Here is a 113,783-nt window from a genome sequence, read left to right as displayed (position 1 = left end):
GAGCGGCTGGAACGCATCGCGCGCAATGCGCGCGCCCTGGGTGTGCCGGCCCTGCAATGCATCCCCGGGCGCGCACCGGAGGCACTGGACGGCCTGGCGCCTCCTGACGCGATCTTCATCGGCGGCGGCCTGACGACCCCGGGGCTGGTGGAGCACTGTGTGGAGAGCCTCCGCCCGGGCGGGCGCCTGGTCGCGAACAGCGTGACGGTCGAGGGCGATGCGGTGCTGGCGGCGGCGCGCGAGCGCCATCGCGGCGAGCTGACGCGCATCAGCGTGAGCCGTTCGGAACCGCTGGGCGCGATGTCGGGCTGGAAACCGCTGCGGCCGGTGACCCTGTGGTCCCTGCGCCGGAGTTGAGGGCGGCACTGAACGGTGCGCTCGACCGGGTGGTGCCCGGCGTCGGCTTCGCCTCGGCCTGCACGGCCCGGGAGCTGGAGGGCCTGATCCGCGAGGTGCTGGCCGAGGTCCGCGCCGTGCTGGATGCAGCGCGCGTCGAGCCGATCGAGATCCGGCAGCTGGCGGCACCGGCGCACAAGAGCGACAGCCCCATGCTGGCGTCGGTGGCGCGGGAGCTGGAGCTGGAACTCGTATTTCCGTCTGCGTCTGCGCTGGTGGACTGCGACGAGGAAGTGCTTACGGAGTCGGCGCGGGCGCGTACAACCGCCGGGGTCGGGTCGGTGGCCGAGGCGGCGGCGCTGGCGGTGGCCGGCGAGGGCGCGCGTCTGCTGCTGCCGCGGCGTCTGTCCGCGCGGGCCAGTTGCGCGGTGGCCCGGGTCGATACCCATCACGTATTCAAGGAGTCATCATGACGGTTCATTTTGTCGGGGCGGGCCCGGGCGCGGCGGATCTGCTGACGCTGCGCGGGCGGGATCGTATCGCGGCCTGTCCGGTATGCCTGTACGCGGGTTCGCTGGTGCCGGAGGCGGTGCTGGAGCATGCTCCGGAAGGCGCGCACATCGTGAATACCGCGCCGCTGACGCTGGACGCGATCATGGACGAGATCCAGCGCGCCCACGCGGCGGGTCAGGACGTGGCGCGACTGCACTCCGGGGACCTGTCGGTGTACAGCGCGCTGGGCGAGCAGATCCGCCGTCTGGAGGCGGCCGGGATCGATTACACGATTACCCCGGGGGTCCCGGCATTCTCCGCTGCGGCCGCGACCCTGGGGCGCGAGCTGACCGTGCCGGAGGTGGCGCAGTCGGTGGTGCTGACGCGGACGCCGGGGCGGGCCTCGTCGATGCCGGAACGCGAACGGCTGGCGGCCTTCGCTGCGACCGGGGCAACCCTGGCGATCCACCTGTCCCTGCACAATATCGAGGCCGTGGTCGCGGACCTGCGTCCGCACTATGGCTGTGACTGTCCGGTGGCGATCGTCTTCCGTGCCAGCTGGCCGGACGAGACGGTGGTGCGGGGCTCGCTGGGCAATATCGTGGAGCGGGCAACGCAGCTGACCACGCGGCGCTCGGCGCTGATCCTGGTGGGGCCGGCGCTGGATCCGGGGGATTTCCGCGATAGTGCCCTGTACGACCCGGCGCATGTGCGGCGTTATCGCGGCATGGACAACGACTGATCGTCGGGTACCCAGTCAAGGGCCTGATTAGCACTGAAGTTCTGCAGAGGTCCCTTTCCCCCAGCGCAACCCGCAGCCCTGCAGGAGCGCGCTTGTGCGCGAATGCGGCGCTTGCCGAAGCCCGCCGCCGTGTTCGCGGGCAAGGCCGTTTCGGCATATGAAGCGCGCGGTGGATTCGTGCTAATCAGGATCAGGAAAGGGGCCGCCGGAAACGGGGCGTGCCCTGCCCCGGAAAAGGGGCTCGGGGGACGCCCCGTTTCCGCGTGGTTCAGCGGCGGCGGTAATTGTCGTGGCAGGCGAGGCACTGGTGGCGCACGCTGTTCAGGGCCTCGGTGGCGCGCAGCTGGAAGGCCTCGTCCGCCAGGTCGTCGGCCGTCTCCACCTTCCGCTGCAGCCGTTCGGCGGCCTGGCGGTAGGACGCCTTGTACTCGGCGAAGTCTGGGTCCGCCCAGGCCGCGGGCAGGGCTCCTGGGTCGCCGTCCCGCGCTGGTGTCTCGCGGTCGAACCAGGTTTCGATGTCGGCGGCCCGCCGTGCCAGCTCGTCGGCCAGATCGGGCAGACGCTCGGCGAACGGCGCGTCATAGCGCAGGATCTGCTCGATGCTGCGGTAGGTGGCCGAGGTGCCCCGCATGCTCTGCTGGCGGAAGCGCTGGAAGGCCTCGGTGGCGTCCACGCTGGCCGGGTCGTCCAGGGTTTCTTCGTAGCCTTCGCCCCAGGGGCCCGGCATCGGGACGGTGATCTCTTCGGCGCCCGTGGTCCCCGCCGATGCGAGCAGCAGGGCCAGCGGGAGGCCGGTCGTCAGCGACCGCCGGATGGATTTCGTTCGATTCATGGTGGCTCTCCCTGTTCGCGTCAGCCGTGGCGTGTCAGAAGCGGAACTGGTGCTGCAGGTGCAGTTCCCAGTCCGAGCGGTCGGCGTCGCGGTCCAGCCACATGAGCTGGGTCTTTTGCCGCTGGCCCCGGTGGTACCGGTTGAGCCCGGCGCCCCATTCGCGCTGCCAGCGCGCGTCGCCTTCCAGGTCGTCGCCGGCGTCGTGGCGCAGCACCGCGTGGCGCGCGGCCACTTCCAGCCCGTCCACCGGCAGCGACTGCGCGAGTTCGAGCTCGGCACCGAGGTCGTGATAGGACGACGCATGGTTCGGGGAGACGTCGCGGCGGAACGCGGCCAGCGAGAGCGAGGTGTGGCCGAACTTGATCACCGCGTCGGCGGTGGCGGTGACCCAGTCGGACCGCTGGCGGTCCACCGTATCTTCCAGTCCGCGGCTCCAGTCGCGCAGGTGGTTGCGGTCCGCTGCCTGAAGGCCGGCGCCCAGCGCCACGGTGCGCTCCACGGCGCGGCCGAGGGTAGTGTTGTCGCGCGGGATCTCGCCGACCGGTGCCCAGGCCCCGCGGGCACTGAACAGGTGGCCGGAGGTGGCGGGGCGGTCGTCACGCTGGTCCAGACGGCCACGGCCGTCGAACACCCCGGCGGCCCAGGCCCAGGCTTCGCCGTCACCGCCCAGTAGGGTCACGCCGGTATCGCGCCCGGCGGGGACCTCGAACTGGTTGCCCGGCACGCTGAGTTCGGTAAACAGGCGGTTGGGTCCGCCGATGTCGCGCGGCAGTCCGAAGGGTACGGTGAACTGGCCGAGGCGCAGGCCCAGATTGTCGCGGAACGCGTACTGCATCCAGATGTCGCGCATCGAGAGTTCGCCGCTGCTGAAATCCGGCTGCAGGCGAAAGCGAAGATCCGGGTGGAACAGAGTTCCCTGGGTGTCCAGCCAAGCGCGGCGGAAGTCGAACTCGCTAGTGGAACCGTCCGGGGCACGGGCGTAGCTGTAGCGGCCCTGGATCAGCGGATCCAGTGTCACCTGCAGGCCGTCTTCCGCGTCGCCGAACTCGAAGTTGGCCTGAGCCGGAGCGATGCTCGCGGCCGTCATCAGATACAGGGTGGCCAGGACCGGGATGGCATGTCGCCCCGGTCGGAGATGGGTATCGTTCATTGTTGTGGTGCTCCCCTAAGGAAACACATGACCCATGTGCCCGTTCGCGCACATGGGTCATGTGTTTCCCTGGCGCGCGACCCCGCACGCCGTGGATGAAACGACGCCACAGGATGGGCTGGGAGCAGGGGAGGGCCGATCGATGAGCACGCCGGTCCTGGCCCGCCCGGCCGCCCACCGCGGCGTCGGTGTCCTCCAGGCCGGTCTCCGGACTCGCAGAGTGGATGCGCGCTGCATCCAGATGCGGATCGCCTTCCCGCGGGCATCCTGGGGATGCGCCGCAGTGGCATTGGATCCGCCCAACTCCGCCTACCGTTGCGGGGGCAGTGCCGGGCTTGCGAACGAGAGTTCGCGCACCGGCTTCCCGATTATCCCCGGCCAACACAGGCCGGGGCACCTGAAGTCAAGGCGGACCCTACGGTGCCTCCGTTTGAGGGTCAAGGGCGCGTTGAGGCGGGATGGCGGGGGTATCCTTTGATCTGGATCAACGGAACGCTCGTTTTTGATCGCGTCCGGTTTTCCGCGTCGATAGGGTGGGTTTCATGGGATCTGGACCGAGTCTATATCGGTCCGCCCTGATGTTCCCCTTCAAGGAGACCTGCCATGAAGACACTTTCCGGATTCCGCATCACGGCGATCGCCGCCTGTGCGGCGATCGCATTCGGGGCCTCGGCGTCTGCGCTGGCCTATTCGCAGTACCGCGACGTATTCGAGCCGCTGCCGGCGCTGCCGCCGATCCCGGCGGACAACTCGATGACGAAAGAGAAGATCGAGCTGGGCAAGATGCTGTTCTTCGAACCGCGCATCTCGAGCTCCGGCGTGATCTCCTGCGCTACTTGCCACAACCCGGCACTGGGCTGGGCGGATCGTATCCCGCGCGCGGTGGGCCACGATGGCCAGGTCGGCGAGCGCAACACCCCGACCGTGCTGAACTCTGGCTTCTTCACGGCGCAGTTCTGGGATGGCCGCGAGGATGACCTGGAAGGCCAGGCGCTGGGCCCGATCCAGGATGCGATCGAGATGGCAATGCCGCTGGAGGACGCGATTGAGCGTCTGGAAGAGTTCAACGAGTACCAGGAGAAGTTCCAGGCCGCGTATCCGGACTATGACGGCGACAACGTGATCAATGCCGATCACGTGGCCCATGCGCTGGCGACCTTCCAGCGCACGCTGAATACCCCGAACTCGCCGCTGGATCGCTGGCTGGTCGGGGACGAAGGGGCGATGAGCGAGCAGCAGATGCGCGGGATGAAGCTGTTTGCCGACAATGGCTGCGTGGCCTGCCACGCGGGCCCGGCACTGACCGACAGCAATTTCCATCGCATCCAGGTTCCGGGCTCGGAAGACGAGGGCCGCTATCTGGTGACCGGCGAGGAGAGTGATCGCTTCGCCTTCAAGACCCCGACGCTGCGCAACGTGGCGTTGACCTACCCCTACATGAACAACGGCGAGACCGCTACGCTGGACGAGGCGATCCGCATCATGGGGCAGGAGATGCTGGGCATGGAGTTCAGCGACGATGAAGTCGCGGATCTGGAGGCCTTCATGCACGCGCTGACCGGTGACATGCCGCAGTTCGAGATCCCGGCACTGCCGTAACCGACCGGTCGCCGCTGGCGATGACGAGCCCCCTCCGGTTTTGGAGGGGGCTTTTTTGTGCCGCCTATTCGACGGTGATGGTGATCTTGTCGGAGGTCACTGGCGGGTCGAAGCTGAGGTGGCGGTAGTCCATGAAGAGCAATTGCAGGGTGTGAGTGCCCGGCTCCAGTTCGATCTCGCCTTCGGTCTGACCGCCTCCGAAGTGCCGCTTGTGGTCGGAGAAGGGAGGCGAGGTATCCAGGTCGACCTCGTCCAGCGGCTGGTTGACCAGCAGGTGATGATGCCCGGTGTTGTCGGCCTCGACACCGGCCGGCGCCACGCCCATGCCGCGCAGGCCCATCTGAATGGGCACGGGGCTCTCGACGGTGTCGCCGTCCTGCGGGCTGATGAAGTACACCTCGGCCCCTTCGGGCGCCGGAACGCGGTCCATGCTGGCGGCATTGCTTGCAGCCAGGGCGAATGCCCCAGTGACCAGGGCGATGGTCGCGAGGCGGGTGAGCGAAACGGATTTCATCACGACTCCTTCGGGCAATAGGGGCCCGTGTGCTTGCCTGTCTCGAGTATAGCCGGCGGAAACCGGGCTACCAGGTTATCGCCATGTAGCGTTCTGCTACCCTAGGCGCCTTTGCTCACTACCCGTAATCGAGTGTCCCGCGCATGAGTTTCCGTACCCGTTTTGCCCCCAGTCCCACCGGCTATCTGCACATTGGTGGTGCCCGAACCGCATTGTTCTCCTGGTTGTACACCCGCCATCACGGGGGCGACTTCGTGCTCCGTATCGAGGACACTGATCTGGAGCGAAGCACCGCCGAGTCGGTGAACGCGATCCTGGAGGGCATGAACTGGCTGGGTCTGACCTACGACCATGGCCCGTTCTATCAGACCGAGCGCTTCGACCGGTATCGCGAGGTGATCGATCAGCTGATGGCCGCCGGCCACGCCTATCGCTGTTACTGCTCGAAGGAAGAGCTGGACGCGATGCGTGAGGAGCAGAAGGCGCGCAAGGAAAAGCCGCGCTACGACGGCCGCTGCCGCGCGCGCACCGAGCCGCGCGAGGGCGTGGAGCCGGTCATCCGCTTTCGCACGCCGGACGAGGGCGTGACGGTCGTTGACGACATGGTGCGCGGCAAGGTCGCGTTCCAGAACCACGAGCTGGATGACCTCATCATCGCCCGCTCGGATGGTTCGCCGACCTACAACCTGACGGTGGTGGTCGACGACATGGACATGGGCATCACCCACGTGGTGCGCGGGGATGACCACCTGAACAACACGCCCCGCCAGATCAACATCCTCAAGGCGCTGGGCGTGGAGCCGCCGCGCTACGGGCATTTGCCGATGATCATGGGGCCCGATGGCGCCAAGTTGTCCAAACGCCACGGCGCGGTGTCGGTCATGCAGTACCGCGACGAGGGCTATCTGCCGGAGGCCCTGCTGAACTATCTGGTGCGTCTGGGCTGGGCGCACGGCGACCAGGAGATCTTCGGGCTGGACGAACTGGTGCGCCTGTTCGATATCAAGGACGTGAACCAATCCGCCTCTGCAATCAACCCGGACAAGCTCCTGTGGCTGAACCAGCACTACATCAAGACGCTGGAGCCGGACCACGTCGCGCTGGAACTGGGCTGGCACCTGGGACAGCTGGGGATCGATCCCTCCGAGGGCCCGGAGTTGCGCGAGGTGGTCATCGCGCAACGCGAACGGGCGCGTACCCTGCGCGAGATGGCCGAGAACAGTGTGTATTTCTATCGCGAGTTCGAGGACTACGACGAGAAGGCGGCGCGCAAGCAGCTGACCGCCGAGGCGAAGCCCATGCTGCAGACCCTGCACGACGGCTTCAGCGCCCTGGGCGGCTGGGAAAAGGAGCCGCTGCACGAAGTGGTGGTGCACACCGGCGAGCGCCTGGATCTCAAGCTCGGCAAGGTGGCGCAGCCCCTGCGCGTGGCCCTGACCGGGGGTACGGTTTCCCCGCCGATCGATGATACGTTGGCGCTTATTGGTCGGGAGCGCGTCCTCGCCCGTATCGACCGAGCGTTGGAGAAAATTTCCGCCGATGCGGGTTGACACATTTAGGGGTGCTGGCTACAGTACGCCCTCGCCTGACACGGGGCCATAGCTCAGCTGGGAGAGCGCCTGCATGGCATGCAGGAGGTCGGCGGTTCGATCCCGCCTGGCTCCACCATTCAGGGGGTATTGCGAGAACACTAATGCATCGTTTCGGAGTCATATCGCTCTACGTTGGATTGGTGCTTTCAGTGGTTGGACTGTTCGGCGGATTTGGGCTGATGATTTCCGGGGAACAGACCTGGTCCAAGCCACTCATCGCGCTGGTACCGTTTGGGTTTTTGCTGGTGTTCAACGGTTTGGTGACGACGCTTCTGCATCGCGCACCGGGCAGTGAAGACGACCGGCCCAAGGGCCCACCGAATTAAGAAGAAGACGTTGCCTCTACGTCCCCATCGTCTAGAGGCCTAGGACACCGCCCTTTCACGGCGGCGACCGGGGTTCGAATCCCCGTGGGGACGCCATATCCCGAAAAGGCCCGAACCGCAAGGTTCGGGCCTTTTCTTTTGTGGTGTTGGTATTACACCGGTAGCGCCTAAGGTGTGATCTCTCAATAGGTTGTCCACGGGGCGAGTCCGAAGGATGCTGAGTTTGCCGACTTAGACATCCTAAGGAGGACGCCCCGTGGACAACCTATTGAGAGATCACACCTAGGCCGGTGGGCCCGTTGCGGCCGCCCCCGGCGCTTGCCCCGGCGGTTGTGATGTCAGGCGAGGCGGGGATCGCGCTGGCGGAGTTCGTCGGGGTGCGGGCGCGGGATGATGGAGTGGTCGATGCGCAGGAGTTCGCGTTCGGCCCAGGATTGCACTTGGGGATCGGTGGCGAATCGGGCGTAATCGAGCAGGACCTGGCGTTCGATATTGGGGTTGCCCTGTTCGTGGGCGATCTGGCGCGCGCGTTCCAGTTCCTGCCAGCCGTCCTCGTCTTGCCCGTCGCTGTTGGCGAGCAGGGCGACCGCGCGCAACTGGCGGATCGGCGCTTCGAAGGCGAGGTCGCCACGCCTGCGACAGCCCGCGAGGGCCTCGTCGGCGACCGCCAGCCGCTGTTCGGGCGCGATGTCGCTGGCCTGCAGGGCGTCCAGCCGAATGAGCTGGAAGATGGTGTTGACGTCATCCATGATGTGGCGCATCGCCTCGATCTGCTGCTCGATGGCCTGGTAGGCGTCGGCTTGCCCCTGCCGGGCCAGGGCCCAATTCTCGAGGGTGACGCCGGCGGCGCGCCACAGTGGGTAGTCGTACTCGCGGGCGATGGAGAGCACGCGGCGCGCGGCGGGCAGCGCGGATTCCGGATCACTGCAGTAGAAGCCGAGTACCGAGCGGAAGGCATGCACGAAGGCCTCGGTAGGCCGATGGCCGAGTTGGTCCGCCTGTTTGCACGCGGCATCCATTTCGGTCCAGGCGCGCGCGTGGTTTCCCAGATGGTGCAACGTCCAGGCCATGAAGCCCCGGGCGCTGATTGCCGGGTTTTCGGTATGGCGTGCCACCAGGGTTGCGTGGTCCGCGTCGCGATAGAGCTTGACCGCCTGAGTCTGATGTTCCAGCGCCTCGGCGAAGCGGCCGGTCCAGAAATGGGTGTTGCCCTGGACATAATGGGCCGCGATCCGCAGCAGGCGGTCGCCGGAGCGCTCGGCCAGTTGCTCCATTTCCGCGGCCAGGCGATGGGCCTCCTGGAATCCGTGCCAGGAGCCGGCGCCGTGCCACAGACCCCAGAGGACTCGGAAGTACTGCACCGGGTCTTGTTCCGGGGCGGTCAGGCGCATGGCGCGTTCGAAGATGTCGTTGACCGTGCGCGTACCGTAGCCTAGCAGGGCCAGGTTGGAGGCCCCAAGGCCACCCAGGGCGCGCAGGGTTTCACGTTCTTGGGTCGTCTGGCCGCTCTCATGGGCCTCTGGGTGACGCTCCAGGCAGTCCAGCGCGTCCTCGAAGTAGTGCGAGGCCTCGGGCAGGATGCTGCGGGCGAAGGCGGCCTCGCCGGCTTGCAGCCAGGCGTCCACGGCCTCTGCATACCGACCGGCGTGGTAAAGGTGGTTGGCGATGCGTCCCCAGTCGGCGGTCTGCATCCCGTGTTCGCCGTCTTCCTGCATCAAGTCGGCCAGTTGACCGTGGAGACGGGTGCGCTCGGTCAACAGCATCGATTCGTAGGCGGCCTGGCGGAACAGGACGTGGCGGAAGCGATAGCGCACGCCATCCACCATGCCGGCGGGTTCGATGAAACCCTTCCCGGTCAGGCGCGTCAGCTGGCGACGGATGGTATCGGCTGGCAGGCCGCGCAGGCGGCTGAGAATTCGGGTATCGAAGTCGCGCCCGATGACCGCGGCGGAATGCGCCAGTTCGCGGGCACTGCCGAGCTGTTCGAGCCGCGCGACCAGCAGATTGGAGAGTCCTGGCGGCAGGGTGTCCGGCAGCTGGCCGGTGCGGGTGGCCTCGAGGGCGTAACGCGTCAGTTCCTCGAGAAACAGCGGGACGCCTTCGCCGCGTTCGATCAGCTGCTCGCGCAGACCGCTCGACAGGCGTCCGTTGGGGTCCAGGCGGCCTACCAGATCGTGCGCGGCGGCGGCATCCAGGCCAAACAGGCGGACGTGCTCAAGGGAAAGGTCACGCCACGACGTGCGGAAGCTCATGCGCGCCGTCAGGATGGCCATGATCGGTCGGTGATGCAGGCGCTGGTACAACCGACGCAGGAACTCCGATGTACCCGAGTCCATCCAGTGCAGGTCGTCGCAGATCAGCAGGGTCGGGCCGTGGGCCGCCCGTCGGTGGACCAGTTCGACCAGGGTGTCGATGATGCGGTCGCGGTCCAGCCCCTCGTGGGCAAGGCTCTCGGGGCCGTCGGCTTCCGGGTGGGTCAGCCAATGGGCGAGGCGTGGTGCGAGTTCGGGAGGTGTCCCCGCGGTCTTGAGGGCGCCTTCGAGGCGGCGCTGGCGGGCCTCGCGCAGGCTATCGTGTCCCCTCCAGGTGGCGAAGGCCTGGCGTACGGGTGCCAGGAGCTGCCGGGCACGATCCTCGCGGCACTTGAGCAGGTAGCGTGAGCGAGCCTGCCCGCGGACTTGCTGGTCGAGACCCCGGGCAAGCCGGCTCTTGCCCAGCCCGGCCTCACCCTGGACCAGCACGAAGCGGACCTCGCCGCTCTCCAGGACCTGATCCCAGTGTCCCCGAAGCTGTTGCAGTTCCTGACTGCGCCCGGTCAGGGGTGTCAAGTCGCGCAGGCTCTGTGCATCCACCCGGTCCAGCGGGCCGGGGTCGCCGGTGACGCGATAGGCTCCGGTGCCGTCCTCTGCCTCGCGGAAGTTGAAGTACCCCGAGACACGGGCGTAGGTCGGTTCGCTGACTCGCAGGGTCCCGGGGCCGGCGTGCTGGGCGCAGTCGTGGACGCGGGCGGTGAGTTGGCCGGTCGGATCGGGCAGGTCGGGGTCGGCCCCGGTGACGATAAGATCGGTATCCACGGCCATACGTAGCTGACAGTCGCTGGGGGCGGTCTCCAGCGCTTGCCAGGCGGCGTGCACGGCGTCGACGGTGGCCTCTTCGCGCCCGGCCGGGTAGCCGAAATAAGCCAGCAGGCCGTGTCCGGGGGAGGGCACCACATGGCCGTGATGACTCAGCAGGACGAAGTCGACGTGTTCCAGGGCACGGTTCACCTGCTGCTGCTGGATCTCGATGTCGGCTTCCGCGTCGGGCTGGACATGGCAGGCCACGACGGTGACCCGCCGACGTTCGGGGCGCAGGATGGCCGGTTCGGGCTCCTCGGCGCTGACGTGCTGGCTGCTGGCCTCGGCGCGTTCGGCGCCGAGGATTTCCTCGCGCGTGCGCGCCAGGAGCTCGCCGGGTGCCTTGCCGGCCTCGGCCTCGAGATGGGCATAGTGGTCCAGCGCGCGCTTCGGATGACCGCTGGCTGCGAGGGCCTTCATCAAGAGGTGGTGCAGGGTCTCGTCGTGTGGCTCCATCGCCAGCAGGCGGTGGAGCTCGGCGAGCAGCGGTTCGCCCTCGTTGGGCTTGGCCAGTGCGACGAGGTTGTGGGTGATGAAGACGAGCAGATTTTGCCAGTGATGGTCGCGCTGGGCCTGGGCCCAGGCGGACAGTTCGGGCAGATCCTGCAGGGCGCGCAGGCCCTCGAGGAAGTGCCCGCGGTAGTCGCTGACGATCGCCAGGTTCGGATGTGTGGCGGTGGCTGCGCGGCTTTCGGCGGTGCGTCGCTCGGCGCGGGCACGGTCGGCAGGCGGGGCGGTAGTCTCGTGGCCCTGGGCGTTGCGGCGCTCGGCGCGCGCGCGATGCAGGGTGAGCAAGTCGATGCGCGATTCCGCTTGCGGCTGGAAGCGCACATAGCGGGGTGTGGTGTCGAGCAGGGGCGGGTCGCCGGCGGGGAGCTGGCGCCGTAGCTGAAACAGGCCCTGACGCAGGTTGACCCGGGCACTGTCGGCGTCCAGATCCGGCCAGAACAGTCGGGCGAGTTCCTCGCGCGGGATGCGTCGGGGGCTCTCGGCTGCGACATAGGTCAGGAGCAGGCCGAGCTTGGTCCCGGAAAGAGCGGGTATGTCACGGTCCCCCACGCGTACGCCAACGGTGCCGAAGGTCGTGATTTCCATATGCGCCAAAGAGGCCTCCCCGTCTTCTGTTTTCAACAATCGTGCGCTGCCATTCGTGGCCCGGTCAACAGACCCGGTGCCCGTGCCTCCGGCGCGGACCCGGGGCCGACCGCATGTCTACCCGATTCGATTGTAACGGCATTCCGCAGCCGGGGCTCAGTCGATGCGGATGGTTGCGTAGCCCTGGTTCTCGTAGCCCATGATCGACAGGAAGGTATTGCCCACCATCTGGATGCCGGGCAGCAGGTCGTCCTGTTCGAGTTCGAAGCGCCGCGTGGCGATGTTGCAGGCCTCCATGTGGATGCCGTCCAGCTCCAGCAGACCCTCCAGGCGCTCATGGATATGGCGCACTGCGGAGACGTCCTCGAGATCCAGGTGATCGGTGGAGCGGGCGATCAGGCCGGCCGCCCCGCCACGGAAGGCGAAGACCATCTCCGGCTCCAGGCCCTGGCGCTGCATGTCGTCATAGGTCTCGCGGATCACGCTCAGGCGGGCGATCAGGCGCTCCGGTTCGGCGATGGTGATGTCCCAGAGGATACGTCCGGTCTCCATGCCGGCGATGGCGCGCTGGTCGCCGGGCTTGTCGGCGAGCGCCAGGCCGGGGATCAGCAGGACGAACAGCAGGAAGGCGGCGAGGAGGCGTTGCATGGCGTTCGTCCCTTTTGCGGATTCCCTGCCTCACAGGGTAGCAGGCCAGGGGGGCACTGATGAATGACACGCAGATGAATGACACGCATCGGTGTTCCCCCCGAGTCTGCGATGCAGGGTTCCGGGTGCGAACGCTAGGGAGACGCTGAAAGGCCGGACCGGGAAAGCGGTCCGGCCTTTACGTTCCGCTCAGTGGCCGTGGTGGCCCTTGTGCAGGTATTCCACGCCGTCGAGGCTCTGGATCTCGATCTCGCGGACCGGTGTGAAGCGCGAGGCGCCCGGGCCCGTGATTTCCTCGGTGATGCGGATGCGGAAGGGGGCCACGCAGTTCAGCAACTGGCCGACAAAGCGCTTGCCGTCGTGGGTCACACGAACCGGAGTGGTCTCGTCGTAGCGGCTGAAGTTGTAGCTGACATTCTTCGGGTAGTGCAGGTTCTGTTCGGAAAAGGTCATGTGGTGGGGCCTTTCTGGGTCAGTGGTTTTTTACGGCCTGGAAGGCCTCGAGTGCGGCCTGGCGGCTGGCTTTCAGGTCCACGATCGGGGCCGGATAGCCGCGTGCGCCGCCGGCGCCTGGCGCGTGAATATACCGCGTTTCGACATCCTTGAGCACGGGGACGAAGCGGCGCACGAAGGTGCCGTCGGGGTCGTGGCGTTCGCCCTGGGTTTGCGGGTTGAAGACGCGGAAGTAGGGTGCGGCATCGGCACCGCAGCCGCCGGCCCATTGCCAGCCCAGGGTGTTGGCGGCGAGATCGGCGTCCACCAGGGTGTCCCAGAACCAGTGTGCCCCGTGCTGCCAGTGCAGGCGCAGGTTCTTGGTCAGGAAGGACGCGACCACCATGCGCAGGCGGTTGTGCATCCAGCCGGTCTCCCACAGCTGGTGCATCGCCGCGTCGACGATCGGGATCCCCGTCTCGCCGTGCTGCCAGGCCCGCAGGTCGCGACCGGCTTTGCGCCAGGGGAAGGCCTCGAAGCGCGGATTCAGCGGTTGTTCCGGGGTGTGCGGGAAGTGGTAGAGCACGTGATGGGCGAAGTCGCGCCAGCCGAGTTCGCGCACGAAGGCCTCGGGGCCGCCGCTGTCCGGGTGCAGGCCGGCCGCGCGCAGGGCGCGCAGGATCTGGCGCGGGGAGATCTCGCCGAAGTGCAGATGCGGCGACAGGCGCGAGGTGCCGTCCTGGTCCGGGCGGTCGCGGCCATCGGCGTAGGTGCGCACGGCGCTGTCGAGGAATTCTTCCAGGCGCTCGCGGGCCGCGGTCTCGCCCGGGGTCCAGGTGGCGCGCAGGCCGCTGGCCCAGTCGATCGCGGGCAGGAGTTCGAGCTGGTCCGGGTTGAGCGAGTCGGGCCAGGCCCGGGGTGCCGGGAGATCGGCGGGCGCGGGCAGGGGATCGCGGTCGATGCCGCGGGTCCGGCAGGCCTTCCAGAACGGGCTGAAGACCTTGTAGGGGGTGCCCTGGCCGGTCTCGACCTCCCAGGGTTCGATCAGCAGGTGGGCGTTGAAGCTGTGCACCTCGACGCCGTCGGCGTGCAGCGCGGCCTTGATGTCCGGGTCGCGCAGAACGATGGCGGGATCGTACAGCCGGTTCCAGTAGACCGCGGTGGCGCCGGTCTCGCGCACCAGGGCCCGCAGGGTGTAGAGGCTGGGACCGGCGCGCAGGATCAGGCGCGAGCGCTGCGCGCGCAGGTCGTGGTCCAGCGCGTTGATGCTGTGGTGCAGCCACCAGTTGGATGCGGCTCCCGGCTGCCATGGGGCCTCTTCCTCCGGGGCATGGATGAACACCGGGATCACCGGCCCGCCGCGTTCGCAGGCGGCGTGCAGTGCGGGCTGGTCGGCCAGGCGCAGGTCGCGGCGCAGCCAGACGAGGGTGGGGCCGGGGTCTTGCATCAGATTCGGTCTCCCTGGGCGAGGGTCTTGCGGAGTTCGTCGGCCTGGTCGCGGATGGCCTGCAGGCGTTCGGGATCCATCTTTTCGACGTGCTTCCACTGCAGCGCGGTGCGGGGGTGGCGGGCGAAGCGGTCGCGGTGGCGATCGAGGAAGTCCCAGTACAGGGTGGTGAACGGGCAGGCCTTGTCGCCCAGGGCTTCGGCCGGGTCGAATGGGCAGTGCGCGCAGTAGTTGCTCATGCGCTGGATGTAACGCCCGGTGGCCACGTAGGGCTTGGAGGCCATGCGGCCATCGTCGGCGTATTGCGACATGCCGATCACGTTGGGGAGTTCCACCCACTCCACGGCATCGACGTAGATGCCGAGGTACCAGGCATGAATCTCGGCGGGCCGCACGCCGAGCAGCTGGGCGAACAGGCCGGTAACCATCAGCCGCTGGATGTGGTGGGCGTAGCCGAATTTCAGGGTCTGGCCGACGGCCTGGTGCAGGCACTGCATGGAGGTGTCGGCGTCCCAGTAGAGGGCGGGGAGCGGCTGGTCGGCCCCCAGGGCATTCCAGTCGTGCCAGGCCTCGCCGAAGTGGAAGTACAGCCCGCGCACGTACTCGCGCCAGCCCATGATCTGCCGAACGAAGCCCTCGACCGCGGCCAGCGGGGCATGGCCGTCGCGCCAGGCCTGTTCGGCGGCGTCGATCACCGTGCGCGGGTGGATCAGGTGAAGGTTGAGCGCGGTGGACAAGCGGGCATGGTAGAGCCACGGTTGGTCGGTCCACATCGCGTCCTGATACGTGCCGAATGCGGGCAGGCGGTGCTGGATGAAGTCGTCCAGCGCCTGTTGCGCCTGCTGCGCGGTCACCGGCCAGTCGAAGCCGTCGGCCTGGCCCGGAAGGTCCGGGAGATGCTGCGCGATGTCGTCCAGGCACTCGCGGGTGATCGCGTCCGGCGGGAAGGCCAGGGGTGCGGGCAGCAGGCCGGGGCCGTCGCGTCCGAAATGCCCGCGGTTGTCGGCGTCAAAGTTCCACTGGCCGCCGGTCGGCTCGTCGCCGTTCATCAGCACGCCCAGGGTGGCGCGCTGCGTGCGGTAGAAGTACTCCATGCGCAACTGCTTGCGGCCTTTGGTCCAACTGCGGAAGCCCTCCAGCGAGACCAGGAAATGCGGATCGTCCAGGACCTCGAGCGGGATCTCCTGGTCGGCACAGGCGGCCTCCAGCTGGCGGAGCACGCGGTGTTCGCCCGGCTGCAGTACACGGACGTTCTGCGGTTGGAGGCGTTCGAGGTCGGCGCGCAGGGCGTCGCCCAGGGTCGGCTCGGGGTGTTCGCCGAGGCGGCGATAGTGGACGGGCAGGCCCTCGCCGCGGCGCTCCTCGGCGAAGTGGCGCATCGCCGACAGGAACAGCGTGGTCCGTGCGACATGCGAAGGGGCGTGCCGGGACTCGTCGGTTACCTCGGCCATCCAGAGGTGATCCCGCGTCGGGTCAATCCTCTGCAGCCCCGGATGGTCCGGGGCGAGCTGGTCGCCGAGCACGATCAGGAGGTTGCGCATAGCCACGGGCGAGATGGAATCGGGCATGGGGCCAGCACGAGTGGAGCGACGTTAGTCGGGCAGGTGCCGCGAGAGGCGAGCGGCGGCCTCCAGCGGAGGCCCGGGCAGGACCTCGATCTCGCGACCGTGTTCCATCTGCGACAGCTCGAGGGCGGCCGAGCCGGCGAGATAACAGGGCGGGCCGGCCTGCTTGAGGATCGCCTCCACCCGCGGAAGCTCGGGGCTGCGCATCAACTGCGAGGAGCCATGGATGATCATTGCCGGGGCGTGCAGGCGACGGATCAGCGTATCCAGGCCCTCGGGACTGGTGGCATCGAACAGGGGCAGGGTTTTCAGGCCACGGCGGGCGCAGGCGAGCTGCAGCAGCATGCCGCCAACCTGCTGGTGGCCGCCGCCCAGCACCAGGCAGGGGTAGGACGGCTCGTCGCAGGCCCGTGTCGCCGAGCGCAACTGCTCGGCGAAGGCCGCGGTGGCCCAGGCGGCGAAGATGGCCAGGAGAACCTCGCCCTCGGCGGCGTGCCGGGATTCCTCGCGCAGGCGTCGATAGACCTCGAGAAAGGCGCTTTCATGCACGCCGTCCCAGCCGTGGCGCATGACCAGCCGGGTGTAGATTCGATCCAGCTCGTCGACATCCAGATTGGCCACCGAGCCATAGAGGGCCTCGGCGATCGGATCCATGGTGTGGGGGGCAATCCCGGGGCCGGGGCTTGCGCGGCGTTTGCGCGCTCCGGCGGCCTCCTTCGAGGCGGCTTCGGCTTCAGACGCTTCGGCCCTCGCGTTGCCGTGCGCCGACTCGTCGTTGAGTACCCGGTGGACCTGCGAGACCGGGATGCCCTGCTCGAGCAGTTCCATGATCCGCTTGATGCGGGCGATATCACTCGGGCTGTAGAGCCTGTGGCCCTTGGGCGTGCGCATCGGCCGGATCAGCCCGTAGCGGCGCTCCCAGGCTCGCAGGGTGACGTCGTTGATCCCGGTCTCCGCGCACACGTGGCGGATCGGGTACAACCCTTCTTCGTCTTGCAGTTCGATGTGCGTCGCGCTCGCCATGAAATAATTGTACGACATTTATACAGCGCATGTACAAGGGGGGGTGATCCACGAGGCGATCCGCGTAATTCCGGGGGAGGGAATGAACCTTCCTTGTCTGCGCGTCCCAAAAGGGTAGCAACCTTTTCTCGATGCTGCTGGAGACTGGCATGTTTGCAACGAACGGAAACCGCTGGATCGGGATGTCTGTCCCGTTGTTGCTTGTGGCGCTGGCTGTGCCCGGTGCGGTTCAGGCCAACCCGGAGATGGCCGACAGTGTGTCGCCGTACCTGCGTCTGCATGTGGACGACCCGGTTCAGTGGCGCGCCTGGGATCCGGCGTTGCTGGAAAAGGCCAGGGAAGAACAGCGCCCGCTGCTGATCTCCAGTGGCTACTACTCCTGCTTCTACTGTCACGTGATGCAGGAGGAGAGCTTCAAGGACGACGGTATTGCCGAACGGATGAACGAGAACTTCATTCCGGTGAAGGTGGATCGCGAGGTCAATGGGGCACTGGACAGCTACCTGCTGGAGTTCCAGCGTGCCACCGCCGGGAGCGCGGGTTGGCCGCTGAATGTGGTGGTGACCCCCGACGGTCATGCGCTGACGGGCGTGGTGTATGCCCCGCGAGACCAGTTCGCCGAGTTCCTCGATGGCATCAGCCAGCGCCTGGAGTCGGATTACGACCGCCTGGTGGATCTCGCTCGGCGCGGGAGCGATGAGCTCACCCAGCAACTGCGTCAGGGCGAGGAACCGCTCTCCGATAGCCGTGCGGGACGACTTCCGCAGGTGCTGTGGAGCCGCATGGAGCGCGAGGCCGATGACCTTCAGGGCGGTTTCGGGAGTTCGATCAAGTTCCCCCATTCGCCCTACCTGCACGCCATGCTGGAGGCCGAGCAGGCCGGCACGGCCCCGGGCTGGGTTGCGGAGTTTCTCGAGATCACCCTGGACGAGATGGCCCACTCCGGCCTGCGTGATGTACTGGGAGGCGGCTTCTTCCGCTACTCCGAGTCGCCGGACTGGAACGAGCCCCACTTCGAGGTGATGCTGGAGGATCAGGCGCAGCTCGCACTGGTTTATCTGCGTGCCGGTGAGTATTTCGGCCGCGAGGACTGGATTGATCTGGGGCTCGAGAACCTCGATTTCGTCAAGCGGGACATGGCGCTGCGCGAGGACGAGACGGGTGAGCAGGCGGAGGCCGCGGAGGACGGTTTCCGTGGGTTCGCTTCCAGTCTGTCGGCCGTGGATGACCAGGGCCGCGAGGGTGGAGCCTACCTGTGGCCAGAAGAAGATCTGGAAGCCGCACTCGCGGACCACGAGCACCCGGAGCTGGTACGCGCCTGGTTCGGCATGGAGGGCAGCTCGGTCTTTGATCTCGGCTATCTGCCGCGCAGCGGCGCGGGGGTCGGGCAACTGGCGGAGCGCTTCGACCTGGACGAGGCCGAGGTTCGCGAGCAGTTGGAGTCCGGCCGCGAGGCCCTGATCCGGGCGCGCGAGGCGCGCGGCCTGCCGCGCGACGAGAAGGTCCTGACCGGGGCGCACGGCCTGTTGCTGTCCGCCCTGGCGGAGGCATCGGCGCACGATGCGCGCTTCCTTGATGCGGGCGCGGCCGTGCAGGCCTGGCTATTGGAGGTCGCCGCCGAGCCGGCGGAGCTGCCGGCGCTGATGGGCCTGCCCGCCGAGCACGCCGGGACCGCTACGCTCAACGACTACGCCTACGTGGCGCGTGGCCTGCGCGACTGGGAGGCCGCGACCGGCGAGGGTGGGCATGGCCCGGCCTTGGCGCTGCTGGAGGCGGCCTGGGAGCGCTTCCGCGATGATGACGGCTTCCGCTCGGAGCCGGAGCCGCCGCTGCCGGGGATGATTTCGCAGCGCTTCCACCCGGCGGTGCACCGGCCGTCCCCGACGACCCTGATCTTCCACCTTAGCGAGGAATGGGCCGGGGACAGCGAGACGGTGGATGCGGCTTTCGCGGACTATGACCTGCGCCCGGGCCGCGCCATCGATGCCGACCCGGAGCAGCACGCCCGCCTGATCCTTTGGCTGCAGGAGCGCGACTAACGGGTGCCGTCTGGATCGGGTGTTGTTCGCGTTGCGCCCGCAGGTGTGCGCGAACTACGCTGTGCACCCGAAGAGGCCATCCTGGCCGTGCAGACGGACACGCTGCGGGCGACCCCAGACGGCTTGCCCGGTGAGATGAGTGGCCCGCCTTTTGCGGTGACCGCGGCCGAGGTTCGGGCGCTCTAAAGTGAAGCCTGATCGGTACGGCGCCCGGGCCAGCAAGATGCCCTTGGGGTGCATACCCACTTCCGCAAACACAAAGGGCGCGCTTCCTCCTCGGCCTGAACGCCGAGGTCTCCGCGCTGGGAAAATCGATGAACGAGAGCCCGTCTCTGCCCCCTAGCCACCCTCTGCGGGAAGCGATTCACGACGAGGTCCACGCGCGCTTCTACGAGCCGCTGGACGCACCTGCCAGGGCCTCGTGGCTGGCGCTTTTGTCGCCGCGCGACTCCATCGAGCGCGAACGCGAACTGGTGGCCGAGCTCTGCCGTCGTTTCGGCGCGAACGAGCCGGTCCCGCAGAAGAACTTCGTTGCCTGCGACCTGGGGCCGTTTCGCTTGCGCTGGGAACGCCACAACGAATTCTCCACCTGGTCATTCTTCGTGACCGGAGAAGCCTTCAGCGACCCGTTCGCCGACCCGGCGATCAACCGTGTGCCGGCAGACTGGCTGGGCGAGCTGCCAGGGAGCACCGTCGCCGCGATCCATCTGGCGCTGGAGTCGCGTGACATGCCGGAGCGGTCCTTCGAGGAGCTGGAAGCCGTATTTGCTCCGCATCCCATCGTCGGCAACGGCGTTGCTGGCGGTGATGGCCTGGTGTGGACGGATTTTCGGGTCCACGATGACGGTTTCTCCCGCTTCCTGGTGCGTGATGTCGATCTCAACCGGCGTGAGGCCGGGCGTATCGCCCAGCGCCTGTTCGAGCTGGAGACCTACCGGTTGCTGGCCCTGCTGGCGCTCCCGCTGGTCCGCGAGTTGATGCCGGAACTCGACGAACTCGAGGGTCGGCTGAACGACATCAACGACGAGATGGCGGGGATCACCGAGCAGTTCGCCGCATCGGATCGCGAGCAGCAGTTGCTGGCGGTGCTCTCCGACCTTGCATCCGACGTCGAGCGCCTGAGCAGCTATGCCGGCAGCCGCTTCCACGCATCCCGCGCCTATGCCTCGCTGGTGGACAGAGGCGCTGAGGAACTGAGGACCAAGCGCATGCCGGGACTGCAGACCCTGTGTGAATATTTAAGCTGGCGCATGGCTCCGGCCATGGGTACTTGCGCGTCGCAGGCGGAACGGCTGGAGGTGCTGTCCACGCGCATCCACCGCACCGGATCGCTGTTGCGCACCCGGGTGGACGTGGCGCTGGAACGGCAGAACCGCGACCTGCTGAGCTCGATGAACCGGCGCGCCGACCTGCAGTTGCGCCTGCAGCGGACGGTGGAAGGGCTTTCGGTGGTGGTGATCAGCTACTACCTGACCAGTCTGGTGGCCTACCTGTTGCGCGGGGTGGACGAGGCGGTCGCGTTGCCGCTGCCGGTGAACATTGCCATCGGGATGACGGTGCCGGTGGTGGTCGCCGGGGTGTGGTTTTCCCTGAGGCGGATGCGCGCGCGAATCGAGCGGAAGGCCGGGCGCGGGGCCTGACCCCCGGCACCCGGTGGGGCGCCGGCCCTTCAGGCGTCGGAGCGGGCGGTGGTGTCCTTTTCGGCCTTGTGCAGGCGCTGGAGCATGGCCTTGAGGACCTTCGGGTTGCCGGCGACGACGTCGCCGCGGCGCATCACGTCCGGGTTGCCCTGCCAGTCGCTGACCACGCCGCCGGCTTCCTGTACGAGGAGCAGGCCTGCGGCCATGTCCCAGGGCTGCAGGCCCATTTCCCAGAAGCCGTCAAAGCGCCCGCAGGCGACCCAGGCCAGGTCCAGTGCGGCGGACCCGGGCCGGCGGATGCCGGCGGTGCCCGGGATCAGGTGGCGCAGGCTGCTCAGGTAGCGCTCCAGGTCCTGGCCCTCGCGGAACGGGATGCCGGTGCCCAGCAGCGCGCCGTTCAGGTCCTTGCGTTCGGAGACGCGGATACGGCGACTGTTGAGGAAGGCGCCGGCGCCGCGCGTGGCGGTAAACAGCTCTTCCTTCAGCGGGTCGTAGACCACCGCCTGCTCCAGCCGGCCCTTGTGCTTCAGGGCGATGGAGATGCCGTACTGCGGGATCTCGCGCAGGTAGTTGGTGGTGCCGTCCAGCGGATCGATGATCCACACGAAGTCGGCATCGCTGCCGCTGCCGCTTTGTTCACCGCCTTCCTCGGCCATGATCGAGTGGTCGGGATAGGCGCGGCGCAGGGTGTGCACGATGGCCTGTTCGGCGGACAGGTCGACATCCGACACCCAGTCGTTACGGGCCTTTTCGCGGGTGTTCATGCGATCCGGCCGGCCCCAGGCGCGGGTGGTGATGCGTCCGGCCTCGCGGGCCGCCGATACCGCCGTGTTCAGCATGGGGTGCATGGGGTGTCTCCTGGTGTTCTTCGGGGTGTCCGGCGGACGCGCGCACGCGCCGCGGGAAGGCCGCGAACAATACACAAGCCGCTCTTTTTTGGGAAGTCGAGAGCCCCCCTGTGTACAATCCGCGGGCTTTGATGTGGGCATGGCAACGGAGACTCCACGAATGGAAGAACGCCTGGACCGGGTGCGGGTCGTGCTGGTGGGCACGACGCACCCGGGCAACATTGGCTCCGCGGCGCGCGCGATGAAGGCCATGGGAGTGACGGATCTGGTGCTGGTGGCGCCGGAGCGGTTTCCGCATGCCGATGCCACGGCGCTGGCCTCCGGGGCGGATGACCTGCTGGCGCGGGCGCGCGTGGTGGATGACGTGGCCGCCGCGGTCTCCGACTGCGTGTGGGTGGTGGGCACCAGTGCCCGGCTGCGCACCCACTCGGTACCGGTGCTGGGCCCGGACGTGGCGGCTGGGCAGGCACTGTCGAACGCGGCCCAGGGGCCGGTGGCCCTGGTTTTCGGACGTGAACACAGTGGTTTGACCAACACCGAGCTGGATCATTGCAACGCGTTTGTGCAGATCCCGACGGTGCCGGATTTCAGTTCCCTGAACCTTGCCGGCAGCGTGCAGGTGATGACCTACGCGCTACGCATGGCGGCCCTGACCGGAACGGATCCCGGGCAGGCGAGCGAGGCGGGGGAGGCGCGCGACCCGCTCGCGACCCAGGCGGAGATGGAGGGTTTGTTCCGCCATTTCGAGCAGGCCCTTACGACCATCGAGGTGCTCGACCCCGACAATCCTCGCAATCTGATGCGGCGCTTGCGGCACGTCTATATGCGCGCCGGACTGACCGGCAGCGAGGTGCGTATGCTGCGCGGTATATTGACGCACACCGAAAGGGGCCGCTGAGGGCGCCGGAAACCGGCGTGATAACCTAGCGGATGACTCGGGATTTGAGGCCAGCCCATGTTTGACAGGATGCGCGAGGACATTCGCTGCGTGTTTGATCGCGATCCGGCGGCACGCAACGCGTTCGAGGTGTTGACCGCATATCCCGGCCTGCACGCGCTGTGGTATCACCGCGTCTCGCACTGGCTGTGGACGCATCGCCTGCGCTGGCTGGCCCGGGTGATCGGCAACTTCAGCCGCTGGGTGACCGGGGTCGAGATCCACCCGGGGGCGACCCTAGGCCGGAGGTTTTTTATTGATCACGGCATGGGTGTGGTGATCGGCGAGACCGCCGAGGTCGGCGACGACTGCACGATCTACCACCAGGTGACCCTGGGCGGCACGACCTGGGAAGGCGGCAAGCGCCACCCGACGCTCGGCAACGAGGTGGTGATCGGTGCGGGTGCCAAATTGCTGGGCCCGATCCATGTGGGCGACCACGCGCGCATTGGCTCCAACGCAGTGGTGCTGAAGGATGTCCCGGCGGAGGCGACCGCGGTCGGCATCCCCGCCCGGGTGCTCGGCCCGCGGCCCGAGCCGGATCCGCGTTTCCAGCAGATGGCGGACCGCATGGGATTCGATGCCTACGGCCTGTCGCGGGATATGCCAGACCCGGTGGCCAACGCAATCCACCGTATCGTACAGCGCGTGCATGATCTGGACGAGCGCATGGAGCGGGCCTGCCAGGCGCTCAAGCGCGCCGGTATCGACCCGGGCGAGGCCCTGGGCGAGGACGATTCGGGCCCGCTGGAGGCCTGTGACCTGGAGGGTCTGGAGCCGGACGAGTGCGAGGTTCCGCCGAACGCCGCGAGCGAACAAGAACGTAAATCGCAGGGGAATACTTGATCATTTTGCTCGGGTATTGCTAAGCTTGCCGGCAAATGACTGACAAGTGCACTCAACCATGAAACTGACGACCAAAGGCCGGTACGCCGTCACCGCCATGCTGGATGTGGCGATGCACACCCGCAACGGGCCGGTATCCCTGGCCGAAGTGGCGCGGCGGCAGAAGCTCTCATTGTCCTATCTGGAGCAGCTTTTTTCCAGGCTGCGGCGCAAGGGGCTGGTGAACAGCAGTCGCGGGCCGGGCGGGGGCTATGCCCTCAGCCGCGAACCGGAGGGGATCAGCGTGGCCGACATCGTGGTCGCGGTGGACGAGCCGGTGGACGTGACCCGTTGCGGCGGCAAGGCCAACTGCAATTCGGATTCGCGCTGCCTGACGCACGACCTGTGGACCGATCTGAGTCAGCAGGTCTACGACTTCCTCAGCACCCGCTCGCTGGCGGACGTGCTGCAGCGCCATCGGGAAGAAATGAAAAAAGACGGTGTGCAGGAGGTCGTGATGCACGGCGCCCCCCTGCAAGCCTCGACCGGAAAAAGCCATGCGACCGCCAAAGCGGCCGCGGAAAGGAGCTAACGCGCAATGAGTGACCTGAAACTGCCGATCTACCTCGACTACTCCTCGACCACGCCGGCCGACCAGCGTGTGGCCGAAAAGATGGCCGGCTGCCTGACCAAGGACGGCCTGTTCGGCAATCCCGCCTCGCGCAGCCACAGCTTTGGCTGGAGCGCGGAAAAGGCGGTGGAGAATGCCCGCGGCCAGGTCGCCGAGCTTGTTGGTGCCGATCCCAAGGAAATCATCTGGACCTCCGGCGCGACCGAGGCCGATAACCTGGCGATCAAGGGTGCGGCGCACTTCTACCAGCGCAAGGGCAAGCACATCATCACCGTGAAGACCGAGCACAAGGCCGTGCTCGACACCACGCGTCAGCTGGAGCGCGAGGGCTTCGAGGTCACCTACCTGGGCGTGAAGGAAAACGGCCTGGTCGATCTGCAGGAGCTGCAGGACGCGATGCGCGACGACACCATCGTGGTCTCGGTGATGCACGTGAACAATGAGATCGGCGTGATCCAGGACATCGAGGCGATCGGCAACCTGTGCCGCGAGCGCGGGATCGTGTTCCATGTGGACGCGGCCCAGTCGACCGGCAAGGTGGCGCTCGACCTGTCCAGCCTGCCGGTGGACCTGATGAGCTTCTCCGCGCACAAGACCTACGGCCCGAAGGGCATCGGCGCGCTGTTCGTGCGCCGCAAGCCGCGCGTGCGGATCGAGGCGCAGATGCACGGCGGCGGCCACGAGCGTGGCATGCGCTCCGGCACGCTGGCACCGCACCAGATTGTCGGCATGGGCGAGGCCTTCGCGCTCGCCGGTGCCGAGATGGGTTCCGAACTGGAGCGCATCCGCATGCTGCGCGACCGTCTGTGGACGGGTCTCGACGGCATGGAAGAGGTCTATCTGAACGGCGATCAGGAGCAGCGCGTGGCGCACAACCTGAACGTGTCGTTCAACTTCGTCGAGGGCGAGAGCCTGATCATGGCGTTGCGCGACATCGCCGTGTCCTCCGGCTCGGCCTGTACCTCGGCGAGTCTGGAACCGTCTTACGTCCTGCGCGCCCTGGGGCGCAACGACGAGTTGGCCCACAGCTCCATCCGCTTCTCCATCGGTCGCTATACGACGGTGGAAGAGGTCGACCACACGGTCAAGATTGTGCGCGCCGCGGTCGCGAAACTGCGCGAACTCTCGCCACTGTGGGAGATGTACCAGGACGGCGTCGATTTGAGCACCGTCGAGTGGGCGGCCCACTAAGGGCCCGCTCGACACCACTAACGCAACGCGTACACACGCAACAGGAGAACGGTCATGGCTTATAGTGACAAGGTTCTGGACCACTACGAAAACCCGCGCAACGTCGGCAGTTTCGACAAGAACGACGACACGGTCGGCACCGGCATGGTCGGCGCCCCGGCCTGCGGTGACGTGATGAAGCTGCAGATCAAGGTCAACGACGACGGCATCATCGAAGACGCCAAGTTCAAGACCTACGGTTGCGGTTCGGCGATCGCTTCCAGCTCGCTGCTCACCGAATGGGTGCGTGGCAAGACCCTGGAAGAAGCGAGCCAGATCAAGAACACCCAGATCGCCGAGGAACTGGCGCTGCCGCCGGTGAAGATCCACTGCTCCGTGCTGGCCGAGGACGCGATCAAGGCGGCCGTGTCCAACTACCAGGAGCGCCACGGCGAGGCCGCGGAAGCCGAGAAGCAGTCTGCCTGAGGGAGCTATGTCGATTACAGTGACCGAACCCGCAGCCGAGCGGATCCACAACTTCCTCGATCAACGGGGCAAGGGCGTGGGTGTTCGGCTGGCTGTCAGGACGACCGGCTGCTCCGGCATGGCCTACGTGGTGGAGTTTGCCGACGATATCGAGGACACCGATACGGTGTTCGAGGATCGCGGCGTGAAGCTGGTGGTGAACCCGAAGTCCCTCGTGTACCTCGATGGCACCGAGCTGGATTTCGGCAAGGAAGGCCTGAACGAGGGGTTCAAGTTCAACAACCCGAACGAGAAGGCCCGATGCGGCTGTGGTGAAAGCTTCAGTATCTGACTGAATATCGCATCCGGGGTGGTGCATGGCGGCCGATTGCTGGTCGTCGTCCCACCCCTTTTCTTTTGTCAGTGCGTCGCCAGTGCTTCCCGAGGCCGAGAGTTGATGAACGACCCATTCGAGCAGTTCGACCTGCCGGTCGCCTTCGAGGTGGACCGGCAACAGCTGGACGAGCGCTTTCGCCGCCTGCAGGCAGAGTTGCATCCGGATCGCTTCGTGCGCCAGGGCGACCAGGCCCGGCGCATGGCGGCGGCGGTGGCGGCCGACGTGAACGAGGCCTACGCGATCCTCGGGGATGACTACCGCCGTGCGCTGCATCTGCTGGAGCGCACCGGCGTGGCGTTCGATCCGGAACGCGATACCAGCCAGAACATCGAGTTCATCGAGGCACAGATCGAATGGCGCGAACGCATGGAAGAGGCCGCAGCGGCCAGGGACAGTGCAGCACTGGAGGTCGCCGGCGAGGAGCTGGAACAGGCCCGGGTCGAGGCGCGGGCAAAGGTCGCGGATGCCCTGAAGGACCCACTGGACCCGGCGCCTGAGGCCAAGGACCGGGTGCTGGAATTGCGCTTTTTTGACCGCTTGCTGGACGAACTGAAACGAACCCGACAGAACCTGGCGCGCGGGTAATCCGCGGCCGTGTGAAGGAGCCGAAGACCCGATGGCGTTATTGCAGATCACCGAACCCGGAGCCGAGTCCGCGCCGCATCAGCGCCACCTCGCGGCCGGGATCGACCTCGGCACGACCCATTCGCTGGTCGCCACGGTTCGTAGTGGCGAGGCGAATACCCTGCCCGACGAGCAGGGTCGGCATATCCTCCCCTCAGTGGTGCACTACGCTGCGGACGGGGTGAGCGTGGGGCATGCAGCCGCGGAACACGCGGCGGATGATCCGCATAACACCATCGCCTCGGTTAAACGCCTGATCGGGCGCGGAGCGGCGGATGTCGCGCGCCTGTCCGGTGAGTTGCCGTTCCGCCTCAAGACTGGCGAGTCCAGCGTGCCGCGGATCGAGACGGCCGCCGGCGACAAGACCGCCGTGGAGGTGTCCGCCGATATCCTCCATACCCTGCGCCAGCGGGCTGAGGCGACCCTGGGCGACGAACTCGAGGGCGTGGTGATCACCGTGCCCGCGTACTTCGATGATGCCCAGCGCCAGGCCACGCGCGATGCCGCGCAATTGGCGGGGCTGAACGTTTTCCGCCTGATCAGCGAACCGACCGCAGCAGCCGTGGCTTACGGGCTGGATCAGCGTGATGAGAGCACCATCGCCGTCTACGACCTGGGCGGCGGGACCTTCGACATCTCCATATTGCAGTTGCGCCGAGGCGTGTTCGAGGTGCTGGCGACCGGTGGCGACTCGGCCCTGGGCGGCGATGACATCGACCGCACCATCGCCGACTGGCTACTGAACCAGGCCGGGATGGGCGGCGAGAACGACCCGCAGCGCCTCCGTCGTGTGTTGCTGGCCGCGCGTCAGGCGAAGGAAGCCCTGACTGACGCCGAGAGCACCCCGGTCGAGGTCGTGCGCGCGGACGGCTCCACCTGGTCCGGCGAGCTCGATCGGGAAACCCTCGTAGGGCTGGCTCGTCCATTGCTGGATCGCACCATGAAGGCCTGCCAGCAGGTCCTCGCGGATGCCGGCCTGGAGACGGATGCGATTGACGAGGTCGTGCTGGTGGGTGGCTCCACCCGCATGCCCGCCGTCCGCGAGGCGGTGGAAGGTTTCTTCGGTCGGGTCCCGCATGCCGGGATCGATCCGGACCGCGTGGTGGCGATTGGCGCCGCGCAGCAGGCCGACATCCTGGCCGGCAACAAGCCCGATACCGAACTGCTGCTGCTGGACGTGATCCCACTGTCATTGGGCCTGGAAACGATGGGCGGGTTGGTCGAGTTCATTGTCCCGCGCAACACCACCATCCCGGTCTCGCGGGCCCAGGAATTCACCACCTTCAAGGATGGCCAGACGGCGATGTCCCTGCATGTGGTGCAGGGCGAGCGCGACGTGGTGGATGCCAACCGCTCGCTGGCCCAGTTCACCCTGTCCGGCATCCCGCCGATGGTGGCGGGTGCCGCGCGCATCCGCGTGACCTTCCAGGTGGATGCCGACGGGTTGCTCAACGTGACCGCGCGCGAACAGACCCAGGGCGTGGAGGCACATATCGAGGTCAAGCCGAGCTACGGCCTGACCGATTCCGAGATCGAGCAGATGCTGCGCGACTCGGCGTCCTCAGCGCGCGATGACATGGAGGCCCGCCGCCTGCGCGAGGAGCAGGTGGAGGCCGACCGCGTGCTGGAGGCGATCGACGCCGCGCTGCAGACCGATGGTGATCGCTACCTGGAGCCGGAGGAGCGCCAGACTATCGAACAGGCGCGCGATGCCCTGCGCGCCGAACGCGAGAAGGGCGACGACCCGGACGCGATCGAGGCCGCGCGCAAGCGCGTCGAGCAGGCCTCCGAGGCCTTCGTCGCGCGGCGCATGAATGACAGCATCCGGCGGGCACTCGCCGGTCACAACGTTAGCGAATACGACGCAGGGAACTGAGAACATGCCCCAGGTAATCTTTCTGCCCCACGAGGAAATCTGCCCCGAAGGCGCCTCCCTCGAGGCCCCGTCGGGCATCAGCATCTGTGATCTCGCGCTGCAAAACGGCATCGAGATCGAGCACGCCTGCGAGAAGTCCTGCGCCTGCACGACCTGCCACGTCTATGTGCGCGAGGGCTTTGACAGCCTGGACGAGCCGACCGAGGACGAGGAAGACATGCTCGACAAGGCCTGGGGCCTGGAGCCGGACTCGCGGCTGTCCTGTCAGGCGATCGTGACCGACAACGATCTGGTGGTCGAGCTGCCGAAGTACACCATTAACCAGGTCTCCGAGAACCACTGATCAAGGAATAAGCGATGAAGTGGACCGAAACCCAGGAAATTGCGATCCAGTTGGCCGACGAGCACCCGGATGTGGACCCGCGGAACATCAATTTCGTGGATCTGCGTCAGTGGGTGATGAACCTGCCGGAATTCGATGACGACCCCGAACGCTCGGGCGAGCGCGTCCTCGAGGCGATCCAGCTCGCCTGGATGGACGAGGCCGACGTCGACGACTGACACGGTTTTGGAAGAACCACGAAGCGCATAGCCTTTGTAACCACAGAGGGCACAGAGAAGTTGGACGGCATACCCGGTGGCAGGGCGGGCTCAACGATCTGAAGCCGTATCCCGATACTTCTGTGCTTTTCCCTGTACCTATTCCGTGTCCTCTGTGCTCCCTGTGGTAAATCCGCCCTTGAGCTTCTTCGTGCGCTGCGTGGTGAATCAAGGCCGGTGACGTTGCTGCAGGGGCGTCAGGTCGCTAGACTACGCGCCGCACGTTGCGTCCGCGTCTTTTTTGCGTTGGGAACCCGCCGTTCGGCGGGTTCTCGCGTTTGCAGCCGGGCCCAGCGACCGAGATATTCAATCCAAGTACCAGGAGAGCCTCCCCATGGCCGTTGAACGCACCCTTTCCATCATCAAGCCTGACGCCGTTGCCAAGAATGCCATCGGCGACATCATCAGCCGGTTCGAAAAGGCCGGTCTGAAGGTCGTCGGCGCGCGCATGATGCACCTGAGCCGCGAGCAGGCCGAAGGCTTCTACGACGTGCACAAGGAACGCCCGTTCTTCAACGATCTGGTCGAGTTCATGATCTCCGGCCCGGCGCTGGTGCAGGCCCTGGAAGGCGAGGACGCCATTGCCAAGAACCGCGACATCATGGGTGCGACCAACCCGAAGGAAGCGGCCCCGGGCACCATCCGTGCCGACTTCGCCGTGTCCATCGACGAGAACGCCGTGCACGGCTCCGACGCCCCGGAGACCGCCGAGCGCGAGATCGCTTTCTTCTTTGGTGACGACGGCGTCTGCCCGCGCACCCGATAAGACGGCCCGCAGGCGCTACGGGGTCCGGTTGCACCGCACACCGGGCCCCGTAGGCAGGCATCCCTTCGGCACAGTACACTAGGGGACTTGAGCCAACCGGTCCCTGTTATGGCACACGCATCCTCCACCCCCCTGAATCTCCTGGGCTACAGCCACCAACAGCTCGTCGAGCTGCTGGCGCAGTGGGGTGAGCCGCGTTTTCGTGCCACCCAGCTGGTCAAATGGATCCATCAGCGCGGGGTCACCGATTTCGAGCAGATGACCGACGTATCGCGCAAGCTGCGCGATCGCCTGGTGCGCGAGACCGAGATCCGCGTGCCCGAGATCGGTCTGGAAAAGGCCTCCTCCGACGGCACCGTCAAATGGGTGCTGCGGCTCCCCGACGGCAATGCCATCGAGACCGTCTTCATCCCCGAGGGCGGGCGCGGCACGCTGTGCATCTCCTCCCAGGTCGGTTGTGCGCTCGACTGCACCTTCTGCTCCACGGCGCAACAGGGCTTCAACCGCAATCTGACCAGTGCCGAGATCATCGGTCAGGTATGGCTGGCCATGCAGCGCCTCCCGGCGCCGGAAGGCCGCAAGCGGGCGGTCAGCAACGTGGTCCTGATGGGTATGGGCGAGCCGCTGGCCAATTTCGATGCGGTGGTCCCGTCCTGTCAGTTAATGACCGACGACAATGCCTACGGTCTCAGCCGGCGGCGCGTAACCCTTTCGACTTCCGGCCTGGTCCCGGCCCTGGATCGCCTGAGTGAGCACACCGATGTCGCGCTGGCCGTGAGCCTGCACGCCCCAAACGACGCCCTGCGCGACCGTCTGGTGCCGATCAACCGCAAGTACCCGCTCGCCGCGCTGCTGGACAGCTGCCGCCGCTACGTGGAGGCGACCGATGCCCACAGCGGTGTGACTTTCGAATATGTCCTGCTGGCCGACGTGAACGACCAGCCCGAGCACGCCAATGAGCTTGCCGGGCTGTTGCGTGGCATTCCCGGCAAGATCAACCTGATCCCGTTCAACCCGTTCCCGGGGGCGCCGTTCGAACGCCCGTCGGAGGCCACCGTGCTGGCCTTTGAGCGGCGCCTGCAGAAGGCCGGCTACGTGACGACCGTCCGGCGCACCAGGGGCGATGACATCGATGCCGCCTGCGGGCAGTTGGTAGGGCAGGTCGAGGATCGAACCAATCGTGGCATGCGCATGTTCCGCCTGCATGCCGAGTTGCCACAGACGGATCGGAGGGCTTCATGACTGGACGCGCAGGTTTGCGCCTGGCCGGGGTTCTGACCCTGGCGCTGCTGCTGGGTGGCTGTGCCGCCACGGCCGATCGACCGGTGTCCGGCGAACGCGAGAATGCCGCCGAGGTGCATGCGGAACTGGGCATCGGGTATCTTCGCGAGGGTGAGTTCGAACAGGCCGAGCGCAACCTGCGTCGGGCGCTGGATTATGACCCCGGCTATGTCCTCGCCAATATCGGCATGGCAGCCATCTACGAGCGCAAGGACCAGCTGGGCCGCGCCGAGGAACACTATCGCCGGGCCCTGCGGCGCGACGAGGACAATCCCTTTGCGCAGACCAATCTGGGCGCATTGCTTTGCGCCCGCGAGGACTTCGACGAGGCTCAGGAGCTGTTTGCCAAGGCGATTAAAAACCCGGATTACGATCGCCGCGACATCGCCCATATGAACTCCGGCGTCTGTCACGCCGACGCGGGTGATGCCGAGGAGGCCGAGCGGCAGTTGCGCCGGGCGCTGGAACTCAATCCGCAGTATCCCCGCGCGCTTCTGGAGATGGCCCGGCTGACCTATCAGGGCGACCGGCCGATGCAGACGCGGGCCTTCCTGCAGCGACTGGACAGCCAGGGGGTCGAAAATGCCGAGACCCTGCTTCTTTGCTATCAGGCCGAACGCGCGCTGGGCAACAGCCGAGCGGCCAATGCCTGTGCCGAACGCCTGAGTCGTCATCACCCGGACAGCGACGAGATGACCGAGCTGCGCCGACTGGAGCGTGAAGGGTGAGCGATCCACGCGACAAGGAACCGGGCCTGGGGCGGGTCGAGGACGTCGATGATTCAACGAACAATGTCGCCTCCCTGCGCACTGAAGGTACGGACCCCGATCCGGAGCCGTCGTTCTCCGCGGCGCATGGCCTGACCACCCGGGACCACCGGGAGGAATCCGGACCGGAGGCGGCCCGGGGTGAGGACGAGCCCGGGGCCAGTCTGCGTCGGGCGCGCGAGGCGGCCGGTCTGGACACCGCGACCCTGGCCAGCCGCATCCACCTCGGGCGCGGCACCCTGGAAGACCTGGAAGCCAATCGCTTTCACCACATGCCACCGGCTTACGTGCGTGGGTATCTGCGCTCCTGCGCACGGGAACTGGGCGTGGACGCGGATCCGTGGATTCAGTCCTTCGAGAGCCACGGGATGGTCGATCCCGAACTCCGGGCGGTCGCAACGCCTTCCGCGCGCGGCCGTCAGCGGCGGCGCGGGCGCGGCATCTACTGGCTCGCCTTGCTCTTGGCCGTGATCCTCCTGGGACTTGGGGTCTACGCCTGGAGCGAGCGCACGGACACACCCGGGTGGCCGTCACTGAATCTGGGCGATGCGCGGGATTCCGTCCCGGGCCTCGCCGGTACGCAGACCCCGGACGCCGAAGGACGCATCCCGTCGATTACCGAGAGCCCCGATCCGGCGCCCGATACGCCCGCGCCGGAGGTTCTCCCGGAGGGCGCCCAGCCTGAGCCGGCGGGTGCCGAAGAATCGGCCGGCGTCCCGGAAGCAGCCTCGGAATCCACCGTACCGGCGGAGGCCCTGGCCGTGCCGGAAGAGCCGGTCACGCCAGAGGCCCCCGCGCGGGCCGAAAGCGAAACCTCACTGGATGCCGCCCCGGTGATCGAGACTTCCGGTGAAAGTCCGGCGGCGGGTGAGGGCGCGCAACTGGTGCTGGAGTTCGGCGAGACCTCCTGGGTGGAGATCCGCGACGCCGCCGACGAGGTGGTTTTGACCGGCGTGCTCAGTTCGGGTGACCGCGAGGAGATTCGCCTCGACCTGCCTGGCCGGGTGATCCTGGGCAACGCGTCCGGGGTCTCGCTGACGCTGGATGGAGAGCCGGTAGACGTCGAGACGCATATCCGGAGCGACCGCACCGCGCGCTTCGATCTGGAAGGCTGAACCCGGGTCTTTCCGGCAGGCCATCACGTACAAACAAAAAGACACCATGAAAGCGATCAAGTCGATCCGCGGGATGCATGACATCCTGCCCGAGTCCATTCATGTCTGGCAGCATCTGGAAGCCACCCTGCGCGAGGTTGTGGAGGGCTACGGCTACCACGAGATCCGCATGCCGATCGTGGAGGCGACCGAGCTGTTCAAGCGCTCCATCGGCGATGTGACGGATATCGTCGAGAAGGAGATGTACACCTTCGACGACCGCAATGGCGACAGCCTGAGCCTGCGCCCGGAAGGCACCGCGAGTTGCGTGCGCGCGGGGATCCAGCACGGTTTGCTGCACAACCAGGTGCAGCGGCTTTGGTACCTGGGGCCGATGTTCCGCCATGAGCGCCCGCAGAAGGGGCGCTACCGCCAGTTCCACCAGGTTGGGGTCGAGGTGTTCGGCCTGCCGGGGCCGGATGTCGACGCCGAGATGCTGGCGATGACCGCACGGCTGTGGCGCATGCTCGGGCTCTCGAACGTGCGCCTCGAGCTGAACACGCTGGGAACCCCGGAAAGCCGGCAGCGCTACCGCGACCACCTGATCGCCTATTTCGAGCAGCATCGTGACGCCCTGGACGAGGAGGCGCAGCGCCGGCTCTATGACAATCCGATGCGCATCCTCGACAGCAAGCACCCGGATACCCGCGAAGTGGTCGCGCAGGCCCCCAGTCTGATGGATGATCTGGACGCTGAGTCGCGCGCCCATTTCGACGGACTGTGCGCGCATCTGGATGCGCTGGGCATCGCGTACGAGCACAACCCGCGCCTGGTGCGTGGGCTCGATTACTATACGCATACGGTATTCGAGTGGATCACCGAGGATCTTGGTGCCCAGGGCACGGTCTGCGCCGGCGGGCGCTACGACGGCCTGGTCGAACAGCTCGGTGGCCGTGGCACCCCGGCGATCGGGATGGCGATGGGCCTGGAGCGGCTGGTCGCGCTGCTGGAGGCGCGCGAAGACGCCCCGGCAGCGCCGGGTCCGGATGCCTACCTGATCGTCGGCGGCGACGAACTGGTCGGCCCGGCACTGCAACTGGCGGACCAGCTGCGTGGCGAATTGCCGGGGCTGCGCCTGGTCCAGCATTGTGGTGGCGGCAGCTTCAAGTCGCAGATGAAACGTGCCGATCGGCTGGGGGCGCACTATGCCCTGGTGCTCGGAAGTGACGAGCTGGCCGCGGGCACCGTCACGGTGAAGCCGTTAAGATCGCAGGGCGGCGAGCAGGTGGCCGTCGACCGTGCAGCCCTCGCAGGCCATCTGCGTACGGCCCTGCAAGTGCAGTCAACGCAAGGATAGAGAACACGATGAGTTATCTCACCGACGAAGAAAAAGCCGAACGCATCAAGCAGTGGTGGGCGGACAACGGCATGGCGATTGTGGCCGGCCTGGTTCTCGGGGTCGGCGGCCTGTTCGGCTGGAACTGGTGGAGCGATCGCGAGGAATCGCGCGCCCAGGTGTCCTCCGAGATGTATCAGGCCCTGCAGGTCGCCGGCCAGACCGGCCAGACTGATCGCGCGCTGGAACTGGCCGACGCGGTGATCGAACAGGGACGGGGTACGCCCTACCGCGCGCTCGCCTGGGTCTACCGGGCCGATGTAGCGATCGCGCAGGACGACACCGACACCGCGATCGACGCCCTGCAGGCGGCGCGCGACGCTGCCCCCGATCGTGGGTATCGCGAGGTGCTGACCCTGCGTCTTGCGCGCCAGATGATCCTGGCCGAGCGGCTGGATGACGCCGAGGCGACCCTGGCCGATGTTCGCAGCGTTGCCTTCACGGGGCTGAAGCGCGAGCTCGAAGGGGACCTGGCCCGCGCCCACGGGGATCGCGAGCGTGCGCGCGAGCATTACGAGGCTGCACTGGACGCGGGGCACGGCCCCGAGTACCTGCGTCTGAAATACGAAGAACTTTCTGTCTAGAGGACCCGTCGCCTGATGTCTGTGCCTTCCCTTGCGAGTCCGGTCGTGCGCCTGCTGATTGCCAGCGCGCTGATCCTGTCCCTGAGCGCCTGCGGTCTGTGGTCGCGCGATACCACCGAGCCGCCGGCGGACCTGCCGGAGTTCGAGGCCGAGGGGCAGCCGGAACGGCTGTGGTCGCGCTCGGTGGGCAGCGGCGGCGAGCGCTTCCTGTGGCAGATCTACCCCGGCATCGCCGAGGACCTGGTGGTGATGAGCGACGCCTCCGGGCGGGTCTCCGGCCTGAATCCCGAAGGCGGCAGCCAGCGCTGGCAGGTGCGCCTGGATGATGCCCGGGTCTCCGCGGGGGTCGGCGTCGGTGACGGCCTCGCCGTGGTCGGCACGCTGGACGGCTACGCCATCGGCGTGGATCTGGGCGGCGATGGCGAACGCTGGCGTGCCGCGCTCTCCAGCGAGGTGCTGGCAGTCTCGGATGTGTCCGGTGGCCTGGTCATTGTGCGCACCAACGACGGGCGCATCCATGCCCTGGACGCCGATTCCGGCGCCACCCAGTGGACCGCGCTGCGCACCACGCCCTCGCTGAGCCTGCGCGGGGCCCAGCGCCCGCAGATCACCTCCGGCCGTGTGCTGGCCGGGTTCGACAACGGCCGCCTGCTGATGCTGGGGCTCAACCGTGGCAACGTGCTTTGGGAGACCACCCTGGGCGTCCCGACCGGGCGCACGGAAGTCGAGCGCATGGTGGATCTGGACGGGCATATCCCGATGTATCGCGGCGCTGCCATTGCGGCCACCTACCAGGGAAGGCTCGCGGCGCTGGATCTCAACTCCGGCGAGATCTTCTGGGTCCGTGACTTTTCTTCCTATCAAGGCGGGGATGTGGATACGAGTTCCGATGTCCTGGTCGTGACCGATGCCGAGAGCCACCTGTGGGGCCTGCAGCCCCGCAGTGGTGGTGACCTGTGGCAGATGGATGGCCTGCGCCTGCGCGGTGTGACCGCGCCGGTGGTGGTCGGCCAGCACGCCATCGTCGGTGATTACGAGGGCTACCTGCACTGGATCGATGTCGAGGACGGACGCATTGTCGCCCGCCTGCGCGCCGGCTCCGGCTCCGTAGTCACGCGTCCGACCCTGGTGAACGGGACGCTGTATGTCGTCACCGACAATGGACAATTGACCGCGGTGAACCCTTCGATCCGGGGTGACGAGTGAGCCACAAGATGTCCGGACGCCGGATTATGCGCGCAGGTCGCGGTTCCCGATGATCCCGGTTATCGCCCTGATCGGTCGCCCGAATGTCGGCAAGTCCACGCTGTTCAACCAGCTCACGCGCTCGCGCGATGCCCTGGTGGCCGATGTCGCCGGGCTGACGCGCGATCGCCAGTACGGCATTGGCAAGGTCGGCGATTTTCCCTATCTGGTGGTGGACACCGGTGGGCTCTCGGGCGAGGGCGCGGAGATGGACCGCGCGATGGCCGAACAGACCCAGCGCGCGGTGGCCGAAGCGGATCATGTGCTGTTCATGGTGGATGCTCGTGACGGCCTGACGCCGCAGGATCAGGCGATTGCCGATCAGCTGCGCGGCGCCGGTGTAAAGGCGCGTGTCGTGGTGAACAAGACCGATGGCCTGGATGCCGATACCGTCAGTGCCGAGTTCTACGCCCTCGGGCTGGGGCAGGTGACCTCCATTGCCGCAGCACACGGGCGCGGCGTACAGGGCCTGATGCAGGCGGTGCGCAAGGACGTGGCGGCCGCGCGCCGGGCGGCCAGTGAAGATGCCGGAGACGACGAGGCCGCCAGTGACGGCCTCGACGAAGCCTCGCAGCAGGCGGCGCTGGATGACTGGCCGGGTATTCGCGTGGCGATCGTCGGGCGCCCCAACGTCGGCAAGTCGACCCTGGTGAATCGCATCCTGGGCGACGAGCGCGTGGTGGCCACGGAGGTGGCCGGCACCACCCGCGACAGCATCTTTGTCCCGTTCGAGCGCGACGGTCAGGAGTACACCCTGATCGACACCGCCGGCGTGCGCCGCCGCGGCCGGGTCCACGAGGTGATCGAGAAATTCAGCGTCATCAAGACGCTGCAGGCGATCGAGTCCGCCCACGTGGTGGTCCTGGTGGTGGATGCCCATGCCGGCCTGTCGGATCAGGATTCCCACCTGCTGGGGATGGTGATCGAGGCCGGGCGCTCGCTGGTGCTGGCCGTGAACAAGTGGGATGGCCTGGACGACCACGCGCGCGAACGCATCCGCGACGAGATGGACCGGCGCCTGGGCTTTGTCGATTTTGCCCGCATGCGCCTGATCTCGGCCTTGCACGGCACCAATGTCGGGCACCTGCTGGACGACGTGTGCGAGGCCCACGCCAGTGCCTTCCGCAAGATGTCCACGCCGGAGCTCACGCGCCTGCTGGAGGCCGCGGTGGCCGAGCATGCGCCGCCGATGATCAGCGGGCGGCGGATCAAGTTGCGCTACGCGCACCAGGGTGGCCAGAACCCGCCGGTGATCGTGATCCACGGCAATCAGACCGACGCGCTTGCCGGGAGCTACAAGCGTTACCTGGAAAACTTCTTCCGCAAGCAGCTCAAGCTGGTCGGGACACCGTTGCGGCTCGAATTCCGCTCCGGGCGCAATCCCTATGCGGGCCGGCGCAACAAGCTCACCCCGAGGCAGCAGTACAAGCGCAAGCGCCTGATGCGGCACGTGCGCCGCTGATCGCAACCGTGGTCCCGGGACATCCCGACAACCCGATTCGTGATCCGGCGCTGTCCGGCTTCGCCGAGGTGGTGGAGCCGTTTCGGGTGATGGACATCCTGGCACGGGCCCAGGCGGCCGAGCGCGCCGGGCGCGACATCATTCACCTGGAGGTGGGGGAGCCGGACTTTCCGACGCCGCCCCCGGTGATCGCGGCCGGCCGCGCCGCGCTGGCAGAGGGGGATACCCGCTACACCCCGGCGCACGGGACCCAGGCCCTGCGCGAGGCGATCGCCGCCGACTACCAGCGGCGTCACGGGGCCGAAGTGGATCCGGACCGCATCGTGATTACGGCCGGGGCCTCCGCAGCCATCCTGCTGGCGCTGGCGGCGGGGGTGAACCCGGGCGAGGAAGTCCTGCTGCCGGACCCCGGCTATGCCTGCAACCGCCAGTTCGTCGCCGCGCGCGGTGCGCCCCCCGTGGGCTTGCCCGTCCAGGCCGAACATGCCTTCCAGCCGACTGCCGAGTCGATCGCCGCCGCGTGGGGCGCCAATACCCGTGCGGTGCTGTTGGGGTCGCCGGCGAACCCGACCGGGACCTGCCTGTCGCGTGATCGGCTGGCTGCGATCGTCGAGGTCGTGCGCGAGCGCGGAGGCCTGGTGATCATGGACGAGATCTACGCCCAGATCGTCTTCGATACCCCGGAGCCCAGTGCCGCGGCCGACTTCCCCGATGTGGTGGTGATCAACTCGTTCTCCAAGTACTTCGCCATGACTGGCTGGCGCCTCGGCTGGATGGTCGTGCCGGAGACCTGGGTAGACCCGGTGCGGCGCCTGGCACAGAACCTGTTTGTGGCCCCGGCCAGCATGGCCCAGACCGCGGCGCTGGCGGCCTTTGCGCCCGAGACCGAGGCGTTGCTGCAATCTCGGGTGCGCGAGCTGAAAGGCCGCCGGGACGTGCTGCTGGAGGCGCTTCCGGGGCTCGGGCTGGAGGTCCAGGCGCGGCCGCAGGGCGCGTTCTACATCTATGCCGACTGTACCGCCCACGGCCCGGACTCCGAGGCCCTTTGCGCGCGCGTCCTGGACACGGCCGGTGTGGCCCTGACGCCGGGGACGGATTTCAGCCCCAGCCGGGGTCGGGACTACCTGCGCATCGCCTACACCCAGTCCGAGTCCCGCCTGCGCGAGGCCGTCGAGCGCCTGCGGGGCTTGCTGTAATCCCCCTGGCCCCACTCGGTCGGGCTATATCCAACCGGCCAGGTTCAACAGGAGTGCACCGAGTCCGATCGGCGCAACATAGCGGAGCACGAAGCGCCAGATGGTGAACGCGAAGGGGGCCAGGGCGAGCTCGTCGCGGGCCACGCGGGTATGCACAACCCAGCCGGCAAATACCGCGATCAACAGGCCCCCCAACGGGAGCAGCAGGTTGATGGCCACGTGTTCGATGGCGTGGTACAGCGTCGGGATCTCGCGGCCCAGCAGGGTGATGTCGAGACGCGCCCAGGCTGCGCCGCTGAACGAAAACACGCTGGCCAGGCTCAGCAGCCAGACCGCGCCGCCACACACCAGGACGGCGAGCACGCGTGACGCATGCAGGCGCTCGTGGAACAGGTGCACGAAGGCCTGAACGTTCGTGATCATGGTGCTGAATGCGGCCAGGCTCAGGGTGGCGAAGAACAGGGTCGTCATCAGGACGCCGGCCGGCACGGCCGCCAGTGCCAGCGGCAGGGTCTGAAACATCAGCCCGGGGCCTTCGGCCGGGTCGAGCCCGAAACCGAACACGATGGGGAAGATCGCCAGCCCCGCGATCAGGGCGACCGCCGTATCTGCCAGTGCCACGCCAATGGCAGTGCGGCCGATGGACGTGTGCTGCGGCAGGTAGGCGCCGAACATCATCAGCACGCCGGAGGCCAGTGTCATGGTGAAGAACGCATGGCCCGCCGCAATCAGCACGCCGTGCGGGGTCAGGGCGGAGAAGTCCGGTCGCAGCAGGAAGTCCAGGGCTTGCCGGGGTTCCCCGATCCACCAGGCGCTGGCCAGCGCGGTCAGGAGCAGGATCAGCAGCACCGGCATCAGCACATGCAGCCAGCGTTCCAGCCCCTGGCGAAGCCCCAGGGCGACGATGCCGAAGGCGAGGGTGACGGCGAGGGTGCTCCAGGCGAGCATCTCGGTGGGTGAGGCGGTCATTGCGGCGAACAGCCCCGCCACCTTGTCGCCGTCGGCCCCGGCAAAGGCGCCTGTGGCGGCCTTGTGGACGTAGGAGAAGGCCCAGCCGGTGATCACTACGTAGAAGCTCATGATCAGGAAGGCGGAGAACAGGCCCAGCCAGCCGACCAGTTGCCACAGGTCGTGGGCGCCGCTCTCGCGAGCCACTTCGCGGGCCGCGTAGCCAGGCGAGCGGCGGCCCCGGCGACCGATCATGACCTCCGCCATCATGATTGGTACGCCGATCAGGACGATGCAGCCGAGGTAGACCACGAGAAACGCGCCACCCCCGTTCTGGCCGAGGATGTAGGGAAACTTCCACACGTTCCCCAGCCCCACCGCCGAGGCTGTCGCCGCGAGGAAGAAGGCATAGCTGTGGCTCCAGCGCTGCGCAGTGGCAGTGATGGTCATCTATCAGGTGATGACGTCGGGCTTCTCGCGGCGGGTCAGGCCGGGGATATCGCCCAGGCGGGAGGCGGCGTCGATCAGGGGTCCCAGGAGTTCCTGGGGATCGGCATCGAGGTGCTCGGGATGGGTCTCGTGCTGCTCGATATACAGGCGCAGGGTGGCACCCTCGGTGCCGGTGCCGGACAGCCGGAACACGATGCGGGCACCGCTCTCGAACAGTACCCGCAGACCCTGGTGCTCGGTCAGGCTGTTGTCCACCGGGTCGCGGTAGGCGAAGTCGTCCGCCTGGGCGACGCGCATGCCGGCCAGGGACTGGCCCGGCAGTACCGAGAGCTGCTCGCGGATGCGCGCCATGACCTGTTCGGCGCGTTCGCTCTCCACGGCCTCGTAGTCGTGGCGGGTGTAGTAGTGGCGGCCGTACTGGCGCCAGTGATCACGCACGATCTCCTCGACCGACTGGCGGCGCACGGCCAGCAGGTTCAGCCAGAACAGCACGGCCCACAGGCCGTCCTTCTCGCGTACGTGATCGGAACTGGTGCCAAAGCTCTCTTCGCCGCACAGGCGGATGCGCCCGTCGTCCAGCAGGTTGCCGAAGAATTTCCAGCCGGTGGGGGTCTCGAAACAGGGGAGGTCCAGCTTTTCCGCGACCACATCCACGGCCTGGCTGGTGGGCATGCTGCGGGCCACGCCCTTCAGGCCGTCGGCGAACGCCGGGATGTGATGGGCATTGGCGGCCATGATGGCGAGGCTGTCCGACGGCGTGACGAAGAACCGGCGCCCGAGGATCATGTTGCGGTCGCCGTCGCCGTCCGAGGCGGCCCCGAAATCCGGGGCGTCGCGGCCGAACAGGGCCTCGCTCAATTCGCGCGCATGGGAAAGATTCGGGTCCGGGTGACGGCCACCGAAGTCGGCCAGCGGTTCCGCGCGCAGGATGGTGTCGGCCGGGGCCCCGAGGCGGTTGACCAGGATCTCTTCGGCGTACGGGCCGGTGACCGCGTGCATGGCATCGAAGCGCATGCGGAAGTGGTCGGATCGCAACAGTTCGCCGATGCGGTCGAAGTCGAACAGCGTGGCCATGTAGTCGGCGTAGGTGCCCACGGGATCGACGACCTCGACGTCCATGTCGCCCATCTGTACTGCGTGTAGATGATCGATGTCTACATGCTCTGCGCCGTTGGCGATGCGGTAATGGCTGATGCGGGTGCTCTGCTCGAAGATTGCGTCGGTCACCGAGTGCGGGGCCGGGCCACCGTTGGCGGTGTTGAGCTTGACGCCGAAATCCCCCTCCGGCCCGCCCGGGTTGTGGGAGGCGGACAGGATCAGGGCGCCCGTGGCCCCACGTGACCGAATCAGGTACGAGGCGGCCGGCGTGGACAGCAGCCCACCATGCCCGATGGCGACCTTCTGCACGCCGTTGGCTACGGCCATGCGCAGGATGGTCTGGATCGCCTCGCGATTGTGGAAGCGCCCGTCGCCGCCCACCAGCAGTTCGCCGTTCTTCAGGTCCGGGCAGGCATCGAAGACGCTCTGGATGTAGTTCTCCAGATAGTGCCGCTGGCGGAACTGCCGGACGCGCTTGCGCAGACCGGAGGTGCCGGGTTTCTGATCGGGAAAGGGTTGGGTCGTGACGACACTTATGTCCATGGGTCGCTCATCCTTGTTGTCCAGGGAGACGCTGAGCAATGTGCACGCTCGCGCTCGAGTCGATTCTGTGTGCTGACATGGCGTGGTGACAGGCGTGTAGTCGCTCGGCACAAGGGAGCCGTTTTGCAGTCAGCGGGCCCGTTTTCATCAAGCACGGGCGGCCGAGCCCCGTCTTTCGCTGGCTTGTGAGGTTGGTGCCCCGTGTTCCCCAATCCTGTGTTGCGCCTTGATGAGGATGAGAACCGGCCGGTAGCACCACTGCCGGACTGCGTGCCGTGCCGAGTCACGGAGAACATGGACACCACCGCGTGCGTGTACAACATTGCTTGGCACCTCCCCTACCGACGTTACCAAAAAGCCCCGGGGGTGTCCTGCCCTGGATGCGGACAATCGGTGTCCCGCAAAACGGTGCTGTTAGACTGCGCGACATGTTGCTCGAGCGTAAGACCCCATCCCATCTGGAGCCCAGGCCCGAGAGCTTTGCGGCGCTGATGGAGATGTACGAGGAGAACTATCTCGCGCTGCGGCGTTTGTGCCCCGAGCTGGAGCGGCAGCCGTTGCGTTCGGTCTCGCGGGTCGAGGGTGCGCTGGATCTGCACCTGGAGGTGCTGGAGCGCACCCGCTACACGACCACGCTGCACCTGACCTACCAATTCGACCACCAGGGCGAGCGTCGGCAACAGCCGGACATGCGCGTACGCATGTTCCACGATGCGCGGCAGGCGGAGGTGCTGGAACTGCACTGCCGCACGATTGGTGACGGTCGCGCGCCAGAGATGCTGACCGGTCACCCGGGCCTGGTCTGCCGCTGGAGGCATAACCGGTTCCTGTACAAGTGGCTGCGCTACTGCCTGCGCCAGGGGCACCGCTTCCTTGCCGATGCGGCGTCAGAGGTGGTCGCGGCCGATTCGTAGGGAGACGCAAGGGAGTCGCAGCGTCTCCTTCGTTGCCGGGGAGGCTACTGGCAGGTAGCGGGTGCCGCGAATAGGGCATCGTTCTGCAGCAGGATATGCAGTGGCGCCGGCTGGCCGAACAGGAAGCCCTGAATCATCGGGCATTCCAGCTTGCGCAGATAGTCGCGGTGGGCCTCGGTCTCCACCCCTTCGGCGACGATATTCATGTTCAGCCCGCGGGCCATGGAGATGATGGCGTTGACGATGCACGCCTCGTCCTCGCGGCAGATCGTTTGGGTAAAGCTGCGGTCGATCTTGAGCGTGTGGATCGGCAGTTTCTGCAGGTAGCTGAGCGAGGAGTAGCCGGTGCCGAAGTCGTCCACCGCGATTTGCACGCCGGCGGCCCCCAGGCGGTTCAGCTTGTGCACCGTGTCCGGGGTATCGCTCATCAGCAGGTTCTCGGTGATCTCCACCTCCAGCAGGTCGGGCGGGAAGCCCGTCTCGCCCAGGATGCCGAGGAAGTCCTCGACGAAGTCGTCGCGCTCGACCAGCACGGGCGAGAGGTTCACGGCCAGGCGCAGTTCCGGGTGGTCGTCGCGGCTGTGGCGCTGGACTTCGCGGATGGCGGTGCGCAGCGTCAGGCGGTCGAGGTCCACGATCAGGCGCGTTTCCTCGGCGACCGGGATGAACTCGGCCGGGCCCAGCAGCCCGAGTGTGGGGTGGTCCCAGCGGATCAGGGCCTCGACGCCCACCATATGCCCGGTTTCTGTATCCACCTGCGGCTGGTAGAGGATGTGGAACTCGTCGCGCTCGAGCGCGCGGCGCATGTCCTGTTCCAATTGCAGCCGGCGGGGCGGATGGCCGCCCATGTCCGGGCTGTACACGCGGACACCCGTCTTGCCGCTGCTCTTCTCGCGATACATCGCGATATCTGCATTCTTGATCAGGGCCTCGAGGTTGTCGCCGGCATCCGGGTAGATGGCGATGCCGATGCTGGCCCCGACGAACAGCTCCTGGTCGCCGATCTTGAACGGGGCCTGCAGGCTTTCCAGGATCTTGTCGGCTACCTGGATGGCGGCCTCGTTGCTGGCCAGCCCGGGGATCAGCAGGGTGAATTCGTCGCCGCCGAAGCGTGACAGCGTGTCGCCCTTGCGGGTGCAGGCTTGCAGCCGCTGGGCGACCTCCTGCAGCAGGCGGTCGCCCACGGTGTGACCGAGGGAGTCGTTGATCACCTTGAAGCGGTTCAGGTCGATGAACAGCACCGCCAGCTGGGTGCCCGAGCGGTGTGCATGCGAGATGGCCACATCGACCCGGTCGCGGAACAGTGCCCGGTTGGGCAGTCGGGTCAGCAGGTCGTGATAGGCCTGGAAGTTGATGAAGGCCTCGGATTCCTTGCGGTCGGTGATATCCCGTGCCGTGCCGTAGATCAGCGTTTCGCCGTTGTCCGCGTCGTCGCCGTTGCTGGACGGCCATACCGCGACCTCGAAGAAGCGGCGGCTGCGCGAAGGCGTGCCGGGCTTCAGGGCCAGTTCCACCGAGCGGATGTGGGGGTGCTGGCTGGCGGCCTGTTCGAAGAAATATTCCGCCTTGTCGCGATCCTCGGGTTCGACGAGGTCGAATACCGAGCTGTCGATCAGGTCGCGGCGGGCATAGCCCAGGAGCTCGTGTACACGTGAATTGACGAAACGGAAGCGATGGTCGGCGCCGAGAACGAAGACAATATCAGGGGAGTTATTGACGATCACCCGGTGCAGGCGCTCGGACTTCTCCAGGCGGGCCCGCATGGTCCGATTGGTGTCCTCCAGCGCCTTGTGGTGCAGGGCATTGCGGACGGTGGCCAGTAACTCGGCGGGTTCGTAGGGCTTTTTCAGGTAGTCGTGGGCCCCCTCGCGCAGAGCCCCGGCGACATCCTCCACCGTGCTGTTGCCACTGACGACCACGGTGAGAGTCTCGAGCCCGGCGGCTTGCATGAAGCGCAGTACGTCCAGCCCGTCGAGTTCCGGCATGGTGAGGTCGAGCAGCAGCAGGTCGTAGCGCTTTTCGCGCAGGGCCTCGATGGCGGCGCCACCCCCCACGGCCGTCCGGACGGGGTAGCCCTCAATGGTGAGCAGTCCGCGCAGGCTCTCGAGCAGGCCGGGATCGTCATCGGCAATGAGGATTCTGACGGACTGGGGGTCGATCGGCGCGTCGCGTTCGGGCATCGGGGTCTCGTGGTCAGTAGCGAATCATTTACCGCGTCGTCCCTGATGCGCTCGCCAACCCCTGTGATGCGTGGGGCAGTGCGATTTCGAAGCGCGTCCCTGCGCTCCCGCTGGTGAATGAGAGTCCCGCACCGATCTCCTCGGTCAGGCGTTTGACGATGCTGAGCCCCAGCCCGGCATGGCCTGTACCCTTGGTCGATGTCACTGGCGCGAATGCTGCGGCCTGGACCTCGGCAGGGAGCCCGGGCCCCTTGTCCTCCACCGAGAGGGGCACGACCCGGCGGCCGTTCACGGTGGTCGGGGCACGGGTGGAGATGGTGATCTCCCCACCGGACGCCTGGGCCTCGGACGCGTTCTTCAGAAGATTGATGAGGATTTGCCGCAGGTGATCCGCGGGGACCGACAGCGGCGGATCGGAGGGAGTCAGATCCAGGTGCAGGCGGACCTCTCGTGTCCGGCAGAGGGAGCCGTCCACGATATCTGCGACCTGGCGGACCAGCGCATTCAGCGAGGCCGGTCCAGTCTCCTCGTTCCCGGCGGCCTGCGGATCGCGCAGACGCAGCAGGATGCGCCCGACCCGGTCGATTTCGTCCTTGATCAGGCCCAGCTCGTGGCGCGCTTCGTGTTCCTCGCCGAGCTTGTGATTCAGTACGCCCAGGTAGTTCTGGATGATGCTGAGCGGGTTTCCGGCCTCGTGGACCGTGTCGCGGATGCGCTGCTCGGTGGCGTCGTTCAGGGCGTCCGCCGGCTTCGGGGTGGCGACCAGCGCCCGGGCGATCTCGTGTGCGAGGGAGCCGATGAAGTCCGAGCGGGCCTCCAGGGCCTGCGCCTGACTGCGCGTAAGCCCCAGGATCAGCACCCCTGCGGGTTCCTGGCCGTCGGCGAGTAGCGGAAAGCTCCACAGGATTTCGGCCGCGCACAGCCGGAACAGTTGCTGGTCGATCACGGGCAATCTGGCGGCGTTCTCTTCCTCGTGAAGCTGAATCTCGCGATCCAGCAGCGTATCGGTCACCAGGCTGCGCCCGGGTAGCAGCGGCAGGGTGAAATCGGGGGTCTCGTCGTCCTCGACCCAGGCGGCGACGGACTGGTGGTCGTCGTCGATCAGAAACAGCAGGCTGTGGTCTACGCCCAGCGTCAGGTAAAGGGTGCGGCGCGCGGCGGTGCAACGCCCCTGCAGGTCGGCCGCCCGGGCCAGTTCGCCATTCATGCGTTCCAGCTCGGTCAGATCACGCACCCGCCCGGCCAGTGCTCGCTCCGCCGCGTGATCGGTCTCCTCTGGCTTTTGATTCGCCGTGGCCCGGGTGGTGCCCAGGTCGATTTCCAGTGATCCGGCGATTCGCCGCACGTCCTCGGCCACCCGCCCGCGCAACTCGCGCGTAAGTCCTTCGTTCAGGCCGAAAAGGGTGTCTGCTGCGGCCAGGGCGGTGTCGTTGCACCTGGCTGCGGAATCCTGCGCGCCGGAGCCCGGCAGGCAGCCCATTGCATGCGACAGGTTGACCAGCTTGACCAGGTGATGGGCGTCGCGCACGCGTTCGGCCGGTTCCAGGTGGTAGCGCACTGCATCGGCCACGAAGGGGCCCAGTCCCCAGGCCTCGAGGCATTCGCCGCCCAGCTCCCCGTAGTGTTGGCTGTAGGTGGTGCGCTCGGTCTCGATCAGGTGCGGGTCGTCTTCGGCGGCCTGCAGGATGGGCCAGTAGTGACCCTCGTCACCGACCAGGCGGACCAGGCGTCCGATGTCGATCAGCAGCCCGGCGAGGTAGGCCTCCTCCGGGCGCGGATAGCGGGTGAGGGTCGCCAGCACCTGCGCCAGGTTGGCGGTGGTCAGCGCGCGTTGCCAGATGGTGCGCAGGTAGCCGCGATGGCGCGGGCCGAACTCGCCGAACAGCTGCTGGATCGCCGCGGTCAGGGCCAGGCTGCGAACGGTATCCAGGCCCAGGCTGAACAGGGCACGGTCGATCGTTCGGCAGGGGGAACCGCGATAGTAGAAGGGTGAGTTGGCCGCCTGCAGCAGGCGGCTGGACATGCCGGCGTCCTGCAGGATCGCGCGCGTCAGGGACTGGAAATCGGCTTCGTGGGCCTGGGTGGCGTCCAGTACCGGGATGAGCGCCTGGGGCAGGCTCGGTAGACCGTCCGTTGCCGTATTGACGCTCGTCATGCTGCCCCCCCCGGTCGCGTGCAGTTGGCCTGCCGCGCCTTTTGCCCTGTGTGCGTGTCCGGAACCGAAAGTCTGATGCAGTCTGCCGGATCACCACTGGTACCTGACTATACTGAGTGGTATTGCCCCGCGCCACCGAATGGGGTAGACCGACCGTGAGTTCGCCGTCATTCTTTCCCAATGCCGATGAGTGCAATGCAGGAAGCCGCGATGCCCGGTCACAGCGCTTCGACGGATACCCGCTCCGGGGCCGCCGCCCGCCCGCGGGTTCTTGTCGTGGCCAGTGGCAAGGGCGGGGTGGGCAAGTCCAGCATCGCGGTGAACCTGGGGATCACGCTGGCGCGGCGCGGGCGGCGGGTCGGCATCCTGGATGGGGATACCGGCCTCGCCAACGTGAACATCCTGCTGGGGTTGCGCCCGGAACAGGGCCTGGGGGAGGTCCTGGCGGGCGAATGTGGTATCCGCGATATCCTGATGGAAGGGCCGCACGGCCTGAAGATTATCCCCGGCGCCAGTGGCATCCGCGAATACGCGGAGCTCTCCGACGCGCATCAGCAGCGTCTGGTGGAGGAACTGGCGAACATCGAGGCGGATTTCGACGATCTGCTGCTGGATACCGCCGCGGGCATCGGTGATACCACGCTCGATTTCCTCGCGGCCGGGCACCAGGTCCTGCTGGTGCTGACGCCGGAACCGACCTCGCTGACCGATGCATTCTCCCTGCTCAAGCTGGTGTTGCGGCGTCAGGCCCTGGATGTCCGCGTGATCGTCAACATGGTGGCGGATGTCGCCGAGGCCCGCAGCGTCTTCCAGCGGTTTGCCAATGCCGTCGAGAAATACCTGCATACCCGGGTCGAATTTCTCGGCTTCGTCCAGCGCGACGAAAGCCTGCGCTCGGCTGTCACGTTGCAGCACCCGGTCGCCCTGTTCGCCGAGAACGACCCCTCGGCCCGTCCGTTCCAGCGCCTGGCGAATGCCCTGGAAGACAGCCCTCCGCAGGATGACGCGCCCGCGTTCAGCCGTTTCTGGCAGCGTCGTCTGCAGCCGGACAGCCTGGCTGTGAATGCCCATCCAGAGGAGGATGCGGAAGATTCCCACACGGAAGCCCCAGCGCTCGCCGCGGAGCCGCCCGCGGCCAGCCATGCGTCGGAAGGGTCGGGCAGTGACGAGGGTGTCCTCGGCCGATTGCGCGCGGCCTTCGATGCGGCCCTGGACGCCGCCGATCCCGGGACGTTGGCGGCCACATTGGACGCCATGCACGAGCAGTACCGGGCGCGAACGGGCGGCCCTGCAATCGACCTGTTGGCGTTGGTGGAGCAACTGCAGGCCGGTCCGGATGACCATGCCGAGTTGCTGGAGGGACTGCGCGCGCGGCTTGTGCCCGTGAACGATCAGCTCGAGGCCGTACCGGCCGCGGCGGTCAAGCAAGCGGGAGACAGCCGGCGACCCGTGGCCGACGGCCCTCCGCCCGATTTCGGCTGGCAGGGTCGCCGGGACGAGCCGGTCCACGGGGCTGCTCCAGCGCGCTCGGGGGCATGTGTGCAGGCCTATGACTCCGCCCGCTTCGGCCCTCAGGAAGCGCTACTCGAGCGGCTGCGTCAGCGGGACGACGACGCAGCGACCCTCGCGGAGTTCCTGCGACGGATGTGATCGCCTCACGCCCGCGCACGACCTACTTGGGGCCGAGCAGCAGCCAGGCGATCAGGCCCAGAAGCGGCAGGAACAGCAGGATCAGGATCCACACTACCTTCACGACGGGGGTCGCGGGGCTCTGCGCGGTCCGCACGATCGCCCATATGACGATCAACAGCCAGATCAGGCCCAGAATACCGGTGACTTCAATGCCCATGCGATGCTCCTTAAGGTTCAAGCGTGTTGGTTTGCGTCTCCCAAGCTGATAGCACGTGTACCGCCCTGGCGCCACTCCGGATGGCGGGGAAATGTGCCGGGCGCCGCAAACGACTACCCTGCATCCCGTTTATCAGCGAGCTTTCGGGAAGGAGACACATGAAGATCTGGGTCGATGCGGACGCCTGTCCCGCGGTCATCAAGGAGATTCTGTTTCGTGCGGCGAAACGGACGGGGGTTCCGGTCACGCTGGTCGCCAATCAGCCGATGCGCACGCCGTCGTCGAAGCTGATCGACTCGATCCAGGTCGGCGCCGGGTTCGACGTGGCCGACAACGAGATTGTCCGGCGCCTCGCGGCCGGGGACCTGGTCATCACCGCCGACATCCCGCTGGCCGCTGATGTGATCGAGAACGGCGGGCAGGCGCTGAACCCGCGCGGCGAGCTCTACACTCCCGACAACATCCGCGAGCGTCTCAGCATGCGCGACTTCATGGACACGCTGCGCTCCAGTGGGGTCGAGACCGGCGGCCCGGCGGCGCTGGGTCCGCGCGACCGCCAGGCCTTCGGCAATGCCCTGGATCGCTGGCTCGCGCAGAACGTGAAATAGCATCCTCGGTCTGACCGGAGACAACCTACGGAGAGATCACATCTATATGCGTAGCTGGCGGATCAGTTTCAGCGTTTCGTTGGCGAGCTGTACCCAGTCAACATCCGGCGCGGTACTCCGGGATTCCTGCGCACCTGCGATTGAATGGTCCGGCCCAGGGCTGGCAGTCCCCTGTCGGTATTCCTTCGACGAGGACGGGGCGTCGTTCCAGGTCTGCGGGGCCTGGCGATGGTGGCGTGCAGAGTTCACTGGCGGGTCTGTCCTTGTTCGGGGGCGTGGGTGGGGTTCACCTGGCAAGGGTAACGGCGGCCATGCCATCAGCTTGAGCGTGTACCTCCGAACGAAAGCGCTCGTGAAGTTCGACGGGGCCGACTTCGCGCGAATGGATCCGGGTTTCCTTAGGCCCGTCATTCAGGGGTGAATGGGCATGACATGGCGCAGCTTCGGTAGGCTGGAGTCGGATAAGCGGCGGCAGTCGCCGCGAGTGCAACTGGGAGAGAAGATCGTGCAGAAAGGGATCAATGCCGTGTGGCTGGGGTTGGCCATGACCGCCCTGCTGGTCGCCTGCGGGGGCGAGCGCGTATCGCCGGTGACGCTGGAACAGCTGGCCGCGTCGGCGCCGGCGTTCGATGGCGAAATGGTGGAGACCGAGGGTGTCGTGAATCGCTTTGATGATCCGGAGCACTACTGGCTGGAGGACGACGACATCAACCGCGTGTCGGTCACGCCCGGCTCGGCCGTGCGCGATCACCTGGGCGAAAACCTGCGTGTGGTGGGGCGCTTCACCTACCACCCGGAAGAGGGCAGGCAGATCGAGATCGATGCGGCGGCGACTGCGGCCCTGCAGGCGTCTCCATAAGGAGTGCGGCAGACCGACACCCGGAAGTTTCAGAAGCAAGGAGTCGTGATGACGGAATGGATTGACGTAGCCCCGGTGGGGACCATCGAGGATGGCGATCATCGCCTGGTGGAGACCGCGGATACCGAGGTGGCGATCTTTAACCTGGGCGGCGAATACTTCGCGGTGGAGAACCTCTGTACTCACGAGGACGTGCCCATCGCGGATGGCGAGATCGGTGCCGACGACTGCATCACCTGTCCGATGCACGAGGCGCAGTTCTGCCTGCGCACCGGCGCGGTGATGGCGCCGCCGGCCGAGGAACCCCTGACCCGGTTCCCGGCGCGGATCGAGGGCGAAATGGTTCAGGTGGGAACGCAACCGCTCGACGACTGAATGTCTCCCTGTCTGCCGCGGAAACTGTGACGGATGCCCCGTTTTTGTCGCGCCTGTACACTATGGCCCGACTCACGTTGAACTCACGTGAGCAACCACGCGGAAATACGGGGACACCTCAGCGATGGCAGGCAGGGAACATACGGACTGGGAAGGTCGGGGCGAGGCCCCGGCCGCGGTCTGGTCGGGTCTGACCGGATTGTCGGATGCCCAGCGTCAGCAACTGGCGCACGGTATCGTCCCGCGGGTGACCGACCACCTGGATCGCTGCCTGGAATCCATAGCCCGGGAATGGTCTGCTGGCGGCAAGGAAGCCGACGGTACCGAGTGGGCGAATCAGCTCCAGGGCTATCAGTACGTGCTGCGTCGCCAGTTCGAGGAAGCCCTGGAGCGCGACTTTGTCGCCACAACCTACCCGCCCGAGTACGAATTCTCCGGTTCCAGCTACGCCGACGACAATTCCGGCCTGCAGATCCTGGACGATTACCAGTCCACCCGACGCTCCCTGCGCCACAAGCTCGAAGGGCTGGTCCGCGAGCATAATCGCTACTCCTGGTTCGTGTTCCTCCAGGCCGCGCGTGAGGCCCATCGCTTTGAGCACCCCGGCTGGGCGCCCTGGTCGCCGCTGAACTGGTACGAGCGCTTGATCGAAACGGCCGAGGAACAGTTCGGCCGGACGGACATGACGCTGGACCTGATGCGAGCCTACGTGCGCTGCCTGGGCCAGACGGCCGCGCCGACCCTGGCCTTCGTGGTCGAAACGGTCGAGGCATGCGGACTGGTTAGAGAGCCGGTGTCCGAGTCCCGGGAGGGTGACCTGACCGGGACGTCGCCGCGCGCGAGCTGGGCACAGGCCACCCGGGAAGGGGGCGCCGCCACCGCTTCGGAACCGGCCGCGGCGGAGGGCGCTGCACCTGCGGTCGGCGGAGCGGGGGGCGTTGCGGTTGCACGTGCTGCGATGCCTCCCCCGGATGCCGGCGCGGCCGACTGGCTGCAGTGGGCCGCGGGGGCCGGCTGGCTGCCGTCTGGCCATGGAGCTGTGGTGGGCGGGGGCGGCGGCCCGGCGACCGGCGCCGCCGTGGCGGCCGAAGCGATGGCGGAACCGCCGATCGAGAGCGTCATCGAGGGCGTCCTGGCGGGCGTGTTCGGCGAGGTGTCGCGACACCTCGATTGCCATGCGGCGTTCCGCGCGTTGATGCTGGATCTGCAACCGCTACTGACGCGCGCGGTCAGCCGCGATCTCGAGTTCTTCCGCGACCCGGGGCACCCGTTGCGCGAATGGGTCGGCAGCCTGATCAATACGGGCGTGCGAATCAGCCCCGAGGTCAGCGCGGAAGACTCGGAGGTGGTCAGCCGCTACCTCGACGCGATGCGCCGGAGTGTCGAACGCCTGGGGAACGCGATCGATGATCTGGATCGCGCGGGGGCGCAGACGCTGAGGGAGGACTGGGCCGCGGCCGTGGCCGCGGAGCACGAATACTGGCAGGCACAGGCCGCCGCGCTCGCGGCGCCGATGTGTCAGAAGGAACGGGCGGCCCGCGCCCGGCGCACCCTGACGGTCTGCGTGCTGGAGACCGGGGCCGAGCTTCCGGAGCGCTCCGCCGAGCAGATCGCCGAGGCCTGGGAAGACCTGCTGGCGGTGGACGAGGCGGCCGTGCAGGTGCTGGACGCCGAGGTGCAGGAGGTCGTGCGGGCCATCTGCAACCGGGCCACGCCGCAGGAAGCGAACCCGCTGGTGCAGCGGATCGTGGCGACCGCGCGCGAGTTTGGCGCTGACGAGGCACGCGTCAAGGCGGTTGTGCAGCACCTGGGCCAGGCTCATCTGCAGCGCATCCGGGCCTCCGCCGACGAGCCGCGCTTCGATCCCCAGGCGCGGATTCAGGCGCGGCGTGCCGTGCGCCTCGAGGATGACGACCCCGACCTGTTGACCGATCTCGACGATCCCTGGGTCTTCGATGCCAGCAGGATCCGCACCGGCGAGTGGTTCGAGATGGTCGACAAGGCGACCGGGCAGTTGCACCGCATGGGCCTGGTCTGGCGCGGTGAGGCGACCCGCGGCTACCTGTTCCTGTCGCTGGATCTGGGCGCCAGCCGGCGCCACTCCCTGCAGGGTGTGGCCCAGGAACTGCGCGAGGGCCGCATGCGCCCGCTCCCCGACGACAACCCGCTGGATGCCCTGCTCGCCTGACCTGCGCCTTTGCGCCAAAGGTCACAGGCATCTGGCACCACGAAGCGCACGAAGGCACGAAGAGGGATCAAGGGTGGGGCACCAGAGAGGGCCCGGAGAAGGCGAGGGAATCGGGGTGAGAGCTTTGGTACCGAGTGCCGTACGGGCTTTTCACGACGACGCGTCTGGTATCGGGCTTGAGCTACCCCGGATTATGGTGGAGGTAGGGCGTGTTGAGCCCTGCGAAACGCACCATGCGGAGACTTTCGCGTCCATCTGGAGTGTCCCGACGTTAGGCCCGGGGCAGGCGCACGCGCAGGTGGGTTGCGCCGATGACCGCAGCCGGCACCAGTAGCAGGTTCAGCAACGGCACCATCGCCAGCAGCGTGGTCCCGGCCCCGAAGCTCAGGGTCTCCAGTCGATGGGCGCGCACCGTCTTGCGCACCTCGGCGAATGCCAGGCCGTCGTTGGCCAGCGGCGCCTCCAGGAATTCCACGGCCAGCACCCAGCTCCCGAAAGTGAACCAGGCGATGGGGGCCAGCAGGTTCAGTCCGGGGATCACCGTGATCAGCAGCACGGGGATGAACAGCAGGGCGTAGTAGCCGGTCTTGCGCAGCGCGGTCACGGTTGCGTGGCCCATCTCGCCAAGGAACGAGCGTGCCGGCTGGCGCGGTTCGTGGCCCAGTCCGCGCGCGGTGCGGTAGGCCAGCGGCCCGGAGAATGGGCTGGCGATGATCGCCGCCAGTACAACGGCGGAGACCGCGAAGGCCACCAGCAGTGCCAGTGCGAACAGGGGCCAGAGCAGCCAGGCGAGCCAGTCCCAGCCGCTGGGCAGCCAGGCGGCCAGCAGGGCCTCGAAGCCGAGCCCGGCGGCCGTCGCGAGGCCGATCACGACCACGATGTTGATGATCAGCGGGCCGATCACCAGGCCGCGCAGGCCCGGCTCGAATACGCGCGCGAGCCCGCGAAACGGTGCCAGGAACGCGAACAGCGGTGTCAGCACCGCATGCGCGGGCGTCACGCGTGCCCTCAGCGGCGTACCCCGAAGATCGTGAGCACGAGGCCGACCGCGGCCATTACACCGCCAACGATCAGATACATGCGCGTGTCGTCCGTATAGCGCCCCATGAACTCCTGATGCAATTCCTCGCCCAGGCTATCGGTGGCGGTGTAGCCCATTACCAGCAGGATGACGCCGCCCACCAGCAGGGCAATCCCGAGAAGTCGCGTCCAGTGCATGTCGTATCCCCTTGTTGTTGGGTGCTTCCCCTGAATGTAGCACCGATCCGCGCCCCCGGCGTCATAGCAGTGCACATCCTGGGATGAGAGTTGTGGGCGCGGGCCTGAACGGAGGCCTGAGACCAATCCCGATCGGTTAACCCCGTCAATCCTTCCGATCTTCCAGTATTCCTGTTAATCGCCCTCGACCTGCCTCTTCTTCGCGTCTTTGTGCGCTTCGTGGTGTCGCCTTAACGCGCGGGGAAGAGGCGTTCGCCGTTTTCGAAGGCGATGGCGCGGGCGACGTTGTCGGGGAGCTGGTCGAGCCAGGCGCGGGTCTCGTCTTTCAGGTGGGTGTATTGCTCCCAGCGCGTGGTGGTGAAGGTGTCCACGCCGATCATGAAGCGGTCGGGGTGAGTGAGAAACAGCTCGAACCAGTCGTCGTCGATCTGCCCGCCGGGATTGATGCGCGGGTTGCGCATGGACAGGTCCATGTTCATGCGCGGGTGGCGCTCGAGATAGTCCTGCACCAGGGGCGGGTAGGCATAGCTGCCGGCGTGGGCCCAGAGGATGCGGACCTCGGGGTGGGTGGCATAGGCGTGGTCGATCACCGCCGGGTCGCCGTGGATCATGATGGTCAGGTCGCGGGCGGTGGCCAGATCCAAAAGCTGTTCGAACCCGGGGGCGAAGCGGTCGCCCGCGAGGATGTGGAACTCGCCCAGTCCGCGCCAGGCCACGTCGGATTCATCCAGCATGTCGGCAATGCGCTCGCCCAGGTCCTCGACATGCATCCAGTCCATCTTCTTGCCCAGACGCTGGGAGACCTCCAGGAACGGCACGATGCGGGAATCGGAGCCCGCCTTCAGGCGTCGGATCAAGCCGCCTTCGGTCGACATCACGATGGCGCTGCGCACGTCATTGGAGGCCAGGGTGCGGGCCACGTCGCTGATGCCGAAGGTCTCTGCTACCGCCGGGCGGTAGTGCAGGTGGGCATCGAAGATCGGCGGCTGGGCGCTGGCGACCGTGAAGGGCAGTGCCAGCAGTAGCGTGATCCCGATCAGGGAACGGCGAAAGCGATGGCGCATGGTCAGGCCCTCCGGAAGCCGGGTGGGTATCAGGAACGCGTCTGGCTGTCGGCCGCCTGCGGCGCCTCGGTCTGTGCCGGGTCGAAGCGCTCGCGCAGGTAGCGGATGATGGCATCGGATTCGTAGAGCCAGCGCACCGAACCGTCGTCTTCCTCGATCCGCAGGCAGGGCACCTGCAGGCGGCCGCCCTCGTTCTGCAGTTCCTCGCGCCAGGGCCCGGTGGCCTGAGCGTTGCGCAGTTCGATATCCAGCGAGAGGCGTTGCATCGCGCGGCGGGCCTTGATGCAGAACGGACAGGCGGGGAAGTGATAAAGCGCGAGGTGGCGCGTTTGCTCGTCAATTTGGGCCTGGTCGGCCGGGTCGCGTTCGACGCCGCGCGGGCGCGACACGCGCTCCCCGATCAGCATGAACGGGGTCAGAATCAGGCGTACGCCACGGAAGAAGGTGCGAATCAGGAATCTCATGGCGAGAGGATGCCACAGGAACGCGACACCGTTACAGCATCCCGAGCGACGGGAGCGTTAGTTTCACCCTCAAACCCAAGAGCGGTTTTACACGAAGCGCACGAAGGTCCGAAGAAGGTCCAGACCCTGTAACCACACAGTTCACAGAGGACACGGAGAACGGCAAAACCGTTGACGGGATGGTGGTTTGAGCGACCTGAAGCGGTAGCCCGATAGCCTTCTTTAACATCCCTGACCTGCTCCGGGTCCTCTGTGGTGAAACCGCCCTTGTCCTTCTTCGTGTCTTCGTGCGCTTCGCGGTGAATATCTCCCTGAATCAAAACGCTCAGGGGGTGCCGAAGTCGAACTCCCAGGGGTCTTCCGGGGGCGCGTCGAGTAGCGACGGGCGCAGGCGAATCACTTCGAAGCCCAGTTCGCGATACTCATCGAGGCGGTCCGGGGCCCGATCGGCGACCTCGACGAAGTCGGCAAAGGCGTCCGCGTCCAGGCCGCGCCAGCCGGCAAAGGTGCCGCAGACTGCAACGTTTACGCCTTCGTCGCGGATCAGCGCCTCCACCTCGTCGTGCAGGCCAGGGTGCTGCGCCGCTTCGCGGCGCGTGAGGGTGAACTGTTCCGCGCCGTGGGCGACGACGGCCACTGGGTAGTCCGGGTCGCGCTCGCGCAGGCGGGCGATATTGGCGCGGATCTCGGGAAGGAGCGCGGACAGCGCCGCGCGGTCGTTCTCGATAATCTCGAAGACCACGCCTTCCGGGAGCTTGTCGCGTTCCAGGAGTTCGAGGACGGCCGCGGATGGTTCGCCCGAGGGTGCCTGGTCAGAGGGGCCCGCATGCAGGCCGGGCATGGCCAGCATTGCAATGAGGCCGCCCACGACCAGCCAGGCGGGGAGCGGGAATGGCAGAGGCGGCGTGCTGGTAATCCACATGGCCCCATTCAAGCCGAGCTAGCCGAACGAAGCAAACGCCCGCGTACGGGCAGGGTAGGGCCGCCGGGGTCAGTGGCGGTCGCCGGTGGCCTGCTCGGCCATTTGCTCGTAGCTGGTGTGGCGCACGTCCTTGCCCTTGACGAAGTAGACGACGTATTCGCAGATATTGCGCGCGCGGTCGCCAATGCGTTCCAGGGAGCGGGTGGCCCAGACGATGTCCATCAGGCGCGGTACGGAGTCCGGCGCGGCGGTCATCTGCTTCATCAGCTTGTGGGTGATGGTCTCGTACAGGCTGTCGATCTGGATATCCAGCTGGGCGACGCGTACGGCCTGTTCCACGTCCATGCGGGCGAAGGCATCCAGGGCCCCGCGGGTCATCTCGCGGACGTGTTCGCCCATGCTCGCGATATCCGACATCGGGGCGCTGTTGCGGTCCTCGTCCAGCAGGTGCAGCCCCATGCGGCCGACCCGCTCGGCCTCGTCGCCCATGCGTTCGAGGTCGGTGATGGTCTTGATGACCGCGATCACCAGACGCAGGTCGGAGGCGGTCGGCTGGCGCCGGGCGAGGATGTGGGTGCACTCCTCGTCGATCTCGACCTCCTTGGCGTTGACCTCGTAGTCGGAGGTCATGACCTTTTCGGCCAGTTCGACGTCGCCCTCGACCATCGCGTGGATGGCATCGGCGAGTTGTTGCTCGACCAGGCCGCCCATGGCCATCACCTGCTTGATGATGTCTTCCAGTTCGGCGTTGAACTGCTGCGAGATGTGCTGCTTGAAAAAGCTCTTGTCCATGTCGTCCTTCCTCAGCCGAAGCGGCCGGTGATGTAGTCCTCGGTCTGCTTCTTGGCAGGCGAGGTGAACAGGGTGTCGGTATCCGCGTATTCGATCAGCTCGCCCATGTACATGAAGGCGGTGTAGTCGGAGACGCGCGCGGCCTGCTGCATGTTGTGGGTGACGATGACCAGCGTGTAATCCTTCTTCAGCTCGATCATCAGCTCCTCGATCTTCAGCGTGGCGAGCGGGTCCAGCGCGGAGCAGGGCTCGTCCAGCAGCAGGACCTCGGGGTCGATCGCGATGGCGCGGGCGATGACCAGGCGCTGCTGCTGGCCGCCGGACAGACCAAAGGCATTCTCGTGCAGGCGGTCTTTCACTTCGTCCCACAGCGCGGCGCGCTTGAGGGACTTCTCGACCACCTCGTCCAGCTTGCGGCGGTTCTTGACCCCCTGCAGGCGCAATCCATAGGCCACGTTCTCGTAGATCGACTTGGGGAACGGGTTGGGCTTCTGGAACACCATGCCCACACGGCGGCGCAACTCGGGGATATCCACCGACTTGGCGTTGATGTCGGCGCCGTCCAGGCGGATGGTGCCCTCGATGCGCACCGAATCGATCAGGTCGTTCATGCGGTTGAAACAGCGCAGGAACGTGGACTTGCCGCAACCGGAGGGCCCGATGAACGCGGTGATGCGGTTCTTCGGGATGCGGATGTCGATGCCCTTGAGCGCCTGGTCCTCGCCGTAGTAGAGCTTGAGGTCCTCCGTGGTCAGACAGATGTCCTCACGGTCGAGGCTCAGGCCGCGCGGGGCCTGGTTGCTCTGGGCCACGTTGACGGCCTGGGTGGCGTTATCGCTCATCTCGTAATACTCCAAAAGGTATTCTGATGGGGGACGCGGGGCTCATATGCCCGATCGTCATCGCGGAGGGTGAAGCGCCGCGGCGATCTGTCGACGCTGCGGGCCCTGGCCGCTTCGTGGGGTTCCGGAAGCGATTGCCACGGCCCCTTCGGGGCCTCGCAATGACGGGGAACGATCTGCGTCATTGCGAGGAGCGAAGCGACGAAGCAATCGGTCCGAGATGCCCATGTACTGGAGGGCTTGGCGAACGATTGCCGCGGGCCCTTTGGGCCCTCGCAATGACGGGTAATGAGCAACATGGTCGGGCCTCAGTCGCTGTCGGCGCGATATTTTTCGCGCAGGTGGTTGCGGATCGAGATCGCGGTCAGGTTGAGCACGATGATCAGCACCACCAGGACCAGGGCCGTCGCGTAGACCAGCGGGCGGCCGGCCTCGACGTTCGGGCTCTGGAAGCCGACGTCGTAGATGTGGAAGCCCAGGTGCATGAAGGCGCGGTCCAGATGCAGGTACGGGAAGTTGCCGTCCAGTGGCAGGCTGGGCGCCAGCTTGACCACACCGACCAGCATCAGCGGGGCCACTTCGCCGGCGGCGCGCGCGACGGCCAGGATCAGCCCGGTCATCATCGCCGGCGCGGACAACGGCACGATCAGGCGCCACAGGGTCTCGGCCTTGGTCGCGCCCAGGGCCAGCGAGCCGTGGCGGATGCTGGCGCCGATGCGGGTCAGGCCTTCCTCGGTGGAGACGATCACCACCGGAAGGGTTAGCAGCGCCAGCGTCAGCGAGGCCCAGATGATGGCTGGCGAGCCGAAGGTGGGCGAGGGTAGGGCGTCGCGGAAGAACATTTGGTCGATGTTGCCGCCGACCAGGTAAACGAAGAAGCCCAGGCCGAACACCCCGAATACGATGGAGGGGACCCCCGCGAGGTTGTTCACCGAGATGCGGATGATGCGCACCAGCGGGCCCTGTTTGGCGTATTCACGGAGGTAGATCGCGGCCATGACGCCGAACGGGGTGACCACGATCGACATGATCAGGACCATCAGCACGGTGCCGAAGATCGCCGGCAGGATGCCGCCCTCGGTGTTCGCCTCGCGCGGATAGCCGGTCATGAACTCCCAGAAGGTGTGCACGTAGTGCCCCAGCTTCTGCGGGATGCTCATGTCGTTCGGCCACCAGGCGTTAACCACGTCGGCCAGTGCGATCGCGGATTCAGCGCCGTCGGCGGTCTCCATCAGGATGGTGTAACGGCGCAGTTCGTTGCGCAGTTCATTGCGCTGGGTCTCGAGCTCCGCGTACTGCTCCTCGAGTTCGCCCCGTTCGGCCGACAGCTCCTCTTCGCGCCCGGCACGTTCCTCGATCGACAGGTCGGTGGCGCGCTCGATACCGCGCAGGGCGATGCGGATCTGTTCGATCCGGAAGTTGATCCGTCCGATCTCCACGCGTTCGATGTGTTCGATCTGGCGGACCAGGGCGCGGGTCTCGGGGATGATCGCCTCGAAGCGGGCGCGCGCCTCGTCGCCGGTGGCCACGGCCTCGCCATCGACGCGGAATTCGCGGACGAAGCCGTAGAAGTTGCCCCATTGCAGGCGTTCCAGCACCACCGCATCGCGAGGGTGTTCGCGGTCGGTCATGAAGTCTTCCAGATACCAGCGGAAGTCGCGGCTGTCGAGGTCGCGGTTACCGCGCTTGACCAAGTGACGCACCACGATTTCCTGGCCCTCGGGGACGTCGAAGCCGGCGTCGCGCATGGCCTGGGCGGTCATCGTCTCGGAGCGCTGGAACTCCCCCATCACCCGGGTGGGCTCGCTCTGCTGCGCCGTCTGATAGTCGAACTGGGCGACGTTGGACGGCCAGAAGAACGACAGGCCGTTGACCGCGATCATCAGGATCAGCCCGAAGACCATCACCAGTGAGGTGGCCACCGCGCCCGCATTCAGCCAGATCCAGGGGGTGCCGGATTTGAACCATTTATTCATCGGATCGAGACCTGTCTGGAATGCGTTTTAAAGGGATGCGTATTTGTTGCGCAGGCGCTGGCGCACGATCTCGGCGACCGTGTTCACGAAGAACGTGAGCGCGAACAGCACCAGGGCGGCGAGGAACAGGATGCGGAAGTGGCTCCCGCCCACCGCGGCCTCGGGCATCTCGACCGCGATGTTCGCGGAAAGCGTGCGCATGCCCTCGAAGATGTTGAAGTTGACCACTGGCGAGTTGCCGGTCGCCATCAGCACGATCATGGTCTCGCCCACCGCGCGGCCAAAGCCGATCATGACCGCGGAGAAGATGCCCGGGCTGGCGGTCAGCAGGACCACGCGTATCACCGTTTGCCAGGGGGTGGCACCCAGCGCCAGGGAGCCCTGCGTCAGGTGCTTGGGCACGTTGAACACCGCATCCTCGGAGATCGAATAGATCGTGGGGATGACGGCGAAGCCCATGGCGATGCCGATCACGAGGGCGTTGCGCTGGTCGTACGTGATGCCGTTGTCGGTCAGCCACTGGCGCGCATCGCCGCCGAACATCCAGATCTCGATCAGCGGGCTCAGCGTGACCGCGAACCAGCCCACCAGCAGGATCACCGGGATCAGGATCGCGGCTTCCCAGCCCGCCGGTATGAAGTTGCGGACCTGCTCGGGGAGCACTCGGGTCCAGACAAAGGCCATCAGCAGCATGGACAGTGGCAGCAGGATCAGGATGCTTGCGACGGCGGGCAGGTTGGCCTCGATGAACGGAGCCAACCACAGCCCGGCGAGAAAGCCGAGGATGACCGTCGGCAGGGCCTCCATCAGCTCGATGGACGGCTTGGTGAGCGTGCGCATGCGGGGCGACATGAAGTAGGCGCTGTAGATCGCCCCCATGATCGCCAGCGGCGTGGCGAACAGCATGGCGTAGAACGCGGCCTTGATGGTGCCGATGGTCAGCGGTATCAGGGAGAACTTGGGCTCGAATTCGTCGGTGGCCGAGGAGGACTGCCAGACGTAATCACCGGAGGAGCGGCCTTCGTACCAGACCTTCTGCCACAGGACGTGGAAGGAGACCTCGGGATGACGGTTTTCCAGACGCTGCAGGTGCCAGTTCTCGGCTTCGTCGATGGCGATCAGCAGGCGGTTGCGCGGGTCCACGTACACCCGATGGAGCGCTTGATCGGTGATCTGGCGCTCCACCAGGGTGCGCTGCGAGGTGGGGTAGTGGATCTTGATCTCGCCGGTTTCGTCGGCAGTCAGGAAGCCCTTGCGGATGTATTCGGGCTGGGTGTTGGTGACCGCCGCCGCGTGAGCGGGAAACTCGCGCACGCGGGTGATGCGGTTCACGTTGCCGTCGTCGCGCACCAGCATGTACTGGGTTACGGACCCGTCCGAGCCACCGACGATGATGGACACCGTGCCGAGCAGGTATTCCAGCGAGGTCACCTTGGCGTCATCGCTGCGGATCACTCGCTTGCTGTCTTCCAGCTTCGCGCTGGCAGGCCGGCGGATGTCGTAGGAGTGCAGGCGCCCCTGGTCGTCGCCGACCAGCATGATGCGCCCGGTGATGTCGAGCAGGATGCGGGTGGGCGTGCTGCCTTCCGGAAGCGCCGGCATGTCGTAGGCACTGCGGCGGACTTGGGTCTCGCCGGTCATCATCGAGGTGGTCTCCTCGAAAGTGGCCAGGCGCAGATCGCCGCGGTCGTTCGCGGCCGCCACGCGAATACCGCTGGAACCGCGCTGGATCCCCACGACGCTGATGGCGTGCCCATCGCCGTCGATATCCAGCAAGGCGGAGTCTTCATCACCCACGGGGAAGACCACCTGTGGGTCGTATTCGCGGCCTTCGGGGGTGAAGCTCTCGTTGTATTCGTACTGGATGGCGAGCACCTGCCCGTTGTCGAGCCCCAGCGCTACCAGACGCGTGCGTGGCTCGGCCGCGGAGAAGCTTGTGACCCGGACGTCGTCGGGGATTGGCAGCTCCTGCTCGCGCACGATTTCGCCGCTACCGGGGCGGAAGAACACCGCACGCCGATCGTCGGTGATGCGTACGGCCATTTCGCGGTGGCGGTTCACCGCCAGGTGTACGGTGCGGGTGTCGGCCCCACCGGGGGCTTCGTATTCGGTCAGGGGGTCGAGCTGGGCGCCCTGGAACATCGGCAGGGTTTCGCTCAGCAGGTAGACAAACATGAGGGTAAGAGCGCCGACCACGGCGAGCCCGAAGAACCCGATCATGTAACGCGCGGAGCGGTCCTTGGTTCGGCGCCAGCGCTGGAAACCGGCGAGGCGCGGGGCGATGGTGTCGGTGGACATGAAGTTCCCCTGAGAGCAGCCACAAAGAGTCTGCGAAACCATTGGATGACGGGCGAGATGCTACGGGTGGCATGTGACAGCCGCGTGACATCCATGTGACGGCTGGTTGACCGGTAGGGACAGAAGCCTGCGCGCAACACACAAAAAAGGCCGGAACCCGAGGGTTCCGGCCCGTGCACCCATTCCCTGGATGCGGGTACTGCGCCCGGCTTATTCCAGACCGAGGGTCTTGCGCTCGCGTTCGGCAACCGTGGCCGGCAGCGGGATGAAGCCGTCACGCACGACCACTTCCTGGCCTTCCTTCGACAGCACCATCTTCAGGAATTCGGCCGCGCGCGGAGTCAGGCCGTCTTCCGGGTGCTTGTTGACCATCACGTACAGGAAGCGGGCCAGCGGGTAATCGCCGGAGGCGGCGTTTTCGCCGGTGGCCTCGAAGTACTCGCCTTGTTCCTTGCCCAGCGGGATCGCGCGCACCCCGGAGGTGGAGTAGCCGATGCCGGAGTAGCCGATGCCGTTCAGCGACTCGGAGACACCCTGGACCACGGAAGCGGAACCCGGCTGTTCGTTGATGGAGTTCTTGAAGTCACCGTCACACAGGGCGTGCTGGCGGAAGTAGCCGTAGGTGCCGGAGACGGCGTTGCGGCTGTAGAGGGTGATGTCGCGGTTGGCCCAGGAGCCTTCCATACCGAGCTGGCCCCAGCGGGTAATGTCCTCGGCACCGCCGCAGCGACGGGTGGAGGAGAAGACCGCGTCGACCTGGTCGATGCTCATGCCCTCGATCGGGTTGTCGCGGTTCACGAACACGGCGATGGTGTCGATGGCGACCGGCACGGCGGTCATCTCGTAGCCGTGACGCTGTTCGAATTCGGCGTGTTCGCTGTCACGCGGCATGCGCGACATCGGGCCGAAGTCGGCGGTGCCTTCGGTCAGGGCGGGCGGGGCGGTGGAGGTGCCGGCACCCTGGATCTGGACGTTCACGTTCGGGTAGAAGCCCTGGAATTCTTCCGCCCACAGGGTCATGAGGTTGTTCAGGGTGTCGGAACCGATGCTCGACAGGTTGCCGGAGATGCCGGAGACCGTCTGGTAGGTCGGGATGTCGGCATCGACTTCGGCCGAGGCGGTCAGCGGGGCGATGGCGAGGGCCGTGGCCGTGGCCAGCGCGAGGATGCTTCGCTTCAACAACATGGGTGTACTCCCTTGGGCTTGCTTGAGGTTTTCAAGGCCGATTGGCTCGGTCCTTGATGACGAATTATCGGGAGGGGTGCTTGCAGTTACGTGACGCGCATGTGACAGGCGCGTGACATGTGGTTCGGCGTGGACGGGGCCGGGGTTGCGGAGGGCGATTGCTTCGCTGCGCTCGCAATGACGGGTATTGGTATAGGTCATTGCGAGGAGCGAAGCGACGCGGCAATCGGTCCGAAAGGCCCCTGGACTCGGGGACTTGGCGGACGATTGCCACGGGCCCTCGCAATGACGCTAGTTGGACTGGCGGGAGGTTTCGGCGCGGCGGATGCGGCTCAACGGGAACAGGCAGCTGAAGCGGCTGCCGCGGCCGACCTGGCTTTCGATCGCGAGGTGGCCTTCGTGGCGGGCGAGAACGTGCTTGACGATGGCCAGGCCCAGGCCTGTCCCGCCACGTGACTGGGTGCGCCCCGCATCCACACGATAGAAGCGCTCGGTCAGGCGCCCGAGGTGATGGCTGGCGATGCCTGGCCCGGTGTCCTCGACGATCAGGCGTGCGCCGTCGTCGTCGGCGCGCCAGCGCAGGGTGATGGTGGTCCCGCCGGGGGTGTATTTCACGGCATTGAACAGCAGGTTGGCGCAGGCGGAGCGCAGTTCGTCCGCGTTGCCCTGGAACTCCAGTTTGGGGTCGGCGTCCAGCACGATCTCGTGCGCTTCCGTGCCCGAAAGAATGCGTGCCTCGTCCGTCAGCTTCTGGAGCAGCGGGAACGGGTTGAACCAGTCCTGCGGGCCGGTGGTTTCGCCGGTCTCCAGGCGCGAGAGGAGCAGCAGGTCGTCCACCAGCAGCTTCATGCGTTCCGACTGTTCGCGCAGCATCTGGACCGAACGCGCGAGCTGGGGCTGGTCCTCCAGCTCGTCTTCCAGGCTCTCGGTGACGCCGTAGAGTACGGTGAGCGGCGTGCGAAGCTCGTGCGACACATTGGCGATGAAGTCGCGGCGCATCACCTCCAGGCGGTGCAGGTGGGTGGTATCGCGGGCCAGCAGCAGGTACTGCGCGTCGCCATAGGGGAGCATGCGCATCTCCAGTTGGCGTTCGCTATCCAGCGGGGAGGGGACGGTCACCCGCGCGAGGGACTCGCGGGCGCGTTCCATGAACGTCAGGAATTCCGGGTGGCGCAGCAGGTGGGTAATACGCTGGCCCTCGTCGCGCGGCCAGTTGAGCCCGAGCAGTTGGCAGGACATGTCGTTCAGCCACTCGATGCGCAGGTCGTCGTTCAGGACCACGACCGCGTCGGGCATGGCCTTGGCCGAATCGCGGTAGCGCTCCAGCAGCTGGCGCAACCGATGCACACGGTTCTCGTGGCGTCTGCGGCGGCGGTAGAGGTGGTCAAAGATCACGCCCCACAGGCCGCGCACGTCCGGTGGGTCCGCACGACCACCCCGGCGCAGCCAGGTCTCCAGCCACAGCAGGTTGGCGATGTTCCAGGCCAGCGCCGCCCCAAGCAGAAACGCCAAGGTGGGCCAGAACTGGCCGGTGGCCCAGCCAAGCGCGAGGAGCGGCAGCGCGATCAGCAGGCTGGTAATGAGGATGTCGGGCCAGGTCTTGCGGGGCTGCACGGGGACCGCCGAACGTCAGGGAAGTTGCGAGAAACGGTACCCTGAACCGCGCACGGTTTGCACCAGGTGGTCATGGCCGGTGTCGGCCAGCGCCTTGCGCAGGCGGCGGATGTGGACATCCACCGTGCGTTCCTCCACATAGACGTTGGTACCCCAGACCTTGTCCAGCAGCTGTTCGCGGCTGAACACCCGATCCTGATGGGTCATGAAGAAGTGCAGCAGGTTGTATTCGGTGGGGCCCATGCTGATGGCCGCGCCGTTTCCGGTGATGCGGTGGGAAACCGGGTCCAGGCGCAGCCCCTCGATCTCGATGGGTTCCTCGCTGGTGGTTGGCGAGGTGCGGCGCAGGACGGCCTTCATGCGCGCCACGAGTTCGCGCGGGGAGAACGGCTTGGTTACATAGTCGTCGGCGCCGACATCCAGCCCGCGCACGCGGTCTTCTTCCTCGCCGCGGGCGGTCAGCATGATCAGCGGGATGTCCTTGGTGACCGGGCTGGTCTTGAGCGTGCGCGCCCAGTCGATACCGCTGATGTCCGGCAGCATCCAGTCCAGCAGGATCAGATCCGGCGGGTCTTCCAGCAGGAGGGATTTCGCCGAGCGGACATCTCCGGCCTCGCGGACTTCGTAGCCGGCCTTCTGGAACGGCACCTGCAGCATCTCGCGGATCGCCGCATCATCCTCAACCAGCAGAATTCGAGTGGCCATGGCCCCGTCTCATGATTGCCTGATGGGCATTAGATAACAGGGATGTTACAGGCGTGTGAATGGGAGGTGGTGCCGCGGCAACCGGCCCGTGGCGCGTTCGGGGGCTCCCGACCGATCGCCGCGGCCCTGCGGGCCTCGCGATGACGAGCGATGAGTGACCGCTAAGGGTGGGCGCCGAGTTCGAAGCGTTCGTTGCCGTGCAGGAAGATCATGCCTTCGTGGTGCGGTGAGCGGGCGAGCTGCTGGCGGATGGTTTGCTCGTGGCCGGGCTTTAGATGAGTGATGGCGATCCGCGGGCGATGCTGCAGCTGTGCCAGATCCTCGCCCAGGTGTTGCGGGGTGTAGTGCTTGGCCAGGTCCGCCATGCTTTCCATTTCGTCCGGCAGACCGGTCTCGATCATCAGCAGGTCCAGGTGGGGCAGGGCGTTCAGCGCGGGCCAGAGCAGGTGCGAGGAGGTTGTGTCGCCGGTGAAGGCGAAGGCCGCGCCGTCACTGTTGGTGACGCTGTAGCCGACCGCCGGGACGGTGTGACAGGCCGGGAGGACACAGATCTCGCGGTGATCCACCGTGATGGTGTGATCGGGCTGAAGGGACCCCAGGCGGATCAGCGGCTGATCGGGCCGTGGCAGACGGGTGAAGTCCGGCCAGATCACCCAGTTGAAGACGTGATCGCACAGGGCCTTGAGCGTCGCCGGGAGGCCGTGTACGTGGATGGGCGCGGCATCCGGGCTGTAGACCATGTCCGCCAGCATCGGGAGGAAGGCGATATGGTCGAGGTGCGAGTGGGTCAGGAAGACGTGCCGGATGCGCCGCAGCTCCTCGAGCGTCAGATCGCCTACGCCACTGCCGGCATCGATGAGGATGTCGTCATCGATGAGGATGGATGTGGTGCGCCGGCCCGGGCCAATCCCGCCACTGGCGCCCAGGATACGGACGGACAGACTCATACCGGGCAGTATATCGAGCCAGCACCGGGCCGTCCTGCGGCAAGACCCGAGGGCTGGAGGGCGGGGCCGGTTGTGCTGAGACGCTGGAGGTGGGTGACGGACATGTCCCAATGCTAGACCGGGTCCAGGCCCGACTTCCGTGATGCGCGGCGCGAAAAGGCGATTCTGTGGCAGGACGGGGTCGCAAAAAAACTCGTGCGGGCAGGGCTTCCCGCCACCCGGTGGAGTTGCTAGAATGCGCGTCCTGTTTGGGGCGGTAGCTCAGCTGGGAGAGCGTCGCGTTCGCAATGCGAAGGTCGGGAGTTCGATCCTCCTCCGCTCCACCAAAAACCCCAGAAAATCAGGAAGTTATAGGGCAAAAGACGCCGTATATACCATCCTGTGTACCATTCTTAGGAACGGTAGGCCCCGTCGGTACCTCACTGGCGGGGCTTTTCTTTTGGTTCATCGAGCGTTACCGGGGAAGGCGGCGCGGATTTTGAGGAAGAAGTGTTCCTGACCGCGGTAGCCATAGGCGCGGCGCTTGATGACCTTGATGGTGTTATTGATGCCCTCGACGACGCTGGTGTTCAGCCGATGGCGGCAGCGCGAGACGATGCCGGGCAGCTAGGGCTCCAGCAGGCGTGCGAAGCGCTGCAGGGCCTGGATTCCGCTCTCGTGCGGTTGCTGCACCCATTGCCGCCACGCCTGGTAGGTCCGCTCGGGGCTGCGCTGGAACCACAGTCTCTTGAGTTCGTCGCGTAAGAGGTAGACCGTCAGTAACGCCTGGTTGGCCTGCAGCAGCTCGTCCAGGCGCACCGCCTGGCCGGCGTTCAACGACATCCGGTTGCGCGACAGCAACCAGCGGCTGGACTTGATCACTCGCCACGCCCGCGCAGGGCCGGCGGTACCTCCACGGGTTCGGGCTGCGCCAGCGCCTCGATCGGTTGGTTGGCCGCGATCCGTCCGAGCAGGGGCAGGGTGTGGGCACCCCATGACCCGGTTGCCGCACCTTCGTCTTCGCGAGAGGGTGAGTCGAACAAGCCGTCCGCCAGCCGGCCCCCTCGATGGCGACCGCGGACGGCCTGCGCATATCCGCGGCCTCCAGGGCCCGGATGTGCTTGTGCAGCGAGCCGTGTAAGCGCATAACCCGACTGAAGGGGCAGATCAAACCGCTTCAGGCAACCATGCGTTTGGCAACGACGCCGTCCATGCATGTACTCACCGGCGAAACCGACTAATACCTCTGGATCGCCGAGGACCATGACGCGGACGTCCTCTACAATTTAGGAGAGATCTCCACAATCGCCCGCCAGTGGCGCCGGTTCTCCCGTTGACGTCGCTTCACTGCCACGAGTGTTGCGCCGCAACTTGCCCACAGACTCCAGGAGAGATGCGATGTACCAGTCTTACGCGCGAGCGATACTGATCGGCGTCGGCCTCTGCACCGCCGGGGCCACCCTCGCGGAGACATCGGCGCCTCCGATGTCGACGGTTCAAGAGGTTGAGGCTGGGGATCTTTTCCCTCTGGTTCCCGGTAAAAGCACGTTCAAGGTGGTCGACGGAGACGGAGAGGGACGGCAAGTCGTGCTGGAACTGAGTTCCGCAGACGGTGAAGGCCGCTGGGAAGTTCGATTTGGCGACTACAACATCCTCCATCTTTCCGAGCTCCGGGATGGCAGCGTACTGCTTACCGGTCTGGACGTGCTGACGCAAGGCCAGACCGTGCTGTACGAGCCACCCGTGGTGCTGCTACCCAGCAGGATCGTGCCCGATCGGACATGGAGCGCCTCTGGCAGGGCTACGGTCGTTAATAGAGAGACGCAAGAGGTTGAACATACGGGTGAGTACCAGCACCGAGTCATGCCCGTTACTCTTGAGCGGTATGCGACTCCTGCGGGCGATTACGAAGGTTTCCTGGTGCCGATCGAGCAGAGCATCGATCTTGAGGCTCAGGCGGTGATCCGGTTTTGGCTCGATCTTGGCTTCTTCCCCGGCCAAGGTCTGGTGAAACGGTCGATGAAGTTCGTCGTCGACAAACCCTTGTGGTTCGGCTCGACCACACGGCGCACAGCAGATCTCGTCCGTTAGGGAAACACTGATTTATTCCGCCGTGGGCGACGATCGTGCACGTCTGGGATAATACGCGGGGGTTCGGACCGCCGGCGGCGATCGAAGCGCAGTACCTTCAGCCACTTCAGGGGTTCGTTCTTACAGTGTGATCCAAACCAACGGGACTCCGGCAAACCCGGGGGGGGGTCAGAACGGGCCGCCGAGGCCCAACGCGCCTGATCGTCGAACACGTCCATGGCGTGTTGTCGACGGACGAACCGTTCGTCACGATCGGGGGGCGTCGATTTCGAAAGGATGGTTATCCGGGGAAGGTCCGCGATGTGCTGTATGTGCATCTGCTGTCTTGGTTCTTTGCCCTCCGGTTTACAACCCTTATCGAGCTGACCATCAAACACCGGCGGCTACGTACCCATTGGTGCCACTGCAGCAATCTGTATTAGGTTTCCCTTTACCATACTATGCCCGTTCCCGCCAGATTGACCGACGTGTTTTCGCCCTTTACCCTTGCTTCCGCTTTTCTTGTTTCTACATATGGATTGTTGATTGGGAATGGCGTCATAAAAACAAAGGGCTATAATGAATATGAGACAATATGGAGCGTTTCTGCCTCTGGCGGCGGCTATCTCTCTTCCAATTTTGACAGGCTGTATGGCCTCCACACCGACATCCCAGGGCGCTGAATTGGATTCGGTCGAGTCTGTCGCAATGGAAATGGTGACATACCAGATCCCAGAAAATGTTGTAGTTATGCCTCAGGGAGGCGACCCGTTCAACCTTGCACGGTACGCAGACCCGGATCGGTATCTCGGCGTTGATGGTTCGGATGGAATTCTGGGTATGTTCCATGATGCTCCTGCGCAAATCAGGACGCGCGCTGTTAGCTTTGGGGAGGTCTCTCTTTTACATATCGACGTACGCGCTCGTGATTCATTCCGCCAGCGTCTGTGGCTGGAAAACGTTGAGGACACGTCCTTTGTGGTTCATCGGCGCAATGACAATGGCCGTGCAGGGTCGGGTATTCAATACACTGTCAATTACTCGATCGAGGATAAGGAAGACTTTCAAGAGGTGTCATTCCAGGCTGTTAGTGCAGAGACGTATCGACAGGGCGCTATCGGTCGATTCTCAGTCCCTCCATACGATGAGAATGAGCTACGAACCATGCTCTCAAGTGGGCTGGTGTTCTATCGTTTCGAAATTGATAATCCCTATGACCCGGACACCGTTTACGCAAACTTCAGGCGCCTCCTCAGTGCATACTCGTTTAGGCCGAACCATCACAACGATGACGTGGCGGGCTTTAACGCGGATCGTTTTCGGATGCCGGTCGAGGGGATGGATGTTCGGGTTTATTTAGAGACGTTCCCCTATCGGGAAGGGTCCAAAGTAGAGGGAGTTGCAATCTTGCCGGCTCCTCCCGAAGAAGGCGGTGTGATTGATTTCGGCCCCCTCGCGGAAGCGGTTTCGGAACGTCTTGAGGCTGTAGTGTTCGACTAGGCTATGGTCTAGTGTTGTAGTTCGATTAAGTCAATGCTCGAGGGGTGATCCCTGTGGGAAAGTTTGAGCCGAGGTCTTCATCAGTCAAACGCAAAGCGCTCCTCGTGGCATTGACTCTTTTTCTTTCCGGGTGCCTTGTGCGGCAGGAGCCGTTCGAGGTGCACGGATATAGTTACGGGCCATACGGGGGGCGTGAGGCAGCCTACGTCTTCCAAGGCTTCGATGAGAGGGATTGCGCGGTTTATCGGGTGGCCCCGGTAAAGGAGAATGTTCGGGTGCCGCGTGCAGTGTATTTCTGGAATGGTTCTAGGTTTACGCGGGACATGGGCCAATGCAAGCCGTTTGTGACACCTCGGCCGGAGCAGTGGCCGCGCCAGTTGTGAGGGTTGTGCGGAGTAGGGCGCGCATCCAAGGGGTCTCATGGAAAGTGGCAGGCAAAGCGTAGGTCGCGGTCCTGTCGTCCTGGATTACTTCGGCGAGAGTAAAGATTGGTATCGGCGCATTTGGCCGACAAGAACGCCTTGGATCTGAAGCTGAGTTTTTGCGACGTGGATCGACGGATAGGCAGGGTTTTCGGAATGAAGCCGAACCCCAGAGGGCGTTTGCTCGATGCGCTTGAGGGTGACGTCTTCGCCATTGATCAGGGCCACAACAATCTCGCCGTTGCGGGCATGGTTGCGCGATTCGATGACCACCCAGTCGCCGTCCAGGATGCCGGCGTCCTGCATGGAGTCGCCCTTCACCTCGAGCACATAGCACTCGCCATGGCCGCGCAGGGCCGGGGGTACCTCCACGGGCTCCGGATGCGCGAGGGCCTCGATGGGCTGGCCCGCCGCGATGCGGCCAAGCAGGGGCAGGGTGCTGGAGCCCCATGAGCCGGGTCCCGTGGTGCCTTCGGCGACAGACGAATCCAGCACGTCATCGGCCAGCCGGACCCCTCGATGGCGACCGCGGGTGGCCTGCACATACCCCGCGGCCTCCAGTGCCCGGATGTGCTTGTGCAGCGAGCCGCGCGAGCGCAGGCCCAGTGCCTGTGCCAGTTCATCCAGGCTCGGGGCGTGCCCCTCGGCCGCGAACCGCTGCAGGGATTCGAGCACCCGACGCTGGTGCGGGGTCAGTGCCTCCATGGCATCCGTTCTCCAGGATCGTGATCGCGCAGGGAAGAGAACATTGTTCTCCGTTTGTTCTCCGGGCTATGATCGCCACTGTACGGCTCCCGCGAGAAGATTGCCATGACCGAACCGGCGCGCGTCCTTCCTGAAGTCCCCGAACCCGAGCTGCGCGCGGAAGGCCCGGGCGGAGAAGCGGGTGCGTGGCGGCTGGTTGAGCGCATCAAGGATCGTTACGCCAAACGCATTACCGGTGAGCTGGTCCTGCCGGCGCGCCCCGCCCAGTACGCCGATCTGCCCGCCGATCTTGACCCGGCCATTGCCGGCGCGCTCCGATCCCGGGGCGTGGAGCAGCTCTACAGCCATCAGCGCGCCGCCTGGGACCAGATCCGCGCCGGACAACACACGGTGGTCGTGACCCCGACTGCGTCCGGCAAGACGCTTTGCTACAACCTTCCCGTGCTTCAAGCGGCCCGCGAGAACAAGGCCAAGGCGTTGTACCTGTTTCCGACGAAGGCGCTGTCGCAGGACCAGGTGGCAGAGCTTATGGAGCTCAACGAGGCCGGTGATCTCGGGGTGCGCGCCTATACCTTCGACGGGGACACCCCGGGGGATGCCCGGAAGGCGGTGCGTACGCGTGGCGACATCGTCGTGACCAACCCGGACATGCTCCACCAGGGCGTCCTGCCGCACCACACCAAGTGGGCCCAGTTCTTCGAGAGCCTCCAGTACGTGGTGATCGACGAGACGCACACCTATCGGGGCGTGTTCGGTTCGCACGTGGCGAACGTCATGCGCCGGCTGCGCCGGATCTGTCGCTTCTATGGCGCGGACCCGGTGTTCATCATGAGCTCGGCGACCATCGCCAACCCGGAAGAACTGGCCTCGGGGCTGATCGGCGAGTCGGTCACAGCGATCACCGAGAGCGGGGCACCGGCGGGGGAGCGCCATCTTCTGCTGTGGAACCCGCCGGTGGTCAACGCGGATCTCGGCATCCGCGCCTCGGCCCGATCCCAGGTCACGCGCATCGCGCGTATGGCCCTGCGCGGCAAGCTCACCACCATCATCTTTGCGCGCACGCGGCTGATGGTCGAGGTGATCACCCGCTACATGAAAGACGTGTTCGACAACGACCCGCGCAAGGCCTCGCGGGTCGCTGCCTACCGGGGCGGCTATCTGCCCAACGAGCGGCGCCAGACCGAGAAGGCGCTGCGCAGCGGCAACGTCGATTGCGTCATCGCCACCTCCGCGCTGGAGCTGGGGGTGGATATCGGCAGCCTGGATGTCTGCCTGCTGACCGGGTATCCCGGGACCATCGCCAGCACCTGGCAGCGCCTGGGCCGAGCCGGCCGGCGGAACCGCCCGTCGCTGGGGGTGCTGGTCGCCAGTTCCGATCCGCTGGATCAGTACATCATCCGCAACCCGGAGTTCTTCCTTGGCCAGTCGCCGGAGCAGGCGCGGATCGCGCCGGACCAGCTCCTGATCCTGCTGGATCACGTGCGCTGCGCCGCCTTCGAACTGCCATTCCGGAAGGGCGAGACCTTCGGCGACGAGGATCTGGAGTCGTTGCTGGCCTACCTGGAAGAGCAGGGCGTGCTGCACCGCGAGTCCGACACCTGGCACTGGACCGAGGACAGCTATCCCGCCCAGAGCGTCAGCCTGCGTTCCGTCGCCGAGGGCAACTTCGTGGTGGTGGATACGACCGAAGGCCAACAGCAGATCATCGCCGAGGTGGACTTCTCCAGCGCGGCCGAGACCCTCTACGAGGGCGCGATCTACCTGGTGCAGGCCGTGCCCTATCAGGTCGAGCGCCTCGACTGGACCGGGCGCAAGGCGTTCGTCACGCGCACCCGCGCCGACTACTACACCGACGCCATCGACTACACGCGTCTCAAGATCCTCGACGACTTCGAGCGCGCGCCCGCCGGCCAGGGCGAGGCGGCCCGTGGCGAGGTCCACATCGTCCGGCGCATCCCGGGCTACAAGAAGATCCGCTACTACACCCACGAGAACATCGGTTACGGCAACATTCACCTGCCGGACCAGGAGATGCACACCACCGCCGTCTGGTGGCAGATGGCCCCCGAGGCCTTGGAGCAGCGCTTCGCATCCCGCCACGAGGCCCTGGACGGGTTTCTCGGTGCGGCTTACGCCATGCACCACGTGGCGGCGCTGGTGGTGATGTCCGAGCCGCAGGACCTGGGCCGGGCGGTTGGCGATGGCGATGCGCGCTGGTTTGCGACCGTGGGATCGAACGGCCGCGGCCAGCTGCGCACCCTCGATGGGGGCGAGTGCGATCCGGAGCAGGAAGGCCGGTTCCGCCCGGCCGTGTTCCTGTACGACCACTATCCCGGCGGCGTCGGGCTGTCGGCACCGCTGTTCGACAACCGGGGCCGGGTCATTCGCGATGCACTGAGCCTGATCCGGCAGTGCGACTGTGCCCACGGCTGTCCGGGCTGCATCGGTCCGATCCTCGCGAGCGACGAGGTGCGCGGCTTCTCGCCGAAGCAGGCCGCGATCACGGTTCTTGAGGGCTTGGAGTCGCATGAGCCTGCATGATCGACTGAACACCCTGCGCCTCCAGGCGGGCAGTGAGCCGCCGGCGCCCGGCCGAACTTCAGCCGGGGCCCACGCCCCGGCGTCCGATCCAGCATCCGGCAACGTGCTGGACGAGATCCGGGCGCGACTGGACCGGATGGGCGTCGCGGGAACGGGGCGTACCCGCGCAACCCCGCCACCCTCCAGTGCCGCCGTTCGACCCGATGAACTGGCGAAGCGCCTGGACGGCGAGCTCATCGACGAGCATCTGGTCCGGGTCGATCGCATCATCGCGGCGAGCCACGCCCATGGGCGCCACACGCTCGAACTCGCCCGCGAACCGGCGAGCCCTTTCTGGTCACCCGACCAGCGGGTCGGTTTCATCGACACCGAGACCACGGGTCTCGCCGGCGGTGCCGGCACCGTCGCCTTCATGGTGGGATTGGCGACGCTCGAGGGTCGCCAGGTCCGCCTGCGCCAGTGGTTGATGACCGCGTTCGCGGGGGAGGGGGCGCTGTTGGCCGCCGTGGACGCGGCCCTTTGCGATTGTGACCATCTGGTCAGCTACAACGGCAAGACCTTCGATCTGCCGTTATTGCGGGATCGCCGCCGCATGCAGCGCCGACCCGATGCCCCCGAGACCGCGCACACCGACTTCCTTCACCCGGTGCGTAGCCTGTACGGGCACGCTTGGCCGGACTGTCGCCTGCGCACCGTCGAGGAACGGTTGCTCGGCCTCGACCGCCAGGACGACTTGCCGGGGTCCGAGGCCCCGTGGGCCTGGAAGGCCTATCTCAGCTTCGGGCGCAGTGAGGATCTCGAGCGAGTGGTCCAGCACAACACCGATGACATCCTCTCCCTCACGCTGCTGGGACCGGCGCTGGCCAGCGTCCTGGCGCAGCCCGTCGTCCATGGGGCGTCGGTCGAGGGCGCAGCACGCCTGATGGAGCGCCTCGATGGACCCGCGGCCGCTCGCCGGCTGCTGGAAGGCCAACAAAAGAGCCTGTCGGTGCCGGGCCTGCTGTGGCTCGCTCGCGAATGGCGGCGAGAGGGGCGATACGACCAGGCGGTGCCCATTTGGGAAGCGCTGGCCGAGCGGGGCGTTCAGGAGGCACTGGAGGCGCTGGCCAAGTACCACGAACACCAGCGTCGGGACTGGGAGCGGGCGCTCCGGTACGCTGAGCAACTGGAACCTGGACCTCGCGCCGATGGGCGTCTAGAAAGACTTCGAATGCGACATGAGGCGGCTACCCGGTAAGGCGATACCGAATGTGCGGACGATTTGCGCGCTACAGCGTGACCAGTGAGCTGGCCATGCGGTACTTCCAGGTGCCGGTGGACGAGGGATTCGATGCCCCTCGGTACAACGTTGCCCCGGGCGCCGATATCGAAGTGTTTCGGGCGGGGGAGGAAACGCCGGCCGCGTTTCAGCCGATGCACTGGGGGTTCCGGCCCAAACGGGTAACGGATGGGCCGCAGCCCATCAACGCCCGCGCCGAGAAGGTCGCCACCAGTCCGTATTTCCGCAGTGCCTTCGCGCATCGGCGCTGCATCGTCCCGGCGGATGGCTGGTACGAGTGGCAAAAGACCGAAGAGGGCAAGCAGCCGCATTTCATCACGTTGACCGACGACGCGACGCAGGACGTGCTGTTCCTGGCGGGCATCTGGGCGCCGACCGCGGACGGAGGGGCCTGCTGCGCGATCATCACCGAGCCGGCGGCTGACCATCTCGCAAATATCCACGACCGACAGCCACTCGCGCTCGACGCTGAATGCCGATGGGATTGGCTAGACCCTGAGATCACTGAGCGTGAGCAGGTCCGCCATATCACTCGCCGTATGCCGCCCTCCGCTTTGCGGGCGTATCCGGTTTCGACCCGAGTGAATCGCCCGGCGAATGACGATCGGTCCGTGCTTGATCCTGTAGATCCAGCCTAATCCCCGGGCGTAATCTGGGATCCTACCTACACACTCGCAGGAGGCAGCATGAGCACCTATATCCTGATCGGTCTCGTTGCGGTTGGAACAGCACTGATTGTCGGCTTGAAGCGGGCGCTCCCGATGGACACCAGCAAAGACATTCAGCTTCGCTTCTGTGGCGAATAGACCGTCAGCGTGTTCGAGGGCGTCCGGGATACCGGGTTGCGCATTCGCCAGGACCCGGAGCGCACGCGGGTCTATCAGCCGGAGGTGACGCTGTTGCAGGCGGCCGCATGGAAGGGCAACCCCGCCCCCTATCAGGAGTACCCGATGCCCCATGCTCGGTATTCCCTGGCCGCGGATGATCCCGGCGATGGGGTAGCGGGCTTCGGGCCGTTGCTGGGCGACCTCGAGCGGCTGCTCCGTGCGGGGTAACGCGGGGCGCCTCGGGGCACGGCTACGCTGGACGGGGATTGTCCTGACCAGTTCGGCCGCGGCGCTGTTTCTCGCCTGGAAGCTGTTGGCGGCGGTGGGGTTTGCCTACCCGCTGTGGTACGACGTCCTGGGGATCGACGAGACCATTGCGAACTATGGCCCGCAAAACGACATCCGCCCCGGTTTCGAGCGAACAGGGAAGGACGAGCGGGTGCGGTTGTTTGCAGCGATGGCCCAGGCGATCCAGGACCCCGATACCGCTGAATCCGAGCTGGCGGCCCTCACCTACTCGGCCCCGGGGGCGGGCACCCCGGAAAAGATCTTTTTGACCGATCCCGAAATCCGTCACCTGGTGGATGTGTCGAGGTTGGTGGGCTGGGGCGAGCGCGCCGGCTGGATTAGTCTCGCCCTCCTGGCGGCATTGATGCTGTGGGCCCGGGCCGGGCGCGATCCGCCGCCGTCGTTGAAGCGTACCGGCATCGGCGTTGTGAGTGCCGTGGGAGCGTTGATGGTCTGCGTCTGGCTCATCGGCCCGGTGCGGGTGTTCTACGCCCTGCACGACGTCCTGTTCCCGCCTGAGAACCCGTGGTTCTTCTGGTACGAGGAATCGCTGATGTCGATGTTGATGCAGGCCCCGAACCTGTTTGGGCCGATTGCGGCGAGTTGGGCCTTGTTGGCACTGGTACTGCTGGCGGCCGGATTTTATGGGCTCCGCCACCACTGGTATAGCGGGGCCCAGATTCCCGTTCGCTAACGGGAGCAAGGAAGAGTCCAGCGTTCACGGAGGATCGGTTCATCGAGTGCGACATCGAGGGATAGGCTTGTCGTGATTGCCACCGTTCTTTTCGGAGTTCGTTAGCTTGGTGATCGGCTCAGATGGTGTCCTCGTTGGAACATGGTGTCAGTGAGTGGTTGCCCGGTCCAGATACGTCCGTACCATCAACAGACCCGGAAATCCGTACTCGACGATCATCTCGGCCGGCGTGAGCTGATCGAAAGCGCGGTTTCGGGTGCGGATCCACCGGTACGCCAGATCGCGCTCGTGCGGGAACATCAGACGTAAGGTCTTGTGTATGGCCAGCAGGTGCGCGGCCCGGTCCAGCATGTCCCGGTTGGCGGACAGCGGCTCGCCTTTGCGATAGCGCGTCAGCCAGTGGCGAGAGGCTTTCGTCATCCCCAGCATGGCGAGCGATTCGTCTTCATCCAGCGCCCAGCGATCGAACAGCGTGGTCACCATTCGGGCGAGTGCGCGCCGCTCGTTTGGAGATCGCCTGGGCATCATTGAAGGCATGTTCCTTTCTCCTTCGGTCACTTGGACAGCCTTCACCTGCACCTGATGATCCATATCAGGGCGACACCTACCGTCGCATGTTCCCTATACCTTCGGGGCCTCGGCTTCTGGGCACTCTTTCTACGTTACCAAAGTGACCGAACCCCCGATAATCCGTGCCATGCTGAGGAGTAAGCCGTTTCGGAAGCCATCGGCATGTTGTAGCCTATCTCGGCTTTCACAGGGAGTGTTTTGAGTGAAAGGGTGTGCGAGGAGACCGGGCTTGTTCCCGAAACTTTATTATTGCAGGGGTTGTTCCTGCGTGAGATTGGGATGAAGGATGGATGTGGATAACGAACAAAACCAGCTAAATGACTTGGTGGCCGGATATGCACTGCCAGACGACCTGCGGGGGGAATTGACCTTTGGTGCGTTGTACGATGAAGCACGCCTCGATCTGGCTTCACCCTTTTTCCAAGGTGAAGGATATGAATCTATCAAGACAATCGGGCTGCGTGATCCGCTGCTTAGTCTTCTGGATGACTTTATGGCTCAGCGATCTCAAAAGGGACAGGTACCTTACCGCGATGGATTGCTTCGTGTGGGCGATGGAAAAGCCGTCGTAGAATGGTTGCCTGAGGGTGCTGCGCAAGCGGCGGCTGACGTTCGGCGCGGCGATGCTAATTTGGTTCCTTGGTTGGTGCAGGCCCTCGACAAAGTTCAATCCGAGGCGATTAGAGTAAAGCGTGCCAAAGACCCTGATCATTGGAAGCGGAAGATATGGCGGAGCCCTGACAAAAATAGGGATATTAAGGCCGCCTTATTGGAAGAAGGTGAGCGCCTTGGGTTTCAGGTGCTTCCTTCAAAGTCGCGTGGCGAATGGCTATATGACCTAATCTGGCGTCGTTTGGATGGCAATCGCAATGTTATCGGTATTACTTTGGCGGTTGAGATAGAGGTGTCCGACAGTCGGACTGGCGGTATACGGTATGACTTTAACAAGCTTCTTCAAGCGCAGGCGGATCACAAGCTGATGGTCTTTCAGGTGAAAACTTCGGAAGACATCAAACAAGTTTTTGATCGTCTGGTTCGGTCTATCCGCGCCTTTCCGCATGCCCACCCTTGTCGCTATCTTTTGTGTGGCTGGAGCACTCAGGAAAATGCTTTCCATTATCGGGAACATTCGGTATCGACTGCTCTGGTGGACGGCTGAGGATGACCCACCGTCATTCCGACGCGGGGTCCATAACCAGTTTTCGGTAGGTACGCGCCGCTGCGGTTACGGGAAAGCGATAGGTGGCCAGATCGGTGGCGCTTCGTGCGGTCTGGATTTGGCGGTGGACGTTTCACCAGGGCGTCGAGCATCTAAATCGGGTTCGAAGTCAACGTTATTGGCAAAAAGGCCGACGTCTCGGTCGGCATAGAAGGGAGCGACCGTCTTGGTGGAGGCCCGTCACCACAGCATCAGGGGCAGCCTCCTCGTTGGCGGACCACAGCCCTTCTGTTCGATTCCCTTGGCTATCGATTCTGATGGAGTGGCGTCGTGTTCGATGGCTTGTTCAGATGCTTGGCCGAGGCTGCGCGAAGCTTTTTCGGTCGGGCTCCAGCCCTTGTTTTTCCCGAACTAGCAATCCTTCCTGAAGTGCCCGGTCCAGTGGTGTCTGCAGTCGCTCCCGTGCGTTCTCGGTCAGGCGGATGAATCCCGTGCGATAGAGGGCGTCGTTCAGAGCCGTATCGACCGCGAGTGAGCCGGCCTCCACCACCGTGCGTACGAGTGAGAGCATCAGCTCGGTATCGTGGACGTGGTCGAGCTGGCGGAGGTTGTCCGGCAAGCCGCTCCAGTCCCGAAGACACGGAACTAGAAACTGCTCCGGGCGGCCGCTGAAGTCTCCATCAAGCCGGATCTGTCCGGTTGCCCCCAATGCCGCGCGCCGTTGGTGGATGCTTGCTTGAATCCGGGAGCCGGCCCGGCTGAACCCGGCACCGTCGAGTAATCGCTGGGTCAGCACTCGAAGGTGGACGGGGCCTTCGGTATCGACTACCCGCATGATCGCTTCGTCCAGATCGGATTCCGGGATGTCGTGGAAATGGTCGTGTCCGTCGAGGGCCAGAGAACGGGACTCCGTTTCCGGATAAGCAGGGTCATCGAAGGTCACCACAAAACCGCAGGTCTGTTCGCGGCAGTACGCGCGCCAGGCCGCGCATGTCTCGCGCGGGCCGGGATTCCGGATCAGGGTCTGATGGATCTGCACCAGGGCATCGAGGGAGCCGGGGCGGGGGTCGCTCATGCCTCTCCCTCGAACACCAGCTCCACGCCCATCGCTTCGGCCGTGAGATCGATCATCGTTTCCTGCAGCAGCGTTTTCGGGCCATCCAGCAGACAGGCGTCATCCAGGGCGAGCAGGGTCTCGGTGACCCGGTTGGGGTCGTTGTCCCGCGCATAGGCTTCCGCGATCGACACCAGAACCCCGAAGACCGGCTCGATGTCGTCGGGTGGCAACGGTCCCAGCCAGGTGTCCCACTGACGCCCGGCCTCGGCGATGTCCTCAAGAAGGGCGGCCTCGGCCGCCGATGCAATGGAGTTATCGCTAGCAGGTCGGGGCGGACGGGTGGAACCGCGACCCAGTACCAGCAACGCGAAGGCGAGGGCGGCGAGCTGATCCCGCGAAGGCCAGTCGGCGATCGACACGGCGTGTTCGTCGAGGACGCGTTGCCCGAGCGGCTTTACATCAGCCAGCGCCACGTCGGGCCGGGCGGCTTCCTCCTCGGCCAGGCGGCGCCGCGCGGCGGCGACCGTTCCCAGGCGGTGAAGGCCGCCCAACAGACCGGTAACCATCCGCAGCAGGGCTCCCACGAACCAGGAGGCAGCCGCGAATAGCCCATACAGCCCCTGGATGGCCGCGGCATTGTGCCCGCGCAGTTGAACCCCCGCGATCTTCGCCGAGGAGCGCCCCGGCCGGATCCAGTTGAACGAGCCGATCGGCGTCTTGGTGGAGACCGTGACGCCGGATTTGGAGAGGTTGAACTTCGCCGCATCCGAGCCGTAGCGCCCGCGCAGGATGAAACGCCCATTCTGGAAGGCGACCTGGGTGTTCTTCGCCAGGCGGGTCGAGACGCGAACGCCATGGCGGGTGTTGCCGGTGAGGTTCACGCCGGCCGCTCGGGTCTGCGCCCGGAGCGATAGCCCACCGGTTCGGCTGGCTCGCAGATAGCGCCCGGTGTGCTCGATGCGCTTCTGGCGCCCGTCGCGGTCCTTTTCGCCAACCTTGAGTATCGTCACGGTCGGTTCCCGTCAGCTCGGGGTCGGGCAACCATCCAGGCTTGCATGCATCAAGCGCTCAGCCCTGCATCCGGATTTCACTCGCCGTCCTTCTTTTCGCCTTCGTCTTGTTTCGGTTCATACAGCACCTCGAAACCGCCGACGCCCATCTGGCCGTCGCTGCGCCGCTGCATATTCTCCAGGCGCTGCTGGCGTTCCTTCTCTTCCAGCTCCTTGTCCCGTTCCTGCTCTTCGTCGTCCATGTGGTGCTCCATGCTTTGATTCGTGGCGGTGGTGTTTCGGGTTTGGGGGGCGTTCTTCACCCCATGGCATGAATGCTACCCGCCGGTCGTTGGATGTTGCGATTGGGGGACGCCTTTGACATTGAGGGTCATGGAAGGCCGGACTGCGCTGCAGTGATGTCCGGTGTGGCCGGACCACGATACTGACACGGTCGAGTGCATGGTGATGCGTCAGGGGGTGACGCCTGCGTGTGTTACCAAGTAAGCGAAGGCGCCGTTCACCGGCCGCAATCACGTGAGCGTATCGTCCAGGTTTCATCAGGCCAACAAGAAGAAGGCGGGGCATGCCAACACTCGAAGACCGCTACCGGGGCGCCATGCTGGGATTGGCATGCGGTGACGCATTGGGGACCACCCTGGAGTTCCAGCGTCCCGGCAGTTTCACGCCCATTACCGATATGGTCGGGGGTGGACCCTTTGATCTGCAGCCGGGACAGTGGACGGACGATACGTCCATGGCGATCTGCCTGGCCGAGAGCCTGGTCCACTGCCACGGGTTCGATGCACACGACCAGATGGATCGGTGCGTGCGGTGGTGGCGGGAGGGGTATGCGAGCAGTACGGGACGGTGTTTCGATATCGGCAACACCGTGCTTTCTGCGCTTCGTCGCTACCAGGACGCCGGCGACCCCATGAGCGGCTCGGAGGATCCCCAAACCGCCGGCAATGGATCCTTGATGCGGCTGGTTCCGATCCCCCTGGCCTATCGGCGCACACCGGTTCAGGCACATGTTGCTGCGCGGGCAAGCTCGAGAACCACGCATGGTACACGTGAGTGCCTGGATGCCTGTCGTTTGTGGACGGCTTATACGCTGGCCGCTCTCGATGGAGTGAGCCGAAAAGAGATCCTGGAACGTCCCTGGTGCGAGCTGCCGGGCTTCGAGGCGCAGGATGCGCTGGCGCCTCGGATCGAGGCGATTGCGCAGGGGGCATTCCGGCAGAACGATCCACCCCGCATCCGCGGCACGGGCTATGTGGCCGACAGTCTTGAGGCCGCTCTGTGGGCCTTTGACCGAAGCCGCGATTTCCGGGAAGGGGCCCTGATGGCGGCCAACCTGGGCGATGACGCCGACACCACCGCCGCGATCTTCGGCCAGTTGGCCGGGGTCTTTTACGGGGATGCGGGCATCCCCGAGGAATGGCGCGCCCGGCTCAGCCAGCACGACCGGCTCGCAGCACTCGGCGATGCGCTGTTGCAGCTCTCGGATTCAGCACCCACAGGTGTGAGCGAAACCGGATCACCGGAGGCACTCTGAATGACCACCGTCCGTACCAGTGCAAGTCATCCACTGGAGATCGCTGCGATTGCGTTGCCGGAAGGCGGCACCATCGGCATCACCTTCTGCCCAGGCAAGCAGCAACACGACGCGATGACCGGCCCCTGGGTCCGCGACCTGCTGTTGGATTTGGAACAGATTCGGGCGTGGGGCGCCACGGCGGTCGTGACCCTCAACCCCAATGGGGAGCTCGCAGCGTTGGGCGTTCCAGGTCTGGGCCAGGCAGTCGGCGACGCCGGGTTGGCGTGGTATCACCTGCCGATTCCGGATATGGCCAGTCCGGACCGGCTGTGGGATGAGCGCTGGCAGGCCGTGGCGCCGGAAATCCATCGGTCGTTGTACGCGGGCGGCCGTTGGGTGGTCCACTGCAAAGGCGGTCTTGGCCGGGCCGGAACCGTCGCCGCCCGTCTGTTGGTGGACCGGGGTATCCCTTCAGTAGATGCGATGGCGCTCGTGCGTCAGGCGCGCCCGGGCGCGATCGAAACCGGTGCACAGGAACGCCACCTGGCGCAGGCGCCGGTGGGACAGTACGCGAATGAGTTGACGGTCGAGCAAGAGCGGGGCCGTTGATGAAGCGGGTGTTTCTGAGGTGGGCCGGTTGGGTCGGATGCGCGCTGCTGTTCGCAAGCTCACCAACGGCTGCCGAGGGCTACTTCAAATGTGAAACCGCCAATGGGATCGAGTACGCCGACGCCCCCTGTGAGGATGGTGCCAGCCGCCGCGATCTTCCGGACCAGTACGAGCGCGAGCAACGGCGTGCGGAGCAGAGGCGCTTCGCGGTCTGTTTCCGACCCTCCCGTGTCTTCTCGCCCGGGGATGCCGTTTCGGACCTCGCCGAGCTTTGTGGCCAGCCGCGCAGGGTGCGTCGGCTGACGACACCCGATGGCGTGGAGGAGCGTTGGGAGTATCGACAGGGGCAGGGCTCTCTGTTCGTGTTTGTCGAGAAAGGCGCAATCACGGCCATCAGGGACTAAGCTCTGCTTCCGGGCAATCAGCCCGCCTTCACGCGGACCAGGATCTCGCCCGGTTCGGGGCGTGATGGCGAGGGAAGTGGACGCCCATCGAGCCGGTAGCCCTCCAGTGCCACCATGAGCGCGTCCGCCATCTCGGCCTTGGCTTCGTCGCGTTCAGCCCCGTCAGTGAGCGCCTCCGGCACATCACGGCAGGTGGCGAGGTAGCGCTCGGCGGCGTCGCGCTCGATGCGGACGGGGTAGCGCTCTGCAGTCATGTCGGTCCCTCCGGGGCTGAGTCAAACATCAAAGCCAGTCCGATATACCCAGACACCCATTGCAGCAGGTCTCGCGGTGCGAGGAGAGCTTTTCAGGCGATTGACCCTTTGCCTACCGATATCATCGGTCCGAGTGCACCCGGTCGCGGCCATTCGCCTTGGCCTCGTAGAGGGCTTCGTCCGCTCGGCGCATGAGTCCATCGAAGGATTCGCCGGTTAGCAAGGTCGCACTGCCGATGGAGATGGTCAGCCGGATCTCCGGGGCGAAATCGGGCAGACGGACCTCCCGTACGATATCGAGAAGCCGTCTGGAAAGGTCGAGCGCCCCATCGTGGTCTGTTTCCGGCAACAGGATCGCGAACTCTTCCCCTCCGGTACGTGCCATCAAATCCGACTCGCGCAGGATCCCTTCACAGGCCTGCGTGATGCGTCGAAGAGCTTCATCGCCCGCCGCATGGCCGTACTGATCGTTCAGCCGCTTGAAGTAATCGAAATCGATTTCCAGCAGGGAGAGCGGGTGCTGGTGGCGATGCGCGCGTTCCACCTCCTGGTGGGCCCGCGCGAACAGTCGCTGACGGTTGGCCTGCCCGGTCAGGGGATCCGTGTGGGCAACCTCTCGCCAGTAGTGTTCAAGCTGTTTGCGGGGCGTGATGTTCACCGCGACCCAAAGGGCGACGCGATTCGAGTGATCATACGTGGGCAAGGGGAGCACGCGGCCCTCGAACCATTGCTCTGTCGTGCCTCGCGCGCCCGTGCGGGCGTCATCAGGCAGTAACGCCACATCGGCGGTTCGCAGGCAATATTCAACGGTCTGCAGTTCGCCGGACTCGATCGCAGTACGCACCAGCTCCAGGCAATGGTCCGCGAGTGGAGCCGGCAGGGCATCATGCAGGTAGTGTCCGACCAGGCTTTGTCCGCTGACATACATGGTCTCATTGGCGCCGCCGATCACCTTTACGTACAGGCCTTCCTCGTCGAAAACGAAGGAGATGTCGGGAAGGGCCTTCAGGAGCGTGAGGAGCTGATCCTTTTCCGCCTCCAGCGCGGCAAGTGTGGAAGTTTGCGTTGAATCTTGAATGTCATCCATGTGGCGCTCCTTGGCCTCTGCAATCCGTGCTACTACGTGTTGGCGGTCTTGGGTCAGGCGAAGCCTGCGCGTCGTGTGCCTGTACCAGGCTTGATGCGATGCTCGCCGACCAGGGCGTTGGCCAGTGCCTGCAAGGTGAGGCCTGCGCGAGGCGTGCCCCGGCGCGAGTGGCCTCGCACCACTGTCGCGAAGTCGCCGGGAGTGAGGCCGTCGAGTCGGCGCACGACCGCGTGAGCGGTATCGAGTGCGGCGCGATCGTCTGCATCGCTTGGCTGCAGTCGCGAGACAAGCTGTTCGAAGAGCTGTGCGCGTTGCTGGTGATCCAGTGGGCGCAGTTCCAGCTTGTGGTCGAAGCGACGCAGGGCGGCCGGGTCCAGGGCCTCCAGGAAGTTGGTGGCGCACACGAGGATGCCGTCGAACGCCTCGATCTGGACCAGCAGTTCGTTGGTTCGAGTGGTCTCCCAGGATTGGCGGGCCTGCGATCGATCCGTCAGGAAGCTGTCGGCCTCGTCCAGCAACAACACCGCACCTTCCTTGCGTGCCTCCCGAAAGGCCCGGGCCAGGTTCTTCTCGGTCATCCCCACGTACGGCGAGATCAGTTCCGAGGCGGTGCGCTTGCGCAGCGGGCGGTCGGCTTGTTCGGCCAGATGATGAGCCAGCGCCGTCTTGCCGGTGCCCGGCGGGCCATACGCCAGCAGGGTGCCTTGCCCACCCGCGATCAGGTCCTCGATGACCGCCTCTACCGGGGTGTCGGTATTGAGGTATTCGAGGCCGTAGTCCAGTGCATCCAGCCCGCGGGGCGTGGTTAGTGGCGGGCGCCCCTGAAGTTCGGCCTGCTGGTTCAGGTGATCCGCCATGATCGACTCCGGCGCATCCCGGCCATTGCGAAGGAGTCGCGCCACACGTGCAGCGCGGCGGATCTCGGCGGGGGTGAGGGCGTCGGTCCCGGCCGTGTGATCCAGCCAGGCTTCGGTCACGTCGAGGCCTTCGCAGGCGCGCGTCAGGAGTGCGCGGCGGACCGAGCGGGGCGGGTGGCCCACCTCAAGCGCGTAATCGAAGCGACGCAGATAAGCCGGATCCAGCTGGTCCGGATGGTTGGTGATCCAGATCGCCGGTACCGCGTTCTCCTCCAGCATCTGGTTGGTCCAGGCCTTTCCGCCGCTTTTCGGGCGACGGCTGCCTCCGAACAGCGCCGCGAATGGATCGCGCCCGAACACATCCTCGATTTCATCGAAGACGATGAGGGCATCGTCGGCGCGGCGCAGCAGGTACTGACAGAGTTGGTAGGCGCGTTGCCGATGATGGGGTTCCATGGGGACACCCTCGGCGTCTTCATGGTTCACCTCCCGTGCGCGCAGCTCGGTCTCCTGCGCGATGCGCCGCGCGATCTGCGTCTTCCCGGTGCCCGGGGGTCCGTATAGCAGGATGTTGACGCCCTGAACGCCATCCGCAATGGCCTGGAGAAGAAGCGCCTTGAGCCGTTCGATGTCCGATTCGAGGTGCGGCAGGGGAAGTTGATCCTCCTCGGGAGCCGGCATGTCGCGGAAGAACCCCGTGAAGATGCGATCCGGGGAGTCCATCGTGCCGGAAAGCTCGGAGGCCAAGCCGCGCAGCAGGTTAAACCCGAGTTCGTTGGATACCATCGTGGCCAGCGTCTGCCCCTCGACGAGGCCTGAACGGACCAGGGTCTCGCGGGGCGCGAGGGCTTTGCGGATTTCGCGTTCGGTCCGGTTCAAGGCAATCGCCAAGATTCCTTCCGGGGACACGTCACAGGCCTCGCGAACGTCGGACAGCAACTCGGAAAGAGCGTTGTTCGAGGTCATGAGCGTGAGGATTTCCAGGATCTCGCTTTCCGTGCCGTTCAGGCCCAGCGGTTCGCCAAGGATCCGGACGTTCTGCGCGATCGGGTGGTCTCGCAGTCGCGGGGCGTCGGACTCGAATGCCTGAAGCCGTTCCTGCACCGCCCGCTCCAGAGCGAGCTCGTCGTGTTCCCGTTCTTCGTCGTCGAGGAGTATGCCTAGTCCCTCCAGCGAGTCCTGGTCCAACATTCGGTCCAGTTTGCCGCTCGCGTCCTGCGGCAAGGCCGCTGCGAGGACCCGCAGACTCCACAGCATGCGGATGCCGCTCAGTGCCCCCGCGCGGGATAGGCGGCTAGAGCGCATGCGGTGTTTGCGAAGTCGACGACGGTGGCTTCTGGGCATGTGGCGCTCCTGGTGTAAGTCGAATTCCAGCTTCACACAGGAGGGCGACAGCTTTTGACGCATAGCAAATTTAGAAAGTCCGTACTCCTCCCTCGAAAGGGGGCCTCGTACTGCATGCGGAACGCGCGTTACCGCATCAGTCACGGATCTCGTAGAGCAGCACGCCTCGAGTGTCGCGGACCTGCTGTTGGCCCAGGGCGCCTTCGGTGATGTAGCCCTTGCGGTTCCCGTCGGGGTCATAGATGGAGGGTTTGCCGAATCCGGCTGGGGCGGTCGCGGCGCACCCTGCCAACAGGCAAGCGAGTCCGATCACGATCCATCTCATGGCGATCTCCTGATCCGGTGATGTTTCGGACAGTTTGGCGCTCTTGTGCGACATGGCCTGACGCCCCGATGCGATGTACTCGAGGGAATGACAGGGCAGGGGTCCGGTTTGCCATGAGGGCGATGTGGGATAAGGTGGCGGCAAATGCACCGGCATTTAACGGACCGGACGAGAAAGGGAAAGGGATGCCGGAAGGGCAGGGAATGCGCGCCACGTTGCAGCGCCGGATGTTGTTGCTGGGGATGATCCCGCGGCGCCCGAGGCGGCTTAGCGCCCCGGATCTCAAGGAGCGGCTCGCCTATCGCGGGATCGACGTGTCGCTGCGCACGGTCGAACGGGACGTCGAGAATCTCTCCTCCTTCCTACCGCTGGTCTGCGACGACCGCGAACGCCCCTACGGCTGGTTCTGGTCCGACGAGGCGCCGCTGCAAGATGTCCCTGCAATGGATCCGGAAACGGCCCTGACGCTGCAGATCCTGCATGCACACTCCGCGCAACTGCTGCCGCCTTCGGCCCGGGCGCGACTCAAGCCGCAGGTGGCCCGCGCCCGGGAAGTACTGGATTCCGCCGGCGATGCCTCCGGTCTGAGTCTGTGGCCCGAGCGGGTTCGCATCCTTTCCAACGGCCCGCCACTGAACCCGCCTGAAATGCCGGACGGGGTGTTCCCGATCCTGCAGCAGGGCCTGTTGGAGCGCCGCTGCCTCGATATTACCTACCGCTCCCGTTCGAAGGGGCAGGTCAAGGACCACCGGATCCATCCGCTGGCACTCGTGTTTCGCGAACCGGTTACCTACTTGCTGGCCACGATGGAACCGCATCAGGATGTCCTGCATCTGGCGGCCCACCGCATCGAGGCTTCAACACTGACGGATGTTCCGGCTCGAGACCCGGAGGGTGGGTTCGACCTTAACCAGATCATCCGGGATGGCGCTTTCGACTACCCCGAGGGCGAGCTCATCACCCTCGAACTCCGGGTAAATGCGGACCTTGCCTACCACCTCCACGAGGCGCGCCTGGCGGAAGACCAGCTCATTGAGCGGGGTCCCGACGGCACCTCGCGTGTGACGGCCACCGTTCGCGACACCGCCCGGCTCAAGTGGTGGCTGCTGGGGCTGGGTGCAGGCGTCGAGGTCGTTGGACCCCCGTCACTGCGCGACGCCATTGCCCAAGAATTGGAATCCGCCCGTCTGGCCTACCGCACGAAGGATCCCGCATGAGGGCCTTCCGTGCCTTGCGCAACATCTGGGCGTGCTTGTCCGGTCGCAGGCGCCTGGCAACGCGCGAGGACATTCGGGCATGGACCGTGGGCAATCTGTTGCTGGAGCTTCCGCGGTGCACCCGCCGTGTTCGGCTTCTGTCACCCCAGCAGGGGCAGTCAGGCGGCGGCTGTGAATGGATTGTTTCCGCCCGCGACCTGGAGCACTGGCTGGAAGAATGTGACCAGCCTGTGGTCGCGGCAAGACCGGACGGGACTCGTCGGGCCTTTCGATTGTGGCTGCAGGCCGCGGACGATCGTGTCGACGCCATCATCGATCTCCCGGACGCGTTTCGGTCCGAACTGCGCGGCCGGTTCACGCAAATGGTTTCGGCGATCGCGGGAGAACTTCGCTGTGTGCGATGCGATGACCTCGTGACGGGCCTGGAAGAGGTGTGCGGCGACAAAGCCCAGGACGGGGCCTTCACCGTCTGGACGACGCAGACCCGATGTGTGCGAGGGCATGACCTGTTCAGCGAGGCGCACGCGACCGAGTTTTATTTCGGGGGACGGGCGAGTCGTGACTCGGCCTCTCCATCAAGTCGCAGGCAACAGGCTAGGGCCTGAACCAAACAGGGGCAGAGAAAGTGATCAGCGGAAAACTGGCAGGGCTGATGTTGGGCGGGATGTTCCTGGTCGGGTGCACCACGACGCCTGTCAGCCTGGATCCTGCGCAGAGCAGTGACACGGTTGCCGTCGGTTCGGCGAATGTCGAGATGGGTTCCGTTACGGACAGCCGGCAACACGGCTCGAACTGGCTGGGGGCCATTCGGGGTGGTTTCGGCAATCCCCTGCAGACGCTTGAAACCGAAGAGCCGGTGTCCGAGGTGGTCCGCGGCCAGCTCGCCACCGGGCTAGAGCAGCGCGGAATGCTCGCCGAAGAGGGTGAGGGCGATTTCGTCCTGGAAGTCGACATCGAGCAACTGGATTCGAATCAGATGATGCGCCGAGAGGCGCATTCGAGACTGGATGTCACCCTGGTCGAACGTGGCTCTCGTCACATCGCGTATGAGAATTCCGTTCGGTCAAGCAATGTGGAGGGCGGCGCAGGCGGCGGCATCTTCGCGTCGATCGAGAAACTGGAAGAGCTCCTGACGCGGACCCTGTGGGAGACGATCGACGAAGCCTTGGACGACGAGCGCCTGCACCGCGCCATCGCCGAAGGGCCCTCGGAAACCCAATCCTCCAGCGAGTTGGAGGCGGATCTCGAAGCACTGCGCCACCTTCGGGATCGGGGTGTGTTGTCCGAAGACGAATATCGTGAGCGCGTACTGCAGTTGGTGGACTGATGCGGCGGTCGCACAGGACCCCTTCCTGTTCCCCTGTCTCGGAAAAAGGCAATTAGGGAAGGTCTGGCATTGCGGGCTCAGGCGTCGGGAATTGTCGCCTGAAGCTGGCAGGCTGGGGGGTTGGGCGCGAGCAATAACGCCATTGGGGTGTTCGCGCGGCGTGAAGGTTTGCTGCAACAATGCCGGCACCATCGGGTGCCCGGCATTGGGCAGAGTGAAGAAAGAACAGGGGAGCAGGGCTTGAACACGGAGAATCATTCGGAGACGGCGGCGTGGATCTGGTCGGTGGCGGATCTGCTGCGGGGGGACTTCAAGCAGTCGCAGTACGGGCGGGTGATCCTGCCGTTCACGCTGCTGCGGCGGCTGGAGTGCGTGCTGGAGCCGACCAAGGACGGCGTGCTGGCCGCCGCCAAGGAGCACGAGAACAAATCGGAGACCGTCCGCGAGCAGCTTCTGCTGCGTAAGGCCGAGCAGCCGTTCTTCAACACCTCGCCGCTATCGCTGGGCAGTCTGTCGGACACGCAGACGGCCGAGGACCTGATGAGCTACATCGAGTCCTTCAGCTCGCATGCCCGCGAGATCTTCGATCACTTCCACTTCGAGGATTTCGTCCAGCAGCTCGCGTCCAACAACCTGCTGTATCAGGTGGTGCAGCGCTTCGCCGCCATCGACCTGCGCCCGGCGCGCATCTCCAACTTCGGCATGGGCCTCATCTTCGAGGAGCTGATCCGCAAGTTCGCGGAGAGCTCCAACGAGACGGCGGGGGAACACTTCACCCCGCGCGACATCGTGCACCTGACCACCTCCCTGGTGCTCACCGGGCAGGACCACAAGCTCAAGCCGCACGGCATCGTCACCGTGTACGACCCGACCTGTGGCACCGGCGGCTTCCTGTCCGAGAGCGACGAATACGTCCAGCAGATCAGCCAGGACGTCACCGTGTCCCTCCACGGGCAGGAACTGAACCCCGAGTCCTACGCCATCTGCAAGGCGGATATGCTGGTGAAGGGCCAGAACGTCGAGAACATCAAGCTCGGCAACACGCTCTCCGACGACCAGCTCGACGAGCTGCAGGCCGACTTCATGCTCGCCAATCCACCCTTTGGTGTGGAGTGGAAGAAGGTCCAGAAGCAGGTCGCCGACGAGCACAACCACAAGGGCTTCAACGGCCGCTTCGGGCCCGGCCTCCCGCGCGTATCCGACGGCTCGCTGCTGTTCCTGCTGCACCTGGTCAGCAAGATGCGAGACCCGCGCAAGGGCGGCTCGCGCATCGGCATTATCCTCAACGGCTCGCCGCTGTTCACCGGCGGGGCCGGCAGCGGCGAGTCCGAGATCCGCCGCTACCTGCTGCAGCACGACATGGTGGAGGCCATCATCGGCCTGCCCACCGACATGTTCTACAACACCGGCATCGCCACCTACATCTGGGTGCTGAACAACAACAAGCCGGCCGAGCGCCGTGGCCGAGTGCAGCTCATCGACGCCACCGACCGCTACGCGAAGATGCGCAAGTCGCTGGGCTCCAAGCGCCAGTACATCGACGACGCCAACATCGACGCCATCGTGCGCACCTACGGCAGCCTGGAGGAGAGCGACAAGAGCAAGTTCTTTCCAATCGAGGCCTTCGGCTACCGCCGCATCACCGTCGAGCGCCCGCTGCGTTTGAACTTCCAGGCCAGCCCCGAGCGCATCGAACGCATGCTGGCCGAGAAGCCGATCCAGAAGCTCGACGAGACCACCCGCCTCGGCGTGCAGGCCGCTTGCGAGCGGCTGGACGCCGAGCGCGTCTACAGCAACCGCGAGGCCTTCCTGAACGACCTGAAGGCCGAGCTGAAGGACCTCGACATCAAGCTGGGCGCGCCGGCCCTCAAGTCCATCTGGAACGCACTGAGCGAACGTGACCCCGAAGCGGACATCTGCACCGACAACAAGGGCAACCTGGAGTCCGACAGCGATCTGCGCGACACCGAGAACGTCCCGCTAGGCGAGCACGTCTTCGACTACTTCGAGCGCGAGGTGAAACCGCACGTCCCGGATGCCTGGGTCGACGAGGACAAACGCGACGAGCAGGACGGCGACATCGGCATCGTTGGCTTCGAGATCCCCTTCAACCGCCACTTCTACGTGTTCCAGCCCCCGCGCGCGCTGGAGGAGATCGACGCGGACCTCAAGGCCGTCACCACCCGCATCAAGCAGATGATCGAGGAGCTGTCCGCGTGATGCGCGAAAGCCGCAGCATTACGGTCAGCTCGGTGATGGCGTGGCCCCGGGGCGGGCGGGGTGCGACTGTGTTGTTCAAGGGGCGAGGCGTTGCCCAGTGGGGCATCACAAACTATAATGCCCGGCAACAATACCCGCCAAGGCTATGCTCCCCGGAGTACCCTCAAACCGGCGGGTTACTTGTTTCTGGGAAGGCGTGAATGGATTTCACCAAGCCCGCCAGGACGCACCAGGAGCAGCTTGGCCTGCTCGAGGCCCGCGGCCTGCACATCGAAGACCGTGACCGGGCGCTGCACTATCTGCGGCACCTGAACTACTACCGCCTCACCGCGTACTGGCTGCCGTTCGAAGCGGATCACGACACGCACCGCTTCCAGCAGGGGGCGTCGTTCGATGCGCTTCTGAACCTGTACGTATTCGACCGTGAATTCCGCCTGTTGCTGCTGGATGCGATCGAGCGTGTAGAAGTCTCCCTGCGTGCGGGATGGGCCTATCACATGGCGCATCAGCACGGCCCCCACTCCTATCTGGATGCCTCGCTGTCCGTGCGTGGCGACTGGCACGCCAGCCACCTCGCGAAGCTCGAAGCGGAAGTCTCGCGCTCAGACGAGACCTTCGTGGCGCACTATCGCAACACCTATCGCCGGCCGGCGACGCCCCCGGTCTGGGCGGTTTGCGAAGTCATGTCCCTCGGGCTGCTGTCACGCTGGATCACCCACCTGCGCCCCCACGACCGCGAGGCGATCGCGAAGCCCTATGGCCTGAACCAGAAGGTGCTCCAGGCGTTCGTCCGCCACCTCACCTATGTCCGCAACCTTTGTGCTCACCACAGCCGGGTGTGGAACCGGCGTCTCACGATCACCATGAAACTGCCGCGCAAACCAAGGGCCCTCGCCGAGGTCATCAACGCCAATGAGCCCCGTCGCCTCTACAACACGCTGGTCATGCTCGGATACCTGCTCGACATCATCAGCCCGAACCACCACTGGAAACAGCGATTGGGCGATTTGATTCGGACTCATGCTATCGACGCCACCCTGATGGGCTTCCCCGCGGACTGGAAGGAACGCGATTTCTGGTCAGTAGTTGTCGGAACTAGCAGCCAGGAGGCTTCGCAATGACCTTTCCGAGGTACCCGGAGTACAAGGACTCCGGCGTCGAGTGGCTGGGCGAGGTGCCGGCGCATTGGCGGGTGCTCGCCGGAAGGCGGTTATTCAAGCAGAGGAAAGAGCGTCCGCATCCCGGCGATGAGCAACTTACCGCTAGCCAAGCTTATGGCGTAGTGCCCCAGCGTCAATTTATGGAGGATACGGAAAGGCGCGTGGCCATTGCCATACGGGAGAGCAATGCCTTCCGTCATGTAGAAAGAGATGACTTTGTTATAAGCCTTCGTTCTTTCGAAGGTGGTATTGAGCGGTCATATTACAAAGGCATAGTTAGCTCAGCATATACTGTCCTTCAGGCTGCATCTTCACCTATTGAACCGAAATATTTTCGCTACCTTCTGAAGGACGTTGCATATATCTCAGCCCTGCAGGCAACAACGGACAGCTTGCGCGATGGTAAAAGCATAAGATTCTCGGATTTCGGAAGTATAGCCCTCCCACTCGCGCCCCGTGAGGAACAGGAAAAGATTGCCGTCTTTCTCAACCACGAAACCGGGCAGATCGATGCGCTGATCGAGGAGCAGCGGCGGCTGATCGAGCTGCTGAAGGAGAAGCGGCAGGCCGTGATCTCTCACGCCGTCACCAAGGGCCTCGACCCCAACGTGCCCATGAAGGACCCCGGCGTCGAATGGCTGGGCGAGGTCCCGGCGCATTGGGATGCCGTGAGCTTGCGCCGGGTCCTTGATGCAATCGAACAAGGGTGGAGCCCAGAATGCAATAACACGCCTGCTGAGGATGGCGGGTGGGGCGTTCTGAAAGCAGGCGCCGTGAATAACGGGATTTTCCGGGAGAACGAAAATAAATCCCTTCCCGACGAGCTTCATCCACGACCAGAACTAGAAGTTCGTAGCGGAGATGTTCTGCTGTGCCGTGCGAGTGGCTCGACCGATCTAATCGGTTCGGTCGCGCATGTAGATCAATCACGTGGACAGTTGATGCTCTCAGATAAGCTATTCAGGTTGATATTTACACGTAATGTCTCGCCAAAGTTTATCTCCAGAACGCTGGGTAGTGTGTCTCTGCGGCGACAGATAGAGCAGTCAATCAATGGAGCGGAAGGCTTAGCGAATAATTTATCCCAGGCCACGATCAAGGCGCTGATGATTCCGGTCCCGCCTCTTCCAGAGCAAAACGAGATAGTGGACCATATCGAACACATGACTGGTGATCTGGAACGGCTTTTGGATGCGTCTCATCAGGCTGTTGCGGTATTGCAGGAGCGACGCTCGGCACTGATTTCGGCGGCCGTCACCGGCAAGATTGACGTTCGCGGCTGGTCGACCGGTGTCGAGTCGGAAGAGCCGGAGCTGGCCATGGTCGCCGAGCACCGCGCCGGGTATTCAGCGCAAGGCGGCGCGGCATGACCCAGGGCCGCAGCATCCGCCTGTTCCTGGTCGACGGCACGCCGCACGGGCTGCTGACCGCGGAGATCATGAACTGGACCGGCCATGTGCTATCGGGACAGCGGACGAAACTCTCGGAGCTAGTGAAACGCCCAGAGTGCGGCCGCACCGGAGTGTACTTCCTGGTGGGCCCGGACCCGGATAATAGTTTGCGCCCGCTGGTTTATATCGGTGAATCTGACGATGTGGGTATGCGTTTGAAGCAGCACAATCGTCCGGAGGAAAAAGGTGGTAAGGATTTCTGGGAAAAGGCCTGCCTGGTCACCAGCAAGGATCCTAATCTGACCAAGGCGCATGTGAAGTATTTGGAGAGCCTGTTGATACAGAGCGCGGGCGAGGTGGGCCGGTGCAAGCTGGTCAACGGGACAGCACATGAGTACATCAATCTTCCAGAGTCGGATCGTGCCGATATGGCATTTTTCCTTGAACAGATCCGCACGATACTGCCGGTACTGGGTTTCGACTTCCTGAGCGAACAACGCAAGACGCCCTCGAATGAAGGACCAGGGGAAGGCGGGCCTGAATCCTCGCCGGTCTTCGTGATGGAAATCGCCTCCCACGGGGTCAAGGCGCGAGCACAGGAAGTCGATGGGCAGTTCTTTGTGCTTTCCGGAAGCATTGCGCGGGAGAAGTGGGTTAGCGAGCACACCAGTTACCGAGCCCTGTACGAGCAGCTCAAGGAAGACGGAGTGCTGAAGGTTGATGAGTCGGGCAAGACGCGTTTTTCGGCGGAACAGGCGTTTTCAAGCCCGAGCGCGGCGGCGGCAATCGTATCCGGGCGGCCGGCCAATGGCCGGACAAGTTGGTGTGTCGAGGGCTCTGGACAGACCTACGCCGCCTGGCAGGACCAACAGGTTTCGGCAGCGGCGGGAGAGGATTGATGCGGGTATCCGGAAAGCCGCGAGTCGCATAGGGTAGGGCTTAGCGGGGTCGATGGGCTGCCCGTAGCACGATGCGGAGTAGAGATCCCGGGCCATTGTGTACTGGCTGGTGCCAAACGGATAACCCGACACTCCGCAGCTAGTAACGGGACGCACGAAACACAGGGAGCATCATGGCGGACAGCAGGGAAGCGAAGTTTCAGCAGGACATCATCGACGCGATGACCGCCGATGGCTGGCTGACCGGTCCGGCCGGCGGCTATGACGCCGCGAACGCGCTGTACACCGAGGACCTGGTCGGCTATCTGCAGGAGGCCTGGCCGGAGCGCTGGGAGAAGTTCGCCGCGAAGAACCCGCAGGACCCGCAACGGGCCCTGGTGCGCGCGGTTACCCGCGAGCTGGAGCGCGGCGGCACGCTGGATGTACTACGCCACGGGGTGAAGACGCCCGGCGTGAAGCTGGATCTGTGCAGCTTCAAGCCCGACCACGGCATGAATCCCGAGTCCCTGGCCCGCTATCGCGCCAACCGCCTGCGCGTGGTACCGGAGGTCTCGTACTCGCCGCATGCGCGCAGCGGGGAGTACAATCCGCGGCTGGATCTGGTGCTGTTCGTCAATGGCATCCCCACCGCCACGCTGGAGCTGAAGAGCGAGTTCAAGCAGTCGGTCGAGAACGCCAAGCGCCAGTACCGGCGCGACCGGCCGGTGAAAGACCCGGTCACCCGCAAGCCCGAGCCGCTGCTCACCCCCAAGCGCGGGGCACTAGTGCATTTCGCGGTCAGCCAGCACGCGGTGGCGATGGCGACCCGCCTGGCGGGCAAGGACACCTTCTTTCTGCCCTTCAACCAGGGCACCGAGGACGGCGGCGCCGGCAACCCCGCACCGCCGGACCCGGACAGCTACGCCACCGGCTACCTGTGGCAGCAGGTCTTCCAGCCCGATGCCTGGCTCAAGGTGCTTGGCCGCTTCCTACATCTGGAGCAGAAGACGGTCGAGGATTTCCACGGCAAGCGCAGCAAGAAGGAGACCCTGATCTTCCCGCGCTTCCACCAGTGGGATGTGGTGAACCAGTTGATCGGGGCCACGCGGGAGGAAGGTGCCGGCCAACGCTACCTGATCCAGCACAGCGCGGGCTCCGGCAAGTCCAACTCCATCGCCTGGATCGCACACCAGCTCGCCTCGCTGTACGACGAGAGCGGCCAGAAGCTGTTCAACTCCGTGGTAGTGGTGACCGACCGCACCGTGCTGGACAGCCAGCTCCAGGACACCATCTACCAGTTCGAACACGCGCATGGGGTGGTGCGGCCCATCACCCGCGATGTCGGCAGCCAGAGCAAGTCGGAGCAACTGGCTGAGGCGCTGGCCGAGCAGACGCGCATCATCATCGTGACCATCCAGACCTTCCCGGCGCTGTTCGACGCGCTGGACAAACGCCCGGAGCTGGCCGCCGGGCGCTACGCAGTGATCGCCGACGAGGCGCACTCCTCGCAGACCGGCTCCTCCGCCACCAAGCTCAAGGCCATCCTGGGCACCGACAAGCCGGAGGATGAAGAGATCAGCGCCGAAGAGCTGATGGATGCGGCCGTCGCCTCGCGCAAGCCGACCGAGCGCATCAGCTACTACGCCTTCACCGCCACGCCCAAGGCGAAGACCCTGGAGCTGTTCGGCCGCCCGCCGGATCCGGACCTGCCGGCTTCGGCCGACAACAAACCCGAGCCGTTCCACCTGTACTCCATGCGCCAGGCGATCGAGGAGGGCTTCATCCTCGACGTGCTGAAGAACTACACCACCTACTCGACCGCCTGGAAGCTGGCGCACCCGCATGGCGATGACGAGGAAGTGGAGTCGCGCAAGGCCTCGACCAAGATCGCCCGTTGGGTGCGGCTGCACCCGTACAACATCAGCCAGAAGGTGGAGGTGATCGTCGAGCACTTCCGCGCCAACGTGCGCCACCTGCTGGATGGCCAGGCCAAGGCGATGGTGGTGACCGGCAGTCGGCAGGAGGCGGTGCGCTACGCGCTGGCGATGCGCGAGTACATCCAGGACAAGGGCTATGGCGACGTGCACGCACTGGTGGCCTTCTCCGGCTCCGTGCTGCCGGACGACGTAATCCCCGAGGAGGTGACCGAGCACAGCTCGCTGTTGAACCCGAGCCTGAAGGGGCGCGACCTGGCCGACGCGTTCAAGACCGCCGAATACAACGTGATGATCGTGGCCAACAAGTTCCAGACCGGGTTCGACCAACCCAAGCTCTGCGCCATGTACGTGGACAAGAAGCTGCAGGGCGTGGAATGCGTGCAGACGCTCTCCCGCCTGAACCGCACCTTCCCGGGCAAGGAGGACACGTTCGTCCTCGACTTCTTCAACGATGCCGAAGACATCCTCGAAGCCTTCCGCCCGTATTACAACAAGGCCGAGCTGGCCGACGTCTCCGACCCGAACGTGGTCTACGACCTGCAGCACAGCCTGGACGCCTCAGGCATCTACCACTGGGACGAGGTCGAGAACTTCGCCCGCGCATTCTTCAACCCGAAGGCCAACGCCAGCCAGCTCAGCTACTACTGCCAGTCCGCCCGGGAACGCTACACCACCCGCTACAAGGCCGTCCTCGAGCAGATCCAGACCTGGAAAGGCGCCTACGCCCAAGCCGAACGCAATGGCGACAAGCCCGGCCTGCACCGAGCCGAGCAGGAGCTGAAGGACGCCCACACCACGCGCGACGAGCTGGACCTGTTCCGCAAGAACCTCCAGAGCTTCGTGCGCAGCTACGAGTTCCTCTCTCAGATTGTCGACTTCGAAGACCGCGAGCTGGAACAGCTATGCGTATACGCCCGCGGCCTGCACCCGCTGCTGGGCACCCAAAACCTGGAAGAAGACGCAATCGACGTCTCCGAACTGGAACTGACCCACTACCGCCTGAACAAGCGCGCCGAACACCAACTGAACCTCGGCGAAGAGGGTGAGGACTACGACGGTCTGAAGCCCCTCTCCGACGTCGGCTCCGGCAAGCCCCACGACCCGGAAAAGAAACGCCTCTCAGAGATCATCGACCAGCTCAACGACCTCTTCGGCGCCGAAGTGAGCGACCAAGACAAGCTCCAGTTCGCCAACGGCATCGCCGACCGCATCCGCCGCGATGAGTCCGTGATGGCCCAGGTCGAGAACCACAGCCCCGACCAAGTGATGCACGGCCTGTTCCCCAAACGCGTCACCGACACCGTCCTCGACGCCATGACCGACCACGAAAAACTCTCCATGCAGGTCCTGGACGACCCCGAACGGCAGCGCGACTTCGCTTTGCTGATCCTGCGCCTCCTGACCGCCGGGACAGGCGACCAACGCACCATCCCCACGAGGCCCGCTCAATGAACACGCGTCTCGGCGCATTGGCGCTCTCTTCGGCAATCCGGGGGCTGAAACGCACCACGCCGCCATCCCGCCGATTGGTTCGCCAAGCGGTCTCCCACTGCGCCTTGGTAACCGAACGGTATGGAGCCTCGCTCGCGGGATATCACGGCTATGTCGGTGTTATCCAGAATCTGTATATCGCCAATATCTCAGATTCTATCTAAAGCACTGTTATGTGGCGCAGTGCAATTGACTCAAGCGCACCTTGCCAGTATTGCAGAATCAAAAACCCTAAAGGCGTACGCAACATGATTCAAAAAATTTGGGTAATTCTTCTTCTCATCGCTCTTCCATCAGCTACGCTCGCCGATAGGTTTGAGATTCATGGCCCTGGTTCTTCCGCGTCAGGGGAGGGGCTTATCCTCGCTCTAGTAGCTTACGGATTTCTCCTATATTCAATATTAGAGTGGGGAGAGCGTCGCGCTCGTGGCCTGCCAATGGGACAAACGGAAAGTCAGTGGAAAGGAGGTGTTTGGGCTTGGGTGTTCTACGTCGTTATCGCTTTGGGGCTGAGTATCCCGCTCCAGGGACTATTTTCGGTAGAAAGCACTGTTGCCTTTCTGGCATCGTTCGCGGTTATTGCCTTTTTCAGGCAAACCTAGCAGTCGCCCTGCATTATGCAGACTTGCGAATACCAAAATTCCCACCAATATTTATGTCTTACATGCCACAGCGTAAAGTGAAATGCAGTAGCGCTTGTTAAGTCCCGACCACATAACAAGTCGCTCAAGTTGGTTCCGCGCTCCGTGCTCCACCGGACGCGGTTGACGCCGCGCCGCTTACCTTAGACGTTAGGCTTATTGGACCCCGTCTGTGTCTTGTAATCGGGGTCGGACCACGGTAACCGACTGAGAAGATGAATGAATATTCGGAATCGATCCCTAAATTCGGGACTAAAGCGGCAATTTCCGTTTTCAAATGGCCATTCTAGGGAGGGAAGCCATGCCACGCGCGAATCGCCATCATCTGCCGGGCCATGTCTGGCATGTCGCGCATCGCTGCCATAAGCAGGAGTTCCTGCTCAAGTTTGCCCGCGACCGGAGGCTTTGGGGGTGCTGGCTGTACCAGGCGCGCCAGCGTTACGGACTCTGTGCGCTGAACTACATAGTGACGTCCAACCATGTCCACCTGCTGGTGCGCGATGAGGGCAAAGGTGATGTCGGGGTCGGACCACGTGAACTAATTGAAAGGGCGATGAAAATCGCCGAAATACGGCTTGAACTCGGGCTTATAGCTGCAATTTCTGCCTTCAAATGGCCAATCCTGGGGCCGTTGGAGTAAGACCTTGCCTTTTTGCCCTTTCTGTCAGGGCAGGGGCAAAAGGCAAGGTCTGAGGGCGACCCCACCCGAAGGCAACGTCTGACCGGCACTTCACATTGGAGGCGCGTGGGCCATAAGGAGACGGAAGTGGGCGGCCAGGGAATGGGCATGGAGCCAATGCGTATTCGAAAAAAAGTGGGGATGTCAATTACAAGAGGGGCTTGAGTAAGACTGGGTGTGCGGCGGAACCCCTTCGGATCCATCCCTTGCCTTTTGCGTTTGTTGTCGGTACAACATGCGCTCGGGCGCTCAACTGGCTCTTTTCCTTTGGCTCGTTTTGACTGACAAAACGCGAGCCTGAGCGTGCTCTAACGTTGGGGTAAAAAGAAAGGTCGGGGCCCGGCCTGGAAATAATTTAGAGAAGGAGAACCGTATGAAAGGAATTGCATTATCATTTTTCACAGCTGGCTTAGTTGTGGCCTTGTCTGGCTGCGCGTCCGGTCCATCCTACAAAATCGAAAAGGGGTGGGTGAAGGAGGGCGTAAGCTATGAAGAAGCACAGAGACAGCGATTTGATTGTCGAGAAAAAGCCAAAGATAATGCAGAAAGAGAGACGCAGATCGGCGGGCTGAAAGAAAGTTGTATGACCTTAGAGGGCTATGAGTGGGGAACTTATAGAACGAAGATTTGATCGCTAATATTTCGAGCGTTGGTTAGAGCGCTTAACAAATGGCGGCAAGGCAAACGGTTTGCCGCCGCTTCTGCGGAGCCCCATGTCATGCCCTGCGTATTTTATCTTTAGCGCTGTTTTGTGGCCAAAGGGCCGGGTCTGTCCCTGCGTTGGCCCTAACAGGAAACGGTGCAGTAATGTATGCGTGGAAAACAGTAACGATGTTACATCTACGCGCCTTAGCCGAATTGTTATGAGGGGCTTTGTGGTCAAACCTTGCGTCTCAGATAGCAGCCAGTTCCTTTCGCTTCAAGGCGAGACGTTAGATCAGCTCTTAATACAAGCTCGTACTTGCTGGCGTTTTTAATGGCGGAAAAGGAGGGTTAATGGGGTCGTTGGGGATATTGATGTTGGTGGCCCTTGGGTATATTGCTTATTCAGCGTTTTACCCGGGTGTTCGTGAAGACCAACGTAAGGGAGGCGTGATTTATGGATTGATTGCGATGGCCATATTGGTTTTCGTCGCACTTTAGCGGTGTGTTACGCGGGCTTTGGGGTCGGGCCTTGTCTTGTTTTCATCCGGCGGGGCTCGGCGAGAGCAAATGGGGGCTATGCGGGAGTAGAGAATAAGGCGGTCTCCTGTGCTGGGTTGACGGGGTTGGTGCTCAACGGAGAGTGCAAGGAAGATGGATTCCTCAGATCTGGTATGTGTATAGCGTAAAGTTGAGGATGTTACGGAAAAAAGCAAGGTCGGACCTTAGTGGCGGTGCAAACCGGAGGCAGTCCGGGCGGCGGCTACTTACCGGCTTCTCCGACTCATGGTGTCGATGTAGAATGTAGTGGCGAAATGGATTTACAATCGGCCTGGTTATGCATGTGTACTACAGGGCCGGGTCGGGAAAACCCAAAAAAAGAGTAACTCGTTCCGATCCGAAAATATATAATTACTAACATTGCCAGTGATAGGCGATATTCGTATCGCACTAACGTAGCTTTTTATCTTTAATATTATTTAATGCTTTTGGGGTGATCCAGTGGAAAACTTAGTTTTGAAACCGTTCCTTAACCAATGGTTTCAGTGGGAAAGGATTAACGATTGCTTCTGGCCGGGCGCCGGCGGGCGATCAGAAAAGGTTGATCCCGATCTGGCCCCTGTAAGATTAATGTCGGGGGTGTATGTGATCTCGTGGGGGAGCGCAACAGGTATACCAAGCCCTTCGGGCAGTAATGTCCAATACGTTGGGATGACGGATAATTTTAAGAATCGGATGTCGCAGTTCGCATCATCTGCAGGATTTCATTACGATGGAAGATACTCCGGGCATTCGGCCGCTTGGAGATGGCCGGAGGCGAGAAGTGAGTTAATGCACGTGGCGTTTTTCCCCCTTACAGAGAATCTAGAGTCTCATTTGAAATCGGGGTTCCTGTACTGGCAGGAAGCGCTTGCGATAGATGAATTCTATAAAAAGCATGGGACGGTACCACCGCTGAATTCTGGAGGTGGAGAAATCCAGATCAGCTGATCTGGATTTAAGAGGACGAGTTAGTAAACGGTTTTTGACAGTCGCCCTTGCGTAAACCGGCTCTTGGGCATCTCGGCCGCCTTTGGCGCTAGTCTGCCCAGAGGCCTCTAGGTTCCAATGGACCGAATTTTCGGGAAGGCATGGCGGAGTCGCACTTCCAGAGGTCGCCGAAATATTGGCTGTAAGCCGTTTGGGAAACGCGTCACCGACCTTAAGGAGGCCATACCTGAGCCGGAATGTGGGCGTTCCGCTGACGGAGTATCCGACATGCGGTTTGTAACGGCGCTCGGTATAGGGAGATCGTATGCTCGGTTCCAGAATGTCTTGGCTTGATCACGATTCGGAGGCGCGCGAGCGGAACATGCGTGTTCTGGCAATGTTAGGGGAGCGCGATAGGCGCGACGAGCTGGGGCTGGGCTCCATTCGAGAAGATCTGGCGGAGTTGCTGTTTCCGGGTACGAGTACGATTCAAACACGGTTGCGCTACATGTTCTTCGTGCCCTGGGTGTACCAGGAGGTTGAGTCGGAGTTGGCTCGCGGAGCATTGGGGTCTGATCGGGTCTCGGCACTGGCGGCGAAATGTGGCGCAGGATATTGGCGTGCACGCGCTTTCGGCCTTGGGTGTAGAGGGGGATCCGTGGACGTACCTCTTTGCGCGCGCGGAAGTCACCGATTTCGGGCAGGAATCCGATCTCGCACCCTGGTGGATCTATGAGGCGGGTGATGCACGCATTCAGCGACTGGTTCTGCTTCTGCCGCTGAGCCGGGATGTCGGCCGCCTCAAAAACATGAAACGGCTGTTGGCGCTCTACCGCATGTTGTTCGGCCAACCGCCAGGAAGACCTGATCGCATACCTAGATCACGCCCTGCCGGAAGATGCGCCAGAGGACTGGCAGACTTCCCTGCTACCTCCCGCGACATAACGTCCGGTATTTGATTTCGACAGAGCTGAGAGGCATTGCGCATGGATAAGGAGCATCTGCCGAAACTGGTGGGCGAGTTGTATCGTGTTGTCGGGGAGCTAGAAGCGATGTTTCCGGGTAGGCATTTCACTCCCGATGGTCACCTTGTGGGCAGTCTGGGTGAGTGTCTCGCGGCCTATCATTACAGGCTTGATCTCCTCCGGGCATCTTCACCGGGCGTGGACGCCGTTAAGGATGGGCGAGAGATCGAGATCAAGGCGACCCAAGGAACAAGAGTTGGCCTGCGAAGTGGTCCGGAGCATCTGCTCGTGCTGAAGCTGGATCGGGAAGGTGGCTTCGAGGAGATCTACAACGGACCGGGCAAAGTCGTCTGGCGTGAATTCGAGGGAAAACCGAGACCGAGTAACGGCCAGTATCAGATTTCGGTAAAACGGCTTACCCAATTGATGGCGGCTGTCTCTCCTGATGAGAGAGTGCCAATGAAGATCGCGAACGGATGAGCAGGCTTTTATCGGGCCAGAAGGGTGCCTTCAGCCTGTCGCAGTCGACGGTAGCCGCATCAGGGTATTCGGAAGGCCCCTGGACAAGAGCAAGCATCGAACGCCTCCAACGCGAAGGCGCTGACAAGAGATTGGCGGAAGCTCGTCGAGGAGTGCCCGGCGGTCTACAGAGGTGCCAACTTCCTTGACGGCCACCGCCAGTCGAAGGCCGTCAGTCATTCGAGGAAGACGAGGCCACGCTGCCCCGGACCGGCAGGGAAAAGAACGTCCGCCAGACCAGCTTACCGGTCAGCCCTGCCTCGCGATTCCACGGGAACAGGGAGACCAGACGCGCCATGGCGCAATAGCCCACCAGCACTTGGGCCCAGGTGCCGATCAGGGGGACCCAGAAAAGCCAGCGCATGGGCTCGGGCAGCGCGACCAGTAACAGCAGGAGATAGAAGAACCGCACCTGTACCGGGAAGGCGGTCAGTCCCGACGCCCGTGCCGAGAAATGCGCCAGGTTGACCACGGTCAGCCCGACGGCGAGGTAAAGCCCGAGCGGATCGAGCAGTACGCCCCAGGTCAGTAGCGCCACGGTCACCAGCCAGTACCACCAACCCAGGTCCCTTACATCCAGCATCAACATCGTCCGACTCCTTCTCCGTCTACGCGAGGTCCGTACGATTCGTGCAGATCTCCTGCGGTGCAGCTCCGGCGCGGGAGCAGGATTGGCCCAACTGTTAATGGTCACCAGAACTGACCTGACGTGTAAAGTGGATCCCGATATCTGGACAGCGGTTTAACCTATGGCCAAGCCTCTGCATCGGGATACCAACGAGATGGGTGAGAAGCGGAAGCGGAACACATACGACGAGCGTCCGCACCAGGCCCTGGCCGACGAGACGCCGGCAACGGTCTACCGGACCCGGCTGGGCGGAGGCGCACGGATCGTGTACAAGTGCGGCCCGGCGAACCTGCAGCACTAGGGCAGCGAGGGGCAAAAGGCAAGGTCTGACCCTGGTTTTTTCTTCTGGGGGTCAATCTGGAGGACGCGACGGCCAATGCGGTCGACGTGCGGGAGGCGCGGCTGCGCGAGAAGCTGCGCCAGGTGGGGGTCGAGGGGCCGGCTATGTTCAGGATGCTGGCGTCCTGCATGGAGTCGCCCTCCACCTCGAGCACATAGCACTCGCCACGCCCGCGCAGGGCCGGTGGTACCTCCACGGGTTCGGGGTTCGCCAGCGCCTCGATCGGTGGGTTGGCCGCGATGCGTCTGAGCAGGGGCAGGGTGTGGGTACCCCATGACCCGGTTGCCGCACCTTCGTCTTCGCGCGAGGGTGAACGGAACAAGCCGTTAGTTAGCCGGCCCCCTTGATGGCGCCCGCGGATGGCCTGCACATATCCCGCGGCCCCCAGGGCCCGGATGTGCTTGTGCAGCGAGCCGTGTGAGCGCATAACCCGACTGAAGGGGCCGATCTAACCGCTTCAGGCAACCATGCATTTGGCAACGAGGCCGTCCATGCCTGTACTCACCGGCGAAACCGACTAATACCTCGGGACCGCCGAGGACCACGACGCGGACGTCCTCTACAATCTAGGAGAGATCTCACAATCCCCCGCCAGTGGGGCCGGTTCTCCCGTTGACGTCGCTTCACTGCCACGAGTGTTGCGCGGCACCTTGCCCTCAGACTCCAGGAGAGATGCGATGTACCAGTCTTACGCGCGAGCGATACTGATCGGCGTCGGCCTCTGCACCTCCGGGGCCACCCTCGCGGAGACATCGGCGCCTCCGATATCGTCGGTTCAAGAGGTTGAGGCTGGAGAGCTTTTCCCTCTGGTTCCCGGTAAAAGCACGTTCAGGGTGGTCGACGGAGACGGAGAAGGACGGCAAGTCGTGCTGGAACTGATTCCCGCAGACGGTGAAGGCCGCTGGGAAGTTCGATTTGGTGACTACAACATTCTCCATCTTTCCGAGCTTTGGGATGGCAGCGTGGTGCTGACCGGTCTGGACGTGCTGACGCAAGGCCAGACCGTGCTGTACGAGCCACCCGTGGTGCTGCTACCCAGCAGGATCGTGCCCGATCGGACATGGAGCGCCTCTGGCAGGGCCACCGTCGTGAATAGAGAGACGCAAGAGGTTGAACACACGGGTGAGTACCAGCACCGAGTCATGCCCATCACTCTAGAGCGGTATGCGACTCCGGCGGGTGATTACGAAGGCTTCCTGGTGCCGATCGAGCAGAGCATCGATCTTGATGCTCCGGCGGTGATCCGGTTTTGGCTCGATCTTGGCTTCTTCCCCGGCCAAGGACTGGTGAAACGGTCGATGAAGTTCGTCGTCGACAAACCCTTGTGGTTCGGCTCGACCACACGCCGCACAGCAGATCTCGTCCGTTAGGGAAACACCGATTTACTCCGCCGTGGGCGGTGCCGATCGTGCACGTCTGGGATAATACGCGGGGGTTCGGACCGCCGGCGGCGATCGAAGCGCAGTACCATCAACCACTTCAGGGGTCCGTTCGTGCAGCGTGACCCAAACCAACGGGACTCCGGGAAACCCGGGGCGGTTCATGCGCACGGTCATACCGGCGATGCCATAGCGCCGTGCCAGTTCTGGATCACTCCCGCTGGATGGTGCCTCCTGAAGCTCTCGCCCGATCTGGGGCGTGGAGCACGTTCGCATGAGTCGTACTCGCCATTGATGCCATCCCTGCGTTCGGTTGTCAGGAATGGGGTAGAACCCGAGTCGCGTCCAGTGGAGTAAGAGCGGTGGGGTTCTCCTTCGTTGTTGCGAGTTCGGCGACTGCAACTCTAACGAAGGCTCACGGTGGCTTCACCACCCTCGATCTGCACCACTTCCGGGGACGTCCGGATCCGGAGGAGAATGGAACGTTGCGAGCTTGGGTCTAGCTCTGATTAAGGCTAATGTGGCGCGGTTATTGCGCCCGGACCCCGGCCATCCGATTCCTGCAAGGAGCGCGAGCATGTCAGCAAGACAACAAGTCACGGAACTGCTGCGCAGCGCTGACGTCGAGGCCGGCGGCGAGCGGCCCTGGGATCTCCAGGTCCACGACGAGCGCCTGTATCAGCGCATTCTGGCCGAGGGCTCGCTCGGTGCCGGCGAGGCCTACATGGACGGCTGGTGGGACACCGAGCGGCTCGACGAGTTGTTCTTCCGGATCCTCCAGGCCAGCCTGGACGACAAGGTCCGTACGCCGTCGGTACTTGGCCAGGTGTTGCTGAGCTGGCTCGGCAACGAGCAGAGTCGCCGGCGCTCGCGGCGGGTCGCGGAGCAGCATTACGACCTTTCGAACCGGCTCTACGAGGCCATGCTCGGGCCGACCATGCAATACACCTGCGCCTATTACGGCCCCGACGGGGCCGAGGCGACCCTGGACGAAGCCCAGCGCGCAAAGCTGGACCTGATCGCGCGCAAGCTGCACCTGGAGCCGGGTATGCGCGTGCTCGAACTGGGCGGCGGGTTCGGCGAGCTGGCCCGGTTTCTGGCCGCGGAGCACGGATGCGAGGTGGACAGCTACAACATCAGCAGTCAGCAGGTGGAGTACGCGAGAGGGCTTTGCGAGGGCCTGCCGGTCGACGTTCGGCAGCAGGACTACCGCGAGGCGGCCAATGAATCCCGGCAATACGACCGTGTCCTGAGTGTCGGTCTGATGGAGCACGTCGGGCCGAAGAACTTTCGCGCCTTCTTCGATCTGGCCCGGGCCCGCCTGAAGCCCGGCGGCCTGGCGCTGGTCCACACCATCGGCGGCAACATTAGCCGTGGCGGCACCGACCCCTGGATCGCGAAATACATCTTCCCCGGTGGCGTGATCCCATCCGAGGCGCAGCTCACTCGGGCCAAGGAGGGGCTGTTCGTGCTCGAGGACTGGCACAACTTCGGCCCGGACTATGACCGCACCCTGATGGCCTGGGACGGCAATTTCGCTGCCGCCTGGCCGGATCTGAAACAAAGCGAAGGCCTGGATGAACGCTTCTACCGGATGTGGCGCTATTACCTGTTGAGCTGTGCCGGCGCCTTCCGGGCGCGCCAGCTGAATCTCTGGCAGCTCGTGCTCAGCCACGGGGATCTGCCGCGTTACGAGCCGGTCCGATGAGCAGCGCCGGCTGGGCCGCCCACCGCAATCGTGTGGAGGCGATGGCCGCGGCGCTGGCCGGGTCGGACGGACCGGTGCGCCTCAGAAAGTCCACCAGCAACCTGTTCAGGCCGCGCGAGGAGGCCCGCCGGACGGAGATCGACGTGGCTTCGCTCAACCACGTGATCGAGATCGATCCCGAGGCCGGCGTTGCCGAGGTCGAGGGCATGACGACCTATGCCGACGTGGTCGACGCAACGCTGCCGTATGGCCTGGCCCCGGCCATCGTGCCGGAGCTCAAGAGCATCACGGTCGGCGGCGCGACCACCGGGATCGGCATCGAGTCGGGCGCGTTCCGCTACGGCCTGGTGCACGACACGGTGGACGAGCTCGACGTCATGGTCGCCGACGGTCGCGTGTTGACCTGCTCGCGCGAGCAGCGCCCGGAACTGTTCTACGGCTTTCCGAACTCCTACGGCAGCCTCGGTTACGCCACCCGGGTCCGGCTGCGGCTGATTCGGGTGGAGCCTTATGTGCGGCTGGAGCACACCCGCTTCCGCGACCCCGAGGAACTGTTCACGGCGATCGCCGAGGAATGCGCGCACCCGACCTGCGCGTTTCTCGATGGCGTGTACTTCGCCCCCGGCGATTTCGTGCTGACCCGCGCGCATTGCGTGGAATCGCCGCCGGCGGACACCGAGGCCGGTGACTACACCTGGATGCGCCAGTACTGGCAGAGCCTGCGCGAGCGGCGCGAGGATTATCTGAGCATCCACGACTACCTCTGGCGCTGGGACACCGACTGGTTCTGGTGCAGCAGGAATGTCGGCGCCCACCTCAAGCCGGTGCGGCTCCTTCTCGGGCGCAAGCGCCTGTCGAGCGTGACCTACCAGAAGATCATGCGCGCCAGCCGCCGCTGGCCGCTGAGCCTGCTCCATGCCGTACGGCCGCGCAGCGAGGCGGTGATCCAGGACGTCGACATCCCGATCGTCAACGCCGCGGCGTTTCTGGCCGATTTCGAGGCCGAACTCGGGATCCGTCCGGTGTGGATCTGCCCGTTTGTCGTGCCAGAGGCCGGGTTCTCGTTGTTCGAGCTGCGTCCCGATACGGCGTACATCAACTTCGGCTTCTGGGACATCGTCCGCTCCAGCGAGCCCGACGGCTATTACAACGCGAGGGTCGAGGCACTGGTCGCGAAGCACGGCGGCAAGAAGAGCCTGTACTCGCGCAGTACCTACGACGAAGCGACCTTCTGGCAGAACTACGACCGCCCGGCCTACGAGGCCCTCAAACACGAGTGCGATCCCGAAGGGCGCTTTCCGGGGCTCTATGAAAAGGCGGTGAAACGGGGCTAAGGCCGGTTTTTCCTCCAGGCTGAAAATCCTTGTCCACCCCGGCTGATTGCGCGCCGGGAAATCGCGGAGACCGGCAAGATCGCGATCGACGGTGAATGCCCCGTCGCGCGTCCTGGTTGTCGTGGTCCGACCGCATCAACGTAGTTGGCGCTTTTGAGCCCCACCCTGGGGCTGCCCGCGCCGGGTAGCGGCATCGCGGGTTCGGTGTGCGGTATCGAACAGACGGTGAACGCGCATGGGTCCAATATGGCTTAAAAGGCTATGGCTATTGTGACCGGTATCGGGGCGATGGCTCTGTGTCAGAAACCGGCACGCCGGCGATGGGTTGCGAACCCGTAGGTTGGAGGTCGAGCCTATTACGGAGTCCATACATGGATCCAGAAGTACTGCACCAAGAAACAACCGGTGATCCCCGAGCGTTACAGCGGGCACTGTCCGCTTATCGTGCGCCGCGCCTCGCCCGCAGCGTCTTCGAACTGCTTGTTACGGTGATCCCGTTCGGCCTTTTCTGGTTTTTGACCTGGGCAAGCGTGAGCGCTGGCTACTGGCTCGGTCTGCTGCTGGTGATACCCGCCGCTGGATTTCTCGTGCGGGTGTTCATGATCCAGCATGACTGCGGCCACGGCTCCTTCTTTCCGTCCCGGCGCGCCAACGACTGGGTGGGACGGGCCCTGGGGGTGTTGACGCTCACGCCCTACGACCTCTGGCGCCACACCCACGCCCTCCATCACGCGCACTCTGGCAACCTGGATCGCGCTGACGAGGGGGGCATCGACACCTTGAGTGTGCGCGAATACCAGGCCCAGCCCCGGATGCAGCGTCTGCGGTACCGGCTGTACCGCCACCCGCTGATCCTGTTCGGCCTGGGGCCGGTCTACCTGTTCATGTTGCAGAACCGCGTACCCGTCGGGTTCATGCGCGCGGGATGGATGCCGTGGCTGAGCACCATGGGTACGAATGCGGCCATCGTGCTGGTCGTCATTGCGATGATGTCGCTGGTGGGGGTGGGAACCTTTCTTCTGGTGCACCTGCCGATCGCGATTCTGGCTTCTTCCATCGGCGTCTGGCTGTTCTATGTGCAGCACCAGTTCGAGAATACGCGCTGGGCGCACGACGAGGAGTGGTCCTTCCGCGAAGCCGCGCTCTATGGGAGCTCCTACTATGATCTGCCGGCTCCGTTGCGCTGGATGACCGCGAATATCGGGGTACACCACGTCCATCATCTCGCCAGCCGCATCCCGTTCTACCGGTTGCCCGAGGTGCTGAAGGATTTCCCGCAGCTTCGCGAGATTAGTCGTCTCACGCTGCGGCAAAGTCTCCACTGCGCACGACTCGCCCTGTGGGACGAGGAGCGCCGGCGTCTGGTCCCCTTCGAGCACGCGAACGCGGAGGCGCCTACGGTGCGCGCGTGAGCGCGAAGAGCGAGTTTTCCGGCAGCGAATAGGTCGCCCGCGCTCGACTTGTCAGTCAGGCGCGGAAGATAGGCGTGCAAGCGCGATACAGGCAAATCCTGCGTGCGTGGCTCGGGCTGCACCCCTGTCTCGCAGATGGCTCGTTCGATGAGGTATTCGCGAGGCTTGATCACAAGGCGGCCACGGAAGCTCTGGAGCCTAAAGCGAAACCTGATTAGCACGGATGCTCCGCAGGCTCACTCTGTGAGCCACCACCGGGCGTAGTCTGGACCTCCGCCCAGAACGGAGCGCAGCAGCATGGACCAGAATCGGAATCAGTTTCAGGCAGGAATGTCGATGCCCGAGTTCATCGCCCAGTACGGCACCGAGGCACAATGCGCAGCGGCGCTGGAGCAGACCCGCTGGCCCGATGGCTTTCGCTGCCCGCGCTGCGGTAGCGCGGCGCACGGCGCACGGCGCACGGCGTGATTAAGGCTGTCCGCGGGTCGGAGAACAAGGTCCCGTTCGTGGCCGCGGTGTTGCTGACCGAGGACGAACACCCGCTGCGCGTGAAGCTGTCCCCGGTTGCGGGTTTCACCTTCCGAGCCTTGTGGGACTGGTCGCGCCAGAGCTTGGCGCCGGGTTGCACCGTATACTCCGACGGTCTGGCCCGCTTCAACGCGGTCACCATGGCCGACTGCGCGCACCAGCCCACCGTGGTCGGCGGCCGCAAGCCGAAGGACCTGCCGGAGTTTCAGTGGATCAACACCGTGCTCGGCAATCTGAAGACCAGTCTGAGCGGGACCTACCACGCCTTTGCCTCCTCCAATAATGCGGCCCGCTACCTGGCTGCGTTCGCATACCGGTTCAACCGACGCTTCGACCCGGCCACGTTGCCGCAGCGCTTGCTGATTGCTGTGGTGCACTGCGGTCGGCGGCCGGAACGCGAATTACGGTTTGGGGAGCATTCGTGCTAATGAGGTGTTGGATTGTATTCCATCCTGCGAGGTCGACCATGCTGAGCCGTCTCTACAATCTCTGGGCAACCCTGCGGACCGGCTTTTGGTTTGTGCCCACGCTCATGGCTGTCGGCGCGGTCGGGCTGGCTGTCATAGCCCTTAACCTCGATGCCGGCCTGCCGGAGGAGGAGGCCCGAAAGTTTTGGCTCCACAGCGGCGGGCCGGAGGACGCCCGCAATTTGCTGTCGACCGTCTTTTCCTCAATGGTCACGATGGCGACACTCGTAATATCGATCACCATGGTGGTGTTGACGCTAGCCGCCAGTCAACTTGGACCACGACTGGTAGGCAACTTCATGGGCGATCTCCGCACACAGATCGTGTTCGGCACCTTCCTCATGACCATCATTTATTGCCTGCTAGTGCTTCGCACCCTCGACAGCGAATTCGACATTTCCGCGGTGCCGCACATTGCGATCACGATCGGCACTGCGCTCGCCCTCATCAACCTGTTCGCGCTGCTGTTTTTTATCCACATTTTAGCTCGGTCGATCATTTCCGATACAGCGATCCGACGTGTCAACAGAGATCTCCGCGATTCGATTTCACGCCTTCTGCCGGCGAAGGACGAAGGTCAACCGCCCGTTGAGCGGGCGAAGGCGGATGACGTGCTGCCGGCCGACTTCGATGAACGTGCGGCTTCTTTGTGGCTATCCGAAGAAGGCTATGTGCAGGCGATCAAGTATGCGCACCTCGTGGAAATCGCCTGCCGGCACAAGGCGGTGGTCCGCCTGGACTTCCGTGCCGGTGATTTCGTCATGCGAGGATCGCACAAGGCCAGTATCTATCCCGGGCGCCTGCCCGAGCCGGGTCTGGTGACCGAAATCGCAGGCGCGATCCTGATCGGCGAAGATCGCACGGAGGTTCAGGATCTGGAGTTCTCGATCCGCCACCTGGTCGAAATCGCCGTGCGCGCGCTTTCGTCGGGCATCAACGATCCCTTCACCGCCACTGCCGTTATCGATCGCTTGGGCGCTGCGCTCGGCGAACTGATGCGGCGGGAACTCCAGCCCGAGGTGTTTTGCGATGAGGCCGGCGTGGTGCGCGTGGTTGGCCGAGCGCCGAGCTTCCGTGATTTCATGGACGTCGCTTTCCACCAGATCCGCCGAGCCGGAGCTACCGACCCCGCGGTCATCATCCATATGCTCAACACCATTGCGCGGCTTGCGGTCAACGTCCGCCTGTCCAGCCAACGCGACGCTTTGTACGATCACGCCGCCATCATCGCCGAAGCCGGCCGCCGCGGGGCGTCGGAAGCCTCCGACATGGCCGACATCGAGGGCAGCTATCAGGCGGCTCAAATGGCGTTAAAGTCAAACGCATAGCCTAGGGCCGCACCGGATGATCAGGCAACCCGGCAGCAGTACCCCGGTTCTATAGCGACCCCGACGACCGACCCGCCAACTGTGCTACTTATCTGGGCTGAGATCGATATCTCTCCATCCCCACACGACCATTGCAGAAACTGCTGAGAGATAATCCCTTGGCAAAGTACGCGGCCGCGTCTCTTAAAAAATCCGGTTCCTTGGTCACCCGGGCCAGGTCGCGCCTCAGACGCGCGACCTCCTCATCCCTTGGCGCCCCAGTACCGGAAAAGGCCTTGCTGGCCCCGGCCTCCGCCTCCCGAACCCAGCGGGTCAGCAGGTTCGGCCTGATACCCAGCTCCAGGGCAATCTGCCGGCAGCTTGTGTCCGATCGACGGACCAACTACACGAGTTATTGTCAATTCTGGTGTATGAGCACTGAGAGTCAGGCGGCGCTCCGGTCGGTGTTGGATGGCTCGGTTTGCTCGACGCCATCGATGAACTGAACCCCGCGCTCGAGCTTGTCGAGCCACTCGTAACCCCGGAGTCGGCGCCAGCGCTTCTGGGCGCTCTGGCCGAGCTTGAACGTCAGGCTCAGGATGGTGTTGCGGGTCACGCAACCGCGGGTCTTGGCAGTGCGCAGGCGCACGGTGGCGAACGTCGATTCGATCGGGTTGGTCGTCCGGATCGATTGCCA

Annotated in this window: 98 protein-coding genes, 3 tRNA genes, 9 pseudogenes and 1 riboswitch (1 of these 111 running past the window's edge); of the genes and pseudogenes, 67 read left to right on the top strand and 43 right to left on the bottom strand. The window is 64.8% G+C overall.

Translation table 11 applies throughout. The annotated features are described in order from the left end of the window. The 3 genes in view from D578_RS0103175 to cobM are tightly spaced (each overlapping or abutting the next) and all read left to right on the top strand, a layout consistent with a single transcriptional unit that may run on beyond the window. Positions 1-357 carry the 3' end of a bifunctional cobalt-precorrin-7 (C(5))-methyltransferase/cobalt-precorrin-6B (C(15))-methyltransferase gene (locus tag D578_RS0103175; protein WP_026289151.1) on the top strand. The gene continues 888 nt to the left of window position 1, outside the view, so only the last 357 of its 1,245 coding nucleotides appear in the window; its start codon lies beyond the left edge, outside the window; the stop codon is at positions 355-357. Beyond that, the gene (locus tag D578_RS0103170) at positions 336-809 is read left to right on the top strand and encodes a cobalamin biosynthesis protein (protein WP_042798330.1); all 474 of its coding nucleotides are present in this window, start codon (positions 336-338) and stop codon (positions 807-809) included. Before D578_RS0103175 ends, D578_RS0103170 begins: the two co-directional genes overlap by 22 nt. Next, positions 806-1,570: a precorrin-4 C(11)-methyltransferase gene (gene cobM / locus D578_RS0103165; protein WP_018169485.1), complete on the top strand. Its 765-nt coding sequence runs from the start codon at positions 806-808 to the stop codon at positions 1,568-1,570. The genes D578_RS0103170 and cobM overlap by 4 nt, the downstream gene beginning before the upstream one ends. A 268-nt stretch (positions 1,571-1,838) precedes the next feature. On the opposite strand, the gene D578_RS0103160 is transcribed toward cobM, so the two are convergent. Both D578_RS0103160 and D578_RS0103155 read right to left on the bottom strand, forming a co-directional pair. Continuing rightward, complete coding sequence (locus D578_RS0103160) at positions 1,839-2,402, bottom strand: cytochrome c (RefSeq protein ID WP_018948541.1); 564 nt, start codon at positions 2,400-2,402, stop codon at positions 1,839-1,841. Between the two features lie 34 nt (positions 2,403-2,436). Continuing rightward, on the bottom strand, positions 2,437-3,552 hold the full coding sequence (locus tag D578_RS0103155) for a porin (RefSeq protein ID WP_018948540.1): 1,116 nt from the start codon (positions 3,550-3,552) through the stop codon (positions 2,437-2,439). A 180-nt stretch (positions 3,553-3,732) separates the two neighbouring features. Beyond that, positions 3,733-3,968: riboswitch (cobalamin riboswitch) on the bottom strand. Between the two features lie 187 nt (positions 3,969-4,155). On the opposite strand from D578_RS0103155, the gene D578_RS0103145 reads away from it, so the two are divergent. Continuing rightward, a complete protein-coding gene (locus D578_RS0103145; RefSeq protein ID WP_018948539.1) occupies positions 4,156-5,151 on the top strand; it encodes a cytochrome-c peroxidase in 996 nt (331 codons plus the stop codon). A 64-nt stretch (positions 5,152-5,215) separates the two neighbouring features. Here D578_RS0103145 and D578_RS0103140 read toward each other — a convergent pair whose 3' ends face one another. Then, a complete protein-coding gene (locus D578_RS0103140) occupies positions 5,216-5,665 on the bottom strand; it encodes a DUF4399 domain-containing protein (RefSeq protein WP_018948538.1) in 450 nt (149 codons plus the stop codon). A gap of 143 nt (positions 5,666-5,808) precedes the next feature. On the opposite strand from D578_RS0103140, the gene gltX reads away from it, so the two are divergent. The 4 genes from gltX (at position 5,809) to D578_RS0103120 (ending at position 7,679) form a co-directional block, all read left to right on the top strand. Then, positions 5,809-7,215 carry a glutamate--tRNA ligase gene (gltX, locus tag D578_RS0103135; RefSeq protein ID WP_018948537.1) on the top strand — a complete coding sequence of 469 codons (1,407 nt, stop codon included), beginning with the start codon at positions 5,809-5,811 and terminating at the stop codon, positions 7,213-7,215. A 42-nt stretch (positions 7,216-7,257) separates the two neighbouring features. Continuing rightward, positions 7,258-7,333: transfer RNA gene (locus D578_RS0103130), tRNA-Ala, on the top strand. Between the two features lie 25 nt (positions 7,334-7,358). Next, the gene (locus D578_RS15840; protein WP_026289148.1) at positions 7,359-7,583 is read left to right on the top strand and encodes a hypothetical protein; all 225 of its coding nucleotides are present in this window, start codon (positions 7,359-7,361) and stop codon (positions 7,581-7,583) included. A 20-nt stretch (positions 7,584-7,603) separates the two neighbouring features. Next, a tRNA-Glu gene (locus D578_RS0103120) sits at positions 7,604-7,679 on the top strand. A gap of 242 nt (positions 7,680-7,921) precedes the next feature. Here the strand turns inward: D578_RS0103120 and D578_RS0103115 are convergent. From D578_RS0103115 to D578_RS0103090, 6 genes are all read right to left on the bottom strand, one after another. After that, a complete protein-coding gene (locus D578_RS0103115) occupies positions 7,922-11,794 on the bottom strand; it encodes an AAA family ATPase (RefSeq protein WP_018948535.1) in 3,873 nt (1,290 codons plus the stop codon). Between the two features lie 156 nt (positions 11,795-11,950). Further along, entirely contained in the window at positions 11,951-12,442 is a 492-nt protein-coding gene (locus tag D578_RS0103110; protein WP_018948534.1) for a hypothetical protein, read from the bottom strand. 189 nt (positions 12,443-12,631) lie between these two features. Next, a complete protein-coding gene (locus tag D578_RS0103105; protein ID WP_018948533.1) occupies positions 12,632-12,895 on the bottom strand; it encodes a hypothetical protein in 264 nt (87 codons plus the stop codon). A 19-nt stretch (positions 12,896-12,914) separates the two neighbouring features. After that, complete coding sequence (locus D578_RS0103100) at positions 12,915-14,321, bottom strand: deoxyribodipyrimidine photo-lyase (protein WP_018948532.1); 1,407 nt, start codon at positions 14,319-14,321, stop codon at positions 12,915-12,917. After that, a complete protein-coding gene (locus D578_RS0103095; protein ID WP_042798329.1) occupies positions 14,321-15,889 on the bottom strand; it encodes a cryptochrome/photolyase family protein in 1,569 nt (522 codons plus the stop codon). Before D578_RS0103095 ends, D578_RS0103100 begins: the two co-directional genes overlap by 1 nt. Positions 15,890-15,913: 24 nt before the next feature. Continuing rightward, the gene (locus D578_RS0103090; RefSeq protein ID WP_018948530.1) at positions 15,914-16,927 is read right to left on the bottom strand and encodes a MerR family transcriptional regulator; all 1,014 of its coding nucleotides are present in this window, start codon (positions 16,925-16,927) and stop codon (positions 15,914-15,916) included. Positions 16,928-17,058: 131 nt separating this feature from the next. Here D578_RS0103090 and D578_RS0103085 point away from each other — a divergent pair, with 131 nt between their 5' ends. After that, positions 17,059-18,948, top strand: coding sequence for a thioredoxin domain-containing protein (locus D578_RS0103085; protein WP_026289146.1), 1,890 nt, complete (start codon positions 17,059-17,061; stop codon positions 18,946-18,948). Between the two features lie 314 nt (positions 18,949-19,262). After that, positions 19,263-20,588: a DUF3422 family protein gene (locus tag D578_RS0103080; protein ID WP_018948528.1), complete on the top strand. Its 1,326-nt coding sequence runs from the start codon at positions 19,263-19,265 to the stop codon at positions 20,586-20,588. Between the two features lie 29 nt (positions 20,589-20,617). Here D578_RS0103080 and D578_RS0103075 read toward each other — a convergent pair whose 3' ends face one another. Next, positions 20,618-21,436: an inositol monophosphatase family protein gene (locus D578_RS0103075; RefSeq protein WP_018650325.1), complete on the bottom strand. Its 819-nt coding sequence runs from the start codon at positions 21,434-21,436 to the stop codon at positions 20,618-20,620. A gap of 160 nt (positions 21,437-21,596) precedes the next feature. Here D578_RS0103075 and D578_RS0103070 point away from each other — a divergent pair, with 160 nt between their 5' ends. The 19 genes from D578_RS0103070 (at position 21,597) to D578_RS0102980 (ending at position 38,752) form a co-directional block, all read left to right on the top strand. Beyond that, on the top strand, positions 21,597-22,334 hold the full coding sequence (locus tag D578_RS0103070) for an RNA methyltransferase (protein ID WP_018948527.1): 738 nt from the start codon (positions 21,597-21,599) through the stop codon (positions 22,332-22,334). A 57-nt stretch (positions 22,335-22,391) separates the two neighbouring features. Beyond that, positions 22,392-23,219, top strand: a complete 828-nt coding sequence (gene cysE / locus D578_RS0103065) for a serine O-acetyltransferase (protein WP_196800655.1) — start codon at positions 22,392-22,394, stop codon at positions 23,217-23,219. A 58-nt stretch (positions 23,220-23,277) separates the two neighbouring features. Then, entirely contained in the window at positions 23,278-23,790 is a 513-nt protein-coding gene (locus D578_RS0103060) for an Rrf2 family transcriptional regulator (protein ID WP_018948525.1), read from the top strand. A 6-nt stretch (positions 23,791-23,796) separates the two neighbouring features. Continuing rightward, positions 23,797-25,020, top strand: a complete 1,224-nt coding sequence (locus tag D578_RS0103055) for an IscS subfamily cysteine desulfurase (protein ID WP_018948524.1) — start codon at positions 23,797-23,799, stop codon at positions 25,018-25,020. Positions 25,021-25,074: 54 nt separating this feature from the next. Further along, complete coding sequence (gene iscU, locus D578_RS0103050; RefSeq protein ID WP_018948523.1) at positions 25,075-25,485, top strand: Fe-S cluster assembly scaffold IscU; 411 nt, start codon at positions 25,075-25,077, stop codon at positions 25,483-25,485. Between the two features lie 7 nt (positions 25,486-25,492). Next, positions 25,493-25,816, top strand: a complete 324-nt coding sequence (iscA, locus tag D578_RS0103045; RefSeq protein ID WP_018948522.1) for an iron-sulfur cluster assembly protein IscA — start codon at positions 25,493-25,495, stop codon at positions 25,814-25,816. A 105-nt stretch (positions 25,817-25,921) separates the two neighbouring features. Next, complete coding sequence (gene hscB / locus D578_RS0103040; RefSeq protein WP_018948521.1) at positions 25,922-26,446, top strand: Fe-S protein assembly co-chaperone HscB; 525 nt, start codon at positions 25,922-25,924, stop codon at positions 26,444-26,446. Positions 26,447-26,477: 31 nt separating this feature from the next. Next, positions 26,478-28,361, top strand: a complete 1,884-nt coding sequence (gene hscA / locus D578_RS0103035; RefSeq protein WP_018948520.1) for a Fe-S protein assembly chaperone HscA — start codon at positions 26,478-26,480, stop codon at positions 28,359-28,361. A gap of 4 nt (positions 28,362-28,365) precedes the next feature. Further along, positions 28,366-28,704, top strand: a complete 339-nt coding sequence (gene fdx / locus D578_RS0103030) for an ISC system 2Fe-2S type ferredoxin (RefSeq protein WP_018169505.1) — start codon at positions 28,366-28,368, stop codon at positions 28,702-28,704. Between the two features lie 14 nt (positions 28,705-28,718). Then, positions 28,719-28,922 (top strand): Fe-S cluster assembly protein IscX, encoded by a 204-nt coding sequence (gene iscX / locus D578_RS0103025; protein WP_018169506.1) that lies wholly within the window; start codon positions 28,719-28,721, stop codon positions 28,920-28,922. 373 nt (positions 28,923-29,295) lie between these two features. Beyond that, positions 29,296-29,727: a nucleoside-diphosphate kinase gene (ndk, locus tag D578_RS0103020; protein ID WP_018948519.1), complete on the top strand. Its 432-nt coding sequence runs from the start codon at positions 29,296-29,298 to the stop codon at positions 29,725-29,727. A 108-nt stretch (positions 29,728-29,835) separates the two neighbouring features. Next, positions 29,836-30,969 (top strand): bifunctional tRNA (adenosine(37)-C2)-methyltransferase TrmG/ribosomal RNA large subunit methyltransferase RlmN, encoded by a 1,134-nt coding sequence (locus D578_RS0103015; RefSeq protein WP_018948518.1) that lies wholly within the window; start codon positions 29,836-29,838, stop codon positions 30,967-30,969. Further along, positions 30,966-31,736, top strand: a complete 771-nt coding sequence (pilW, locus tag D578_RS0103010) for a type IV pilus biogenesis/stability protein PilW (RefSeq protein WP_018948517.1) — start codon at positions 30,966-30,968, stop codon at positions 31,734-31,736. Before D578_RS0103015 ends, pilW begins: the two co-directional genes overlap by 4 nt. Then, the gene (locus D578_RS0103005) at positions 31,733-32,890 is read left to right on the top strand and encodes a helix-turn-helix domain-containing protein (RefSeq protein ID WP_018948516.1); all 1,158 of its coding nucleotides are present in this window, start codon (positions 31,733-31,735) and stop codon (positions 32,888-32,890) included. The genes pilW and D578_RS0103005 overlap by 4 nt, the downstream gene beginning before the upstream one ends. Before the next feature lie 46 nt (positions 32,891-32,936). Next, positions 32,937-34,226: a histidine--tRNA ligase gene (hisS, locus tag D578_RS0103000; RefSeq protein ID WP_018948515.1), complete on the top strand. Its 1,290-nt coding sequence runs from the start codon at positions 32,937-32,939 to the stop codon at positions 34,224-34,226. Positions 34,227-34,234: 8 nt separating this feature from the next. Beyond that, entirely contained in the window at positions 34,235-34,849 is a 615-nt protein-coding gene (locus D578_RS0102995; RefSeq protein WP_018948514.1) for a tetratricopeptide repeat protein, read from the top strand. Between the two features lie 45 nt (positions 34,850-34,894). After that, a complete protein-coding gene (gene bamB / locus D578_RS0102990; protein ID WP_018948513.1) occupies positions 34,895-36,055 on the top strand; it encodes an outer membrane protein assembly factor BamB in 1,161 nt (386 codons plus the stop codon). 49 nt (positions 36,056-36,104) lie between these two features. Beyond that, entirely contained in the window at positions 36,105-37,556 is a 1,452-nt protein-coding gene (gene der, locus D578_RS0102985; RefSeq protein WP_018948512.1) for a ribosome biogenesis GTPase Der, read from the top strand. Between the two features lie 35 nt (positions 37,557-37,591). Continuing rightward, complete coding sequence (locus D578_RS0102980; protein WP_026289145.1) at positions 37,592-38,752, top strand: aminotransferase class I/II-fold pyridoxal phosphate-dependent enzyme; 1,161 nt, start codon at positions 37,592-37,594, stop codon at positions 38,750-38,752. Positions 38,753-38,776: 24 nt separating this feature from the next. On the opposite strand, the gene D578_RS0102975 is transcribed toward D578_RS0102980, so the two are convergent. Both D578_RS0102975 and D578_RS0102970 read right to left on the bottom strand, forming a co-directional pair. Next, complete coding sequence (locus tag D578_RS0102975; RefSeq protein ID WP_018948510.1) at positions 38,777-40,150, bottom strand: sodium-dependent transporter; 1,374 nt, start codon at positions 40,148-40,150, stop codon at positions 38,777-38,779. Positions 40,151-40,153: 3 nt separating this feature from the next. After that, positions 40,154-41,791, bottom strand: coding sequence for an alpha-D-glucose phosphate-specific phosphoglucomutase (locus D578_RS0102970; RefSeq protein WP_018948509.1), 1,638 nt, complete (start codon positions 41,789-41,791; stop codon positions 40,154-40,156). Positions 41,792-42,219: 428 nt separating this feature from the next. Here D578_RS0102970 and D578_RS0102965 point away from each other — a divergent pair, with 428 nt between their 5' ends. Then, a complete protein-coding gene (locus D578_RS0102965) occupies positions 42,220-42,705 on the top strand; it encodes a DUF1249 domain-containing protein (RefSeq protein ID WP_026289144.1) in 486 nt (161 codons plus the stop codon). Positions 42,706-42,749: 44 nt separating this feature from the next. On the opposite strand, the gene D578_RS0102960 is transcribed toward D578_RS0102965, so the two are convergent. Continuing rightward, a complete protein-coding gene (locus tag D578_RS0102960; protein ID WP_018948507.1) occupies positions 42,750-44,885 on the bottom strand; it encodes a bifunctional diguanylate cyclase/phosphodiesterase in 2,136 nt (711 codons plus the stop codon). A 28-nt stretch (positions 44,886-44,913) separates the two neighbouring features. Continuing rightward, a complete protein-coding gene (locus D578_RS0102955; protein WP_018948506.1) occupies positions 44,914-47,040 on the bottom strand; it encodes an HDOD domain-containing protein in 2,127 nt (708 codons plus the stop codon). Between the two features lie 210 nt (positions 47,041-47,250). On the opposite strand from D578_RS0102955, the gene D578_RS0102950 reads away from it, so the two are divergent. Continuing rightward, positions 47,251-48,690 carry a MinD/ParA family protein gene (locus D578_RS0102950; RefSeq protein ID WP_018948505.1) on the top strand — a complete coding sequence of 480 codons (1,440 nt, stop codon included), beginning with the start codon at positions 47,251-47,253 and terminating at the stop codon, positions 48,688-48,690. A gap of 22 nt (positions 48,691-48,712) precedes the next feature. On the opposite strand, the gene D578_RS15240 is transcribed toward D578_RS0102950, so the two are convergent. Beyond that, the gene (locus tag D578_RS15240) at positions 48,713-48,889 is read right to left on the bottom strand and encodes a PLDc N-terminal domain-containing protein (protein WP_018948504.1); all 177 of its coding nucleotides are present in this window, start codon (positions 48,887-48,889) and stop codon (positions 48,713-48,715) included. Positions 48,890-49,047: 158 nt separating this feature from the next. Between D578_RS15240 and D578_RS0102940 the strand changes: the two genes are divergently transcribed. The 4 genes from D578_RS0102940 to D578_RS0102925 all read left to right on the top strand — a co-directional run bounded on the left by D578_RS0102940 (position 49,048) and on the right by D578_RS0102925 (position 52,919). Further along, positions 49,048-49,497, top strand: coding sequence for a YaiI/YqxD family protein (locus D578_RS0102940; RefSeq protein WP_018948503.1), 450 nt, complete (start codon positions 49,048-49,050; stop codon positions 49,495-49,497). A 484-nt stretch (positions 49,498-49,981) separates the two neighbouring features. After that, complete coding sequence (locus tag D578_RS0102935) at positions 49,982-50,356, top strand: hypothetical protein (protein WP_018948502.1); 375 nt, start codon at positions 49,982-49,984, stop codon at positions 50,354-50,356. A gap of 48 nt (positions 50,357-50,404) precedes the next feature. Next, complete coding sequence (locus D578_RS0102930) at positions 50,405-50,731, top strand: non-heme iron oxygenase ferredoxin subunit (RefSeq protein ID WP_018948501.1); 327 nt, start codon at positions 50,405-50,407, stop codon at positions 50,729-50,731. A 199-nt stretch (positions 50,732-50,930) separates the two neighbouring features. Next, the gene (locus tag D578_RS0102925) at positions 50,931-52,919 is read left to right on the top strand and encodes a DUF1631 family protein (RefSeq protein WP_026289142.1); all 1,989 of its coding nucleotides are present in this window, start codon (positions 50,931-50,933) and stop codon (positions 52,917-52,919) included. A 271-nt stretch (positions 52,920-53,190) separates the two neighbouring features. Here the strand turns inward: D578_RS0102925 and cysZ are convergent, their stop codons facing one another. The 13 genes from cysZ to D578_RS0102860 all read right to left on the bottom strand — a co-directional run bounded on the left by cysZ (position 53,191) and on the right by D578_RS0102860 (position 66,946). Next, positions 53,191-53,898, bottom strand: coding sequence for a sulfate transporter CysZ (gene cysZ / locus D578_RS0102920; RefSeq protein WP_155996760.1), 708 nt, complete (start codon positions 53,896-53,898; stop codon positions 53,191-53,193). A 29-nt stretch (positions 53,899-53,927) separates the two neighbouring features. After that, positions 53,928-54,137: a DUF3185 family protein gene (locus D578_RS0102915; RefSeq protein ID WP_018948498.1), complete on the bottom strand. Its 210-nt coding sequence runs from the start codon at positions 54,135-54,137 to the stop codon at positions 53,928-53,930. Positions 54,138-54,367: 230 nt separating this feature from the next. Next, entirely contained in the window at positions 54,368-55,201 is an 834-nt protein-coding gene (locus D578_RS0102910; RefSeq protein WP_018948497.1) for an amidohydrolase family protein, read from the bottom strand. 29 nt (positions 55,202-55,230) lie between these two features. Continuing rightward, positions 55,231-55,665: a glutathione S-transferase N-terminal domain-containing protein gene (locus D578_RS0102905; RefSeq protein WP_018948496.1), complete on the bottom strand. Its 435-nt coding sequence runs from the start codon at positions 55,663-55,665 to the stop codon at positions 55,231-55,233. Between the two features lie 325 nt (positions 55,666-55,990). Continuing rightward, a complete protein-coding gene (locus D578_RS0102900) occupies positions 55,991-56,587 on the bottom strand; it encodes a DsrE family protein (protein ID WP_018948495.1) in 597 nt (198 codons plus the stop codon). Between the two features lie 69 nt (positions 56,588-56,656). Continuing rightward, positions 56,657-57,379: a phosphate signaling complex protein PhoU gene (gene phoU, locus D578_RS0102895; RefSeq protein ID WP_018948494.1), complete on the bottom strand. Its 723-nt coding sequence runs from the start codon at positions 57,377-57,379 to the stop codon at positions 56,657-56,659. Between the two features lie 11 nt (positions 57,380-57,390). Beyond that, the gene (pstB, locus tag D578_RS0102890) at positions 57,391-58,221 is read right to left on the bottom strand and encodes a phosphate ABC transporter ATP-binding protein PstB (protein WP_018948493.1); all 831 of its coding nucleotides are present in this window, start codon (positions 58,219-58,221) and stop codon (positions 57,391-57,393) included. A 308-nt stretch (positions 58,222-58,529) separates the two neighbouring features. After that, positions 58,530-60,197 (bottom strand): phosphate ABC transporter permease PstA, encoded by a 1,668-nt coding sequence (pstA, locus tag D578_RS0102885; RefSeq protein WP_018948492.1) that lies wholly within the window; start codon positions 60,195-60,197, stop codon positions 58,530-58,532. Positions 60,198-60,224: 27 nt separating this feature from the next. Beyond that, positions 60,225-62,495: an ABC transporter permease subunit gene (locus D578_RS0102880; protein ID WP_018948491.1), complete on the bottom strand. Its 2,271-nt coding sequence runs from the start codon at positions 62,493-62,495 to the stop codon at positions 60,225-60,227. A gap of 210 nt (positions 62,496-62,705) precedes the next feature. Next, positions 62,706-63,680 carry a PstS family phosphate ABC transporter substrate-binding protein gene (locus D578_RS0102875; RefSeq protein ID WP_018948490.1) on the bottom strand — a complete coding sequence of 325 codons (975 nt, stop codon included), beginning with the start codon at positions 63,678-63,680 and terminating at the stop codon, positions 62,706-62,708. A gap of 291 nt (positions 63,681-63,971) precedes the next feature. Next, positions 63,972-65,294, bottom strand: a complete 1,323-nt coding sequence (gene phoR / locus D578_RS0102870; protein ID WP_018948489.1) for a phosphate regulon sensor histidine kinase PhoR — start codon at positions 65,292-65,294, stop codon at positions 63,972-63,974. A gap of 15 nt (positions 65,295-65,309) precedes the next feature. Continuing rightward, entirely contained in the window at positions 65,310-65,999 is a 690-nt protein-coding gene (gene phoB / locus D578_RS0102865) for a phosphate regulon transcriptional regulator PhoB (RefSeq protein WP_018145420.1), read from the bottom strand. Positions 66,000-66,160: 161 nt separating this feature from the next. Next, complete coding sequence (locus tag D578_RS0102860; RefSeq protein WP_018948488.1) at positions 66,161-66,946, bottom strand: 3',5'-cyclic-nucleotide phosphodiesterase; 786 nt, start codon at positions 66,944-66,946, stop codon at positions 66,161-66,163. A 250-nt stretch (positions 66,947-67,196) separates the two neighbouring features. Here D578_RS0102860 and D578_RS0102855 point away from each other — a divergent pair. After that, positions 67,197-67,272 (top strand) — tRNA-Ala (locus tag D578_RS0102855). Positions 67,273-67,390: 118 nt separating this feature from the next. Here the strand turns inward: D578_RS0102855 and D578_RS15225 are convergent. Beyond that, positions 67,391-67,825: pseudogene (locus D578_RS15225) on the bottom strand (transposase); the annotation flags it as partial. Next, positions 67,807-68,060: pseudogene (locus D578_RS14745) on the bottom strand (LexA family protein); the annotation flags it as partial. The pseudogenes D578_RS15225 and D578_RS14745, both read right to left, overlap by 19 nt. A 263-nt stretch (positions 68,061-68,323) precedes the next feature. Between D578_RS14745 and D578_RS0102840 the strand changes: the two are divergent. Next, entirely contained in the window at positions 68,324-69,016 is a 693-nt protein-coding gene (locus tag D578_RS0102840; RefSeq protein ID WP_018948485.1) for a hypothetical protein, read from the top strand. Between the two features lie 558 nt (positions 69,017-69,574). After that, the gene (locus D578_RS0102835; protein WP_231364053.1) at positions 69,575-70,495 is read left to right on the top strand and encodes a hypothetical protein; all 921 of its coding nucleotides are present in this window, start codon (positions 69,575-69,577) and stop codon (positions 70,493-70,495) included. A 467-nt stretch (positions 70,496-70,962) separates the two neighbouring features. Here the strand turns inward: D578_RS0102835 and lexA are convergent, their stop codons facing one another. Then, positions 70,963-71,622, bottom strand: a complete 660-nt coding sequence (gene lexA, locus D578_RS0102830) for a transcriptional repressor LexA (RefSeq protein ID WP_018948483.1) — start codon at positions 71,620-71,622, stop codon at positions 70,963-70,965. A 105-nt stretch (positions 71,623-71,727) separates the two neighbouring features. Here lexA and D578_RS0102825 point away from each other — a divergent pair, with 105 nt between their 5' ends. The 5 genes from D578_RS0102825 to D578_RS0102800 all read left to right on the top strand — a co-directional run bounded on the left by D578_RS0102825 (position 71,728) and on the right by D578_RS0102800 (position 77,251). Then, complete coding sequence (locus tag D578_RS0102825) at positions 71,728-74,163, top strand: DEAD/DEAH box helicase (protein ID WP_018948482.1); 2,436 nt, start codon at positions 71,728-71,730, stop codon at positions 74,161-74,163. Then, a complete protein-coding gene (locus tag D578_RS0102820; protein WP_018948481.1) occupies positions 74,150-75,400 on the top strand; it encodes a ribonuclease H-like domain-containing protein in 1,251 nt (416 codons plus the stop codon). Before D578_RS0102825 ends, D578_RS0102820 begins: the two co-directional genes overlap by 14 nt. An 11-nt stretch (positions 75,401-75,411) precedes the next feature. Next, entirely contained in the window at positions 75,412-76,080 is a 669-nt protein-coding gene (locus D578_RS0102815; RefSeq protein WP_018948480.1) for an SOS response-associated peptidase, read from the top strand. A 177-nt stretch (positions 76,081-76,257) separates the two neighbouring features. Then, a complete protein-coding gene (locus D578_RS0102805) occupies positions 76,258-76,497 on the top strand; it encodes a hypothetical protein (RefSeq protein WP_018948478.1) in 240 nt (79 codons plus the stop codon). Continuing rightward, a complete protein-coding gene (locus D578_RS0102800) occupies positions 76,487-77,251 on the top strand; it encodes a DUF1461 domain-containing protein (protein ID WP_018948477.1) in 765 nt (254 codons plus the stop codon). Before D578_RS0102805 ends, D578_RS0102800 begins: the two co-directional genes overlap by 11 nt. 147 nt (positions 77,252-77,398) lie before the next feature. On the opposite strand, the gene D578_RS0102795 is transcribed toward D578_RS0102800, so the two are convergent. Then, positions 77,399-77,734, bottom strand: a complete 336-nt coding sequence (locus D578_RS0102795) for an MbcA/ParS/Xre antitoxin family protein (protein WP_018948476.1) — start codon at positions 77,732-77,734, stop codon at positions 77,399-77,401. A gap of 373 nt (positions 77,735-78,107) precedes the next feature. Between D578_RS0102795 and D578_RS15835 the strand changes: the two genes are divergently transcribed. Continuing rightward, a complete protein-coding gene (locus tag D578_RS15835; RefSeq protein WP_155996751.1) occupies positions 78,108-78,980 on the top strand; it encodes a hypothetical protein in 873 nt (290 codons plus the stop codon). A 346-nt stretch (positions 78,981-79,326) separates the two neighbouring features. Here D578_RS15835 and D578_RS0102780 read toward each other — a convergent pair whose 3' ends face one another. From D578_RS0102780 to D578_RS16025, 3 genes are all read right to left on the bottom strand, one after another. Further along, entirely contained in the window at positions 79,327-80,055 is a 729-nt protein-coding gene (locus tag D578_RS0102780; protein ID WP_018948473.1) for a DUF3320 domain-containing protein, read from the bottom strand. Continuing rightward, positions 80,052-81,047: a hypothetical protein gene (locus D578_RS0102775; protein WP_018948472.1), complete on the bottom strand. Its 996-nt coding sequence runs from the start codon at positions 81,045-81,047 to the stop codon at positions 80,052-80,054. Before D578_RS0102775 ends, D578_RS0102780 begins: the two co-directional genes overlap by 4 nt. A 77-nt stretch (positions 81,048-81,124) precedes the next feature. Further along, positions 81,125-81,289 carry a hypothetical protein gene (locus tag D578_RS16025; RefSeq protein ID WP_196800658.1) on the bottom strand — a complete coding sequence of 55 codons (165 nt, stop codon included), beginning with the start codon at positions 81,287-81,289 and terminating at the stop codon, positions 81,125-81,127. 323 nt (positions 81,290-81,612) lie between these two features. Between D578_RS16025 and D578_RS0102765 the strand changes: the two genes are divergently transcribed. The 3 genes from D578_RS0102765 to D578_RS0102755 are packed head-to-tail and all read left to right on the top strand — an operon-like array spanning position 81,613 to position 83,579. After that, on the top strand, positions 81,613-82,584 hold the full coding sequence (locus tag D578_RS0102765) for an ADP-ribosylglycohydrolase family protein (RefSeq protein ID WP_018948470.1): 972 nt from the start codon (positions 81,613-81,615) through the stop codon (positions 82,582-82,584). Beyond that, on the top strand, positions 82,585-83,175 hold the full coding sequence (locus D578_RS0102760; RefSeq protein WP_018948469.1) for a cyclin-dependent kinase inhibitor 3 family protein: 591 nt from the start codon (positions 82,585-82,587) through the stop codon (positions 83,173-83,175). After that, positions 83,175-83,579 carry a DUF4124 domain-containing protein gene (locus D578_RS0102755; RefSeq protein ID WP_018948468.1) on the top strand — a complete coding sequence of 135 codons (405 nt, stop codon included), beginning with the start codon at positions 83,175-83,177 and terminating at the stop codon, positions 83,577-83,579. The genes D578_RS0102760 and D578_RS0102755 overlap by 1 nt, the downstream gene beginning before the upstream one ends. 17 nt (positions 83,580-83,596) lie before the next feature. Here the strand turns inward: D578_RS0102755 and D578_RS0102750 are convergent, their stop codons facing one another. The 4 genes from D578_RS0102750 to D578_RS0102735 all read right to left on the bottom strand — a co-directional run bounded on the left by D578_RS0102750 (position 83,597) and on the right by D578_RS0102735 (position 87,446). Beyond that, positions 83,597-83,833, bottom strand: a complete 237-nt coding sequence (locus D578_RS0102750) for a type II toxin-antitoxin system HicB family antitoxin (RefSeq protein WP_018948467.1) — start codon at positions 83,831-83,833, stop codon at positions 83,597-83,599. Positions 83,834-83,954: 121 nt separating this feature from the next. Beyond that, positions 83,955-84,920, bottom strand: a complete 966-nt coding sequence (locus D578_RS0102745; protein WP_018948466.1) for a sensor domain-containing diguanylate cyclase — start codon at positions 84,918-84,920, stop codon at positions 83,955-83,957. Between the two features lie 53 nt (positions 84,921-84,973). Next, complete coding sequence (locus D578_RS0102740; RefSeq protein WP_018948465.1) at positions 84,974-87,034, bottom strand: ATP-binding protein; 2,061 nt, start codon at positions 87,032-87,034, stop codon at positions 84,974-84,976. A gap of 223 nt (positions 87,035-87,257) precedes the next feature. Continuing rightward, positions 87,258-87,446 (bottom strand): hypothetical protein, encoded by a 189-nt coding sequence (locus tag D578_RS0102735; protein WP_018948464.1) that lies wholly within the window; start codon positions 87,444-87,446, stop codon positions 87,258-87,260. 185 nt (positions 87,447-87,631) lie between these two features. Between D578_RS0102735 and D578_RS0102730 the strand changes: the two genes are divergently transcribed. The 13 genes and pseudogenes from D578_RS0102730 (at position 87,632) to D578_RS15210 (ending at position 103,944) form a co-directional block, all read left to right on the top strand. Beyond that, positions 87,632-88,663: a YafY family protein gene (locus D578_RS0102730; protein WP_026289138.1), complete on the top strand. Its 1,032-nt coding sequence runs from the start codon at positions 87,632-87,634 to the stop codon at positions 88,661-88,663. Beyond that, positions 88,660-89,268: a hypothetical protein gene (locus D578_RS0102725; RefSeq protein ID WP_018948462.1), complete on the top strand. Its 609-nt coding sequence runs from the start codon at positions 88,660-88,662 to the stop codon at positions 89,266-89,268. Before D578_RS0102730 ends, D578_RS0102725 begins: the two co-directional genes overlap by 4 nt. 20 nt (positions 89,269-89,288) lie before the next feature. After that, positions 89,289-89,990 (top strand): YajG family lipoprotein, encoded by a 702-nt coding sequence (locus tag D578_RS0102720; protein WP_018948461.1) that lies wholly within the window; start codon positions 89,289-89,291, stop codon positions 89,988-89,990. Positions 89,991-90,230: 240 nt separating this feature from the next. Further along, the gene (locus D578_RS0102715) at positions 90,231-92,210 is read left to right on the top strand and encodes a class I SAM-dependent DNA methyltransferase (protein ID WP_018948460.1); all 1,980 of its coding nucleotides are present in this window, start codon (positions 90,231-90,233) and stop codon (positions 92,208-92,210) included. A gap of 200 nt (positions 92,211-92,410) precedes the next feature. Then, the gene (locus D578_RS0102710) at positions 92,411-93,331 is read left to right on the top strand and encodes an Abi family protein (protein ID WP_018948459.1); all 921 of its coding nucleotides are present in this window, start codon (positions 92,411-92,413) and stop codon (positions 93,329-93,331) included. Further along, the gene (locus D578_RS0102705; RefSeq protein WP_018948458.1) at positions 93,328-94,740 is read left to right on the top strand and encodes a restriction endonuclease subunit S; all 1,413 of its coding nucleotides are present in this window, start codon (positions 93,328-93,330) and stop codon (positions 94,738-94,740) included. Before D578_RS0102710 ends, D578_RS0102705 begins: the two co-directional genes overlap by 4 nt. After that, a complete protein-coding gene (locus D578_RS0102700) occupies positions 94,737-95,660 on the top strand; it encodes a GIY-YIG nuclease family protein (protein WP_018948457.1) in 924 nt (307 codons plus the stop codon). The genes D578_RS0102705 and D578_RS0102700 overlap by 4 nt, the downstream gene beginning before the upstream one ends. 173 nt (positions 95,661-95,833) lie before the next feature. Next, positions 95,834-99,028: a type I restriction endonuclease subunit R gene (locus tag D578_RS0102695; protein ID WP_018948456.1), complete on the top strand. Its 3,195-nt coding sequence runs from the start codon at positions 95,834-95,836 to the stop codon at positions 99,026-99,028. 981 nt (positions 99,029-100,009) lie between these two features. Continuing rightward, a pseudogene (locus D578_RS14740) lies at positions 100,010-100,228 on the top strand (transposase); the annotation flags it as partial. 532 nt (positions 100,229-100,760) lie between these two features. Continuing rightward, on the top strand, positions 100,761-101,018 hold the full coding sequence (locus tag D578_RS15830) for a hypothetical protein (protein WP_155996750.1): 258 nt from the start codon (positions 100,761-100,763) through the stop codon (positions 101,016-101,018). 1,806 nt (positions 101,019-102,824) lie between these two features. Further along, positions 102,825-103,097 (top strand): annotated as a pseudogene (locus tag D578_RS16105) (DUF6361 family protein); the annotation flags it as partial. Further along, positions 103,093-103,444: pseudogene (locus D578_RS16100) on the top strand (hypothetical protein); the annotation flags it as partial. The pseudogenes D578_RS16105 and D578_RS16100, both read left to right, overlap by 5 nt. A gap of 41 nt (positions 103,445-103,485) precedes the next feature. Further along, the gene (locus D578_RS15210) at positions 103,486-103,944 is read left to right on the top strand and encodes a hypothetical protein (protein ID WP_018948452.1); all 459 of its coding nucleotides are present in this window, start codon (positions 103,486-103,488) and stop codon (positions 103,942-103,944) included. A 211-nt stretch (positions 103,945-104,155) separates the two neighbouring features. Here the strand turns inward: D578_RS15210 and D578_RS0102665 are convergent, their stop codons facing one another. After that, a complete protein-coding gene (locus D578_RS0102665) occupies positions 104,156-104,572 on the bottom strand; it encodes a hypothetical protein (RefSeq protein ID WP_018948451.1) in 417 nt (138 codons plus the stop codon). Positions 104,573-104,765: 193 nt separating this feature from the next. On the opposite strand from D578_RS0102665, the gene D578_RS0102660 reads away from it, so the two are divergent. Next, positions 104,766-104,912, top strand: a complete 147-nt coding sequence (locus D578_RS0102660; RefSeq protein ID WP_155996749.1) for a hypothetical protein — start codon at positions 104,766-104,768, stop codon at positions 104,910-104,912. A 145-nt stretch (positions 104,913-105,057) separates the two neighbouring features. On the opposite strand, the pseudogene D578_RS16285 reads toward D578_RS0102660, so the two are convergent. Continuing rightward, a pseudogene (locus D578_RS16285) lies at positions 105,058-105,378 on the bottom strand (LexA family protein); the annotation flags it as partial. Positions 105,379-105,628: 250 nt separating this feature from the next. Between D578_RS16285 and D578_RS0102650 the strand changes: the two are divergent. The 6 genes and pseudogenes from D578_RS0102650 to D578_RS0102625 all read left to right on the top strand — a co-directional run bounded on the left by D578_RS0102650 (position 105,629) and on the right by D578_RS0102625 (position 113,107). Further along, entirely contained in the window at positions 105,629-106,321 is a 693-nt protein-coding gene (locus D578_RS0102650) for a hypothetical protein (RefSeq protein ID WP_018948448.1), read from the top strand. Between the two features lie 586 nt (positions 106,322-106,907). After that, a complete protein-coding gene (cfa, locus tag D578_RS0102645; protein ID WP_018948447.1) occupies positions 106,908-108,038 on the top strand; it encodes a cyclopropane fatty acyl phospholipid synthase in 1,131 nt (376 codons plus the stop codon). Further along, positions 108,035-109,372 carry an FAD-binding protein gene (locus tag D578_RS0102640; RefSeq protein WP_018948446.1) on the top strand — a complete coding sequence of 446 codons (1,338 nt, stop codon included), beginning with the start codon at positions 108,035-108,037 and terminating at the stop codon, positions 109,370-109,372. Before cfa ends, D578_RS0102640 begins: the two co-directional genes overlap by 4 nt. A 371-nt stretch (positions 109,373-109,743) precedes the next feature. Continuing rightward, entirely contained in the window at positions 109,744-110,784 is a 1,041-nt protein-coding gene (locus tag D578_RS0102635) for a fatty acid desaturase (protein WP_018948445.1), read from the top strand. A 297-nt stretch (positions 110,785-111,081) separates the two neighbouring features. Then, positions 111,082-111,740 (top strand): annotated as a pseudogene (locus D578_RS14735) (IS1595 family transposase). Between the two features lie 38 nt (positions 111,741-111,778). Next, positions 111,779-113,107 carry a DUF2254 domain-containing protein gene (locus D578_RS0102625; RefSeq protein WP_018948444.1) on the top strand — a complete coding sequence of 443 codons (1,329 nt, stop codon included), beginning with the start codon at positions 111,779-111,781 and terminating at the stop codon, positions 113,105-113,107. Positions 113,108-113,294: 187 nt separating this feature from the next. On the opposite strand, the pseudogene D578_RS15205 reads toward D578_RS0102625, so the two are convergent. Next, positions 113,295-113,471: pseudogene (locus tag D578_RS15205) on the bottom strand (transposase); the annotation flags it as partial. A 60-nt stretch (positions 113,472-113,531) separates the two neighbouring features. Continuing rightward, positions 113,532-113,783, bottom strand: a pseudogene (locus D578_RS0102620) (IS256 family transposase); the annotation flags it as partial.

The sequence above is a fragment of the Thioalkalivibrio sp. ALMg11 genome (assembly GCF_000377905.1).
Classification (GTDB): domain Bacteria; phylum Pseudomonadota; class Gammaproteobacteria; order Ectothiorhodospirales; family Ectothiorhodospiraceae; genus Thioalkalivibrio.
This window is presented reverse-complemented; position numbering and strand designations above follow the sequence as displayed.

Excerpts from the sequence above, each read along its gene's own strand:
- cobM (WP_018169485.1), top strand. The coding sequence starts at position 806 with ATGACGGTTCATTTTGTCGGGGCGGGCCCGGGCGCGGCGGATCTGCTG.
- D578_RS0103160 (WP_018948541.1), bottom strand. The coding sequence starts at position 2,402 with ATGAATCGAACGAAATCCATCCGGCGGTCGCTGACGACCGGCCTCCCG.
- D578_RS0103155 (WP_018948540.1), bottom strand. The coding sequence starts at position 3,552 with ATGAACGATACCCATCTCCGACCGGGGCGACATGCCATCCCGGTCCTG.
- D578_RS0103145 (WP_018948539.1), top strand. The coding sequence starts at position 4,156 with ATGAAGACACTTTCCGGATTCCGCATCACGGCGATCGCCGCCTGTGCG.
- D578_RS0103140 (WP_018948538.1), bottom strand. The coding sequence starts at position 5,665 with ATGAAATCCGTTTCGCTCACCCGCCTCGCGACCATCGCCCTGGTCACT.
- gltX (WP_018948537.1), top strand. The coding sequence starts at position 5,809 with ATGAGTTTCCGTACCCGTTTTGCCCCCAGTCCCACCGGCTATCTGCAC.
- D578_RS15840 (WP_026289148.1), top strand. The coding sequence starts at position 7,359 with ATGCATCGTTTCGGAGTCATATCGCTCTACGTTGGATTGGTGCTTTCA.
- D578_RS0103115 (WP_018948535.1), bottom strand. The coding sequence starts at position 11,794 with ATGGAAATCACGACCTTCGGCACCGTTGGCGTACGCGTGGGGGACCGT.
- D578_RS0103110 (WP_018948534.1), bottom strand. The coding sequence starts at position 12,442 with ATGCAACGCCTCCTCGCCGCCTTCCTGCTGTTCGTCCTGCTGATCCCC.
- D578_RS0103105 (WP_018948533.1), bottom strand. The coding sequence starts at position 12,895 with ATGACCTTTTCCGAACAGAACCTGCACTACCCGAAGAATGTCAGCTAC.
- D578_RS0103100 (WP_018948532.1), bottom strand. The coding sequence starts at position 14,321 with ATGCAAGACCCCGGCCCCACCCTCGTCTGGCTGCGCCGCGACCTGCGC.
- D578_RS0103095 (WP_042798329.1), bottom strand. The coding sequence starts at position 15,889 with ATGCCCGATTCCATCTCGCCCGTGGCTATGCGCAACCTCCTGATCGTG.
- D578_RS0103090 (WP_018948530.1), bottom strand. The coding sequence starts at position 16,927 with ATGTCGTACAATTATTTCATGGCGAGCGCGACGCACATCGAACTGCAA.
- D578_RS0103085 (WP_026289146.1), top strand. The coding sequence starts at position 17,059 with ATGTTTGCAACGAACGGAAACCGCTGGATCGGGATGTCTGTCCCGTTG.
- D578_RS0103080 (WP_018948528.1), top strand. The coding sequence starts at position 19,263 with ATGAACGAGAGCCCGTCTCTGCCCCCTAGCCACCCTCTGCGGGAAGCG.
- D578_RS0103075 (WP_018650325.1), bottom strand. The coding sequence starts at position 21,436 with ATGCACCCCATGCTGAACACGGCGGTATCGGCGGCCCGCGAGGCCGGA.
- D578_RS0103070 (WP_018948527.1), top strand. The coding sequence starts at position 21,597 with ATGGAAGAACGCCTGGACCGGGTGCGGGTCGTGCTGGTGGGCACGACG.
- cysE (WP_196800655.1), top strand. The coding sequence starts at position 22,392 with ATGTTTGACAGGATGCGCGAGGACATTCGCTGCGTGTTTGATCGCGAT.
- D578_RS0103060 (WP_018948525.1), top strand. The coding sequence starts at position 23,278 with ATGAAACTGACGACCAAAGGCCGGTACGCCGTCACCGCCATGCTGGAT.
- D578_RS0103055 (WP_018948524.1), top strand. The coding sequence starts at position 23,797 with ATGAGTGACCTGAAACTGCCGATCTACCTCGACTACTCCTCGACCACG.
- iscU (WP_018948523.1), top strand. The coding sequence starts at position 25,075 with ATGGCTTATAGTGACAAGGTTCTGGACCACTACGAAAACCCGCGCAAC.
- iscA (WP_018948522.1), top strand. The coding sequence starts at position 25,493 with ATGTCGATTACAGTGACCGAACCCGCAGCCGAGCGGATCCACAACTTC.
- hscB (WP_018948521.1), top strand. The coding sequence starts at position 25,922 with ATGAACGACCCATTCGAGCAGTTCGACCTGCCGGTCGCCTTCGAGGTG.
- hscA (WP_018948520.1), top strand. The coding sequence starts at position 26,478 with ATGGCGTTATTGCAGATCACCGAACCCGGAGCCGAGTCCGCGCCGCAT.
- fdx (WP_018169505.1), top strand. The coding sequence starts at position 28,366 with ATGCCCCAGGTAATCTTTCTGCCCCACGAGGAAATCTGCCCCGAAGGC.
- iscX (WP_018169506.1), top strand. The coding sequence starts at position 28,719 with ATGAAGTGGACCGAAACCCAGGAAATTGCGATCCAGTTGGCCGACGAG.
- ndk (WP_018948519.1), top strand. The coding sequence starts at position 29,296 with ATGGCCGTTGAACGCACCCTTTCCATCATCAAGCCTGACGCCGTTGCC.
- D578_RS0103015 (WP_018948518.1), top strand. The coding sequence starts at position 29,836 with ATGGCACACGCATCCTCCACCCCCCTGAATCTCCTGGGCTACAGCCAC.
- pilW (WP_018948517.1), top strand. The coding sequence starts at position 30,966 with ATGACTGGACGCGCAGGTTTGCGCCTGGCCGGGGTTCTGACCCTGGCG.
- hisS (WP_018948515.1), top strand. The coding sequence starts at position 32,937 with ATGAAAGCGATCAAGTCGATCCGCGGGATGCATGACATCCTGCCCGAG.
- D578_RS0102995 (WP_018948514.1), top strand. The coding sequence starts at position 34,235 with ATGAGTTATCTCACCGACGAAGAAAAAGCCGAACGCATCAAGCAGTGG.
- der (WP_018948512.1), top strand. The coding sequence starts at position 36,105 with ATGATCCCGGTTATCGCCCTGATCGGTCGCCCGAATGTCGGCAAGTCC.
- D578_RS0102975 (WP_018948510.1), bottom strand. The coding sequence starts at position 40,150 with ATGACCATCACTGCCACTGCGCAGCGCTGGAGCCACAGCTATGCCTTC.
- D578_RS0102970 (WP_018948509.1), bottom strand. The coding sequence starts at position 41,791 with ATGGACATAAGTGTCGTCACGACCCAACCCTTTCCCGATCAGAAACCC.
- D578_RS0102965 (WP_026289144.1), top strand. The coding sequence starts at position 42,220 with ATGTTGCTCGAGCGTAAGACCCCATCCCATCTGGAGCCCAGGCCCGAG.
- D578_RS0102960 (WP_018948507.1), bottom strand. The coding sequence starts at position 44,885 with ATGCCCGAACGCGACGCGCCGATCGACCCCCAGTCCGTCAGAATCCTC.
- D578_RS0102955 (WP_018948506.1), bottom strand. The coding sequence starts at position 47,040 with ATGACGAGCGTCAATACGGCAACGGACGGTCTACCGAGCCTGCCCCAG.
- D578_RS0102950 (WP_018948505.1), top strand. The coding sequence starts at position 47,251 with ATGCCCGGTCACAGCGCTTCGACGGATACCCGCTCCGGGGCCGCCGCC.
- D578_RS15240 (WP_018948504.1), bottom strand. The coding sequence starts at position 48,889 with ATGGGCATTGAAGTCACCGGTATTCTGGGCCTGATCTGGCTGTTGATC.
- D578_RS0102940 (WP_018948503.1), top strand. The coding sequence starts at position 49,048 with ATGAAGATCTGGGTCGATGCGGACGCCTGTCCCGCGGTCATCAAGGAG.
- D578_RS0102930 (WP_018948501.1), top strand. The coding sequence starts at position 50,405 with ATGACGGAATGGATTGACGTAGCCCCGGTGGGGACCATCGAGGATGGC.
- D578_RS0102915 (WP_018948498.1), bottom strand. The coding sequence starts at position 54,137 with ATGCACTGGACGCGACTTCTCGGGATTGCCCTGCTGGTGGGCGGCGTC.
- D578_RS0102910 (WP_018948497.1), bottom strand. The coding sequence starts at position 55,201 with ATGCGCCATCGCTTTCGCCGTTCCCTGATCGGGATCACGCTACTGCTG.
- D578_RS0102905 (WP_018948496.1), bottom strand. The coding sequence starts at position 55,665 with ATGAGATTCCTGATTCGCACCTTCTTCCGTGGCGTACGCCTGATTCTG.
- D578_RS0102900 (WP_018948495.1), bottom strand. The coding sequence starts at position 56,587 with ATGTGGATTACCAGCACGCCGCCTCTGCCATTCCCGCTCCCCGCCTGG.
- phoU (WP_018948494.1), bottom strand. The coding sequence starts at position 57,379 with ATGGACAAGAGCTTTTTCAAGCAGCACATCTCGCAGCAGTTCAACGCC.
- pstB (WP_018948493.1), bottom strand. The coding sequence starts at position 58,221 with ATGAGCGATAACGCCACCCAGGCCGTCAACGTGGCCCAGAGCAACCAG.
- pstA (WP_018948492.1), bottom strand. The coding sequence starts at position 60,197 with ATGAATAAATGGTTCAAATCCGGCACCCCCTGGATCTGGCTGAATGCG.
- D578_RS0102880 (WP_018948491.1), bottom strand. The coding sequence starts at position 62,495 with ATGTCCACCGACACCATCGCCCCGCGCCTCGCCGGTTTCCAGCGCTGG.
- D578_RS0102875 (WP_018948490.1), bottom strand. The coding sequence starts at position 63,680 with ATGTTGTTGAAGCGAAGCATCCTCGCGCTGGCCACGGCCACGGCCCTC.
- phoB (WP_018145420.1), bottom strand. The coding sequence starts at position 65,999 with ATGGCCACTCGAATTCTGCTGGTTGAGGATGATGCGGCGATCCGCGAG.
- D578_RS0102860 (WP_018948488.1), bottom strand. The coding sequence starts at position 66,946 with ATGAGTCTGTCCGTCCGTATCCTGGGCGCCAGTGGCGGGATTGGCCCG.
- D578_RS0102840 (WP_018948485.1), top strand. The coding sequence starts at position 68,324 with ATGTACCAGTCTTACGCGCGAGCGATACTGATCGGCGTCGGCCTCTGC.
- D578_RS0102835 (WP_231364053.1), top strand. The coding sequence starts at position 69,575 with ATGAATATGAGACAATATGGAGCGTTTCTGCCTCTGGCGGCGGCTATC.
- lexA (WP_018948483.1), bottom strand. The coding sequence starts at position 71,622 with ATGGAGGCACTGACCCCGCACCAGCGTCGGGTGCTCGAATCCCTGCAG.
- D578_RS0102825 (WP_018948482.1), top strand. The coding sequence starts at position 71,728 with ATGACCGAACCGGCGCGCGTCCTTCCTGAAGTCCCCGAACCCGAGCTG.
- D578_RS0102820 (WP_018948481.1), top strand. The coding sequence starts at position 74,150 with ATGAGCCTGCATGATCGACTGAACACCCTGCGCCTCCAGGCGGGCAGT.
- D578_RS0102815 (WP_018948480.1), top strand. The coding sequence starts at position 75,412 with ATGTGCGGACGATTTGCGCGCTACAGCGTGACCAGTGAGCTGGCCATG.
- D578_RS0102795 (WP_018948476.1), bottom strand. The coding sequence starts at position 77,734 with ATGGTGACCACGCTGTTCGATCGCTGGGCGCTGGATGAAGACGAATCG.
- D578_RS15835 (WP_155996751.1), top strand. The coding sequence starts at position 78,108 with ATGGATGTGGATAACGAACAAAACCAGCTAAATGACTTGGTGGCCGGA.
- D578_RS0102780 (WP_018948473.1), bottom strand. The coding sequence starts at position 80,055 with ATGAGCGACCCCCGCCCCGGCTCCCTCGATGCCCTGGTGCAGATCCAT.
- D578_RS16025 (WP_196800658.1), bottom strand. The coding sequence starts at position 81,289 with ATGGACGACGAAGAGCAGGAACGGGACAAGGAGCTGGAAGAGAAGGAA.
- D578_RS0102765 (WP_018948470.1), top strand. The coding sequence starts at position 81,613 with ATGCCAACACTCGAAGACCGCTACCGGGGCGCCATGCTGGGATTGGCA.
- D578_RS0102760 (WP_018948469.1), top strand. The coding sequence starts at position 82,585 with ATGACCACCGTCCGTACCAGTGCAAGTCATCCACTGGAGATCGCTGCG.
- D578_RS0102755 (WP_018948468.1), top strand. The coding sequence starts at position 83,175 with ATGAAGCGGGTGTTTCTGAGGTGGGCCGGTTGGGTCGGATGCGCGCTG.
- D578_RS0102750 (WP_018948467.1), bottom strand. The coding sequence starts at position 83,833 with ATGACTGCAGAGCGCTACCCCGTCCGCATCGAGCGCGACGCCGCCGAG.
- D578_RS0102745 (WP_018948466.1), bottom strand. The coding sequence starts at position 84,920 with ATGGATGACATTCAAGATTCAACGCAAACTTCCACACTTGCCGCGCTG.
- D578_RS0102740 (WP_018948465.1), bottom strand. The coding sequence starts at position 87,034 with ATGCTGTGGAGTCTGCGGGTCCTCGCAGCGGCCTTGCCGCAGGACGCG.
- D578_RS0102735 (WP_018948464.1), bottom strand. The coding sequence starts at position 87,446 with ATGAGATGGATCGTGATCGGACTCGCTTGCCTGTTGGCAGGGTGCGCC.
- D578_RS0102730 (WP_026289138.1), top strand. The coding sequence starts at position 87,632 with ATGCCGGAAGGGCAGGGAATGCGCGCCACGTTGCAGCGCCGGATGTTG.
- D578_RS0102725 (WP_018948462.1), top strand. The coding sequence starts at position 88,660 with ATGAGGGCCTTCCGTGCCTTGCGCAACATCTGGGCGTGCTTGTCCGGT.
- D578_RS0102710 (WP_018948459.1), top strand. The coding sequence starts at position 92,411 with ATGGATTTCACCAAGCCCGCCAGGACGCACCAGGAGCAGCTTGGCCTG.
- D578_RS0102705 (WP_018948458.1), top strand. The coding sequence starts at position 93,328 with ATGACCTTTCCGAGGTACCCGGAGTACAAGGACTCCGGCGTCGAGTGG.
- D578_RS0102700 (WP_018948457.1), top strand. The coding sequence starts at position 94,737 with ATGACCCAGGGCCGCAGCATCCGCCTGTTCCTGGTCGACGGCACGCCG.
- D578_RS0102695 (WP_018948456.1), top strand. The coding sequence starts at position 95,834 with ATGGCGGACAGCAGGGAAGCGAAGTTTCAGCAGGACATCATCGACGCG.
- D578_RS15830 (WP_155996750.1), top strand. The coding sequence starts at position 100,761 with ATGAAAGGAATTGCATTATCATTTTTCACAGCTGGCTTAGTTGTGGCC.
- D578_RS15210 (WP_018948452.1), top strand. The coding sequence starts at position 103,486 with ATGGATAAGGAGCATCTGCCGAAACTGGTGGGCGAGTTGTATCGTGTT.
- D578_RS0102665 (WP_018948451.1), bottom strand. The coding sequence starts at position 104,572 with ATGTTGATGCTGGATGTAAGGGACCTGGGTTGGTGGTACTGGCTGGTG.
- D578_RS0102660 (WP_155996749.1), top strand. The coding sequence starts at position 104,766 with ATGGGTGAGAAGCGGAAGCGGAACACATACGACGAGCGTCCGCACCAG.
- D578_RS0102650 (WP_018948448.1), top strand. The coding sequence starts at position 105,629 with ATGTACCAGTCTTACGCGCGAGCGATACTGATCGGCGTCGGCCTCTGC.
- cfa (WP_018948447.1), top strand. The coding sequence starts at position 106,908 with ATGTCAGCAAGACAACAAGTCACGGAACTGCTGCGCAGCGCTGACGTC.
- D578_RS0102640 (WP_018948446.1), top strand. The coding sequence starts at position 108,035 with ATGAGCAGCGCCGGCTGGGCCGCCCACCGCAATCGTGTGGAGGCGATG.
- D578_RS0102635 (WP_018948445.1), top strand. The coding sequence starts at position 109,744 with ATGGATCCAGAAGTACTGCACCAAGAAACAACCGGTGATCCCCGAGCG.
- D578_RS0102625 (WP_018948444.1), top strand. The coding sequence starts at position 111,779 with ATGCTGAGCCGTCTCTACAATCTCTGGGCAACCCTGCGGACCGGCTTT.